Source organism: Bacillus sp. FSL P4-0334 (genome assembly GCF_038004825.1).
Taxonomy (GTDB): domain Bacteria; phylum Bacillota; class Bacilli; order Bacillales; family Bacillaceae; genus Bacillus; species Bacillus velezensis.
Genome location: NZ_JBBORX010000001.1, coordinates 1,142,501 through 1,257,843 on the forward strand (window position 1 = coordinate 1,142,501; position 115,343 = coordinate 1,257,843).

Annotated in this window: 115 protein-coding genes, 10 tRNA genes, 7 rRNA genes, 2 pseudogenes and 2 other annotated features (2 of these 136 running past the window's edge); of the genes and pseudogenes, 114 read left to right on the forward strand and 20 right to left on the reverse strand. The window is 45.4% G+C overall.

Annotated elements, in window-relative coordinates; all coding sequences use genetic code 11:
- The 71 genes and pseudogenes from rrf (NSQ37_RS05870) to NSQ37_RS06220 all read left to right on the forward strand — a co-directional run.
- A 5S ribosomal RNA gene (gene rrf / locus NSQ37_RS05870) occupies positions 1-2 on the forward strand; it begins 114 nt to the left of the window's first position.
- 227 nt (positions 3-229) lie between these two features.
- On the forward strand, positions 230-694 hold the full coding sequence (gene ctsR / locus NSQ37_RS05875; protein ID WP_003156396.1) for a transcriptional regulator CtsR: 465 nt from the start codon (positions 230-232) through the stop codon (positions 692-694).
- A gap of 13 nt (positions 695-707) precedes the next feature.
- Positions 708-1,265: a UvrB/UvrC motif-containing protein gene (locus NSQ37_RS05880; RefSeq protein WP_007410387.1), complete on the forward strand. Its 558-nt coding sequence runs from the start codon at positions 708-710 to the stop codon at positions 1,263-1,265.
- A complete protein-coding gene (locus NSQ37_RS05885; protein ID WP_003156398.1) occupies positions 1,265-2,356 on the forward strand; it encodes a protein arginine kinase in 1,092 nt (363 codons plus the stop codon). Before NSQ37_RS05880 ends, NSQ37_RS05885 begins: the two co-directional genes overlap by 1 nt.
- Positions 2,353-4,785 carry an ATP-dependent protease ATP-binding subunit ClpC gene (clpC, locus tag NSQ37_RS05890; protein WP_015239036.1) on the forward strand — a complete coding sequence of 811 codons (2,433 nt, stop codon included), beginning with the start codon at positions 2,353-2,355 and terminating at the stop codon, positions 4,783-4,785. The genes NSQ37_RS05885 and clpC overlap by 4 nt, the downstream gene beginning before the upstream one ends.
- Before the next feature lie 93 nt (positions 4,786-4,878).
- On the forward strand, positions 4,879-6,258 hold the full coding sequence (radA, locus tag NSQ37_RS05895; RefSeq protein WP_015239037.1) for a DNA repair protein RadA: 1,380 nt from the start codon (positions 4,879-4,881) through the stop codon (positions 6,256-6,258).
- Between the two features lie 3 nt (positions 6,259-6,261).
- Positions 6,262-7,344 carry a DNA integrity scanning diadenylate cyclase DisA gene (gene disA / locus NSQ37_RS05900; protein ID WP_007615225.1) on the forward strand — a complete coding sequence of 361 codons (1,083 nt, stop codon included), beginning with the start codon at positions 6,262-6,264 and terminating at the stop codon, positions 7,342-7,344.
- Between the two features lie 113 nt (positions 7,345-7,457).
- Entirely contained in the window at positions 7,458-8,558 is a 1,101-nt protein-coding gene (locus tag NSQ37_RS05905) for a PIN/TRAM domain-containing protein (protein ID WP_003156403.1), read from the forward strand.
- Between the two features lie 12 nt (positions 8,559-8,570).
- On the forward strand, positions 8,571-9,269 hold the full coding sequence (gene ispD, locus NSQ37_RS05910) for a 2-C-methyl-D-erythritol 4-phosphate cytidylyltransferase (protein WP_015239038.1): 699 nt from the start codon (positions 8,571-8,573) through the stop codon (positions 9,267-9,269).
- Positions 9,262-9,738, forward strand: coding sequence for a 2-C-methyl-D-erythritol 2,4-cyclodiphosphate synthase (gene ispF, locus NSQ37_RS05915; protein WP_003156407.1), 477 nt, complete (start codon positions 9,262-9,264; stop codon positions 9,736-9,738). Before ispD ends, ispF begins: the two co-directional genes overlap by 8 nt.
- 91 nt (positions 9,739-9,829) lie before the next feature.
- Positions 9,830-11,281 carry a glutamate--tRNA ligase gene (gene gltX / locus NSQ37_RS05920; protein ID WP_007410392.1) on the forward strand — a complete coding sequence of 484 codons (1,452 nt, stop codon included), beginning with the start codon at positions 9,830-9,832 and terminating at the stop codon, positions 11,279-11,281.
- Positions 11,282-11,283: 2 nt separating this feature from the next.
- Positions 11,284-11,517: a binding site (T-box leader), on the forward strand.
- A 74-nt stretch (positions 11,518-11,591) separates the two neighbouring features.
- Positions 11,592-12,245, forward strand: coding sequence for a serine O-acetyltransferase (gene cysE, locus NSQ37_RS05925; RefSeq protein ID WP_003156410.1), 654 nt, complete (start codon positions 11,592-11,594; stop codon positions 12,243-12,245).
- Positions 12,242-13,642: a cysteine--tRNA ligase gene (gene cysS, locus NSQ37_RS05930; protein ID WP_003156411.1), complete on the forward strand. Its 1,401-nt coding sequence runs from the start codon at positions 12,242-12,244 to the stop codon at positions 13,640-13,642. The genes cysE and cysS overlap by 4 nt, the downstream gene beginning before the upstream one ends.
- A gap of 4 nt (positions 13,643-13,646) precedes the next feature.
- A complete protein-coding gene (locus tag NSQ37_RS05935; protein WP_003156412.1) occupies positions 13,647-14,078 on the forward strand; it encodes a Mini-ribonuclease 3 in 432 nt (143 codons plus the stop codon).
- Positions 14,062-14,811, forward strand: coding sequence for a 23S rRNA (guanosine(2251)-2'-O)-methyltransferase RlmB (gene rlmB / locus NSQ37_RS05940; protein ID WP_003156413.1), 750 nt, complete (start codon positions 14,062-14,064; stop codon positions 14,809-14,811). The genes NSQ37_RS05935 and rlmB overlap by 17 nt, the downstream gene beginning before the upstream one ends.
- A 6-nt stretch (positions 14,812-14,817) precedes the next feature.
- Complete coding sequence (gene rae1 / locus NSQ37_RS05945; protein WP_003156414.1) at positions 14,818-15,330, forward strand: ribosome-dependent mRNA decay endonuclease Rae1/YacP; 513 nt, start codon at positions 14,818-14,820, stop codon at positions 15,328-15,330.
- A 62-nt stretch (positions 15,331-15,392) separates the two neighbouring features.
- Positions 15,393-16,049 carry an RNA polymerase sporulation sigma factor SigH gene (sigH, locus tag NSQ37_RS05950; protein ID WP_003156415.1) on the forward strand — a complete coding sequence of 219 codons (657 nt, stop codon included), beginning with the start codon at positions 15,393-15,395 and terminating at the stop codon, positions 16,047-16,049.
- A gap of 85 nt (positions 16,050-16,134) precedes the next feature.
- Positions 16,135-16,284, forward strand: a complete 150-nt coding sequence (rpmG, locus tag NSQ37_RS05955) for a 50S ribosomal protein L33 (protein WP_003156421.1) — start codon at positions 16,135-16,137, stop codon at positions 16,282-16,284.
- A 32-nt stretch (positions 16,285-16,316) separates the two neighbouring features.
- Positions 16,317-16,496, forward strand: coding sequence for a preprotein translocase subunit SecE (secE, locus tag NSQ37_RS05960; protein WP_003156422.1), 180 nt, complete (start codon positions 16,317-16,319; stop codon positions 16,494-16,496).
- 167 nt (positions 16,497-16,663) lie between these two features.
- Positions 16,664-17,197: a transcription termination/antitermination protein NusG gene (nusG, locus tag NSQ37_RS05965; RefSeq protein WP_003156423.1), complete on the forward strand. Its 534-nt coding sequence runs from the start codon at positions 16,664-16,666 to the stop codon at positions 17,195-17,197.
- 167 nt (positions 17,198-17,364) lie between these two features.
- Complete coding sequence (gene rplK / locus NSQ37_RS05970; protein WP_003156430.1) at positions 17,365-17,790, forward strand: 50S ribosomal protein L11; 426 nt, start codon at positions 17,365-17,367, stop codon at positions 17,788-17,790.
- 94 nt (positions 17,791-17,884) lie between these two features.
- Complete coding sequence (gene rplA, locus NSQ37_RS05975) at positions 17,885-18,583, forward strand: 50S ribosomal protein L1 (protein ID WP_003156431.1); 699 nt, start codon at positions 17,885-17,887, stop codon at positions 18,581-18,583.
- A 48-nt stretch (positions 18,584-18,631) separates the two neighbouring features.
- Positions 18,632-18,774 (forward strand) — a sequence feature (ribosomal protein L10 leader region).
- Positions 18,775-18,837: 63 nt separating this feature from the next.
- Complete coding sequence (gene rplJ, locus NSQ37_RS05980; protein ID WP_007410396.1) at positions 18,838-19,338, forward strand: 50S ribosomal protein L10; 501 nt, start codon at positions 18,838-18,840, stop codon at positions 19,336-19,338.
- A gap of 41 nt (positions 19,339-19,379) precedes the next feature.
- Positions 19,380-19,751, forward strand: a complete 372-nt coding sequence (gene rplL / locus NSQ37_RS05985; protein WP_003156436.1) for a 50S ribosomal protein L7/L12 — start codon at positions 19,380-19,382, stop codon at positions 19,749-19,751.
- A 91-nt stretch (positions 19,752-19,842) separates the two neighbouring features.
- Positions 19,843-20,448: a class I SAM-dependent methyltransferase gene (locus tag NSQ37_RS05990; protein ID WP_020955220.1), complete on the forward strand. Its 606-nt coding sequence runs from the start codon at positions 19,843-19,845 to the stop codon at positions 20,446-20,448.
- Positions 20,449-20,692: 244 nt separating this feature from the next.
- A complete protein-coding gene (rpoB, locus tag NSQ37_RS05995; protein WP_003156440.1) occupies positions 20,693-24,274 on the forward strand; it encodes a DNA-directed RNA polymerase subunit beta in 3,582 nt (1,193 codons plus the stop codon).
- 62 nt (positions 24,275-24,336) lie between these two features.
- Positions 24,337-27,936: a DNA-directed RNA polymerase subunit beta' gene (gene rpoC, locus NSQ37_RS06000; RefSeq protein WP_007410398.1), complete on the forward strand. Its 3,600-nt coding sequence runs from the start codon at positions 24,337-24,339 to the stop codon at positions 27,934-27,936.
- Between the two features lie 168 nt (positions 27,937-28,104).
- Complete coding sequence (locus NSQ37_RS06005) at positions 28,105-28,353, forward strand: 50S ribosomal protein L7ae-like protein (RefSeq protein WP_003156443.1); 249 nt, start codon at positions 28,105-28,107, stop codon at positions 28,351-28,353.
- A 115-nt stretch (positions 28,354-28,468) separates the two neighbouring features.
- Positions 28,469-28,885: a 30S ribosomal protein S12 gene (rpsL, locus tag NSQ37_RS06010; RefSeq protein WP_003156445.1), complete on the forward strand. Its 417-nt coding sequence runs from the start codon at positions 28,469-28,471 to the stop codon at positions 28,883-28,885.
- A 39-nt stretch (positions 28,886-28,924) separates the two neighbouring features.
- Positions 28,925-29,395: a 30S ribosomal protein S7 gene (gene rpsG / locus NSQ37_RS06015; protein ID WP_003156447.1), complete on the forward strand. Its 471-nt coding sequence runs from the start codon at positions 28,925-28,927 to the stop codon at positions 29,393-29,395.
- Between the two features lie 52 nt (positions 29,396-29,447).
- Entirely contained in the window at positions 29,448-31,526 is a 2,079-nt protein-coding gene (gene fusA / locus NSQ37_RS06020; RefSeq protein WP_007410399.1) for an elongation factor G, read from the forward strand.
- 119 nt (positions 31,527-31,645) lie between these two features.
- Positions 31,646-32,836: an elongation factor Tu gene (tuf, locus tag NSQ37_RS06025; RefSeq protein WP_007410400.1), complete on the forward strand. Its 1,191-nt coding sequence runs from the start codon at positions 31,646-31,648 to the stop codon at positions 32,834-32,836.
- A 103-nt stretch (positions 32,837-32,939) separates the two neighbouring features.
- Positions 32,940-33,905 (forward strand): alpha/beta fold hydrolase, encoded by a 966-nt coding sequence (locus tag NSQ37_RS06030; RefSeq protein WP_025284099.1) that lies wholly within the window; start codon positions 32,940-32,942, stop codon positions 33,903-33,905.
- A gap of 248 nt (positions 33,906-34,153) precedes the next feature.
- The gene (rpsJ, locus tag NSQ37_RS06035) at positions 34,154-34,462 is read left to right on the forward strand and encodes a 30S ribosomal protein S10 (RefSeq protein WP_003156464.1); all 309 of its coding nucleotides are present in this window, start codon (positions 34,154-34,156) and stop codon (positions 34,460-34,462) included.
- A gap of 39 nt (positions 34,463-34,501) precedes the next feature.
- Positions 34,502-35,131 carry a 50S ribosomal protein L3 gene (gene rplC, locus NSQ37_RS06040; RefSeq protein ID WP_007410402.1) on the forward strand — a complete coding sequence of 210 codons (630 nt, stop codon included), beginning with the start codon at positions 34,502-34,504 and terminating at the stop codon, positions 35,129-35,131.
- A 27-nt stretch (positions 35,132-35,158) separates the two neighbouring features.
- Positions 35,159-35,782 (forward strand): 50S ribosomal protein L4, encoded by a 624-nt coding sequence (rplD, locus tag NSQ37_RS06045; protein WP_007615239.1) that lies wholly within the window; start codon positions 35,159-35,161, stop codon positions 35,780-35,782.
- Complete coding sequence (gene rplW / locus NSQ37_RS06050; protein WP_003156467.1) at positions 35,782-36,069, forward strand: 50S ribosomal protein L23; 288 nt, start codon at positions 35,782-35,784, stop codon at positions 36,067-36,069. Before rplD ends, rplW begins: the two co-directional genes overlap by 1 nt.
- A 31-nt stretch (positions 36,070-36,100) precedes the next feature.
- Positions 36,101-36,934, forward strand: a complete 834-nt coding sequence (gene rplB / locus NSQ37_RS06055; protein ID WP_003156470.1) for a 50S ribosomal protein L2 — start codon at positions 36,101-36,103, stop codon at positions 36,932-36,934.
- A gap of 57 nt (positions 36,935-36,991) precedes the next feature.
- Positions 36,992-37,270 carry a 30S ribosomal protein S19 gene (gene rpsS / locus NSQ37_RS06060; RefSeq protein ID WP_003156472.1) on the forward strand — a complete coding sequence of 93 codons (279 nt, stop codon included), beginning with the start codon at positions 36,992-36,994 and terminating at the stop codon, positions 37,268-37,270.
- A gap of 16 nt (positions 37,271-37,286) precedes the next feature.
- The gene (rplV, locus tag NSQ37_RS06065) at positions 37,287-37,628 is read left to right on the forward strand and encodes a 50S ribosomal protein L22 (RefSeq protein ID WP_003156475.1); all 342 of its coding nucleotides are present in this window, start codon (positions 37,287-37,289) and stop codon (positions 37,626-37,628) included.
- A 3-nt stretch (positions 37,629-37,631) separates the two neighbouring features.
- Positions 37,632-38,288 (forward strand): 30S ribosomal protein S3, encoded by a 657-nt coding sequence (gene rpsC / locus NSQ37_RS06070; RefSeq protein ID WP_003156476.1) that lies wholly within the window; start codon positions 37,632-37,634, stop codon positions 38,286-38,288.
- A gap of 1 nt (position 38,289) precedes the next feature.
- Positions 38,290-38,724, forward strand: coding sequence for a 50S ribosomal protein L16 (gene rplP, locus NSQ37_RS06075; RefSeq protein ID WP_003156478.1), 435 nt, complete (start codon positions 38,290-38,292; stop codon positions 38,722-38,724).
- Positions 38,714-38,914 carry a 50S ribosomal protein L29 gene (gene rpmC, locus NSQ37_RS06080; RefSeq protein WP_003156482.1) on the forward strand — a complete coding sequence of 67 codons (201 nt, stop codon included), beginning with the start codon at positions 38,714-38,716 and terminating at the stop codon, positions 38,912-38,914. The genes rplP and rpmC overlap by 11 nt, the downstream gene beginning before the upstream one ends.
- A gap of 22 nt (positions 38,915-38,936) precedes the next feature.
- The gene (rpsQ, locus tag NSQ37_RS06085) at positions 38,937-39,200 is read left to right on the forward strand and encodes a 30S ribosomal protein S17 (protein ID WP_003156484.1); all 264 of its coding nucleotides are present in this window, start codon (positions 38,937-38,939) and stop codon (positions 39,198-39,200) included.
- 40 nt (positions 39,201-39,240) lie between these two features.
- On the forward strand, positions 39,241-39,609 hold the full coding sequence (gene rplN / locus NSQ37_RS06090; protein ID WP_007410404.1) for a 50S ribosomal protein L14: 369 nt from the start codon (positions 39,241-39,243) through the stop codon (positions 39,607-39,609).
- Between the two features lie 36 nt (positions 39,610-39,645).
- Positions 39,646-39,957: a 50S ribosomal protein L24 gene (rplX, locus tag NSQ37_RS06095; RefSeq protein ID WP_003156486.1), complete on the forward strand. Its 312-nt coding sequence runs from the start codon at positions 39,646-39,648 to the stop codon at positions 39,955-39,957.
- A gap of 26 nt (positions 39,958-39,983) precedes the next feature.
- Positions 39,984-40,523 (forward strand): 50S ribosomal protein L5, encoded by a 540-nt coding sequence (gene rplE, locus NSQ37_RS06100; protein ID WP_003156487.1) that lies wholly within the window; start codon positions 39,984-39,986, stop codon positions 40,521-40,523.
- A gap of 22 nt (positions 40,524-40,545) precedes the next feature.
- Complete coding sequence (gene rpsN / locus NSQ37_RS06105; RefSeq protein ID WP_341123409.1) at positions 40,546-40,731, forward strand: 30S ribosomal protein S14; 186 nt, start codon at positions 40,546-40,548, stop codon at positions 40,729-40,731.
- Between the two features lie 31 nt (positions 40,732-40,762).
- Positions 40,763-41,161: a 30S ribosomal protein S8 gene (rpsH, locus tag NSQ37_RS06110; protein WP_003156489.1), complete on the forward strand. Its 399-nt coding sequence runs from the start codon at positions 40,763-40,765 to the stop codon at positions 41,159-41,161.
- A gap of 30 nt (positions 41,162-41,191) precedes the next feature.
- Positions 41,192-41,731, forward strand: coding sequence for a 50S ribosomal protein L6 (gene rplF, locus NSQ37_RS06115; RefSeq protein WP_003156490.1), 540 nt, complete (start codon positions 41,192-41,194; stop codon positions 41,729-41,731).
- A 34-nt stretch (positions 41,732-41,765) separates the two neighbouring features.
- A complete protein-coding gene (rplR, locus tag NSQ37_RS06120; RefSeq protein ID WP_003156492.1) occupies positions 41,766-42,128 on the forward strand; it encodes a 50S ribosomal protein L18 in 363 nt (120 codons plus the stop codon).
- Positions 42,129-42,152: 24 nt separating this feature from the next.
- On the forward strand, positions 42,153-42,653 hold the full coding sequence (gene rpsE / locus NSQ37_RS06125) for a 30S ribosomal protein S5 (RefSeq protein ID WP_003156493.1): 501 nt from the start codon (positions 42,153-42,155) through the stop codon (positions 42,651-42,653).
- Positions 42,654-42,666: 13 nt separating this feature from the next.
- Positions 42,667-42,846 (forward strand): 50S ribosomal protein L30, encoded by a 180-nt coding sequence (rpmD, locus tag NSQ37_RS06130; RefSeq protein ID WP_003156497.1) that lies wholly within the window; start codon positions 42,667-42,669, stop codon positions 42,844-42,846.
- Between the two features lie 30 nt (positions 42,847-42,876).
- Positions 42,877-43,317, forward strand: a complete 441-nt coding sequence (gene rplO / locus NSQ37_RS06135; RefSeq protein WP_007410405.1) for a 50S ribosomal protein L15 — start codon at positions 42,877-42,879, stop codon at positions 43,315-43,317.
- Position 43,318: 1 nt separating this feature from the next.
- Positions 43,319-44,614, forward strand: coding sequence for a preprotein translocase subunit SecY (secY, locus tag NSQ37_RS06140; protein WP_007615246.1), 1,296 nt, complete (start codon positions 43,319-43,321; stop codon positions 44,612-44,614).
- 51 nt (positions 44,615-44,665) lie between these two features.
- On the forward strand, positions 44,666-45,319 hold the full coding sequence (locus tag NSQ37_RS06145; RefSeq protein ID WP_007410407.1) for an adenylate kinase: 654 nt from the start codon (positions 44,666-44,668) through the stop codon (positions 45,317-45,319).
- Positions 45,316-46,062 carry a type I methionyl aminopeptidase gene (map, locus tag NSQ37_RS06150; protein WP_007410408.1) on the forward strand — a complete coding sequence of 249 codons (747 nt, stop codon included), beginning with the start codon at positions 45,316-45,318 and terminating at the stop codon, positions 46,060-46,062. The genes NSQ37_RS06145 and map overlap by 4 nt, the downstream gene beginning before the upstream one ends.
- A 64-nt stretch (positions 46,063-46,126) precedes the next feature.
- Positions 46,127-46,409 (forward strand): annotated as a pseudogene (locus tag NSQ37_RS06155) (KOW domain-containing RNA-binding protein).
- Positions 46,387-46,605, forward strand: a complete 219-nt coding sequence (gene infA / locus NSQ37_RS06160; RefSeq protein WP_003156508.1) for a translation initiation factor IF-1 — start codon at positions 46,387-46,389, stop codon at positions 46,603-46,605. The pseudogene NSQ37_RS06155 and the gene infA overlap by 23 nt, the downstream one beginning before the upstream one ends.
- A gap of 33 nt (positions 46,606-46,638) precedes the next feature.
- On the forward strand, positions 46,639-46,752 hold the full coding sequence (gene rpmJ / locus NSQ37_RS06165) for a 50S ribosomal protein L36 (RefSeq protein WP_003156543.1): 114 nt from the start codon (positions 46,639-46,641) through the stop codon (positions 46,750-46,752).
- Positions 46,753-46,774: 22 nt separating this feature from the next.
- The gene (gene rpsM / locus NSQ37_RS06170; RefSeq protein ID WP_003156545.1) at positions 46,775-47,140 is read left to right on the forward strand and encodes a 30S ribosomal protein S13; all 366 of its coding nucleotides are present in this window, start codon (positions 46,775-46,777) and stop codon (positions 47,138-47,140) included.
- A 20-nt stretch (positions 47,141-47,160) separates the two neighbouring features.
- Positions 47,161-47,556, forward strand: a complete 396-nt coding sequence (gene rpsK / locus NSQ37_RS06175; protein ID WP_007410409.1) for a 30S ribosomal protein S11 — start codon at positions 47,161-47,163, stop codon at positions 47,554-47,556.
- 176 nt (positions 47,557-47,732) lie between these two features.
- Positions 47,733-48,677 carry a DNA-directed RNA polymerase subunit alpha gene (locus tag NSQ37_RS06180; protein WP_003156549.1) on the forward strand — a complete coding sequence of 315 codons (945 nt, stop codon included), beginning with the start codon at positions 47,733-47,735 and terminating at the stop codon, positions 48,675-48,677.
- Positions 48,678-48,754: 77 nt separating this feature from the next.
- On the forward strand, positions 48,755-49,117 hold the full coding sequence (gene rplQ / locus NSQ37_RS06185; RefSeq protein WP_003156550.1) for a 50S ribosomal protein L17: 363 nt from the start codon (positions 48,755-48,757) through the stop codon (positions 49,115-49,117).
- Between the two features lie 131 nt (positions 49,118-49,248).
- Entirely contained in the window at positions 49,249-50,094 is an 846-nt protein-coding gene (locus NSQ37_RS06190; protein WP_007615256.1) for an energy-coupling factor ABC transporter ATP-binding protein, read from the forward strand.
- Entirely contained in the window at positions 50,070-50,939 is an 870-nt protein-coding gene (locus NSQ37_RS06195; protein WP_341123410.1) for an energy-coupling factor ABC transporter ATP-binding protein, read from the forward strand. The genes NSQ37_RS06190 and NSQ37_RS06195 overlap by 25 nt, the downstream gene beginning before the upstream one ends.
- Positions 50,936-51,733: an energy-coupling factor transporter transmembrane component T family protein gene (locus tag NSQ37_RS06200; RefSeq protein ID WP_041481996.1), complete on the forward strand. Its 798-nt coding sequence runs from the start codon at positions 50,936-50,938 to the stop codon at positions 51,731-51,733. The genes NSQ37_RS06195 and NSQ37_RS06200 overlap by 4 nt, the downstream gene beginning before the upstream one ends.
- Before the next feature lie 12 nt (positions 51,734-51,745).
- Entirely contained in the window at positions 51,746-52,489 is a 744-nt protein-coding gene (truA, locus tag NSQ37_RS06205) for a tRNA pseudouridine(38-40) synthase TruA (RefSeq protein ID WP_253612702.1), read from the forward strand.
- A 159-nt stretch (positions 52,490-52,648) separates the two neighbouring features.
- Entirely contained in the window at positions 52,649-53,086 is a 438-nt protein-coding gene (gene rplM, locus NSQ37_RS06210; protein ID WP_003225844.1) for a 50S ribosomal protein L13, read from the forward strand.
- A gap of 20 nt (positions 53,087-53,106) precedes the next feature.
- Positions 53,107-53,499, forward strand: coding sequence for a 30S ribosomal protein S9 (rpsI, locus tag NSQ37_RS06215; protein ID WP_003225846.1), 393 nt, complete (start codon positions 53,107-53,109; stop codon positions 53,497-53,499).
- A gap of 137 nt (positions 53,500-53,636) precedes the next feature.
- Positions 53,637-54,404, forward strand: a complete 768-nt coding sequence (locus tag NSQ37_RS06220; protein ID WP_007410414.1) for a class I SAM-dependent methyltransferase — start codon at positions 53,637-53,639, stop codon at positions 54,402-54,404.
- A 13-nt stretch (positions 54,405-54,417) separates the two neighbouring features.
- Here the strand turns inward: NSQ37_RS06220 and NSQ37_RS06225 are convergent, their stop codons facing one another.
- Positions 54,418-54,891, reverse strand: a complete 474-nt coding sequence (locus tag NSQ37_RS06225) for a DinB family protein (protein WP_059366899.1) — start codon at positions 54,889-54,891, stop codon at positions 54,418-54,420.
- Between the two features lie 130 nt (positions 54,892-55,021).
- Between NSQ37_RS06225 and NSQ37_RS06230 the strand changes: the two genes are divergently transcribed.
- The 3 genes from NSQ37_RS06230 (at position 55,022) to NSQ37_RS06240 (ending at position 57,371) form a co-directional block, all read left to right on the forward strand.
- Positions 55,022-55,465, forward strand: coding sequence for a DUF2521 family protein (locus tag NSQ37_RS06230; RefSeq protein WP_011996201.1), 444 nt, complete (start codon positions 55,022-55,024; stop codon positions 55,463-55,465).
- Between the two features lie 60 nt (positions 55,466-55,525).
- Entirely contained in the window at positions 55,526-56,239 is a 714-nt protein-coding gene (cwlD, locus tag NSQ37_RS06235; RefSeq protein ID WP_007410417.1) for an N-acetylmuramoyl-L-alanine amidase CwlD, read from the forward strand.
- Positions 56,240-56,318: 79 nt separating this feature from the next.
- Positions 56,319-57,371 carry an Mrp/NBP35 family ATP-binding protein gene (locus NSQ37_RS06240; protein WP_007410418.1) on the forward strand — a complete coding sequence of 351 codons (1,053 nt, stop codon included), beginning with the start codon at positions 56,319-56,321 and terminating at the stop codon, positions 57,369-57,371.
- Positions 57,372-57,403: 32 nt separating this feature from the next.
- Here NSQ37_RS06240 and gerD read toward each other — a convergent pair whose 3' ends face one another.
- A complete protein-coding gene (gerD, locus tag NSQ37_RS06245; RefSeq protein ID WP_007410419.1) occupies positions 57,404-57,961 on the reverse strand; it encodes a spore germination lipoprotein GerD in 558 nt (185 codons plus the stop codon).
- A gap of 107 nt (positions 57,962-58,068) precedes the next feature.
- On the opposite strand from gerD, the gene kbaA reads away from it, so the two are divergent.
- Positions 58,069-58,665 carry a KinB-signaling pathway activation protein gene (kbaA, locus tag NSQ37_RS06250; protein ID WP_007410420.1) on the forward strand — a complete coding sequence of 199 codons (597 nt, stop codon included), beginning with the start codon at positions 58,069-58,071 and terminating at the stop codon, positions 58,663-58,665.
- Here the strand turns inward: kbaA and pdaB are convergent, their stop codons facing one another.
- On the reverse strand, positions 58,666-59,430 hold the full coding sequence (gene pdaB / locus NSQ37_RS06255) for a polysaccharide deacetylase family sporulation protein PdaB (RefSeq protein ID WP_011996204.1): 765 nt from the start codon (positions 59,428-59,430) through the stop codon (positions 58,666-58,668).
- Positions 59,431-59,769: 339 nt separating this feature from the next.
- Here pdaB and NSQ37_RS06260 point away from each other — a divergent pair.
- From NSQ37_RS06260 to rrf (NSQ37_RS06310), 11 genes are all read left to right on the forward strand, one after another.
- Positions 59,770-61,319: ribosomal RNA gene (locus NSQ37_RS06260) — 16S ribosomal RNA — on the forward strand.
- 175 nt (positions 61,320-61,494) lie between these two features.
- Positions 61,495-64,424: ribosomal RNA gene (locus NSQ37_RS06265) — 23S ribosomal RNA — on the forward strand.
- A gap of 50 nt (positions 64,425-64,474) precedes the next feature.
- Positions 64,475-64,590 (forward strand): 5S ribosomal RNA (gene rrf / locus NSQ37_RS06270).
- Positions 64,591-64,636: 46 nt separating this feature from the next.
- Positions 64,637-64,711, forward strand: a tRNA-Asn gene (locus NSQ37_RS06275).
- Positions 64,712-64,713: 2 nt separating this feature from the next.
- Positions 64,714-64,786: transfer RNA gene (locus NSQ37_RS06280), tRNA-Thr, on the forward strand.
- A 342-nt stretch (positions 64,787-65,128) separates the two neighbouring features.
- A tRNA-Gly gene (locus NSQ37_RS06285) sits at positions 65,129-65,203 on the forward strand.
- 32 nt (positions 65,204-65,235) lie between these two features.
- Positions 65,236-65,312, forward strand: a tRNA-Arg gene (locus NSQ37_RS06290).
- 16 nt (positions 65,313-65,328) lie between these two features.
- Positions 65,329-65,405 (forward strand) — tRNA-Pro (locus NSQ37_RS06295).
- A 302-nt stretch (positions 65,406-65,707) separates the two neighbouring features.
- Positions 65,708-67,257: ribosomal RNA gene (locus NSQ37_RS06300) — 16S ribosomal RNA — on the forward strand.
- Positions 67,258-67,432: 175 nt separating this feature from the next.
- Positions 67,433-70,362, forward strand: a 23S ribosomal RNA gene (locus NSQ37_RS06305).
- Positions 70,363-70,412: 50 nt separating this feature from the next.
- Positions 70,413-70,528: ribosomal RNA gene (rrf, locus tag NSQ37_RS06310) — 5S ribosomal RNA — on the forward strand.
- Together the 16S, 23S and 5S rRNA genes with 5 tRNA genes alongside form the textbook arrangement of a ribosomal RNA operon.
- 96 nt (positions 70,529-70,624) lie before the next feature.
- Here rrf (NSQ37_RS06310) and NSQ37_RS06315 read toward each other — a convergent pair.
- Complete coding sequence (locus NSQ37_RS06315; RefSeq protein ID WP_173602744.1) at positions 70,625-71,836, reverse strand: MFS transporter; 1,212 nt, start codon at positions 71,834-71,836, stop codon at positions 70,625-70,627.
- A 228-nt stretch (positions 71,837-72,064) separates the two neighbouring features.
- Between NSQ37_RS06315 and NSQ37_RS06320 the strand changes: the two genes are divergently transcribed.
- The 5 genes from NSQ37_RS06320 to NSQ37_RS06340 all read left to right on the forward strand — a co-directional run bounded on the left by NSQ37_RS06320 (position 72,065) and on the right by NSQ37_RS06340 (position 78,039).
- Entirely contained in the window at positions 72,065-73,333 is a 1,269-nt protein-coding gene (locus NSQ37_RS06320) for an aspartate aminotransferase family protein (RefSeq protein WP_007408029.1), read from the forward strand.
- Positions 73,330-74,280 carry an inositol monophosphatase family protein gene (locus NSQ37_RS06325; protein ID WP_160222803.1) on the forward strand — a complete coding sequence of 317 codons (951 nt, stop codon included), beginning with the start codon at positions 73,330-73,332 and terminating at the stop codon, positions 74,278-74,280. The genes NSQ37_RS06320 and NSQ37_RS06325 overlap by 4 nt, the downstream gene beginning before the upstream one ends.
- Complete coding sequence (locus NSQ37_RS06330) at positions 74,255-75,301, forward strand: zinc-dependent alcohol dehydrogenase (protein ID WP_076425732.1); 1,047 nt, start codon at positions 74,255-74,257, stop codon at positions 75,299-75,301. The genes NSQ37_RS06325 and NSQ37_RS06330 overlap by 26 nt, the downstream gene beginning before the upstream one ends.
- Before the next feature lie 167 nt (positions 75,302-75,468).
- Positions 75,469-76,947: a SulP family inorganic anion transporter gene (locus NSQ37_RS06335; protein WP_341123415.1), complete on the forward strand. Its 1,479-nt coding sequence runs from the start codon at positions 75,469-75,471 to the stop codon at positions 76,945-76,947.
- 150 nt (positions 76,948-77,097) lie between these two features.
- On the forward strand, positions 77,098-78,039 hold the full coding sequence (locus NSQ37_RS06340) for a bile acid:sodium symporter family protein (protein WP_094031904.1): 942 nt from the start codon (positions 77,098-77,100) through the stop codon (positions 78,037-78,039).
- Here NSQ37_RS06340 and NSQ37_RS06345 read toward each other — a convergent pair.
- The 12 genes from NSQ37_RS06345 to NSQ37_RS06400 form a co-directional block, all read right to left on the reverse strand.
- Positions 78,028-78,780, reverse strand: coding sequence for an alpha/beta hydrolase (locus NSQ37_RS06345; protein ID WP_341123416.1), 753 nt, complete (start codon positions 78,778-78,780; stop codon positions 78,028-78,030). The genes NSQ37_RS06340 and NSQ37_RS06345 overlap by 12 nt on opposite strands.
- Complete coding sequence (gene feuC, locus NSQ37_RS06350) at positions 78,777-79,787, reverse strand: iron ABC transporter permease FeuC (protein ID WP_032870282.1); 1,011 nt, start codon at positions 79,785-79,787, stop codon at positions 78,777-78,779. Before feuC ends, NSQ37_RS06345 begins: the two co-directional genes overlap by 4 nt.
- 1 nt (position 79,788) lies before the next feature.
- On the reverse strand, positions 79,789-80,796 hold the full coding sequence (locus NSQ37_RS06355; protein WP_007408022.1) for a FecCD family ABC transporter permease: 1,008 nt from the start codon (positions 80,794-80,796) through the stop codon (positions 79,789-79,791).
- 19 nt (positions 80,797-80,815) lie between these two features.
- Positions 80,816-81,772 (reverse strand): ABC transporter substrate-binding protein, encoded by a 957-nt coding sequence (locus NSQ37_RS06360; RefSeq protein ID WP_337681203.1) that lies wholly within the window; start codon positions 81,770-81,772, stop codon positions 80,816-80,818.
- An 87-nt stretch (positions 81,773-81,859) separates the two neighbouring features.
- Positions 81,860-83,455: a bacillibactin transport transcriptional regulator Btr gene (gene btr, locus NSQ37_RS06365; protein ID WP_060562972.1), complete on the reverse strand. Its 1,596-nt coding sequence runs from the start codon at positions 83,453-83,455 to the stop codon at positions 81,860-81,862.
- Between the two features lie 137 nt (positions 83,456-83,592).
- Positions 83,593-84,837 carry an exo-beta-N-acetylmuramidase NamZ family protein gene (locus NSQ37_RS06370; protein WP_124692615.1) on the reverse strand — a complete coding sequence of 415 codons (1,245 nt, stop codon included), beginning with the start codon at positions 84,835-84,837 and terminating at the stop codon, positions 83,593-83,595.
- Between the two features lie 15 nt (positions 84,838-84,852).
- A complete protein-coding gene (locus NSQ37_RS06375; RefSeq protein ID WP_341123418.1) occupies positions 84,853-86,766 on the reverse strand; it encodes a glycoside hydrolase family 3 protein in 1,914 nt (637 codons plus the stop codon).
- 46 nt (positions 86,767-86,812) lie between these two features.
- Entirely contained in the window at positions 86,813-88,096 is a 1,284-nt protein-coding gene (gene pbp4b, locus NSQ37_RS06380; RefSeq protein ID WP_061581710.1) for a penicillin binding protein PBP4B, read from the reverse strand.
- An 18-nt stretch (positions 88,097-88,114) separates the two neighbouring features.
- Complete coding sequence (locus NSQ37_RS06385; RefSeq protein ID WP_015239055.1) at positions 88,115-89,482, reverse strand: PTS transporter subunit EIIC; 1,368 nt, start codon at positions 89,480-89,482, stop codon at positions 88,115-88,117.
- Between the two features lie 128 nt (positions 89,483-89,610).
- Complete coding sequence (murQ, locus tag NSQ37_RS06390; RefSeq protein ID WP_122503669.1) at positions 89,611-90,540, reverse strand: N-acetylmuramic acid 6-phosphate etherase; 930 nt, start codon at positions 90,538-90,540, stop codon at positions 89,611-89,613.
- A gap of 99 nt (positions 90,541-90,639) precedes the next feature.
- A complete protein-coding gene (locus NSQ37_RS06395) occupies positions 90,640-91,116 on the reverse strand; it encodes a GNAT family N-acetyltransferase (RefSeq protein ID WP_094032871.1) in 477 nt (158 codons plus the stop codon).
- Positions 91,117-91,134: 18 nt separating this feature from the next.
- Entirely contained in the window at positions 91,135-91,587 is a 453-nt protein-coding gene (locus NSQ37_RS06400) for a DUF523 domain-containing protein (protein WP_007408014.1), read from the reverse strand.
- 180 nt (positions 91,588-91,767) lie between these two features.
- Between NSQ37_RS06400 and NSQ37_RS06405 the strand changes: the two genes are divergently transcribed.
- The 17 genes and pseudogenes from NSQ37_RS06405 (at position 91,768) to NSQ37_RS06485 (ending at position 106,147) form a co-directional block, all read left to right on the forward strand.
- Positions 91,768-91,839 (forward strand) — tRNA-Glu (locus NSQ37_RS06405).
- A gap of 3 nt (positions 91,840-91,842) precedes the next feature.
- Positions 91,843-91,918 (forward strand) — tRNA-Val (locus tag NSQ37_RS06410).
- Between the two features lie 5 nt (positions 91,919-91,923).
- Positions 91,924-91,996: transfer RNA gene (locus tag NSQ37_RS06415), tRNA-Thr, on the forward strand.
- A gap of 19 nt (positions 91,997-92,015) precedes the next feature.
- Positions 92,016-92,100, forward strand: a tRNA-Tyr gene (locus NSQ37_RS06420).
- A gap of 4 nt (positions 92,101-92,104) precedes the next feature.
- A tRNA-Gln gene (locus tag NSQ37_RS06425) sits at positions 92,105-92,176 on the forward strand.
- A 231-nt stretch (positions 92,177-92,407) separates the two neighbouring features.
- Positions 92,408-92,971: an RNA polymerase sigma factor SigW gene (gene sigW / locus NSQ37_RS06430; RefSeq protein WP_003156766.1), complete on the forward strand. Its 564-nt coding sequence runs from the start codon at positions 92,408-92,410 to the stop codon at positions 92,969-92,971.
- Positions 92,972-92,984: 13 nt separating this feature from the next.
- Positions 92,985-93,611 carry an anti-sigma-W factor RsiW gene (gene rsiW, locus NSQ37_RS06435; protein ID WP_011996220.1) on the forward strand — a complete coding sequence of 209 codons (627 nt, stop codon included), beginning with the start codon at positions 92,985-92,987 and terminating at the stop codon, positions 93,609-93,611.
- A 165-nt stretch (positions 93,612-93,776) separates the two neighbouring features.
- Complete coding sequence (gene cdaA / locus NSQ37_RS06440; protein WP_003156763.1) at positions 93,777-94,598, forward strand: diadenylate cyclase CdaA; 822 nt, start codon at positions 93,777-93,779, stop codon at positions 94,596-94,598.
- Complete coding sequence (locus NSQ37_RS06445; protein ID WP_015239058.1) at positions 94,591-96,030, forward strand: CdaR family protein; 1,440 nt, start codon at positions 94,591-94,593, stop codon at positions 96,028-96,030. The genes cdaA and NSQ37_RS06445 overlap by 8 nt, the downstream gene beginning before the upstream one ends.
- A gap of 17 nt (positions 96,031-96,047) precedes the next feature.
- Entirely contained in the window at positions 96,048-97,394 is a 1,347-nt protein-coding gene (gene glmM, locus NSQ37_RS06450; protein WP_007408011.1) for a phosphoglucosamine mutase, read from the forward strand.
- A gap of 431 nt (positions 97,395-97,825) precedes the next feature.
- A complete protein-coding gene (glmS, locus tag NSQ37_RS06455; protein WP_003156758.1) occupies positions 97,826-99,628 on the forward strand; it encodes a glutamine--fructose-6-phosphate transaminase (isomerizing) in 1,803 nt (600 codons plus the stop codon).
- Between the two features lie 469 nt (positions 99,629-100,097).
- Complete coding sequence (locus NSQ37_RS06460; protein WP_122503670.1) at positions 100,098-101,204, forward strand: DUF3800 domain-containing protein; 1,107 nt, start codon at positions 100,098-100,100, stop codon at positions 101,202-101,204.
- A 114-nt stretch (positions 101,205-101,318) separates the two neighbouring features.
- Positions 101,319-102,248, forward strand: a complete 930-nt coding sequence (locus NSQ37_RS06465; RefSeq protein WP_122503738.1) for a bacteriophage abortive infection AbiH family protein — start codon at positions 101,319-101,321, stop codon at positions 102,246-102,248.
- 318 nt (positions 102,249-102,566) lie between these two features.
- A complete protein-coding gene (locus NSQ37_RS06470) occupies positions 102,567-102,776 on the forward strand; it encodes a hypothetical protein (RefSeq protein WP_124692614.1) in 210 nt (69 codons plus the stop codon).
- Between the two features lie 129 nt (positions 102,777-102,905).
- Positions 102,906-103,928, forward strand: coding sequence for a hypothetical protein (locus NSQ37_RS06475; RefSeq protein WP_122503671.1), 1,023 nt, complete (start codon positions 102,906-102,908; stop codon positions 103,926-103,928).
- A 716-nt stretch (positions 103,929-104,644) separates the two neighbouring features.
- Positions 104,645-105,516, forward strand: a pseudogene (locus NSQ37_RS06480) (ABC transporter ATP-binding protein).
- Positions 105,494-106,147 (forward strand): ABC-2 transporter permease, encoded by a 654-nt coding sequence (locus tag NSQ37_RS06485; RefSeq protein WP_122503672.1) that lies wholly within the window; start codon positions 105,494-105,496, stop codon positions 106,145-106,147. The pseudogene NSQ37_RS06480 and the gene NSQ37_RS06485 overlap by 23 nt, the downstream one beginning before the upstream one ends.
- 113 nt (positions 106,148-106,260) lie before the next feature.
- Here NSQ37_RS06485 and NSQ37_RS06490 read toward each other — a convergent pair whose 3' ends face one another.
- Positions 106,261-107,175, reverse strand: a complete 915-nt coding sequence (locus NSQ37_RS06490; RefSeq protein ID WP_053104619.1) for a hypothetical protein — start codon at positions 107,173-107,175, stop codon at positions 106,261-106,263.
- 101 nt (positions 107,176-107,276) lie between these two features.
- Here NSQ37_RS06490 and NSQ37_RS06495 point away from each other — a divergent pair, with 101 nt between their 5' ends.
- On the forward strand, positions 107,277-108,443 hold the full coding sequence (locus NSQ37_RS06495; protein ID WP_218791450.1) for a DUF4885 family protein: 1,167 nt from the start codon (positions 107,277-107,279) through the stop codon (positions 108,441-108,443).
- A 52-nt stretch (positions 108,444-108,495) separates the two neighbouring features.
- On the opposite strand, the gene NSQ37_RS06500 is transcribed toward NSQ37_RS06495, so the two are convergent.
- From NSQ37_RS06500 to NSQ37_RS06510, 3 genes are all read right to left on the reverse strand, one after another.
- Positions 108,496-109,341: an aldo/keto reductase gene (locus NSQ37_RS06500; RefSeq protein WP_163113915.1), complete on the reverse strand. Its 846-nt coding sequence runs from the start codon at positions 109,339-109,341 to the stop codon at positions 108,496-108,498.
- Positions 109,342-109,451: 110 nt separating this feature from the next.
- On the reverse strand, positions 109,452-110,144 hold the full coding sequence (locus tag NSQ37_RS06505) for an LrgB family protein (protein ID WP_007408978.1): 693 nt from the start codon (positions 110,142-110,144) through the stop codon (positions 109,452-109,454).
- Positions 110,114-110,518 carry a CidA/LrgA family holin-like protein gene (locus NSQ37_RS06510; RefSeq protein ID WP_341123421.1) on the reverse strand — a complete coding sequence of 135 codons (405 nt, stop codon included), beginning with the start codon at positions 110,516-110,518 and terminating at the stop codon, positions 110,114-110,116. The genes NSQ37_RS06505 and NSQ37_RS06510 overlap by 31 nt, the downstream gene beginning before the upstream one ends.
- 196 nt (positions 110,519-110,714) lie before the next feature.
- On the opposite strand from NSQ37_RS06510, the gene NSQ37_RS06515 reads away from it, so the two are divergent.
- The 5 genes from NSQ37_RS06515 to NSQ37_RS06535 form a co-directional block, all read left to right on the forward strand.
- On the forward strand, positions 110,715-111,146 hold the full coding sequence (locus NSQ37_RS06515; protein ID WP_011996235.1) for a MarR family winged helix-turn-helix transcriptional regulator: 432 nt from the start codon (positions 110,715-110,717) through the stop codon (positions 111,144-111,146).
- 424 nt (positions 111,147-111,570) lie between these two features.
- On the forward strand, positions 111,571-112,956 hold the full coding sequence (locus NSQ37_RS06520) for an amino acid permease (protein ID WP_015416703.1): 1,386 nt from the start codon (positions 111,571-111,573) through the stop codon (positions 112,954-112,956).
- Between the two features lie 92 nt (positions 112,957-113,048).
- Entirely contained in the window at positions 113,049-113,762 is a 714-nt protein-coding gene (locus NSQ37_RS06525) for a YjjG family noncanonical pyrimidine nucleotidase (protein ID WP_305175600.1), read from the forward strand.
- 10 nt (positions 113,763-113,772) lie between these two features.
- Positions 113,773-114,903 carry a sensor histidine kinase gene (locus NSQ37_RS06530; protein WP_150940968.1) on the forward strand — a complete coding sequence of 377 codons (1,131 nt, stop codon included), beginning with the start codon at positions 113,773-113,775 and terminating at the stop codon, positions 114,901-114,903.
- Between the two features lie 4 nt (positions 114,904-114,907).
- Positions 114,908-115,343 carry the 5' portion of a response regulator gene (locus NSQ37_RS06535; RefSeq protein WP_015239065.1) on the forward strand. Its footprint extends 209 nt past the window's final position, so only the first 436 of its 645 coding nucleotides appear in the window; it begins with the start codon at positions 114,908-114,910; its stop codon lies off the right edge, out of view.

The following is a 115,343-nucleotide window of genomic DNA, read 5'->3' on the forward strand; positions in this document are numbered from 1 at the left end:
GCTATCATTACGGTAAAGGCAGCTCATCATGAGCTGCCTTTTTTGTGTTTTTCTGCATACGTTATATAATATGAGAAACGTAACGATATGCCTTTTTGCAAAAGCAGGTTTTATGCTTGTGCAAAGTGGAAATAATAGAGATAGAGCGATACAGTTGAAAAATTTTGCGAAACACCTTATAGTAAGATTAAAGTCAAATATAGTCAAAGTCAATAAAGGAGGGGGTTGAGTGGGACATAATATTTCTGACATCATTGAACAGTACTTGAAACAAGTATTAGATCAAAATGGCAAAGAAATTTTAGAGATCAAACGCAGTGAAATCGCTGATAAATTTCAATGTGTTCCTTCCCAAATAAATTATGTCATCAACACCAGATTTACAAGTGAAAGAGGATATATTGTTGAAAGTAAACGGGGAGGCGGCGGTTATATTCGTATTATCAAAATTAAAATGAATAACGAAGTCGTCCTCATCAATAATATTATTTCGCAGATTCATACCCACTTGTCCCAGGCAGCCTCTGATGACATTATTCTCAGACTGTTAGAGGACGGAGTTATTTCGGAAAGAGAAGCTAAAATGATGGTGAGTGTAATGGATCGTTCAGTTCTATATATTGATTTGCCCGAACGGGATGAACTAAGAGCCAGAATGATGAAAGCAATGCTCACATCTTTAAAACTAAAGTAAGCGGGTGAAAAGATTGATTTGTCAAGAATGCAATGAGAGACCGGCCACTTTTCACTTTACGAAAGTTGTTAATGGAGAAAAACAAGAAGTTCATATTTGTGAACAATGTGCAAAAGAAAATAGCGATTCATACAGTATAAGTGGAAACCAAGGGTTCTCGATCCATAATTTATTATCAGGGCTGCTGAATATGGAGTCTTCATTTCAAAACACCGGTTCTCAAATGTTCGGCTACTCAGAGCAAGGCACAGCTTGTAAGAAATGCGGTATGACGTTTCAGCAGCTGAGAAAAACAGGGCGTTTCGGCTGTGCGGAATGTTACGATACGTTCTACAGCCAAATTACGCCGATCTTGCGAAAAGTTCACAGCGGGAATACGGTGCATGCCGGGAAAATTCCAAAACGAATAGGCGGAAACCTGCATGTAAGACGGCAAATGGAAATGTTAAAAAAAGAACTTGAATCTTTAATACACCACGAAGAGTTTGAAAGAGCAGCGGAGGTCAGGGATCAGATCCGATCGTTAGAGCAGAAGTTAAAAAGTAAAGACAGTGAGGGGGAACAAGGGTAATGTCGCTCAAGCATTTTATTCAGGACGCACTAAGCAATTGGATGAAGCAAAAGGGACCTGAAAGTGACATTGTACTCAGCAGCCGTATACGGTTGGCCCGAAACTTTGAAAATATAAAGTTTCCCGCCCGGTATACGAATGAAGAAGCCTCATCCATCATTCAGCAATTCGAAGATCATTTTTCAGGAAAAGAACTGCCTGATATCGGTCAATTTCATTTAATCAGAATGAGTGAAGCTCAGCCTTTGGAAAAACGGGTGCTGATGGAGAAACATCTGATCAGTCCTAATTTAACGGAATCTCCTTTTGGCGGCTGTCTGCTTTCTGAAAATGAAGAAGTCAGCATTATGTTAAATGAAGAAGATCATATCAGAATTCAATGCCTCTTCCCCGGCTTCCAGCTTCTCAATGCCATAAAAGCGGCGAACCAGGTTGATGACTGGATTGAGGAGAAAGTGGATTACGCCTTTGGAGAGAAAAGAGGGTACTTAACAAGCTGTCCTACAAATGTAGGGACGGGACTAAGGGCTTCAGTCATGATGCATTTGCCGGGCCTTGTATTAACTAGGCAAATGAATCGAATTATACCGGCAATTAATCAATTAGGTTTAGTTGTTAGAGGAATTTACGGTGAAGGCAGCGAAGCATTAGGAAATATCTTTCAAATTTCAAATCAAATCACACTCGGAAAATCAGAACAGGACATTGTAGATGATTTAAACAGTGTGGCTGCCCAGCTGATTGAGCAGGAACGTTCAGCCCGAGAAGCGCTTTACCAAACCTCGAAAATTGAATTGGAGGACCGGGTATTCAGATCTTACGGCGTTTTATCCAACTGCCGTATGATTGAATCAAAGGAAACGGCGAAATGCCTTTCTGACGTTCGGCTGGGGATAGACCTGGGGATCATTAAAGGGCTATCAAGCAATATACTTAATGAACTGATGATTTTGACACAGCCGGGTTTTCTCCAGCAATATTCGGGCGGTGCATTACGGCCGAACGAAAGAGACGCGAGAAGAGCGGCTCTTATCAGGGAAAGGCTGCATTTAGAAATGAGTGCAAATAGACAGGAGGATGATTCGATATGATGTTTGGAAGGTTTACAGAGCGAGCTCAAAAGGTATTGGCACTGGCACAGGAAGAAGCACTGCGCTTAGGCCATAACAATATTGGAACTGAACATATCTTATTAGGTCTGGTTCGTGAAGGAGAAGGGATTGCGGCTAAAGCACTCCAAGCACTCGGACTCGGTTCGGATAAAATTCAGAAAGAAGTGGAGAGCTTAATCGGACGGGGACAGGAAATGTCTCAAACGATTCATTATACGCCAAGAGCAAAAAAAGTCATTGAGCTCAGCATGGATGAAGCCAGAAAGCTAGGACATTCTTATGTGGGAACAGAACACATACTTCTCGGACTGATTCGTGAAGGAGAAGGCGTAGCGGCGAGAGTTCTGAATAATCTCGGTGTCAGCTTGAATAAGGCGAGACAGCAAGTGCTGCAGCTTCTGGGAAGCAATGAGACGGGATCTTCTGCATCCGGTACGAACAGCAATGCAAACACGCCGACGCTGGACAGTCTGGCGCGTGATTTAACTGCGATTGCGAAGGAAGACAGTCTTGATCCGGTTATCGGCCGAAGCAAAGAAATTCAGCGTGTTATTGAGGTATTAAGCCGCAGAACGAAGAATAACCCCGTTCTTATCGGAGAACCGGGTGTAGGTAAAACTGCGATTGCTGAAGGCCTCGCACAGCAGATCATCAATAATGAAGTGCCGGAAATTTTACGTGATAAACGCGTAATGACATTAGACATGGGTACGGTTGTAGCCGGTACGAAATACCGCGGAGAATTTGAAGACCGCTTGAAAAAAGTAATGGATGAAATACGTCAGGCCGGCAATATTATTTTATTCATTGACGAACTGCATACACTGATCGGAGCGGGGGGAGCAGAAGGTGCGATTGACGCGTCGAATATCTTAAAACCTTCGCTGGCCCGCGGAGAGCTTCAATGCATCGGTGCGACAACGCTTGATGAATACCGTAAATATATCGAAAAAGACGCCGCTCTCGAGCGCCGTTTCCAGCCGATTCAGGTCGATCAGCCCTCAGCCGATGAAAGCATTCAAATTTTAAAAGGACTCCGTGACCGCTATGAGGCGCATCACCGCGTATCCATTACCGATGAAGCGATTGAAGCGGCGGTAAAATTGTCCGACCGTTATATTTCTGACCGCTTCCTTCCGGATAAAGCGATCGATTTAATTGATGAAGCCGGTTCAAAAGTGCGTCTCCGTTCGTTCACAACACCTCCGAACTTAAAAGAGCTTGAGCAGAAACTCGATGAAGTTCGCAAGGAAAAAGACGCTGCCGTTCAGAGCCAGGAGTTTGAAAAAGCGGCTTCCCTTCGTGATACGGAGCAGCGCCTGAGAGAACAGGTGGAAGACACGAAAAAAACATGGAAAGAAAAACAAGGCCAGGAGAACTCCGAAGTTTCTGTAGAGGATATCGCGATGGTTGTATCCAGCTGGACCGGGGTGCCTGTATCTAAAATTGCCCAAACGGAAACAGATAAGCTTCTCAATATGGAAAACATTCTGCACTCCCGCGTCATCGGCCAGGATGAAGCTGTTGTAGCTGTTGCAAAGGCTGTCAGACGTGCAAGAGCCGGTCTGAAGGACCCGAAACGCCCGATTGGTTCATTCATCTTCCTAGGCCCTACAGGCGTTGGGAAGACAGAGCTGGCAAGAGCGCTAGCGGAATCCATTTTCGGTGATGAGGAAGCGATGATCAGAGTGGATATGTCCGAATACATGGAGAAACACTCAACTTCACGTCTTGTCGGTTCTCCTCCGGGATATGTCGGCTATGATGAAGGCGGCCAGCTGACAGAAAAAGTGAGAAGAAAACCTTACTCTGTCGTACTGCTTGATGAAATTGAAAAAGCGCACCCTGATGTGTTTAACATACTCCTGCAAGTGCTTGAAGACGGACGCTTGACTGATTCAAAAGGACGCACTGTGGATTTCCGCAACACGATCCTGATTATGACGTCAAACGTCGGAGCGAGCGAGCTGAAACGCAACAAATATGTGGGCTTCAATGTGCAGGATGAATCACAAAACCATAAAGACATGAAAGACAAAGTCATGGGAGAGCTGAAGCGTGCCTTCAGACCTGAGTTTATCAACCGGATTGACGAAATTATCGTCTTCCACTCCCTTGAGAAAAAACACCTTACAGACATAGTGTCGCTTATGTCTGATCAGTTAACAAAACGTCTGAAAGAACAAGATCTCTCTATCGAGCTGACGGATGCTGCAAAAGCAAAAGTGGCAGAAGAGGGCGTCGATTTGGAATACGGCGCACGTCCGTTAAGAAGAGCGATTCAAAAGCATGTGGAGGACCGGTTATCAGAAGAACTCCTCAGAGGCAATATTGATAAAGGCCAGCACATTGTTCTTGATGTTGAGGACGGCGAATTTGTCGTAAAAACAACTGCTAAAACGAACTAATATAGTGACAAACATGAGGCATACGTAAGTAAGTGTATGCCTCACTTTGTTATATAGAGAAATATTCGATAAGGAAGAGGTCTTACAACATATATGGCTAAATCAAAAACAAAATTCATCTGCCACTCATGCGGATATGAATCCGCAAAATGGATGGGAAAGTGCCCGGGCTGCGGGGCTTGGAATACAATGGTGGAAGAAACCATAAAAAAAGCGCCGGCGAATCGGCGGGCGGCTTTCTCCCACTCCGTTCAAACCGTCCAGAAACCATCACCCATTTCATCAATTGAAACATCGGAAGAACCCCGCGTCCAAACAAAGCTCGAAGAATTCAACAGAGTGCTTGGCGGCGGCGTTGTGAAAGGCTCGTTAGTATTAATCGGCGGCGATCCCGGGATCGGAAAATCAACGCTCCTTCTCCAAGTATCCGCACAATTAGCAGATACGGCTGGCAGCGTGCTTTACATTTCAGGGGAAGAATCCGTGAAGCAAACGAAGCTGCGCGCCGACAGACTTGGAATCAACAGCCAAATGTTACATGTTTTATCTGAAACCGATATGGAGTATATTTCGTCTGCTATACAAGAGATGAAACCCGCATTTGTTGTCGTAGACTCCATTCAGACCGTTTACCAAAGTGATATCACCTCAGCTCCCGGCAGTGTATCACAAGTAAGAGAGTGTACGGCCGAATTGATGAAAATCGCGAAAACAAACGGCATACCTATTTTTATCGTCGGGCACGTCACAAAAGAAGGATCGATCGCAGGGCCGAGATTGCTTGAGCACATGGTCGATACCGTTCTATACTTTGAAGGAGAGCGGCACCATACATTCCGTATTTTGCGGGCCGTAAAAAACCGTTTCGGCTCCACAAATGAAATGGGCATCTTTGAAATGCGGGAAGAGGGGCTTACGGAAGTGCTGAACCCTTCTGAAATTTTCTTGGAAGAGCGTTCTGCCGGGGCATCGGGTTCGAGTATCGTTGCGTCAATGGAAGGAACGAGACCGATCCTGGTTGAAATCCAGGCGCTCATATCACCGACCAGTTTTGGAAACCCGCGCCGCATGGCTACAGGCATTGACCACAACAGGGTATCGTTAATTATGGCTGTGCTTGAGAAGCGGGTGGGTCTTTTGCTTCAAAATCAAGATGCGTATTTAAAGGTCGCCGGCGGGGTCAAACTGGATGAACCGGCGATTGATTTGGCAGTAGCCGTCAGCATTGCTTCAAGCTTCAGAGATACACCGCCGAATCCCGCAGATTGCTTTATCGGTGAAGTGGGTCTGACAGGAGAAGTCCGCAGGGTGTCAAGAATCGAACAGCGCGTAAAGGAAGCGGCGAAACTCGGCTTCAAGCGCATGATCATACCTGAGGCGAATGCAGACGGGTGGACAATACCAAAAGGGATTGAGGTTGTCGGAGTAGCAAATGTTGCAGAAGCGCTTCGTACTTCATTAGGAGGATCATAATAGATGGAAAAAGAGAAAAAAGGGGCGAAACAAGAGCTTGACCTGTCTGCAATTCTGCAGTTCGTTGCACCGGGCACCCCGCTCAGAGCCGGGATAGAGAATGTACTTCGGGCAAATACAGGCGGCCTGATTGTTGTCGGATACAATGATAAGGTAAAGCAAGTCGTGGATGGCGGTTTTCATATTAATACATCATTTGCGCCCGCTCACTTATACGAGCTGGCCAAAATGGACGGTGCCATTATTTTAAGTGATTCCGGCCAGAAAATTCTTTATGCGAATACGCAGCTTATGCCGGAAGCGACCATTTCTTCTTCAGAAACGGGAATGAGGCACCGTACGGCGGAACGGGTGGCGAAGCAGACCGGCTGTCTCGTCATCGCCATTTCAGAGCGCAGAAATGTCATTACGTTATATCAGGACAGCATGAAGTACACACTAAAGGACATAGGATTTATTTTAACAAAGGCAAATCAGGCCATTCAAACGCTTGAGAAGTATAAAACCATTTTAGACAAAACGATTACGGCTTTAAACGCATTAGAGTTTGAGGAGCTTGTGACATTCAGTGACGTGCTGTCCGTCATGCATCGATATGAAATGGTGCTCCGAATAAAAAATGAAATCAATATGTATATTAAAGAACTCGGAACGGAAGGCCACTTAATCCGTCTGCAGGTGATTGAACTGATTACGGACATGGAAGAAGAGGCGGCACTTTTCATCAAAGACTATGTCAAAGAAAAAATCAAAGATCCGTTCGTGCTGTTAAAAGAGCTTCAGGATATGTCCAGCTATGATCTGCTTGATGATTCCATTCTGTTTAAGCTGCTTGGATATCCGGCTTCTACCAATATTGATGATTATGTGCTCCCGAGAGGATACAGGCTGCTGAACAAAATTCCGCGTCTGCCGATGCCGATTGTTGAAAATGTGGTTGAGGCGTTCGGATTTTTGCCAAGCATAACGGAAGCCACTGTAGAAGAGCTTGATGATGTTGAGGGTATCGGCGAAGTGCGCGCCAAAAAAATCAAAAAAGGCTTAAAACGTCTTCAGGAAAAACACTATATAGATAGACAGCTTTAAGAATCGCTTAAACCTGTCGGAATCCGGGTATATTATTGTTAGTTTTTGTTTATTCTGAATTTGTAGGCTCTGACAGTCTGCTGAAAAAATGCTACTTAAAAGGAGGTGGAGGTATGTTAAAACGAATAGTTCAGGCGTTCTTCATTATTGTGGGCGGCGTTGTCGGTATCTTTTTAATACCTGAATTGTTTGTGCTGTCAAATATACAGGACATACCTTTAATAACAAACGCATATACGTCTGCTGCAATTGGTGCTATTATCTTTTTTCTCATCAGTATATGGACGACAGAATATGTGATTAATTGGGTAAAATGGATTGAAGATTCTTTGCTGAGAGCTCCGGTGCCGGATCTGTTATTCGGGAGTCTCGGATTGGTTTTTGGACTTATCATCGCATATCTCATTGTAAACGTGATTCCGCTGGACAATATTCCGTACCGTATATTCAGCACCATCATTCCGGTCTTTCTGGCTTTCTTTCTCGGTTACCTGGGCTTCCAAGTCGGATTTAAGAAAAAGGATGAACTGATCAGTCTTTTCTCCATTTCTGCAAGAATGCAGAAGAAAAAGGGAAGTGCTGATGAGGAGCAGGAGGAACAGGATAAAAGGCTGAAAATCTTGGATACAAGTGTTATTATTGATGGGAGAATTGCAGATATTTGTCAGACGGGCTTTTTAGAAGGCGTCATTGTCATTCCTCAATTTGTGCTGGAGGAATTACAGCATATCGCTGATTCTTCAGATGTTTTAAAACGTAACAGAGGACGCCGCGGACTGGATATCTTGAATCGCATTCAAAAGGAACTGGATATTACGGTTGAAATTTATGAAGGCGACTTCGAGGACATTCAGGAGGTTGACAGCAAGCTTGTCAAACTTGCGAAGCTGACATCCGGCGTCGTTGTGACGAATGATTTTAATTTAAATAAAGTATGTGAGCTTCAGAAGGTTGCGGTACTGAATATTAATGACCTTGCAAACGCGGTGAAGCCGGTTGTGCTTCCGGGCGAAGAGATGAATGTGCAGGTGATTAAGGACGGGAAAGAGCATAATCAAGGTGTGGCTTACTTGGATGACGGGACGATGATTGTTGTGGAAGAAGGCCGCAATTATATAGGGAAACATATTGATGTGCTCGTAACCAGCGTACTGCAGACAGCGGCGGGACGAATGATTTTTGCCAAGCCCAAGCTGCTTGAGAAAGCTCTTTAAGAGGGAGTTTATATGGAGTATGTTGTCGTTATTCCGGCTGCCGGACAAGGAAAAAGGATGAAGGCCGGGAAAAATAAGCTGTTCATCAGCTTAAAAGGTGCGCCTGTTATTATACACACACTGCGGGTTTTTGAAAGCCACGCACCCTGTCAGAAAATAATCTTGGTGATAAACGAGAGTGAACGGGAAGATTTTCGACAGCTGCTGGCCCAATTTCCGATTCAGACGGAAATTGAGCTTGTTACCGGGGGTGCGGAGCGTCAGCACAGTGTATACGAAGGACTGAAAGTGATTGATAAGGAATCGGTCGTCCTTGTTCATGACGGAGCGCGCCCGTTTGTCACACATCAGCATATCGATAAGCTCGTGGAAACAGCAGAGGAGGCGGGAGCGGCTGTCCTGGCTGTTCCTGTGAAAGACACGATAAAACGGGCGGAAGGCTCCCGGGTTGCGGAGACCTTTGATCGTTCAAGCTTGTGGGCCGTTCAAACGCCGCAAGCTTTTCGTCTTTCTTTATTGAAGACGGCGCATATGGAAGCGGAAAACAAAGGCTTCTTAGGGACGGATGACGCCAGCCTCGTCGAGCGTCTTGATGGATATCAGGTGAGTATCGTTGAAGGCAGCTATACCAATATTAAGCTGACAACGCCGGATGACCTGATATTTGCGGAAGCAATCATGAAAGCGGAAAGTGGGAATCATAATGTTTAGAATCGGACAAGGATTTGATGTGCATCAATTAACGGAAGGCCGTCCTCTCATCATCGGCGGAATTGAAATTCCTTATGAAAAGGGGCTGCTCGGACATTCAGATGCTGATGTATTGCTGCATACAGTCGCAGACGCGTGTCTCGGAGCGGCAGGTGAAGGAGATATCGGCAAGCATTTCCCGGATACTGATCCGGAATTCAAGGATGCGGACTCTTTTAAGCTGCTTCAGCATGTCTGGAACATTGTAAAAGAAAAAGGGTACGTACTCGGAAATATAGACTGCACGATTATTGCGCAAAAGCCGAAAATGGCGCCGCATATTGATGCTATGAGAAAACGGATAGCGGAAGGCCTTGAGGCAGACGTCTCTCAAGTAAACGTAAAAGCGACGACGACAGAAAAGCTCGGGTTTACCGGAAGAGCCGAAGGAATTGCCGCTCAGGCGACCGTTCTGATCCAAAAAGCCTGATCATTGTTTTGATGCCCGGTCTATTTGGTGGTAGAATAGATACATATATTCGGCTAGAGGCTACAGACGAGATGAAAGGAAGTATTTGAACATGGGAAATGAAGTACGCGTTCGTTATGCACCGAGTCCGACCGGACATTTGCATATCGGTAACGCCAGAACGGCGCTTTTTAACTATTTATTTGCCCGCAGCCAAGGCGGAAAGTTTATTATCCGGATTGAGGATACGGACAAAAAGCGAAATATTGAAGGCGGAGAGCAAAGCCAGCTCAACTATTTGAAATGGCTCGGCATGGACTGGGATGAAAGTGTGGATATCGGCGGAGAATACGGCCCGTACCGCCAGTCTGAGCGTAACGACATTTACAAAAAGTACTATGAAGAGCTTCTTGAAAAAGGGCTTGCTTATAAATGTTTCTGTACGGAAGAAGAACTTGAGAAAGAACGTGAAGAGCAAATCGCCCGCGGGGAAATGCCGCGCTATTCCGGCAAACACAGAAACCTGACTCAGGAAGAGCAGGAGCAGTTTTTAGCCGAAGGCAGACAGCCGAGCATCCGTTTCCGCGTGCCGGAAGGGAAAATCATCGCATTTAACGATATCGTAAAAGGCGAGATTTCTTTTGAATCAGACGGCATCGGCGACTTTGTCATCGTCAAAAAAGACGGAACACCGACGTATAACTTTGCCGTCGCGATTGACGATTACTTAATGAAAATGACGCACGTGCTCCGCGGTGAGGATCACATTTCAAATACACCGAAACAGATCATGATTTTCCAGGCATTCGGCTGGGATGTTCCTGTCTTCGGACATATGACGCTTATCGTAAACGAAAGCCGCAAAAAATTAAGTAAACGTGATGAATCAATTATCCAGTTTATTGAGCAGTATGATGAGCTGGGTTACCTGCCTGAAGCGCTGTTTAACTTTATCGGACTTCTCGGCTGGTCTCCCGTCGGTGAAGAAGAGCTTTTCACAAGAGAACAATTCATTGAAATTTTTGATGTGAATCGTTTGTCTAAGTCACCGGCTCTGTTTGATATGCATAAACTGAAATGGGTCAACAACCAATACGTCAAAGCGCTGGATCTTGATCAAGTGGTTGAGCTGACCCTGCCGCACCTGCAAAAAGCAGGAAAAGTCGGCACTGAGCTTTCTGCCGAGGAGCAGGAATGGGTTCGTAAATTAATTTCTCTTTACCATGAGCAATTGAGCTACGGCGCTGAAATTGTCGAGCTGACTGATTTGTTCTTTAAAGATGAGATCGAGTATAATCAAGAGGCAAAAGCCGTTCTGGAAGAGGAACAGGTGCCTGAAGTGCTCAGCGTATTTGCTGCGAAGCTTGAAGAGCTTGAAGAATTTACGCCTGAGCTGATCAAAGCCTCAATCAAAGCTGTTCAGAAAGAAACAGGTCATAAAGGCAAAAAGCTGTTCATGCCGATTCGCGTAGCGGTTACCGGTCAGACACACGGTCCTGAGCTTCCGCAGGCCATTGAGCTGATCGGCAGAGAAACAGCCGTCAGACGCCTGAAAAGCATTTAAATATACGATTGTTGACAGGGAAGAGTATAAAACAATGACCATTACAGAAAGAATCTTCATCGGCTGAGAGAGATTCATGCGTCATGTTTTAGAAGTGCGCCCTTAAGACCTTTGAAGAACATTTCTGCGGAAATCAGTATTTAAAGGCGGCCGCCGCCGTTACCGGCTTTTAAGTTGGGAAAACAGTGACTTGTTTTTCAAACAGAGTGGAACCGCGCGGTAAAAGCGTCTCTGTCATGTTTACATGCAGAGGCGCTTTTTTTATAGGCGGAAAAACAGACTGGAGCGGGGAGAGAATGGGGGGAAGCATGTGTTTTTTAAAATGCTAAAAGAAGACATAGATACAGTGTTCGATCAAGATCCGGCAGCAAGAAGCTATTTCGAAGTTGTTTTAACTTATTCTGGTTTACATGCTATATGGGCGCATCGGATTGCACATGCTTTATATAAACGGAGATTTTTCTTCCTGGCGCGCCTGATATCACAGATTGCCCGTTTCTTTACCGGAATTGAAATCCATCCCGGCGCGACCATCGGGAGAAGGTTTTTCATTGACCACGGTATGGGGGTCGTTATAGGGGAAACATGTGAAATCGGCAATAACGTGACGGTATTCCAAGGTGTCACTCTCGGGGGAACGGGAAAAGAAAAGGGGAAGCGGCATCCGACCATAAAAGATGATGCTTTAATTGCAACCGGAGCGAAGGTGCTCGGCTCTATTACGGTCGGGCAGGGTTCTAAAGTAGGGGCCGGCTCCGTTGTGCTTCGTGATGTTCCCGACTTTTCGACCGTTGTCGGCATACCGGGGAAAGTCGTCATTCAGAACGGAAGAAAAATCAAACGCGATCTCAATCACCAAGACTTGCCCGATCCGGTTGCTGACAGGTTTAGAGCATTGGAGCAGCAGATTTTTGAACTGCAGGCTGAACTGGAAGATAAAAAAGAAAGGATCAACCAAAAATGACCATTACACTTTATAATACATTGACACGGAAAAAGGAAACATTCGTTCCTCTTGAGGAAGGCAAAGTAAAAATGTACGTGTGCGGACCGACTGTATACAACTATATTCATATCGGAAACGCCCGTCCGGCGATTGTGTATGATACCGTACGCAACTATTTAGAGTATAAAGGATACGATGTTCAATACGTATCGAATTTCACCGATGTTGACGACAAACTGATTAAGGCGGCCAACGAGCTCGGCGAGGACGTCCCGACCGTTTCTGAACGGTTCATTAAAGCGTATTTTGAAGACGTGGGCGCCCTCGGATGCCGGAAAGCGGATCTTCACCCCCGGGTCATGGAAAACATGGACGCCATTATTGAATTTGTCAGCGAACTGATTAAAAAAGGCTACGCTTATGAATCAGAAGGCGACGTCTATTTCAAAACAAGGGCCTTCGAAGGGTACGGCAAACTATCTCAGCAATCAATTGATGAACTCAGATCAGGCGCGCGTATCCGTGTCGGCGAGAAGAAAGAGGATGCGCTGGACTTTGCTCTTTGGAAAGCTGCTAAGGACGGAGAAATTTCATGGGATAGCCCTTGGGGAAAAGGCCGCCCTGGCTGGCATATTGAATGCTCCGCAATGGTGAAAAAGTATTTGGGTGACGAAATCGATATTCATGCCGGCGGTCAGGACCTGACATTCCCGCACCATGAAAACGAAATCGCCCAATCTGAAGCATTAACAGGCAAGACATTCGCAAAATACTGGCTTCACAACGGATATATCAATATCGATAATGAGAAAATGTCAAAATCGCTCGGCAACTTTGTTTTGGTGCACGATATCATTAAGCAATATGACCCGCAGCTTTTGAGATTTTTCATGCTGTCCGTTCATTACCGCCACCCGATCAACTATTCGGAAGAGCTGCTTGAGAAAACAAAAAACGCGTTTAACCGCCTGAAGACGGCCTACAGTAATTTAAACCATCGTTTGATTAGCAGCACGAATCTGACTGACAATGATGAGGAATGGCTCGCTAAAATCGAAGAGCACCGCACTGCGTTTGAAGAAGCAATGGATGATGATTTTAATACGGCGAATGCGATTTCCGTTTGGTTTGATCTGGCGAAGCTCGCCAATTACTACATGCAGGAAGACAATACGGCGGATCACGTCATTAAAGCCTTTATCAGCATGTTTGACAGAATCGGATCTGTTCTCGGACTTACGCTCGGCGAAGAAGAGCTTGTCGACGAAGAGATTGAAGAGTTGATTGAGAAGAGAAATGAAGCCCGCCGCAATCGCGATTTTGCTTTGTCAGACCAGATTCGCGATCAGCTGAAAAGCATGAATATCATTCTTGAAGATACGGCCCAGGGAACTCGCTGGAAGCGGGGAGAGTAAGCGGATGCTTCAATTTGAACAAATCAAAGATTCAAAGCAGTTAAACGGTCTTGCGCTTGCTTATATGGGTGATGCCATTTTTGAAATATACGTCCGGCATCACCTGCTTAAGCAGGGCTTTACGAAACCGAATGACCTTCATAAGAAGGCGAGCCGGATTGTATCGGCAAAATCACAGGCAGACATATTGTTCCGCCTTCAGGACGAATCCTTTTTCACGGAGGAAGAGGAAGCCGTGCTGAGAAGAGGCAGAAACGCGAAATCAGGGACGACGCCTAAAAACACAGATGTACAGACGTACCGCCATAGTACAGCTTTTGAGGCTTTACTCGGATACCTTTTTCTTGAGAAAAGAGAAGAAAGACTGAATCAGCTGATTGCTGAGGCTATACAAGTCGGGACGTCAGGGAGGAAAACAAATGAGTCAGCAACATGATTACGTCATAGGAAAAAACGCGGTGATTGAGACGTTGAAGTCAGATCGCAAGCTGTATAAGTTATGGATGGCGGAAAACACAGTAAAAGGACAGGCCCAGCAAGTTATGGAGCTTGCTAAAAAGCGCGGCGTCACCATTCAATTTGTACCGAGGAAAAAACTCGATCAGATGGTGGAGGGGCAGCATCAGGGTGTTGTCGCCCAGGTGGCGGCATATGAATATGCACAATTAGACGAATTATATAAAAGAGCGGAAGAGAGAAACGAACAGCCTTTCTTTCTCATACTGGACGAGCTGGAAGACCCTCATAATCTCGGTTCCATCATGAGAACGGCTGACGCTGTCGGTGCACACGGCATCGTGATTCCGAAACGCAGAGCGGTCGGACTGACTTCGACGGTCGCAAAAGCTTCGACCGGTGCGATTGAACACATTCCCGTCGTGAAGGTGACCAACCTTGCCCGGACACTTGATGAAATGAAGGAGCGGGGGATTTGGGTCGTCGGAACGGATGCATCCGCCCGGGAAGACTACCGCTCTATGGACGGCAAGATGCCTTTGGCGCTCGTTATCGGAAGCGAAGGCAGAGGAATGGGCCGGCTTGTGAAAGAGAAATGTGATTTTCTCATTAAGCTTCCGATGGCCGGAAAAGTCACGTCTCTGAATGCGTCGGTAGCGGCCGGCCTTCTCATGTATGAAGTCTATCGGAAGCGCAATCCTTTAGGGGAATGAAGACAGATGGACATCCTGTTAGTAGACGGATACAACATGATTGGAGCTTGGCCGCAGCTAAAGGATTTAAAAGCGAACAGTTTTGAAGAAGCGAGAGATGTACTGATCCAGAAGATGGCGGAATATCAGTCCTACACGGGAATCAGAGTCATTGTGGTGTTTGACGCACACCTGGTAAAAGGCATAGAGAAAAAACAAACGAATCACAGAGTCGAAGTGATTTTCACACGGGAGAATGAAACGGCGGATGAGCGGATCGAGAAGCTTGCCCAGGCGCTGAATAATATTGCGACACAGATTCATGTCGCAACCTCCGATTATACGGAGCAGTGGGCGATTTTCGGACAAGGGGCTCTCCGTAAATCCGCCCGGGAGCTCCTGAGGGAAGTGGATACGATAGAACGCCGGATTCAAAGGCGGGTTTCAAAGATCACTTCTGAAAAACCACCGGGTAAAATCGAGCTGTCCGAAGAGGTTTTGAAAACGTTTGAAAAGTGGCGCCGAGGCGGTCTGGATTAGGTTGACGCTTTTTCGCCCATTAATGTATAATATTTCTATCTACGTGCGCCGGGGGGATCGCAGTGAATCTACAGAACAGCAAGGGAAAGTTCAACAAAGTGCAATTTTGCCAGTTGGAGGACGAGCAGGTCATTGAAAAGGTTCATGTTGGGGATAGTGATGCGTTAGATTACTTGATTACGAAGTACCGTAATTTTGTACGGGCGAAAGCAAGGTCTTATTTTTTAATAGGGGCCGACAGAGAAGATATTGTACAGGAAGGGATGATAGGCTTATATAAGTCTATCCGAGACTTTAGAGAGGACAAGCTTACTTCATTTAAAGCTTTTGCAGAATTATGCATTACCCGCCAGATTATTACCGCAATAAAGACAGCTACCCGTCAGAAACACATTCCTTTAAATTCCTATGTTTCTTTAGACAAACCTATTTTTGATGAAGAATCTGACAGAACACTGCTTGATGTCATTTCAGGCGCTAAAACGTTAAATCCTGAAGAGATGATTATTAATCAGGAAGAATTTGATGATATCGAAATGAAAATGGGAGAACTGCTGAGCGATCTGGAGAGAAAGGTGCTTGTTTTGTACTTGGACGGAAGAAGTTACCAAGAGATTTCAGATGACTTAAACCGACACGTAAAATCAATCGATAATGCCCTGCAGCGCGTGAAGCGCAAGCTTGAAAAGTATTTAGAAATAAGAGAGATCAGCCTGTAGCAGGTTTCTGTGTCATATTGACAGAATTTTTCTGACTGTGCTATTTTATTAAGATAAATGAATGTTTAGGAAAAGGTGTAACGACATGAGAAAAAAGATTACGCTGGCATGCAAAACATGCGGAAATCGTAATTATACGACAATGAAAAGCTCTGCATCAGCGGCTGAGCGGTTAGAAGTTAAGAAGTACTGCAGCACTTGCAATTCACATACAGCTCATTTAGAAACAAAATAGTGTTCGCTTTTTAAATTGTGGAGGTCTTTTACATGCGCATGATGAGTTTCTTTAAAGATGTTGGGAAAGAAATGAAAAAGGTTAGCTGGCCTAAAGGCAAAGAGTTAACGCGCTATACGATCACGGTGATTTCAACGGTTATCTTTTTTGTTATCTTTTTTGCCCTCCTTGATACAGGAATTTCTCAATTAATTCGTTTAATAGTTGAATAATGATCAGCAATACGTGCTATAATAGATCATAATATCGTTTGCCAAAACCCGTTCAGCGGGTTTTTTATTGTGTTGTTGAAAAAAGGATTCATAGGCCCTGAGCCTATTTTTTGTTTTACACTTCATTTTTAAATGCGGGGAGGGAAGGACTGCAGAGTCCTGATAGAATGGAAAAGAATTGGTATGTTGTTCATACGTATTCCGGTTATGAAAACAAAGTAAAAGCGAACCTTGAAAAACGTGTGGAATCAATGGGAATGCAGGATAAAATTTTCCGCGTTGTCGTCCCTGAAGAAGAAGAGACTGATATTAAGAACGGCAAGAAAAAAGTAGTCAAAAAGAAAGTGTTCCCGGGTTATGTGCTTGTTGAAATCGTCATGACTGATGATTCCTGGTATGTGGTCCGCAACACGCCGGGCGTTACCGGATTCGTCGGATCAGCCGGTTCAGGCTCAAAGCCGACTCCGCTTCTTCCTGGCGAAGCGGAAACCATCTTAAAACGCATGGGCATGGATGAGCGGAAAACCGACATTGATTTTGAATTGAATGAGACAGTCAAAGTCATAGACGGACCTTTCGCCAACTTTACAGGATCAATTGAAGAGATTGATTATGATAAGAGCAAAGTGAAAGTATTCGTTAACATGTTCGGCCGTGAAACGCCGGTTGAACTGGAATTTACCCAGATCGACAAATTGTAATGTGAAAAAACTTGAAATTGCTATATATTAATGATAATATAGCAAAGGTACGTCTTGGACTAATCCAAGGCAGCTAGCTTGATATTTCGTCATTCATATAAAGAATGAAACCTTGAGTGGGAGGGTTTACCCTATTACCACATCACGGACTTAAGGAGGTGTGTCTCGTGGCTAAAAAAGTAGTAAAAGTTGTAAAATTGCAAATTCCTGCTGGAAAAGCTAACCCAGCGCCGCCAGTTGGACCTGCACTAGGTCAAGCCGGTGTAAATATCATGGGATTCTGTAAGGAGTTTAACGCTCGTACAGCTGACCAAGCTGGTTTAATCATTCCTGTTGAAATTTCGGTTTACGAAGACCGTTCATTTACATTTATTACAAAAACTCCGCCTGCTGCAGTATTGCTTAAAAAAGCAGCTGGAATTGAGTCTGGTTCTGGTGAACCAAACCGTAATAAAGTGGCAACCGTTAAGCGCGATAAGGTTCGCGAAATCGCTGAAACGAAAATGCCTGACTTAAACGCAGCAGACGTTGAAGCGGCAATGCGCATGGTTGAAGGTACTGCCCGCAGTATGGGTATCGTTATCGAGGATTAATTTGTTTCTTGTCGGGTTGCGAGTTTTCACAAGTTCGCAACCCTTATTCGTGGGAGGTTATTCCGCTATAACCACATAAGGAGGAAATTTTAAAATGGCTAAAAAAGGTAAAAAGTACGTTGAAGCTGCGAAGCTTGTAGACCGTGCGAAAGCTTATGATGTCGCTGAAGCAGTGGCGCTTACTAAAAAAACAAACACAGCTAAATTTGACGCTACAGTTGAAGTTGCTTTTCGTTTAGGGGTTGACCCTCGTAAAAACGATCAGCAAATCCGCGGTGCAGTTGTACTTCCTAACGGAACTGGTAAAACTCAGCGCGTGCTTGTATTCGCTAAAGGCGAAAAAGCAAAAGAAGCTGAAGCTGCCGGTGCAGACTACGTTGGCGATTCTGATTACATCGCGAAAATCCAGCAAGGCTGGTTCGAATTCGATGTAATCGTTGCGACTCCTGACATGATGGGTGAAGTCGGTAAAATCGGCCGTGTACTTGGACCAAAAGGTCTTATGCCAAACCCTAAAACAGGAACTGTTACATTCGAAGTGGAAAAAGCAATCGGCGAAATCAAAGCTGGTAAAGTAGAATACCGCGTTGACAAAGCTGGTAACATCCATGTTCCGATCGGAAAAGTTTCTTTCGAGGATGAAAAACTTGTTGAGAACTTCACAACAATGTATGATACAATCCTGAAAGCAAAACCGGCTGCGGCTAAAGGTGTTTACGTGAAAAACGTTGCCGTTACTTCTACTATGGGCCCTGGTGTCAAAGTAGACGCTTCTACTTTCAACGTAAAATAATATTTGACTTTAGATCAGCATTCTGATATGATTCAAAATGTTGTAAAATATAATATGTCATTTATACCGTAGACAGCAGGGGCCGTTAAGGCTTAATATCCTGCCGAGGTGTATATATATCACAGCTATTACGTTACGTATGCTTGTATATACAGCCTCCATGTCCACATGGAGGCTTTTTATATGAAATCGTCGTCACAGTCGTGATCACCTAGCGGTATAAGTGTTACACAAAATCTACAGGAGGTGTAACCATGAGCAGCGCAATTGATACAAAAAAAGTTGTTGTTGAAGAGATTGCTTCTAAACTGAAAGAAAGCAAATCAACGATCATCGTTGACTACCGCGGACTTAACGTTTCTGAAGTAACTGAACTCCGTAAACAGCTTCGCGAAGCTAACGTAGAGTTCAAAGTGTACAAAAACACAATGACTCGCCGTGCGGTTGAACAAGCTGAACTTGATGGTTTGAATGATGTCTTAACTGGACCGAATGCGATCGCATTCAGTACTGAAGATGTTATCGCTCCGGCAAAAGTTCTTAACGAGTTCGCGAAAAATCACGAAGCTCTGGAAATCAAAGCGGGCGTTATCGAAGGAAAAGTATCTTCTGTTGAAGAAGTGAAAGCTCTTGCTGAACTTCCTTCACGCGATGGCTTACTTTCTATGTTGCTTAGCGTACTTCAAGCTCCAGTTCGCAACCTTGCACTTGCAGCTAAAGCAGTTGCAGACCAAAAGGAAGAACAAGGCGCTTAATCTGATTTTACCCTAAAATAAAACAAATGGAGGAATTTCAAATGGCTTTAAATATCGAAGAAATCATTGCTTCCGTTAAAGAAGCAACTGTACTTGAATTGAACGACCTAGTAAAAGCAATCGAAGAAGAATTTGGCGTAACTGCTGCTGCTCCTGTAGCTGTAGCTGGCGGAGCTGCTGCTGGCGGCGCTGCTGAAGAGCAAAGCGAATTCGACCTTATCCTTGCTGGTGCAGGTTCTCAGAAAATCAAAGTTATCAAAGTTGTTCGTGAAATCACTGGTCTTGGCTTGAAAGAAGCTAAAGAACTTGTTGACAACACTCCAAAACCACTTAAAGAAGGTATTGCGAAAGAAGAAGCTGAAGAGCTTAAAGCTAAACTTGAAGAAGTTGGCGCTTCTGTAGAAGTTAAGTAATCTTCACTTGCCTGTAGGGGAAGCTCGCTTTTATGAGGCGGGCTTTTTCTTTGCTTTTCTTTAAGTGCCATTATAAAAGGAGGTTCTAATAATGAGTGATCACTATTATTCAGAAAAACCTTCAGTTAAAAGCGATAAACAGACATGGTCATTTACACTGCGGAACAGATCTTATACATTCACAAGTGACAGCGGCGTTTTCTCGAAAAAGGAAGTTGATTTCGGTTCGCGTGTCTTAATTGAAGCGTTTGACGAGCCGGAGATCGATGGTGACTTCCTGGATGCAGGCTGCGGTTACGGCCCGATCGGTCTGTCACTCGCCGGTGCATTTACAGACCGGACCGTGCACATGATTGACGTGAATGAAAGAGCCGTAGAGCTGTCAAATGAAAATGCAGAAAAAAACGGAATAAAAAACGTTCGGATTTATCAGAGTGATTTATTTTCAAATATTGATTCTGCTCAAACATTTGCTTCTATTATTACAAACCCCCCAATCCGCGCCGGAAAAAAAGTTGTCCATGCCATTTTTGAAAAAAGCGCTGAGCATTTAAGGGCTTCAGGTGAATTGTGGATCGTTATACAGAAAAAACAGGGCGGGCCTTCTGCCATTGAAAAACTGAAGGAGCTTTTTGACGAAGTTTCTGTGGTTCAAAAAAAGAAAGGCTATTATATCATAAAAGCAAAAAAAGTTTGACTTGAATTTTCAGCTATGTTAATATTGTAAAATGCCAATGTATATATTTTGCATGATATGCTGAAATAATCATAGTGCATGTATAAATTATACAAACATGGAAATGCTAATAAAATCGGTATTTGTTTTTGGATGTGGTTTTCTTAATTAGAAACCCTTTTTTCTTTTGTCTTGTAAAAGTATTTCTTTATCGTAAGAGATGCTTATTACACATATAATACGCATGATTTGAGGGGTGAATCAGTTGACAGGTCAACTAGTTCAGTATGGACGACACCGCCAGCGCAGAAGCTATGCTCGCATTAGCGAAGTGTTAGAATTACCAAATCTCATTGAAATTCAAACCTCTTCTTATCAGTGGTTTCTTGATGAGGGTCTTAGAGAGATGTTTCAAGACATATCACCAATTGAGGATTTCACTGGTAACCTCTCTCTAGAGTTCATTGACTACAGTTTAGGAGATCCTAAGTATCCCGTTGAAGAGTCAAAAGAACGTGATGTGACTTACTCAGCTCCGCTGAGAGTGAAGGTTCGTTTAATTAACAAAGAAACTGGAGAGGTAAAAGACCAGGATGTCTTCATGGGTGATTTCCCTATTATGACAGATACCGGTACTTTTATCATCAACGGTGCAGAACGTGTTATCGTATCTCAGCTTGTTCGGTCTCCAAGTGTATATTTCAGTGGTAAAGTAGACAAGAACGGTAAAAAAGGTTTTACCGCGACTGTCATTCCAAACCGTGGCGCATGGTTAGAATACGAAACTGATGCGAAAGATGTTGTGTATGTCCGCATTGATCGCACACGTAAGTTGCCGGTTACGGTTCTTTTGCGTGCTCTCGGCTTCGGTTCCGACCAAGAGATTCTCGATCTCATTGGTGAGAATGAATATCTCCGCAATACACTGGATAAGGACAACACTGAAAACAGTGACAAAGCGCTTCTTGAAATCTATGAGCGCCTTCGTCCCGGAGAGCCGCCTACAGTAGAAAACGCAAAAAGCTTGCTGGATTCCCGTTTCTTCGATCCGAAGCGATACGACCTTGCGAATGTAGGACGCTATAAAATTAATAAAAAGCTTCATATCAAGAACCGCCTGTTTAACCAGCGCCTTGCAGAAACACTGGTGGATCCGGAAACCGGTGAAATTCTCGCTGAAAAAGGGCAGATTCTTGACAGAAGAACACTTGATAAAGTACTGCCATACTTAGAAAATGGAATCGGCTTCAGAAAACTTTATCCTAACGGCGGCGTTGTCGAGGATGAAGTGATGCTTCAATCCATTAAAATCTATGCTCCTACCGATGCAGAAGGAGAGCAGACGATCAATGTGATCGGCAATGCTTACATCGAAGAGGCGATTAAAAACATTACGCCTGCTGATATTATTTCTTCTATCAGCTACTTCTTCAACCTCCTGCACGGAGTGGGCGACACTGATGATATCGACCATCTCGGAAACCGCCGTCTGCGTTCTGTAGGTGAGCTCCTGCAAAACCAATTCCGTATCGGTTTAAGCCGGATGGAACGTGTCGTACGTGAAAGAATGTCTATTCAAGACACGAATACAATTACGCCGCAGCAGCTGATTAACATCAGACCTGTTATTGCGTCTATTAAAGAGTTCTTCGGAAGCTCACAGCTTTCTCAATTCATGGATCAGACGAACCCGCTTGCTGAATTGACGCACAAACGCCGTCTGTCAGCTCTCGGACCGGGCGGTTTGACACGTGAGCGCGCAGGTATGGAAGTACGTGACGTTCACTACTCTCACTATGGCCGTATGTGTCCGATTGAAACGCCTGAGGGCCCGAACATCGGTTTGATCAACTCATTGTCATCATTTGCGAAAGTAAACCGCTTTGGTTTCATTGAGACGCCATACCGCCGCGTTGATCCTGAAACAGGAAAAGTAACGCCTAGAATCGACTACCTGACTGCTGATGAAGAGGATAACTATGTCGTAGCCCAAGCGAATGCTAAGCTGAGCGATGACGGTTCTTTCTTGGATGACAGCATCGTAGCGCGTTTCAGAGGGGAAAACACCGTTGTAGCCCGCAACCGCGTGGATTACATGGACGTATCTCCTAAACAGGTTGTATCTGCTGCGACAGCATGTATTCCGTTCTTGGAAAACGATGACTCGAACCGCGCCCTCATGGGAGCGAACATGCAGCGTCAGGCTGTGCCTTTGATGCAGCCGGAAGCTCCGATCGTCGGAACGGGTATGGAATACGTATCCGGTAAAGACTCCGGTGCAGCCGTTATTTGTAAACACCCTGGTATCGTAGAACGGGTGGAAGCGAAAAACGTATGGGTGCGCCGCTATGAAGAAATTGACGGCCAAAAAGTAAAAGGCAACCTGGATAAGTACAGCTTGCTGAAATTCGTCCGCTCCAACCAAGGTACGTGCTACAACCAGCGTCCGATCGTCAGTGTCGGCGATGAAGTAGTAAAAGGAGAAATCCTTGCTGACGGACCTTCAATGGAGCTTGGTGAACTTGCTCTCGGCCGCAACGTAATGGTCGGCTTCATGACATGGGATGGTTACAACTATGAGGATGCCATCATCATGAGTGAACGCCTTGTGAAAGATGATGTATACACATCTATTCACATTGAAGAATATGAATCAGAAGCACGTGATACAAAGCTTGGGCCGGAAGAGATCACCCGTGATATTCCAAACGTAGGGGAAGACGCGCTTCGCAATCTTGATGACCGCGGAATTATCCGTATCGGTGCGGAAGTCAACGACGGAGACCTTCTTGTAGGTAAAGTAACGCCTAAAGGTGTAACTGAGCTTACGGCTGAAGAACGCCTTCTGCATGCGATCTTTGGAGAAAAAGCGCGTGAAGTCCGTGATACTTCTCTCCGTGTGCCTCACGGCGGCGGCGGAATTATCCACGACGTAAAAGTCTTCAACCGTGAAGACGGCGACGAACTTCCTCCGGGAGTGAACCAGCTTGTACGCGTATATATCGTTCAGAAACGTAAGATTTCTGAAGGTGATAAAATGGCCGGACGTCACGGAAACAAAGGGGTTATCTCGAAGATTCTTCCTGAAGAAGATATGCCTTACCTTCCTGACGGCACGCCGATCGATATCATGCTTAACCCGCTGGGTGTACCATCACGTATGAATATCGGTCAGGTATTAGAACTTCACATGGGTATGGCTGCCCGCTACCTCGGCATTCACATCGCGTCACCTGTATTTGACGGCGCGCGTGAAGAAGATGTGTGGGAAACACTTGAAGAAGCAGGCATGTCAAGAGACGCTAAAACAGTTCTTTATGACGGCCGTACGGGAGAACCGTTTGACAACCGTGTATCTGTCGGAATCATGTACATGATCAAACTGGCGCACATGGTTGATGATAAACTTCATGCCCGTTCTACAGGTCCTTACTCACTTGTTACGCAGCAGCCTCTCGGCGGTAAAGCCCAATTCGGCGGACAGCGTTTCGGTGAGATGGAGGTTTGGGCGCTTGAAGCTTACGGCGCAGCTTACACGCTTCAAGAAATCCTGACTGTGAAGTCCGATGACGTGGTCGGACGTGTGAAAACATATGAAGCCATCGTCAAAGGCGACAATGTTCCAGAGCCTGGTGTTCCGGAATCATTCAAAGTATTGATCAAAGAGCTTCAAAGCTTAGGTATGGACGTAAAAATCCTTTCAGGCGATGAAGAAGAAATAGAAATGAGAGATCTAGAAGACGAGGAAGATGCGAAACAAGCTGACGGCCTTGCATTATCAGGTGATGAAGCGCCGGAAGAAACAGCATCTCCAGACGTTGAACGTGACGCAGTAACGAAAGAGTAGTCTCTGATTGATAAAGGCAAGTGACATCGGTTAATCCGAAGATAAAAAGGGAGGTAGGCCCCTTGCTAGATGTGAACAATTTTGAGTATATGAACATCGGTCTTGCTTCACCGGATAAAATCCGTTCATGGTCTTTTGGTGAAGTGAAAAAGCCTGAAACGATAAACTATCGTACATTGAAACCTGAAAAGGACGGCCTGTTCTGCGAACGCATTTTCGGACCGACTAAGGACTGGGAATGTCATTGCGGCAAGTACAAGCGGGTTCGTTATAAAGGCGTAGTTTGTGACCGTTGCGGAGTTGAAGTAACGCGGGCTAAAGTCCGTCGTGAGAGAATGGGGCATATTGAACTGGCTGCCCCGGTTTCTCACATTTGGTATTTCAAAGGTATTCCGAGCCGTATGGGTCTTGTATTGGATATGTCACCGCGTGCGCTGGAAGAAGTTATTTACTTTGCTTCTTACGTCGTAACTGACCCGGCCAATACACCGCTCGAAAAGAAACAGCTTTTATCTGAAAAGGAATACCGTGCGTATCTGGATAAGTACGGAAACAAATTCCAAGCCTCTATGGGTGCGGAAGCCATTAATAAACTTCTGCAGGACATCGACCTTGTCAAAGAAGTTGATATGTTAAAAGAAGAGCTGAAGACTTCTCAAGGACAGCGCCGTACACGTGCGATCAAACGCCTTGAAGTGCTTGAAGCCTTCCGTAATTCAGGAAACAAGCCGTCTTGGATGATCCTCGACGTGCTTCCGGTTATTCCGCCTGAATTAAGACCGATGGTTCAGCTTGACGGCGGACGTTTCGCAACGTCTGATCTGAACGACCTTTACCGTCGTGTCATCAACCGTAATAACCGTTTAAAACGTCTGTTAGACCTCGGCGCGCCAAGCATCATCGTTCAGAACGAAAAACGTATGCTTCAGGAAGCAGTCGATGCTCTGATTGACAACGGACGCCGCGGCCGTCCGGTTACCGGACCGGGTAACCGTCCGCTTAAATCTCTTTCTCACATGCTGAAAGGGAAACAAGGGCGTTTCCGTCAGAACCTTCTCGGTAAACGTGTAGACTACTCAGGCCGTTCCGTTATCGTCGTAGGTCCGCATCTGAAAATGTATCAGTGCGGTTTGCCGAAGGAAATGGCGCTTGAGCTCTTCAAGCCTTTCGTCATGAAAGAGCTTGTTGAAAAAGGCCTTGCTCACAATATCAAGAGCGCAAAACGCAAAATCGAACGCGTGCAGCCTGAAGTATGGGATGTACTTGAATCTGTCATTAAGGAGCATCCGGTCTTACTGAACCGTGCCCCTACTCTTCACAGATTAGGTATCCAGGCTTTCGAACCGACGCTTGTTGAAGGACGCGCCATCCGTCTTCACCCGTTAGTATGTACAGCTTATAACGCTGACTTTGACGGTGACCAAATGGCGGTTCACGTACCTTTATCAGCTGAGGCTCAAGCTGAGGCGCGCATTCTGATGCTTGCGGCCCAAAACATCTTGAACCCTAAAGATGGTAAACCGGTTGTTACGCCGTCTCAGGATATGGTATTAGGAAACTACTACCTGACGCTTGAGCGCGCTGGAGCAGTCGGCGAGGGTATGGTTTTCAAAAATACGGACGAAGCGCTTCTTGCTTATCAAAACGGTTATGTTCACCTTCATACGAGAGTTGCTGTTGCAGCGAACTCCCTTAAGAATGTGACATTTACTGAAGAACAGCGTTCAAAATTGTTAATTACAACTGTCGGTAAGCTCGTCTTCAATGAAATTCTTCCGGAATCATTCCCTTACATGAATGAACCAACGAAGAGCAACATTGAAGAGAAGACACCTGACCGTTTCTTCTTAGATAAAGGTGCTGACGTAAAAGCTGTGATTGCTGAGCAGCCGATCAACGCACCGTTTAAAAAAGGCATTCTCGGTAAAATCATCGCGGAAATCTTTAAACGATTCCATATCACGGAAACGTCTAAAATGCTTGACCGCATGAAAAACCTCGGTTTCAGATATTCAACGAAAGCCGGCATCACAGTAGGGGTTTCTGATATCGTCGTTCTCGATGACAAACAGGAAATCCTTGAAGAAGCACAAAGCAAAGTTGATAATGTCCTGAAACAGTTCAGACGCGGTTTAATCACCGAAGAAGAACGTTATGAAAGAGTCATTTCAATTTGGAGTTCAGCGAAAGATGTTATCCAAGGCAAACTGATGAAATCATTAGACGAAGTCAATCCGATCTACATGATGAGTGACTCAGGAGCCCGTGGTAACGCATCTAACTTTACACAGCTTGCGGGTATGCGCGGTCTGATGGCCAACCCGGCTGGACGAATCATTGAATTGCCGATTAAATCAAGTTTCCGTGAAGGTCTGACAGTATTGGAGTACTTTATCTCCACTCACGGTGCGCGTAAAGGTCTTGCCGATACCGCCCTGAAAACAGCTGACTCAGGTTACCTTACACGCCGTCTTGTTGATGTTGCGCAGGATGTTATCATTCGTGAAACAGATTGCGGAACAGACCGCGGTATTCTTGCAAAACCGCTCAAAGAAGGCACGGAAATCATCGAGCGTCTGGAAGAGCGTCTGATCGGACGTTTCGCCAGAAAACAGATCAAACATCCTGAAACGGGTGCTGTGCTCATTAACGAAAATGAATTGATCGATGAAGATAAAGCGCTGGAAATCGTTGAAGCCGGAATCGAAGAAGTGTGGATCCGTTCTGCGTTCACATGTAACACTCCTCATGGTGTATGTAAACGATGCTACGGACGTAACCTTGCAACCGGAACTGATGTTGAAGTCGGCGAAGCAGTAGGTATTATCGCCGCTCAATCTATCGGTGAGCCTGGAACACAGTTAACAATGCGTACGTTCCACACAGGCGGGGTTGCCGGAGACGATATCACACAAGGTCTTCCGCGTATCCAAGAGCTTTTCGAAGCGCGTAATCCGAAAGGTCAAGCGACGATTTCTGAGATTGACGGTACAATTGCCGAAATCAATGAAGTCCGCGACAAACAGCAGGAGATTGTTGTTCAGGGCGCTGTTGAGACACGTTCATACACGGCACCTTACAACTCACGCCTGAAAGTGGCTGAGGGTGATCAGATTACCCGCGGTCAAGTGCTGACAGAAGGTTCTATCGATCCGAAAGAACTTCTTAAAGTCACTGACCTGACAACGGTTCAGGAATATCTTCTGCATGAGGTTCAGAAAGTTTACCGTATGCAGGGGGTTGAAATCGGCGATAAACACGTAGAAGTAATGGTTCGCCAGATGCTTCGCAAAGTCCGTGTGATCGATGCCGGAGATACTGATGTTCTCCCTGGCACATTGCTTGATATTCACCAATTCACAGAAGCGAACAAAAAAGTGTTGCTCGAAGGCAATCGACCTGCTACAGGCCGTCCTGTCCTTCTCGGTATCACAAAAGCTTCACTCGAGACGGATTCATTCTTGTCTGCCGCATCATTCCAAGAAACAACACGCGTTCTTACAGATGCTGCGATTAAAGGCAAGCGCGATGAACTTCTCGGCCTGAAAGAGAATGTTATCATCGGTAAGCTGGTTCCGGCCGGTACCGGTATGATGAATTACAGAAAAGTAAAACCTGTTTCAAACGTTCAGCCTTCGGAAGATATGGTTCCGGCTGAATAATAGAAACTGCTGCAGGAAAGGCTGTTTCGACAGCTTTTCCTCAGTATTACAATTATTCTGGCGGTGGACTGCACTAAAAAATGTCATACGTTGTTGACATCCGTCCCGCAGAGTGATAATATAACCAAGGTGCTCGAAATAAAACCTGTTACTTTGGAGGATATGTTTATGTCTTATGATAAAGTATCACAGGCCAAATCAATTATTATTGGTACGAAGCAAACAGTGAAAGCTCTAAAACGAGGTTCAGTGAAGGAAGTCGTCGTGGCAAAAGACGCGGATTCAGTTCTTACAGCTGGCGTTATCCAGCTTGCAAAGAACCAAAATACCGCTGTCTGTATGGTGGATTCCATGAAAAAGCTCGGCAAAGCCTGCGGAATTGAAGTGGGAGCAGCAGCTGTTGCCATTATGTTATAGCGTACTTTTTGTTTTTATATAAGATATCAATCTTGTGTAAAGACATTGTTTTTTGCCTAATGATGAACCACCTGGGTATGTGGGTTATAAAACGTAATGAAGGGAGGAACATAACATGCCTACAATTAATCAGCTAATTCGCAAGGGACGCGTGAGCAAAGTTGAAAACTCTAAGTCACCTGCACTAAACAAAGGATACAACAGCTTTAAAAAAGAGCACACTAACGTATCTTCTCCACAAAAACGCGGGGTATGTACTCGTGTGGGTACAATGACACCGAAAAAACCGAACTCAGCACTTCGTAAATATGCTCGTGTTCGTTTGACTAACGGAATCGAGGTTACTGCCTACATTCCTGGTATCGGTCACAACCTGCAAGAGCACAGCGTTGTACTGATCCGCGGCGGACGTGTAAAAGACTTACCGGGGGTACGCTACCACATCGTTCGTGGCGCGCTTGATACTGCCGGAGTTGAAAACCGTGCGCAAGGCCGTTCTAAATACGGTACGAAACGTCCTAAAGCAAAGTAATCAAATAAATCATTAAAACTATGAAGGGAGGATATTCAGATGCCACGTAAAGGTCCTGTAGCAAAAAGAGATGTTTTACCTGATCCGCTTTACAACTCTAAGCTGGTATCCCGCCTGATCAACAAAATGATGATCGACGGTAAAAAAGGTAAATCTCAAACAATCCTATACAAGTCATTCGATATCATTAAAGAACGCACTGGCAATGATGCAATGGAGGTTTTCGAACAAGCATTGAAAAACATCATGCCTGTACTTGAAGTAAAAGCACGCCGTGTAGGTGGAGCTAACTACCAAGTGCCTGTAGAAGTTCGTCCTGAACGCCGTACAACTCTTGGTCTTCGCTGGTTGGTTAACTATGCGCGTCTTCGCGGAGAAAAAACAATGGAAGAGCGCCTGGCTAACGAAATTCTTGATGCAGCTAACAACACTGGTGCTGCCGTTAAGAAACGTGAAGACACTCACAAGATGGCAGAAGCGAACAAAGCATTTGCTCACTACCGCTGGTAGGATTCATATAATCAAAATAATAATTCCCTAATAAGGAAGGAGAAATTACCCAATGGCAAGAGAGTTCTCCTTAGAAAAAACTCGTAATATCGGGATCATGGCTCACATCGATGCCGGTAAAACGACTACTACAGAACGGATCTTGTTCTACACAGGCCGTATCCACAAAATTGGCGAAACTCACGAAGGTGCTTCGCAAATGGACTGGATGGAGCAGGAACAAGAACGCGGTATCACAATCACTTCTGCAGCAACGACTGCACAGTGGAAAGGTTACCGTGTAAACATCATCGATACACCGGGACACGTAGACTTCACAGTTGAAGTTGAACGTTCACTCCGTGTACTTGATGGTGCGGTTGCCGTACTTGATGCTCAATCAGGTGTTGAGCCTCAGACAGAAACAGTATGGCGCCAAGCAACAACTTACGGAGTGCCGCGCGTTGTATTTGTCAACAAAATGGACAAAATCGGCGCAGACTTCCTTTACTCTGTAGGCACTTTAAGAGACCGTCTTCAAGCTAACGCTCACGCAATTCAATTGCCGATCGGCGCTGAAGACAACTTCGAAGGTATCATCGACTTAGTAGAAAACGTTGCGTATTTCTACGAAGATGACCTTGGAACTCGTTCAGATGCGAAAGAAATCCCTGAAGAGTACAAAGAGCAAGCTGAAGAGCTTCGCAGCAGCCTGATTGAAGCTGTAGCTGAGCTTGATGAAGAGCTTATGGAAAAGTACCTTGAAGGTGAAGAAATCACTATCCCTGAACTGAAAGCTGCTATCCGTAAAGGTACACTGAATGTTGAATTCTACCCTGTACTTGTTGGATCTGCTTTCAAAAACAAAGGTGTTCAGCTTGTACTTGATGCTGTTCTTGACTACCTTCCTGCGCCAACTGATGTTGCTGCAATCAAAGGTGTACGTCCTGACACAGATGAAGAGATCGTTCGTCATTCTTCTGATGAAGAGCCGTTCTCTGCACTTGCATTTAAAGTTATGACTGACCCTTACGTCGGTAAGCTGACATTCTTCCGCGTATATTCCGGTACACTTGATTCCGGTTCATATGTAAAGAACTCTACAAAAGGCAAGCGTGAGCGCGTAGGACGTATACTTCAAATGCACGCTAACAGCCGTGAAGAGATCTCTACTGTTTACGCCGGAGACATCGCAGCTGCTGTAGGTCTAAAAGATACTTCTACTGGAGATACTCTATGTGATGAGAAGGATCTTGTAATCCTTGAATCAATGGAATTCCCAGAGCCTGTTATCGACGTAGCGATTGAGCCTAAATCAAAAGCTGACCAAGATAAAATGGGTATCGCTTTAGCGAAACTTGCTGAAGAAGATCCTACATTCCGTACACAAACAAACCCTGAAACGGGTCAAACAATCATCTCTGGTATGGGTGAGCTTCACCTTGATATCATTGTTGATCGTATGAAGCGTGAGTTCAAAGTTGAAGCTAACGTTGGTGCTCCTCAAGTTGCGTACCGTGAGACATTCCGTACCGGTGCAAAAGTTGAAGGTAAATTCGTACGTCAATCAGGCGGACGCGGTCAGTTCGGTCACGTTTGGATCGAATTTGAACCGAACGAAGAAGGCGCTGGCTTTGAATTCGAAAACGCAATCGTCGGTGGTGTTGTTCCTCGTGAATACATCCCAGCCGTACAAGCAGGTCTTGAAGACTCTCTTGAAAATGGTGTCCTAGCCGGATTCCCGCTAATCGACATCAAGGCGAAACTTTTTGATGGATCTTACCATGATGTTGACTCAAACGAAATGGCGTTTAAAGTCGCTGCTTCTATGGCATTGAAAAATGCAGTCAGCAAATGTAACCCAGTTCTTCTTGAACCAATCATGAAAGTTGAAGTTGTTATTCCTGAAGAATACATGGGAGACATCATGGGTGATGTTACTTCTCGTCGCGGACGCGTAGAAGGTATGGAAGCTCGCGGTAACGCTCAAGTTGTGCGTGCGATGGTACCTCTTGCTGAAATGTTCGGTTACGCTACTGCCCTTCGTTCTAACACGCAAGGACGCGGTACGTTCACAATGTTCATGGATCACTACGAAGAAGTGCCGAAGAGCATCGCTGAAGAAATTATCAAAAAAAATAAAGGCGAATAATTGATTTTGCCACTTAACTCAAGTATAACTACTATTGTAAGATGAGGAAGTGAAAGCTTGCTTTCACTTTCTATCACTCTATACATTACTAATTAAAAGCTCTTAAGGAGGATTTTAGAATGGCTAAAGAAAAATTCGACCGTTCCAAATCACATGCCAATATCGGTACAATTGGACACGTTGACCATGGTAAAACAACATTAACTGCTGCTATCTCAACAGTACTTCATAAGAAATCTGGTAAAGGTACAGCTATGGCGTACGATCAAATTGATGGTGCTCCAGAAGAACGTGAGCGCGGTATCACAATCTCTACTGCACACGTTGAGTACGAAACTGACACTCGTCACTATGCACACGTTGACTGCCCAGGACACGCTGACTATGTTAAAAACATGATCACTGGTGCTGCGCAAATGGACGGAGCTATCCTTGTAGTATCTGCTGCTGATGGCCCAATGCCACAAACTCGTGAGCACATCCTTCTTTCTAAAAACGTTGGTGTACCATACATCGTAGTATTCCTTAACAAATGCGACATGGTAGACGACGAAGAGCTTCTTGAGCTTGTTGAAATGGAAGTTCGCGATCTTCTTAGCGAATACGACTTCCCTGGTGATGATGTACCAGTTGTTAAAGGTTCTGCTCTTAAAGCTCTTGAAGGTGACGCTGAGTACGAAGAAAAAATTCTTGAACTTATGGCTGCAGTTGACGAGTACATCCCAACTCCAGAACGCGACACTGACAAACCATTCATGATGCCAGTTGAGGACGTATTCTCAATCACTGGTCGTGGTACAGTTGCTACTGGCCGTGTAGAACGCGGACAAGTTAAAGTCGGTGACGAAGTTGAAATCATCGGTCTTCAAGAAGAAAACAGCAAAACAACTGTTACAGGTGTTGAAATGTTCCGTAAGCTTCTTGACTATGCTGAAGCTGGAGACAACATCGGTGCACTTCTTCGCGGTGTAGCTCGTGAAGACATCCAACGTGGACAAGTACTTGCTAAACCAGGTACAATCACTCCACACAGCAAATTCAAAGCTGAAGTTTACGTTCTTTCTAAAGAAGAGGGTGGACGTCATACTCCATTCTTCTCTAACTACCGTCCTCAGTTCTACTTCCGTACAACTGACGTAACTGGTATCATCAATCTTCCAGAAGGCGTAGAAATGGTTATGCCTGGAGATAACACTGAAATGATCGTTGAACTTATCTCTACAATCGCTATCGAAGAAGGAACTCGTTTCTCTATTCGTGAAGGCGGACGTACAGTTGGTTCAGGCGTTGTTTCTACAATCACTGAGTAATCGACTCGTTCATTAATGCGGGGTCCCTTATGGGGCCTCGTTTTTTTGTTTCCCCGCTGATTCCATGTATAATAGAACGTATACAAATTTTAGGAGCAGAGCGATGAACGATAACTTCAAGAAAACCAATCGTATTTCAATGCTTCAGCAATTGCTGATTAATGGCAGTGAACAAACCATTATGATTAATGGTGATGACAGGAGTAATCCGCTGCTTTTGTTTTTGCACGGCGGTCCCGGCACGCCCCAAATCGGCTATGCGAGAAAATACCAGAATAAGCTGGAAAAGCATTTCACCGTTGTGAACTGGGATCAGAGAGGGGCGGGTCTCTCTTATTCAAAGGAAATTCCGGGTTCATCTATGACCTTGGATCAGCTGACAGCCGATACCATTCATTTGACCGAACGCCTATGCAAGCAATTCAGCAGGCAAAAAATATATATCGCCGGCTATTCGTGGGGTTCAGTTCTGGCGCTTCATGTTCTTCAAGAGAGACCTGATTTGTATTATGGGTATATCGGTATCAGTCAGGTGGTTAATATTCAAAAGGAAGAAACGGAAGCTTACCGGCTGATGATGGAATGGAGCAGGCATCGCAAACATTTCCTGCTGGAAAAGACGCTGAGCTTTATCGGAGCGCCTCCATGGGAGAAACAGCTGCAGCGAACGTTGTTTCTGCTTTGTATCGAGATGAGGGGAGGAGGGTTTACCCATCATCCGATCGGCGCTCTTAAAGCAGGGGGGCGAATGCTGTTTGGTGAACCGTACGGTGTGAGAGGTAGCTTCTTAGCCGCGCGGGGACAAATGTTCAGCCTGAAACACCTGTGGGAGGATCTCATTTTCTTTGATGCCGGGGAATCAGTTTCTTCTATTATAATACCGTGCTGTTTTATGTCAGGGAGATACGATTTGACGGTCCCGGGGACGACGTCTTATGAATATTATCAGAAGGTTGATGCGCCGTATAAAGAATGGCATTGGTTTGAGAACTCAGCCCATTCGCCTCACTTGGAGGAACCGGATCGCTTTGCCGAAGTTGTCAGCCGGTTCGCATCGTTCCATCTCTGAAAGAAAACAGGCATATCCTTGATTAATCATGGTATCACCTGTATAATAATCAAAGTGTGAAAACCACAAGGTTCTTTAAATAAACCTTGCAACATGCGTCTATTTTCTGTATAATAGTGTATGTTGGTCTTTGACTGCGATGAAGTGAGAGGTTGCTGACACACCCGGCCGCTTTGCCATGGCAAGGTGATCAGGTTTTTCTCACGGAGAACTGTCTAACGTGATGTAGGCGAAAAGGAGGGAAAATAATGGCAAAACAAAAAATTCGTATTCGTTTAAAAGCATATGATCATAGAATCCTTGATCAATCTGCAGAGAAGATTGTTGAAACGGCAAAACGTTCTGGTGCCAGCGTATCTGGTCCGATTCCGTTGCCAACTGAAAAATCAGTTTACACAATCCTTCGTGCGGTGCACAAATACAAAGATTCTCGTGAGCAATTTGAAATGCGTACACATAAACGTTTAATCGACATTGTGAACCCAACACCACAAACTGTTGATGCTCTCATGCGATTAGACTTACCATCTGGTGTCGATATCGAAATCAAACTTTAATTCTAAAATATAGAATGATCATAATAGGAGGTGTGACGAATGACCAAAGGAATCTTAGGAAGAAAAATTGGTATGACGCAAGTATTCGCAGAGAACGGTGATCTTATCCCGGTAACTGTTATTGAAGCAGCTCCAAACGTTGTTCTTCAAAAGAAAACAGCTGAAAACGATGGCTATGAAGCGATCCAGCTTGGTTTTGACGATAAGCGTGAAAAGCTTTCAAACAAACCGGAAAAAGGACACGTTGCAAAAGCGGAAACTGCTCCTAAGCGCTTCGTTAAAGAATTACGCGGCGTGGATATGGATGCGTATGAAATTGGTCAGGAAGTCAAGGTTGAAATTTTCTCTGCAGGAGAAATCGTAGATGTAACAGGAGTATCTAAAGGTAAAGGTTTCCAAGGTGCAATCAAGCGCCACGGACAATCTCGCGGACCTATGTCTCACGGTTCACGCTACCACCGTCGTCCTGGTTCAATGGGACCTGTAGATCCTAACCGTGTATTCAAAGGTAAACTATTACCTGGACGCATGGGCGGAGATCAAATCACTGTCCAAAACCTTGAAATCGTAAAAGTAGATGCTGAGCGCAATCTTCTTTTGATTAAAGGTAACGTACCTGGTGCGAGAAAAACTTTAATCACTGTTAAAAGTGCTGTTAAATCTAAATAAGTCTCTTAGGAAAGGAGGAAATTGATCATGCCAAAAGTAGCATTATACAACCAAAACGGTTCTACTGCTGGTGATATCGAATTAAACGCGTCTGTATTTGGAATTGAGCCAAATGAGAGCGTAGTATTCGACGCTATTCTTATGCAAAGAGCTTCCTTACGTCAAGGATCTCACAAAGTAAAAAATCGTTCTGAAGTACGCGGCGGAGGTCGCAAACCATGGCGTCAAAAAGGTACAGGTCGTGCCCGTCAAGGTTCAATCCGTTCACCGCAATGGCGCGGAGGTGGTGTCGTATTCGGCCCAACACCACGCAGCTATTCTTACAAATTACCTAAAAAAGTTCGCCGCTTGGCAATCAAATCAGTATTGTCTTCTAAAGTGAACGACAACAACATTATTGTTCTTGAAGATCTTACTCTTGATACGGTTAAAACAAAAGAAATGGCAGCTATCCTTAAAGGATTATCTGTTGAGAAAAAAGCTTTAATCGTAACTGCGGATGCAAACGAAGCAGTATCTCTTTCTGCACGCAACATCCCTGGAGTTACAGTTGTTCAAGCTAACGGAATCAACGTGTTAGACGTTGTCAACCACGAGAAGCTTCTGATTACAAAAGCTGCGGTTGAAAAAGTAGAGGAGGTGCTTGCATAATGAAAGATCCTCGTGATGTTCTTAAGCGCCCCGTCATTACTGAACGTTCTGCTGATTTAATGACTGAAAAAAAATATACTTTTGAAGTTGATGTAAGAGCTAACAAAACAGAAGTGAAAGATGCAGTTGAAAGTATCTTTGGAGTGAAAGTTGACAAAGTCAACATCATGAACTACAAAGGGAAATCAAAACGTGTCGGCCGCTACACTGGTATGACTAGCCGTCGCAGAAAAGCGATCGTAAAACTTACTGCAGACAGCAAAGAAATCGAAATTTTTGAAGCTTAATTATCTGTAAAAAGAAGGAGGGAAATTCAAAATGGCGATTAAAAAGTATAAACCGACCTCTAACGGACGTCGTGGCATGACAACTTCAGATTTTGCTGAAATCACGACTGACCAGCCGGAAAAATCCTTGCTTGCGCCCCTTCACAAAAAAGGCGGACGTAACAACCAAGGTAAATTGACTGTACGTCACCAAGGTGGCGGACACAAACGCCAATACCGTGTTATCGACTTCAAACGCGATAAAGATGGTATACCTGGACGCGTTGCTACAGTTGAGTACGATCCAAACCGTTCAGCTAACATTGCACTAATCAACTATGTAGACGGAGAAAAACGTTACATTCTTGCACCAAAAGGAATTCAAGTAGGTACTGAAATCATGTCCGGCCCTGAAGCTGACATCAAAGTAGGTAACGCACTTCCGCTTATCAACATCCCTGTTGGTACAGTTGTGCATAACATTGAATTAAAACCTGGTAAAGGCGGACAGCTTGTACGTTCAGCTGGTACATCTGCTCAGGTTCTTGGTAAAGAAGGCAAATACGTTCTTGTACGTCTTAACTCTGGTGAAGTTCGCATGATCCTTTCTGCTTGCCGCGCTTCTATCGGTCAAGTAGGTAACGAGCAGCACGAACTTATCAACGTTGGTAAAGCAGGACGCTCTCGCTGGAAAGGCATCCGCCCTACAGTCCGCGGTTCTGTAATGAACCCTAACGATCACCCGCACGGTGGTGGTGAAGGTCGCGCGCCAATCGGACGTAAATCACCAATGTCTCCTTGGGGCAAACCGACTCTTGGATTCAAGACACGTAAGAAAAAGAACAAATCTGATAAATTTATCGTACGTCGTCGTAAAAATAAATAACGGGGTTGTCTACGGTTCATTTCGGACCGTAGTGCAATCACGAAGGGAGGTTCCAAAATGGCTCGCAGCTTGAAAAAAGGACCATTTGTCGATGGACACTTGATGACAAAAATCGAGAAATTAAATGAAACGGACAAGAAACAAGTTGTAAAAACTTGGTCTCGCCGTTCAACTATTTTCCCACAATTTATCGGTCACACTATCGCAGTATATGACGGACGTAAACACGTGCCTGTATTCATTTCTGAAGACATGGTAGGCCACAAGTTGGGCGAATTCGCACCGACTCGTACTTACAAAGGCCACGCCAGTGACGATAAAAAAACAAGACGCTAAGAGAGGAGGCTTTTAAATGCAAGCTAAAGCTGTTGCAAGAACAGTCCGTATTGCTCCTCGTAAAGCACGTCTAGTAATGGACCTGATTCGAGGTAAGCAAGTAGGCGAAGCAGTATCTATCCTGAACTTAACTCCGAGAGCTGCTTCTCCGATCATCGAAAAAGTTTTAAAATCTGCTATCGCAAATGCTGAGCACAACTACGAGATGGACGCTAACAATCTGGTTATTTCTCAGGCATTTGTTGACGAAGGCCCAACGTTAAAAAGATTCCGCCCGCGTGCTATGGGACGTGCGAGCCAAATCAACAAACGTACGAGCCACATTACAATCGTTGTATCAGAAAAGAAGGAGGGATAAGTAGTGGGTCAAAAGGTAAATCCAGTCGGTCTTCGTATCGGAGTCATTCGTGATTGGGAATCTAAGTGGTACGCTGGTAAAGATTACGCTGACTTCCTGCACGAAGATTTAAAAATTCGTGAATTCATTAGCAAACGCCTTTCTGACGCTTCTGTTTCTAAAGTAGAAATCGAGCGCGCAGCAAACCGCGTTAACATTACGATCCACACTGCTAAGCCTGGTATGGTAATCGGTAAAGGCGGATCTGAAGTTGAAGCACTTCGTAAAGCCCTTAACAGCCTTACTGGCAAGCGTGTACACATTAACATTCTTGAAATCAAAAGAGCAGATCTTGATGCTCAGCTTGTAGCTGACAACATCGCTCGTCAACTAGAAAACCGTATTTCTTTCCGCCGTGCGCAGAAACAACAAATCCAACGCACTATGCGTGCTGGAGCACAAGGTGTGAAAACAATGGTTTCCGGCCGTCTTGGCGGAGCTGACATTGCTCGTTCTGAATACTACAGTGAAGGAACTGTTCCATTGCACACTTTACGTGCTGACATCGACTATGCAACATCTGAAGCTGACACAACTTACGGTAAGCTTGGTGTAAAAGTCTGGATCTATCGTGGAGAGGTTCTTCCTACTAAGAAGAAAACTGAGGAAGGAGGAAAATAATATGTTATTACCAAAACGCGTTAAATATCGCAGAGAGCATCGCGGAAAAATGCGCGGTCGCGCTAAAGGCGGTACTGAAGTACATTTTGGTGAGTACGGTATCCAGGCTCTTGAAGCTTCTTGGATCACAAACCGCCAAATCGAAGCTGCACGTATTGCGATGACTCGTTACATGAAACGTGGCGGTAAAGTTTGGATTAAAATTTTCCCTTCAAAACCTTACACTGCTAAACCGCTTGAGGTACGGATGGGTTCCGGTAAAGGGGCTCCTGAAGGCTGGGTAGCTGTTGTAAAACCGGGCAAAGTTTTATTTGAAATTTCTGGTGTGTCTGAAGAGGTAGCTCGTGAAGCTCTTCGTCTTGCATCTCACAAATTGCCAATTAAAACGAAGTTCGTAAAACGTGAAGAAATTGGTGGTGAATCAAATGAAAGCTAATGAAATTCGTGACCTTACCACTGCTGAAATTGAACAAAAAGTAAAGTCTCTTAAAGAAGAACTTTTCAATCTTCGCTTTCAATTAGCGACAGGACAACTTGAAAATACTGCTCGCATTCGTGAAGTGCGCAAAGCTATCGCGCGCATGAAAACTGTGATTCGTGAAAGAGAAATTGCTGCCAACAAATAATCACTGAGGGGAGGTCGTGAGCATGAGCGAACGTAACCAACGCAAAGTTTACCAAGGCCGTGTTGTTTCTGACAAAATGGATAAAACCATCACTGTTGTTGTTGAAACATACAAAAAGGATCCTATTTACGGTAAACGCGTAAAATACTCAAAGAAATTCAAAGCACATGATGAAAATAACCAAGCTAAAATCGGAGACATCGTAAAGATCATGGAAACTCGTCCATTATCTGCAACTAAGCGTTTTCGTCTAGTAGAAGTTGTCGAAGAAGCTGTTATTATCTAATAAAGTTCGGAATTCTTTTTCCGAAGGGAGGTAACAAATAATGATTCAACAAGAGACTCGTTTAAAAGTTGCTGACAACTCCGGTGCGCGTGAGGTACTTACTATTAAAGTTCTTGGCGGTTCTGGACGTAAAACGGCTAACATTGGTGATGTAATTGTTTGCACGGTTAAACAAGCAACACCAGGAGGCGTTGTCAAAAAAGGTGAAGTCGTAAGAGCTGTTATCGTTCGCACAAAAAGCGGAGCACGCAGAACTGACGGATCATACATCAGCTTCGATGAGAATGCATGTGTTATCATCCGTGACGACAAGAGCCCGCGTGGAACTCGTATCTTCGGACCGGTTGCCCGTGAATTACGTGAAAACAACTTCATGAAAATTGTTTCTCTGGCTCCAGAAGTTATCTAATGAAATAAATGCCTTACTCAAGGAGGTGCGATCAGGATGCATGTGAAAAAAGGCGATAAAGTAATGGTTATCTCTGGTAAAGATAAAGGCAAACAAGGTACGATCCTTGCTGCTTTCCCTAAAAAGGACCGCGTTCTAGTTGAGGGCGTAAACATGGTGAAGAAGCACTCTAAACCAACTCAAGCAAACCCTCAAGGCGGTATTTCTAATCAAGAGGCGCCAATTCATGTATCAAACGTTATGCCGCTCGATCCTAAAACAGGTGAAGTGACTCGCGTAGGATACAAAGTGGAAGATGGCAAAAAAGTTCGTGTTGCAAAAAAATCTGGGCAAGTCTTAGATAAATAGTATTTAAAGGAAGGGAGGTCTATCTCATGAACCGCCTTAAAGAAAAGTACAATAAAGAAATTTCACCTGCTTTAATGACGAAGTTCAACTACGACTCTGTTATGCAGGTGCCAAAAATCGAAAAAATCGTAATCAACATGGGTGTCGGTGATGCTGTTCAAAACGCAAAAGCAATCGACAGTGCTGTTGAAGAATTAACGTTTATCGCAGGTCAAAAACCTGTCGTTACTCGTGCGAAGAAATCAATTGCTGGATTCCGTCTTCGTGAGGGAATGCCTATCGGTGCGAAAGTAACTCTTCGCGGAGAGCGCATGTATGATTTCCTTGATAAACTTATTTCTGTATCTTTACCGCGTGTACGTGACTTCCGCGGGATTTCTAAGAAATCTTTCGACGGTCGCGGAAACTACACTCTTGGTATCAAAGAACAGTTAATCTTCCCTGAAATTGACTACGATAAAGTAACAAAGGTTCGCGGAATGGACATCGTTATCGTAACGACTGCTAACTCTGACGAAGAGGCTCGTGAGCTATTAACTCAAGTAGGTATGCCGTTCCAGAAATAATCAATGAAAGGGAGGCGAAATCGTGGCTAAAAAGTCAATGATTGCGAAACAACAACGTACACCAAAGTTTAAAGTGCAAGATTACACTCGCTGTGAACGCTGCGGACGTCCGCACTCAGTCATTCGTAAATTTAAACTTTGCCGTATTTGTTTCCGTGAGCTTGCATATAAAGGACAAATTCCTGGCGTGAAAAAAGCCAGCTGGTAATCCCCAAGAATGGGAAGGAGGTAATTATATAATGGTTATGACAGATCCAATTGCAGATATGCTGACTCGTATTCGCAATGCAAACATGGTACGTCATGAGAAGCTTGAAATTCCTGCTTCTAAATTGAAAAGAGAAATTGCTGACATTTTAAAGCGTGAAGGTTTCATTCGTGACGTTGAGTTCGTAGAAGACAGCAAACAAGGTATCATCCGCGTTTTCTTGAAATACGGACAAAACAACGAGCGCGTTATCACTGGTCTTAAAAGAATCAGCAAACCAGGTTTGCGTGTATACGCTAAATCAAATGAAGTACCTCGCGTACTTAACGGTCTTGGAATCGCGATTATTTCTACATCACAAGGTGTTTTAACGGACAAAGAAGCCCGTGCAAAACAAGCTGGTGGAGAAGTTCTAGCATACGTTTGGTAAGAAGTTTAACAAGAATGGAGGTGTTTTAGTATGTCTCGTGTAGGTAAAAAACTGCTTGAGATCCCTTCTGGAGTTACAGTAACGCTGAACGAAGGCAACACTGTAGCTGTAAAAGGACCAAAAGGAGAATTAACTCGTACTTTCCATCCTGATATGGAAATCAAAATTGAGGACAACGTGCTTACAGTTACTCGTCCTTCTGATCACAAAGAGCACCGTGCGCTGCATGGTACGACTCGCAGTCTGCTTGGAAACATGGTTGAAGGCGTATCTAAAGGATTTGAAAGAGGTTTGGAATTAGTCGGTGTCGGTTATCGTGCGGCTAAATCCGGAAACAAACTTGTTTTAAACGTTGGATACTCTCACCCTGTTGAGATCGTTCCTGAAGAGGGCATCGAAATCGAAGTTCCTTCTCAAACTAAAGTAGTTGTAAAAGGTACAGACAAAGAGCGTGTAGGAGCTATCGCTGCTAACATCCGCGCTGTACGTTCTCCAGAGCCTTACAAAGGTAAAGGAATCCGCTACGAAGGTGAAGTTGTTCGCCGTAAAGAGGGTAAATCTGCTAAGTAAGACCGCTTAAAGTGAAGAAAGGAGTGACCTAAGGATGATTACGAAAACTAGCAAAAATGCTGCTCGTCAAAAAAGACATGCCCGTGTTCGTGCTAAACTTTCAGGCACAGCTGAAAGACCTCGTCTGAATGTGTTCCGTTCAAACAAACACATTTATGCTCAAATCATCGATGATGTAAATGGCGTTACACTTGCTAGTGCCTCTACTCTCGATAAAGATTTGAACGTGGAAAGCACTGGTGACAGCGCTGCTGCTGCTAAAGTCGGTGAACTCGTTGCGAAACGCGCTTCTGAGAAAGGTGTTTCTGACGTAGTATTTGACCGCGGCGGATACTTATACCATGGACGTGTAAAAGCTCTGGCCGATGCAGCTCGTGAAGCCGGACTGAAATTTTAATAAAAAAAGGAGGGACACATGATTATGCGTCGTATTGACCCAAGCAAATTAGAGTTAGAAGAACGCTTAGTTACGGTTAACCGCGTAGCGAAAGTTGTTAAAGGTGGTCGTCGTTTCCGTTTCGCAGCTCTAGTCGTTGTCGGTGACAAAAACGGTCACGTAGGTTTCGGTACTGGTAAAGCACAAGAAGTACCTGAAGCAATCCGCAAAGCTGTTGAAGATGCGAAAAAGAATTTGATTGAAGTACCAATGGTTGGAACTACGATTCCACACGAAATCATCGGACGTTTCGGTGCAGGCAATATCTTGTTGAAACCTGCTTCTGAAGGTACTGGAGTTATCGCTGGAGGCCCTGTACGTGCGGTACTTGAGCTTGCTGGCGTTGCTGATATCCTTTCTAAGTCTTTAGGTTCTAACACACCGATCAACATGATCCGTGCAACACTTCAAGGTTTAAGTGAGCTTAAACGTGCTGAAGAGGTTGCGAAGCTTCGTGGAAAATCTGTAGAAGAACTGTTAGGATAAGGAGGGAACATTAATGGCTAAATTAGAAATTACCCTCAAACGCAGTGTAATCGGTCGCCCGGAAGATCAGCGCGTTACTGTAAGAACACTTGGTTTAAAGAAAACAAACCAAACTGTCGTTCATGAAGATAACGCTGCGATCCGCGGTATGATTAATAAAGTATCTCATCTAGTTTCTGTTAAAGAACAATAAAAATAAATTATAGGCTAAGGAGGTGTCCTAATGAAACTTCATGAATTAAAGCCTTCAGAAGGTTCACGTAAAGTACGCAATCGCGTAGGTCGTGGTATTGGTTCTGGTAACGGTAAAACAGCTGGTAAAGGTCACAAAGGTCAAAACGCTCGTTCTGGCGGCGGTGTACGCCCTGGATTCGAGGGGGGACAAATGCCTTTATTCCAACGTCTTCCTAAACGCGGTTTTACAAACATCAACCGTAAGGATTACGCTATTGTGAACGTAGACAAATTGAACGGTTTTGCGGAAGGAACGGAAGTCACTCCTGAACTTCTTCTTGAGACTGGTGTTATTAGCAAACTTAATGCAGGAGTAAAGATTCTTGGCAACGGTAAATTAGAGAAAAAATTAACTGTAAAAGCCAATAAATTCTCTGCTTCTGCGAAAGAAGCTGTTGAAGCTGCTGGCGGTACAGCTGAGGTGATCTAACTTGTTTAAGACAATCTCCAACTTTATGCGTGTGAGTGATATTCGGAATAAAATCATTTTTACATTACTCATGCTTATCGTCTTTCGCATAGGTGCATTTATCCCTGTGCCATATGTAAATGCTCAGGCGTTGCAGACACAAAGTTCGATGGGGGTTTTTGATCTCCTTAATACATTTGGCGGCGGTGCGCTTTATCAGTTCTCCATTTTTGCGATGGGAATTACGCCTTACATCACTGCTTCAATCATCATTCAGCTGCTTCAGATGGATGTTGTGCCGAAGTTTACCGAGTGGTCTAAGCAAGGTGAAGTCGGCCGCCGTAAATTAGCTCAGTTCACGAGATATTTTACGATTGTGCTTGGTTTTATCCAGGCATTAGGTATGTCTTACGGGTTTAACAACCTGGCAAACGGTATGCTGATTGAAAAATCCGGCATATCGACATATCTGATTATTGCTTTAGTACTCACTGGAGGAACTGCTTTTTTAATGTGGCTGGGAGAACAAATTACTTCCAATGGAGTAGGTAACGGAATTTCGATCATCATCTTCGCGGGGATTGTGGCTAGTATTCCGAAAACTGTTGGGCAGATTTATGAGACTCAATTTGTCGGCAGCAGCGATCAGCTGTTTATTCATATTGTAAAAATCGCTTTACTGGTGATTGCGATTTTGGCCGTTATTGTTGGTGTTATTTTCATTCAGCAGGCCGTACGCAAAATCGCGATTCAATATGCAAAAGGGCAAGGTCGTTCACCTGTTGGCGGAGGCCAGTCAACTCACCTTCCGCTTAAAGTGAATCCGGCAGGGGTTATTCCGGTAATCTTTGCGGTTGCGTTTCTTATTACGCCGCGTACTATCGCGTCATTTTTCGGAGAAAACAATGTGACAAAGTGGATTCAAGCCAACTTTGACAATACACATCCGGTGGGCATGGCGGTTTATGTCGCATTAATTATCGCCTTTACGTACTTCTATGCTTTTGTGCAGGTAAACCCTGAACAAATGGCTGATAACCTAAAAAAACAGGGTGGCTATATCCCGGGGGTTCGTCCAGGGAAAATGACTCAAGATAGAATTACGAGCATTTTGTATCGACTTACGTTTGTGGGTTCTATATTCTTAGCCGTGATTTCCATTCTTCCTATCTTTTTCATTCAATTCGCTGGATTGCCTCAAAGTGCACAGATTGGCGGAACATCATTGTTAATTGTCGTCGGGGTAGCCTTGGAGACAATGAAGCAGCTGGAGAGCCAGTTAGTGAAACGTAATTACCGAGGATTTATGAAAAATTAGAGGACTGGTTTTAACCATTCCTCTAAATAAGAGAGGACGGGGGAAATCCGAATGAACTTAGTCTTAATGGGACTTCCTGGAGCCGGTAAAGGCACACAGGGAGAACGAATTGTTGAGGATTATGGGATACCTCATATCTCAACGGGAGATATGTTCCGTGCTGCTATGAAAGAAGAAACACCACTCGGACTCGAAGCAAAGTCTTATATTGATAAAGGCGAGCTCGTACCGGACGAAGTCACAATCGGCATTGTCAAAGAAAGACTCGGCAAAGATGATTGTGAAAGAGGTTTTCTTCTGGACGGATTTCCGCGAACAGTCGCTCAGGCTGAAGCTCTTGAAAACATTCTTGAGGAATACGGCAAGCCGATTGATTATGTCATTAACATTAAAGTAGACAAAGACTCTTTAATGGAACGTTTGACTGGACGCAGAATTTGCAGTGTTTGCGGCACAACCTATCATTTGGTTTTCAATCCGCCGAAAACGCCGGGTGTTTGTGATAAAGACGGAGGAGACCTTTATCAACGGGCAGATGATAATGAGGAAACCGTCTCAAAACGGCTTGAGGTCAACATGAAGCAGACTCAGCCTTTACTCGATTTTTATTCTGAGAAAGGGTATCTTGTCAACGTCAATGGCCAGCAGGACATTAACGACGTGTACAAAGATGTGAAAGAGCTTCTTGGAGGATTGAGCAAATGATTATCTGTAAGACCCCTCGTGAGCTTGGCATCATGCGGGAAGCAGGGCGAATCGTGGCTTTGACTCATGAAGAGATGAAAAAGCACATTAAACCAGGAATCTCGACAAAAGAATTGGATCAAATTGCCGAACGTTTTATTGAGAAGCAGGGTGCAATCCCATCTTTTAAGGGGTATAATGGGTTTCGCGGGAGCATCTGTGTATCAGTTAATGAAGAACTCGTTCACGGAATACCCGGTAAAAGGGTTTTGCGTGACGGTGACATTATCAGCATTGATATCGGTGCTAAATTAAATGGTTATCATGGTGACTCTGCTTGGACATATCCGGTAGGAAACATCAGTGATGATGATAAACGACTGCTGGAAGTAACAGAGGAGTCTTTATATAAAGGCTTGAAGGAAGCAAAACCAGGTGAACGTTTGTCGAATATTTCCCACGCAATACAAACGTATGTCGAAAATGAGCAGTTTTCAGTTGTTAGGGAGTATGTCGGACATGGTGTTGGTCAAGACTTGCATGAGGATCCGCAAATTCCTCATTACGGTCCGCCAAACAAAGGACCTAGGCTGAAGCCTGGTATGGTTCTCGCTATAGAACCGATGGTTAACGCTGGCAGCCGATATGTGAAAACATTGGCTGATAACTGGACGGTTGTAACGGTAGATGGGAAAAAGTGTGCTCATTTTGAACATACGATTGCGATTACGGAAACGGGTTTTGATATACTGACAAAAGTCTAGATGATGAAATGAATTCCATGACACATGTTTTTCATTCCGCACCTGGGCAGATTGTAGGTTTACAATTGGTCGGAAGAAAAACCGACTAGCTGCTGTCACCGGAATGAAGATTCATCATCGTGTACTAAAGCAGACGGAGAAAAGCGTACATTTCATTCTCCTTAGAAAAAGAATATCAATCATTCACCCTTTATGATTGCGTATCTCCGGAAGTTCAGAACAGTATAAACGAAACAGGGCGTGTGACAAACGGATAACTGAGATTTTCTCTTTTGAAATTTGTCAGAGAGCAAGTTACTGATTTGAAGAAGGGAGAACACTTGAATGGCGAAAGACGATGTAATTGAAGTGGAAGGTACGATTGTCGAAACACTGCCAAACGCGATGTTCAAAGTTGAACTCGAAAATGGCCATACGGTTTTGGCTCACGTATCTGGTAAAATCCGCATGCACTTCATTCGCATTTTACCTGGAGACAAAGTTACGGTAGAATTATCTCCATATGACTTAACTCGTGGCAGGATTACGTACCGTTACAAATAAAGCACTCCGGAAACTGAAGGAGGTTGGAAACACATGAAAGTGAGACCATCAGTTAAACCAATCTGCGAGAAATGTAAAGTTATTCGCAGAAAAGGAAAAGTAATGGTGATCTGTGAAAATCCAAAGCATAAACAAAAACAAGGATAATTAATAAGGAGGTGCCCAGAGAATGGCTCGTATTGCTGGTGTAGATATCCCACGTGACAAACGTGTTGTTATTTCTTTAACATATGTCTTCGGAATTGGCCGCACAACGGCTCAGCAAGTCTTGAAAGAGGCTGGTGTTTCTGAAGATACTCGTGTGCGTGATCTTACTGAAGAAGAACTTGGTAAAATCCGTGATGTTATTGACAAACTGAAAGTAGAAGGTGACCTTCGCCGTGAAGTTTCTCTTAACATCAAGCGTCTGATCGAAATCGGAAGCTACCGCGGAATCCGCCATCGCAGAGGTTTGCCTGTTCGCGGACAAAACTCTAAAAACAATGCGCGTACTCGTAAAGGTCCGCGTCGTACTGTAGCTAACAAGAAAAAATAAGTAAGGGAGGTACCTAAACAATGGCTGCTGCTCGTAAACAAAACACGCGTAAACGTCGCGTGAAAAAGAATATTGAGTCAGGAATCGCTCATATTCGTTCAACTTTCAACAACACGATCGTTACGATCACTGATACTCATGGTAATGCTCTTTCTTGGTCAAGTGCCGGAGCTCTAGGATTCAGAGGTTCTCGTAAATCTACTCCTTTTGCTGCGCAAATGGCTGCTGAAACAGCTGCTAAAGGTTCAATCGAACACGGACTTAAAACTCTTGAAGTAACTGTTAAAGGACCAGGTTCTGGCCGTGAAGCTGCAATCCGTGCTTTACAAGCTGCCGGACTTGAAGTTACAGCTATCAGAGACGTAACTCCTGTTCCTCATAATGGATGCCGTCCACCAAAACGTCGCCGCGTGTAATTTGTTTGTATAGATTTTGTGTCCCTGTCAATAATGGGTTATGATACAGTTATTTATGAAACGAATGCACCGACTCGTTGCCTGAGCACATACGGGACTAAACAATGGGGAATTTCGGATGGAATCTCATATGATTCTATTCGAGGTTTCGACGTTTTGAAGGAGGGTTTTAAGTAATGATCGAGATTGAAAAACCAAAAATCGAAACGGTTGAAATCAGCGACGATGCCAAATTTGGTAAGTTTGTCGTAGAGCCGCTTGAGCGTGGATATGGTACAACTCTGGGTAACTCCTTACGTCGTATCCTCTTATCCTCACTCCCTGGTGCCGCTGTAACATCGATCCAGATAGATGGTGTACTGCACGAATTCTCGACAATCGAAGGCGTTGTGGAAGATGTTACAACGATAATCTTGCACATTAAAAAGCTTGCATTGAAAATCTACTCTGATGAAGAGAAGACGCTTGAAATTGATGTACAGGGCGAAGGAACTGTCACAGCAGCTGATATTACACACGACAGCGATGTTGAAATCCTTAATCCGGATCTTCATATCGCGACTCTTGGTGAGAATGCGAGTTTCCGAGTTCGCCTTACTGCACAAAGAGGACGTGGGTATACACCTGCTGATTCGAACAAAAGAGACGATCAGCCAATCGGCGTGATTCCGATCGATTCAATCTTTACGCCAGTTTCTCGTTTATCTTATCAGGTAGAAAACACTCGTGTAGGCCAGGTTGCAAACTATGACAAACTTACACTTGATGTTTGGACTGACGGAAGCACTGGACCGAAGGAAGCAATTGCTCTCGGTTCAAAGATTTTAACTGAACACCTTAATATATTCGTTGGTTTAACTGACGAAGCTCAGCATGCTGAAATCATGGTTGAAAAAGAAGAGGATCAAAAAGAAAAAGTTCTTGAAATGACGATTGAGGAACTTGACCTTTCTGTCCGTTCTTACAACTGCTTGAAGCGTGCGGGCATTAACACGGTTCAAGAACTTGCGAACAAGACGGAAGAAGATATGATGAAAGTTCGCAACCTGGGACGCAAATCACTTGAAGAAGTGAAAGCGAAACTAGAAGAACTTGGACTCGGCCTTCGCAAAGACGATTGATCTAGTTTCCATGTGAACTAGGATTTTCGTGTGTTTTTTATTTAGAAACAGCATTCCATTAAAGGAGGGGACATCACATGTCATACAGAAAACTAGGACGTACGAGTTCACAGCGTAAAGCTATGCTTCGTGATCTTACAACAGATTTGATCATCAACGAAAGAATTGAAACAACTGAAACACGTGCGAAAGAACTTCGCTCTGTTGTTGAAAAGATGATCACTCTTGGTAAGCGCGGTGACTTGCATGCTCGTCGTCAAGCTGCTGCATACATTCGCAACGAGGTTGCTAATGAAGAAAATAACCAAGATGCACTTCAAAAATTGTTCTCTGACATTGCAACTCGTTACGAGGAGCGCCAAGGCGGATACACACGTATTATGAAGCTTGGTCCTCGCCGTGGTGACGGTGCACCAATGGCAATCATCGAATTGGTTTAATCACATATTTTTGTGTATCTAAAGAAGGGCGGGACAGTTTCTAACTGGATCTATGCCCTTTTTTTAGATATCAGAACTTTTTATCATGAGACAGAAAAGCAGAGCTATAGCTGAGAGGAGGTCAGGCGCCCGTGGATCAAAAACAGCTTATATCCGTAAAAGACATTCTATTCCGCTACCGCAAAGATGCAGAAAGACCGGCGCTGGACGGTGTGAGTCTGGAGGTATACGAAGGAGAATGGCTTGCTATCGTAGGCCACAACGGTTCAGGGAAGTCGACTTTGGCCAGAGCGCTGAACGGACTGATTTTGCCTGAGGCCGGAGAAATTGAAGTCGGCGGCATCAAACTGACTGAGGATACCGTGTGGGATGTGCGAAAAAAAATAGGGATGGTCTTTCAGAATCCCGATAACCAATTTGTCGGAACGACTGTTCGCGATGATGTGGCTTTTGGTTTAGAAAACAATGGTGTTCCGCGCGAAGAAATGATTGAGAGAGTAGATTGGGCTGTCACACAAGTCAATATGCAGGATTTTCTTGATCAAGAGCCGCACCATCTCTCCGGAGGTCAAAAACAAAGAGTGGCGATCGCGGGGATTATTGCCGCGCGTCCTGATATTATGATTTTGGATGAAGCGACATCCATGCTTGACCCGATTGGGAGAGAAGAAGTCCTTGATACTGTCAGACGCTTAAAAGATCAGGGCATGGCCACCGTCATTTCGATAACACATGACCTGGAAGAAGCCGCAAGGGCGGACAGGATCATTGTGATGAACGGCGGCAGGAAATATGCAGAGGGCACGCCTGAAGAGATTTTTAAATTAAACGAAGACTTGGTTCGCATCGGTCTTGATTTGCCTTTCTCATTCCAGCTCAGCCTGCTTTTGAAAGAAAGCGGACTGGCGTTAACGAAAAACCATCTGACTCAGGAAGGGCTGGTGAATGAGCTGTGGACATTAAAATCAAAGATGTAGAACACCGCTATCAAATGAAGACACCGTTTGAACGGCTGGCTCTGTATGATATCAATGCCGTGATAAAAGAGGGCAGCTACGTTGCCGTCATCGGGCATACAGGGTCGGGCAAATCGACGCTCCTGCAGCATTTAAACGGTTTGCTGAAACCGACTAAAGGACAGCTTGAACTCGGGAGCACGATTCTGGCAGCCGGTAAAAAGAATAAAGACCTTAAGACTTTGCGAAAAAAAGTCGGAATCGTTTTCCAATTTCCCGAACATCAGCTGTTTGAAGAGACTGTGCTGAAGGACATCGCATTCGGACCGATGAATTTCGGTGTAAAAAAAGAAGACGCTGAACGGAAAGCAAAAGAAATGCTGGGGCTTGTGGGCCTTCCGGAAGACATTTTGAATCGTTCACCATTTGAGCTCAGCGGCGGCCAGATGCGCAGAGTGGCGATTGCCGGCGTTCTCGCGATGGAGCCGGAAGTGCTGGTTTTGGATGAACCGACGGCCGGTCTTGATCCGAGAGGGCGCCAGGACATTATGGACATGTTCTATGCGCTTCATCAGCGGGGAAACCTGACTACCGTTCTCGTCACCCATAGCATGGAGGACGCCGCCCGCTATGCTGACGAAATGATCGTCATGCACAAAGGAACCATTAAAGCGACGGGGAGTCCGCGTGACTTGTTTGTAAAAGGTGAAGAGATGGCCGAAATGGGACTGGATCTTCCTGAATCGGTGAAGTTTCAGAGACGGCTTGAGAAGGCTCTCGGAGTCAAGTATGAAAAACCCATGCTGACCCTGCAGGATGCCGCCAGTGAAATTAAGGCTTTCTTTCAGGAGGAAAAGGACCAATGATGGACAGCATGATTATCGGAAAGTATGTTCCCGGATCATCGCTTATTCACCGATTGGACCCGCGAACAAAACTTGTCAGCATTTTTCTTTTTGTATGTATCGTCTTTTTGGCAAACAACGTACAGACGTATGCTTTGCTCGGTTTGTTTACATTCGGGGTGATCGCCTTGACTCGCGTGCCGTTCAGTTTTTTGCTGAAGGGGCTTAAGCCGATTATCTGGATTGTGGCGTTTACCTTTTTATTACACATTTTCATGACGCATGAAGGATCTGTCATTTTTCAGCTTGGCTGGTTTAAAGTGTATGAGGGCGGACTTATACAGGGTATTTTTATCTCCCTCCGTTTCGTTTACCTTATCTTTATGACGACGCTGCTGACGCTGACAACAACGCCGATTGAAATAACGGATGGAATGGAGCAGCTCCTGAATCCTTTTAAAAAGGTGAAGCTGCCCGTACACGAACTCGCATTGATGATGTCGATATCATTGCGATTTATCCCGACATTGATGGAAGAGACAGATAAAATCATGAAGGCGCAAATGGCGAGGGGTGCGGACTTTACAAGCGGCCCGGTGAAAGACAGAATCAAAGCGGTTGTTCCGCTGCTTGTCCCGCTGTTTGTCAGCGCCTTTAAACGCGCGGAAGAGCTCGCGGTCGCCATGGAGGCGAGAGGCTACCAGGGCGGTGAGGGGAGAACGAAATACAGAAAGCTCGTCTGGACCGGAAAGGATACCGGAGCTATTCTGCTCATCATCTTATTAGCCGTGTTATTGTTTTTCTTAAGAAGTTAGAGGTGCTGCTGAATGAGAGTGAAATGTACCATTGCTTATGACGGGCATTTATTTAACGGATATCAGGTTCAGCCTGGAAAACGGACCGTTCAAAGTGAATTGGAAAAAGCGCTGGCCGTCATCCATAAAACGGACGGCAGAGTGCCTGTGTACTCATCCGGCCGCACGGACAGCGACGTTCATGCTGCCGGGCAGGTCATTCATTTTGATACGCCGCTGTCTATCCCGGCTGAGAAATGGCCGTTTGCGCTCAATGCCCTGCTGCCTGATGATATTGCCGTCAAAACAGCAGAGATTGCGGATGATGGGTTCCATGCACGATTTAGCGCGGTCCAAAAGGAATATCGCTACTTTGTATATACGGAGAAACACCCGGACGTATTTAAACGACATTACGCTTACCATTTTGCATATCCGCTTAATGTGCAGAAAATGAGGGAAGCTTCAAGGCACCTCGTCGGGACACATGATTTCACAAGCTTTTGCGCGGCTGATACCGCGGTTCAGGATAAAGTCAGAACGATTTACGAGCTGGATTGGACTGAGACCGGAGACGGCCTGCAGATGCGGATCACCGGTAACGGTTTTCTCTATAATATGGTCAGAATCATTGCCGGAACATTATTGGATACAGGAGCTGGAAAATTTTCTCCCGATGATGTAAAAGCAATTCTCGAAGCGAAAGATCGCGAAGCCGCGGGGCGCACCGCACCGGGGCACGGGCTGTATTTATGGAGCGTTTGCTATGACAACTAAACCAGGTGTAACATTTTCTTGACAGAGTCTGCATAAAGTTATAAGATATCATATGGTATGTATTTCAACCCCACGATAAGCCCCGGAACTTATTGTGTTGTGAAATAGAACGTAATCGAAGATTATTGAAAATGACAGATCATTTAGGAGGGAAATTCAATGCGTACAACACCTATGGCTAACGCAAGTACTATTGAACGCAAGTGGTTAGTTGTTGATGCTGCTGGTAAGACTTTAGGACGTCTTTCTACAGAAGTTGCATCTATCCTTCGCGGGAAACACAAACCGACTTACACACCGCACGTTGATACTGGAGATCATGTGATCATCATCAACGCTGAAAAAATCGAGTTAACTGGTAAAAAGTTAACTGACAAAATCTACTACCGTCACACTCAACATCCAGGCGGATTAAAATCAAGAACTGCTCTTGAAATGCGTACAAACTACCCTGAGAAAATGCTTGAGCTTGCTATCAAAGGCATGCTTCCAAAAGGTTCTCTAGGTCGTCAAATGTTCAAGAAATTGAACGTATACCGTGGTTCTGAGCATCCACATGAAGCACAAAAACCTGAAGTTTACGAACTTCGCGGTTAATTAAAAAGGAGGTTACCAATTTGGCACAGGTTCAATATTACGGTACTGGCCGTCGTAAAAGTTCTGTAGCGCGTGTGCGCTTAGTTCCAGGTGAAGGTCGTATCGTCGTTAATAATCGTGAAATCAGCGAGCACATTCCATCTCCAGCTCTAATCGAAGATATCAAACAACCATTAACTTTAACTGAAACAGCTGGTACTTATGATGTTTTAGTAAACGTACATGGAGGCGGCTTATCTGGTCAAGCTGGAGCAATCCGTCATGGTATCGCTCGTGCTTTGCTTGAAGCAGATCCAGAATACCGTGCAACACTTAAACGTGCTGGTCTTCTGACTCGTGACGCTCGTATGAAAGAACGTAAAAAATACGGTCTTAAAGGCGCTCGTCGTGCACCTCAGTTCTCAAAACGTTAATCGTTTTGGATGGCAAAAACCACAACTTCTTGGTTGTGGTTTTTTTGTATTTTTTTCTCATATTCAAGAGGTTATCCGATGTTTTTCTAGAATTGTTTGTTATACTCTATTCATTACCAATAAGGAGCGCAGTTATAATGAATAAGTTAGTCATACATAACAGCAAGGCATGGGATAAAAAAGTCGAAACAGGCAATGAATGGACGGTTGCGGTTGATTCTCATACGATTGGTGAAGCGAAAAAAGGCAATTGGAGCATCAGAATGACCCCCGGAAAAGATGTGCCGGCGGATTGGTTTCCGCCCATAGACGGTCTGAAGGTTCTTTGTCTCGCTTCAGGAGGAGGACAGCAAGGGCCGGTCCTTGCTGCTGCAGGAGCGGACGTGACCATCTTTGACAATTCGGAAAAACAGCTTGCGCAAGACAGAATGGTTGCCGAGCGGGACGATCTTACGCTTCGGACTGTCAAAGGCAGCATGAATGATCTGAGCTGTTTTGATGATGAGTCATTTGATTTTATCGTGCACCCGGTATCGAATTGCTTTGTTGATACGGTTCTTCCGGTATGGAAAGAAGCTCATCGCGTATTGAAAAAAGGCGGGTCTTTAGTCTCCGGTTTTGTAAATCCCGTCGTGTTCTTATTTGATATGGATTTAGAGCAGGAAGGCGTACTAAAAGTAAAGTATTCCATTCCGTTTTCGGATGAAAAAGATCTGAGTAAGAAAAAGGTAAAGGAACTTATTGATAATCATGAAGCGCTTGAATTCGGCCATACGCTGGAGGATCAAATTAAAGGTCAGATTGACGCAGGCTTCATGGTTGCCGGTTTTTACGAGGACAAAGGCGGCCTCGTGCTGGATGAATACATTAATACATACTCCGTAACAAGAAGCATTAAAATATAAAAACGGCATCCCGTCAGAGGTGCTGTTTTTTTGCGGCTTTTTCCTGCGGACGGCTGATCACATTAGCCGAAACCGGTTCTACTCCAATTTCTCTGGCCCAAACCGACAGTTGTCCCATATGGTGAATCTCATGCGCAAGGATGTGGCGGAGAATATCTTCTTTAGGAAAGGTTTGGTCCATCCAGCCCGGCTTAACAAGATCCGGTCCTTTGAGGGAGACCGCATGAATGACATCCTCCCGATACTGTTCAGACAGTTTTCTGAGATCCTGAATGCTCGTATAGTCAGACTCAGCAGGTAAAACATCATCTTTACCTAAAATGGCACGAGCCCAGCTGATCTCGACATCAATGATATGAAATAAAGTCCGCAAGATGCTCTTCATTCCGCCCGTCCGGGTTTTCGTCAGTTCCTCCCGGCTCAGCTTTTCACATATCATAAACCACTCGTCACGCACCGTCCAATTGTATTGAAACAGCTTTTTCATCACGTCACCTCAGTTCTTTCTTCTTCCAGTTAACATAAAACTCCTTCATTTGGGAGGATTTCCACTATCAACAAAGCATGCTTTTTCCCTTTTCCTTTCAAAATAACAGTAAAAAGGAGCGTGGCTGGCAATGGCAGAAGTATTATCTTTTTCAGACGTGAAACGGCAGAAGGATTTTGAGCTTGAGAAGAGTTTACTAAAGGAGCTGTCACTGACGCAGATCATTCAGTCCGTAAAAGCATGTCTTACCCCTTTGTTTCCCTTTCTTCAAGACGAAAACGGCATTCTGAGTGAAGGATGCATAGATTTTGCAATTGAAGCGTATTTATTAGGCGGCCGGTTCGGCGTCTTTGGCTATTATGGTGAGTCTTTGCAGAGGGCAAACGCCCGTTCGGCTGAAGAAGAGGAAGAACTGACGGTCGATTTTTTTGAATATCTTTGCAATTGGACGCATGAGCAATATTCTTCCGTTAAACAAAAAGAAATCTATGAAGCGTCCTGCCGGTTTATCAACAGCTGGTGGACGGAAGGATTTCTGCAAAGAGAAAAACAATGTAAGCTCCGCATGAGGTAATCATAATTTCTTCCCTTGTCCCATACTTATTAATAACGGGGACAAGCGGGAGGGAAAGGTATGACAAAAAAGCTGAAATGGCTCGGTTTTTTACTTGGCTTTATCATATTATTGTGTTTATTCCGGTTTCAATTCCATAATGATGATTCCTGGCGGCCGTGGAGTCTGCCGCTGAGCGGGAAAATCATCTATCTCGATCCGGGACACGGCGGGCCGGACGGAGGCGCCACGGGAGGCAGTCACCTTGAAAAGGACATTACTCTCGAAGTGGCCTCCAGGGTAAGAGACTATTTGCAGGAGCAGGGAGCTTTGGTCATTATGACGCGGGAGACGGATACTGATTTAGCTCCTGAAGGGACAAAAGGCTACAGCAGACGCAAAGCGGAAGATCTGAGAAAGCGCGTGGAAATCATCAACCGTTCAGAGGCGGAGCTTTATATCAGCATTCATCTGAACGCCATACCGTCACCGAGATGGAGCGGCGCCCAAAGCTTCTACTATGGAAAATACGAAGAAAATGAAAAAGTGGCAAAATATATACAGGACGAATTGAGAATCAATTTGGAGAATACAACGAGAAAGGCGAAACGGATACACGGCATTTACTTAATGCAGAATGTAACCAAACCGGGCGCGCTGGTGGAAATCGGTTTTCTGTCCAATCCCGCGGAAGCGAAAAGGCTCGGCCAGCCCAAATATCAGGACAAAATCGCTTCTTCCGTGTATAAGGGCGTATTGAGATACTTCACAGAGAAAGGAGACCCTCCCGAGTAAGGAGGGTTTTTCGCCGATTCTATGTTTAATATATGGTATAATACCATTTGTAAACGAATACACAAAGGGTGAGGGTTCGATGATAAGAGAAGATGAAGTAAGAAATATAGTCGGAAACATGCGCGAACCTTTTCTTCATAGACCGCTGGGAGAATTGGATGCCATTAAAGAAGTAAAGATCAAGCCGGAAAAACGGCATGTCAGTGTGAAAATTGCATTGGCAAAAACGGGGACGGCTGAACAGATGGGTATTCAGCAGGAAATCGTATCCGTTCTGAAAGAAGCGGGTGCGGAAACTGTGGGACTGCGGTTTGAAGAGCTGCCGGAAGAAACATTGGCGAAATTCAGCCGGCCGGCTGCTGAAAGCGAAACCCTGCTGAATAGGAAACATCCGCCGGTCTTTCTTGCGGTGGCAAGCGGAAAAGGCGGTGTCGGCAAATCAACGGTTTCCGTCAACCTGGCCATTTCTCTTGCGCGGCTCGGAAAAAAAGTCGGCTTGATCGACGCGGATATATACGGATTCAGCGTGCCGGACATGATGGGTATTACAGTTCGCCCGACAGTAGAAGGAGAAAAACTGCTTCCTGTCGAAAGATTTGGAGTAAAGGTTATGTCGATGGGCTTTTTCGTCGAAGAAAACGCTCCGGTTGTGTGGAGAGGGCCGATGCTGGGCAAGATGCTGAATAACTTCTTCCATGAAGTTGACTGGGGAGAGGTTGACTATATCGTTCTTGATCTGCCGCCCGGCACGGGTGATGTGGCGCTCGATGTACACACGATGCTTCCGAGCTGCAAAGAGATTATCGTATCAACGCCGCACCCTACAGCCGCATTTGTAGCGGCGAGAGCGGGTTCTATGGCGATTAAGACCGATCATGAAGTTGTAGGGGTCATTGAAAATATGGCTTACTATGAAAGTGCAAAAACCGGCGAGAGAGAATATGTGTTCGGTCAAGGCGGGGGAGATAAGCTTGCGGAGGAATTGCAAGTGCCGCTGCTTGGCAGAATTCCTTTAAAACAGCCTGATTGGGACAAGGATCAGTTTGCGCCTTCTGTCTATGACAGAAGTCATCCGATCGGGGAAATTTATATGGGGATCGCCCAGAAAGTCATTGAAAAAACAGCTGAATAAAAAAGGGGCCGGGATCAACACGGCCCGGCCTTTTATTGGCTTTCTTTTTCAGAGCTTGAAGCTGCTTTTTTCAATTCATCCTCGAATTGCTTTTTGAAAAGCGGGCTGGAAAGTGTCTCTGTAATTACATCCTCTAAGTAACTGCGGAACTTTTGGCTTTTCACCAGCTCATAGTATTTTTTATCCATCCCGGGGTCCTGCATGATCTGCATAAAACTTTTCTGATAATCAGGGTCTTTCATCAGTTTTTTTATGATTTTTTCATGCTCGGGCTGAAGAGTTTTTGCAAAGCTCTCGGCGAATTTTGAGTCTTCAAAGATGGTTTTCCAGAACTCCGCCCCTTTTTTAGAGGTGAGGGTTTTCTCTATTGTGCCTTTAATGGCATTTTGATCAATCACCAATGCCTCATTCATCGCATCATCATTTAATATTTCCTTAATTGCCTTTTTTCCATCATCGGTCTTTAATATATCAACAACCATTTTTTTAGTCTGGTCATAATCCATATCCGCTGCTTGGTCTTTTGGAGCACAAGCTGTTACAGATAATAAAACAAAACAGCTTATCAATAGCGTTTTGGCTTTTGACATGCATAAGCTCCTTCCTTACTTGTACTTATTTTTAATATGATTCATCGGAATGGATTTATACATAACAAAATATCGCTGAACGCGATTGTCAGGGGGATGAATAAGAGATGAAAAGCCGCGGGCTTGTTCGATTTTTCTTTTCGATTTTAGCTGTGGGCGCTCTTATTACAAGCGTCGTGGGATTTGCTCTGAAGTGGGGGGAGTACAAGGGGTTCTTTCTGAATTTTGAGGCCGGTCAGATTTTCTCCGTTCTGATCTGGTTTATCGGGGTAGGCATGATTTTCAGTGTGATCAGCCAGATGGGATTCTTCGTTTTTCTGACGGTGCACCGGTTTGCCCTTGAAATTCTCAGATCAAGCTCGCTTTGGAATCTGCTTCAGCTGTTTATCATTCTGTTTGTCGCTTTTGATTTAATGTACGTCAGATTTTTGTTTTTCGGAGAGCGGGATGACTCGATTGCAGGGTTTGTCTGGCTGCCGCTGGCTCTGCTTGCCGTCGGCCTGTTGACGGCATATATAAAACAAAAGCAGTCCTCAAAAAATACGTTCGTTTCATCATTATTTTTAATGGTCGTTATTACAGCGCTTGAATGGGTTCCTGCGCTACGAGTGAATAATGAGGACTGGCTTTATTTGATGCTGATTCCGCTGATGGGCTGCAATGCGTTTCAGCTGTTAATGCTGCCGAAGTTTGCCCAGAGGTAGTTATTTCACTTCTGATGACTTGACGTCAGTATTTGCGATCAGGTCGCCGACGGTCACGTTTTTCAGTCCTTTTTGCTTTAAATTGTGAATAATGGCGGGGAGCGCTTCTTCAGTCTGTGTTGCTGAATCAGAGGCGTGCAGCAGGACAATGTCGCCGCCTTTTATATGACTGTTTACATTTTCAATGATTTTATCAGGACCGGGATTTGTCCAATCCTGCGAGTTAACGCTGTAATGAACCACTGAATAGTGGTACTGCTGTGCAATGGTAAGAACCTTTTTATTAAATTGTCCGGTCGGCGGGCGGAGTAAATGAACATTCTTCACACCCAGCTTTTTAAATGCGGTCTGGGCCCGGAGGATATCTTTTTTTATTTCATTGTCCTCTAGGTTGGTATAATTCTTATACGCATATCCCATGCTGCCGATTTGATGTCCGTCTTTTACCATACGTTCAACTGTGTCCGGGTGCCGTTCCGCCCAAGAAGCTGATAGAAAAAAAGTAGCGTTTTTAATACCGTTTGCTTTTAGCGCGTTCAGAATCGGAACCGCCTTTTCATCGCCCCAGCTGATATCGAATGTTAATGCGACTTCGCCCGCTTTCGTCTCCCCTTTTGAAATAGCCTTCGGGCCGCTATCAGTTAAAAATACAGGAAGGGGGACGGCTCTCTGTATATAAAAAAAGCTGGCTGCTGCAAATGCGGCAATGATAATAATAAGCAGCTGTTTTATCCTTCTGATGTGCCACACGTAGAAGTGATTCACTGATGACGCCTCCTTATCTTGTCCATGCTTGATTACATCGTATGCCGCGGCGGAGATGAATATAACGAAATACGTTTTAAAAAAATGAAAAAAACACTTGCTGAATTTAAAGAATGCATGGTATATTATTAAACGTCGCTGATGAACAGCAGACAACAACGAAAAGCTTCGGAAACAACTTAAAAAAAGTTGTTGACATAAAAGAAGCTGAGTGGTAAGATAATAAAGCTGCTTCAACAAGCGGTAATGATCTTTGAAAACTAAACAAGACAAAACGTACCTGTTAATTCAAAGTTTTAAATAAATCGCACAGCGATGTGCGTAGTCAGTCAAACTACTTTATCGGAGAGTTTGATCCTGGCTCAGGACGAACGCTGGCGGCGTGCCTAATACATGCAAGTCGAGCGGACAGATGGGAGCTTGCTCCCTGATGTTAGCGGCGGACGGGTGAGTAACACGTGGGTAACCTGCCTGTAAGACTGGGATAACTCCGGGAAACCGGGGCTAATACCGGATGGTTGTCTGAACCGCATGGTTCAGACATAAAAGGTGGCTTCGGCTACCACTTACAGATGGACCCGCGGCGCATTAGCTAGTTGGTGAGGTAACGGCTCACCAAGGCGACGATGCGTAGCCGACCTGAGAGGGTGATCGGCCACACTGGGACTGAGACACGGCCCAGACTCCTACGGGAGGCAGCAGTAGGGAATCTTCCGCAATGGACGAAAGTCTGACGGAGCAACGCCGCGTGAGTGATGAAGGTTTTCGGATCGTAAAGCTCTGTTGTTAGGGAAGAACAAGTGCCGTTCAAATAGGGCGGCACCTTGACGGTACCTAACCAGAAAGCCACGGCTAACTACGTGCCAGCAGCCGCGGTAATACGTAGGTGGCAAGCGTTGTCCGGAATTATTGGGCGTAAAGGGCTCGCAGGCGGTTTCTTAAGTCTGATGTGAAAGCCCCCGGCTCAACCGGGGAGGGTCATTGGAAACTGGGGAACTTGAGTGCAGAAGAGGAGAGTGGAATTCCACGTGTAGCGGTGAAATGCGTAGAGATGTGGAGGAACACCAGTGGCGAAGGCGACTCTCTGGTCTGTAACTGACGCTGAGGAGCGAAAGCGTGGGGAGCGAACAGGATTAGATACCCTGGTAGTCCACGCCGTAAACGATGAGTGCTAAGTGTTAGGGGGTTTCCGCCCCTTAGTGCTGCAGCTAACGCATTAAGCACTCCGCCTGGGGAGTACGGTCGCAAGACTGAAACTCAAAGGAATTGACGGGGGCCCGCACAAGCGGTGGAGCATGTGGTTTAATTCGAAGCAACGCGAAGAACCTTACCAGGTCTTGACATCCTCTGACAATCCTAGAGATAGGACGTCCCCTTCGGGGGCAGAGTGACAGGTGGTGCATGGTTGTCGTCAGCTCGTGTCGTGAGATGTTGGGTTAAGTCCCGCAACGAGCGCAACCCTTGATCTTAGTTGCCAGCATTCAGTTGGGCACTCTAAGGTGACTGCCGGTGACAAACCGGAGGAAGGTGGGGATGACGTCAAATCATCATGCCCCTTATGACCTGGGCTACACACGTGCTACAATGGACAGAACAAAGGGCAGCGAAACCGCGAGGTTAAGCCAATCCCACAAATCTGTTCTCAGTTCGGATCGCAGTCTGCAACTCGACTGCGTGAAGCTGGAATCGCTAGTAATCGCGGATCAGCATGCCGCGGTGAATACGTTCCCGGGCCTTGTACACACCGCCCGTCACACCACGAGAGTTTGTAACACCCGAAGTCGGTGAGGTAACCTTTTAGGAGCCAGCCGCCGAAGGTGGGACAGATGATTGGGGTGAAGTCGTAACAAGGTAGCCGTATCGGAAGGTGCGGCTGGATCACCTCCTTTCTAAGGATTTTAACGGAATATAAGACCTTGGGTCTTATAAACAGAACGTTCCCTGTCTTGTTTAGTTTTGAAGGATCATTCGATTCTTCGAGATGTTGTTCTTTGAAAACTAGATAACAGAAGTAATTCACATTCAATTAGTAATGCAAGATATCACGTAGTGATTCTTTTTAACGGTTAAGTTAGAAAGGGCGCACGGTGGATGCCTTGGCACTAGGAGCCGATGAAGGACGGGACGAACACCGATATGCTTCGGGGAGCTGTAAGCAAGCTTTGATCCGGAGATTTCCGAATGGGGAAACCCACCACTCGTAATGGAGTGGTATCCATATCTGAATACATAGGATATGAGAAGGCAGACCCGGGGAACTGAAACATCTAAGTACCCGGAGGAAGAGAAAGCAAATGCGATTCCCTGAGTAGCGGCGAGCGAAACGGGACCAGCCCAAACCAAGAGGCTTGCCTCTTGGGGTTGTAGGACACTCTGTACGGAGTTACAAAGGAACGAGGTAGATGAAGAGGTCTGGAAAGGCCCGCCATAGGAGGTAACAGCCCTGTAGTCAAAACTTCGTTCTCTCCTGAGTGGATCCTGAGTACGGCGGAACACGTGAAATTCCGTCGGAATCCGGGAGGACCATCTCCCAAGGCTAAATACTCCCTAGTGACCGATAGTGAACCAGTACCGTGAGGGAAAGGTGAAAAGCACCCCGGAAGGGGAGTGAAAGAGATCCTGAAACCGTGTGCCTACAAGTAGTCAGAGCCCGTTAACGGGTGATGGCGTGCCTTTTGTAGAATGAACCGGCGAGTTACGATCCCGTGCAAGGTTAAGCAGAAGATGCGGAGCCGCAGCGAAAGCGAGTCTGAATAGGGCGAATTGAGTACGTGGTCGTAGACCCGAAACCAGGTGATCTACCCATGTCCAGGGTGAAGTTCAGGTAACACTGAATGGAGGCCCGAACCCACGCACGTTGAAAAGTGCGGGGATGAGGTGTGGGTAGGGGTGAAATGCCAATCGAACCTGGAGATAGCTGGTTCTCTCCGAAATAGCTTTAGGGCTAGCCTCAAGGTAAGAGTCTCGGAGGTAGAGCACTGATTGGACTAGGGGCCCCTACCGGGTTACCGAATTCAGTCAAACTCCGAATGCCGATGACTTATCCTTGGGAGTCAGACTGCGAGTGATAAGATCCGTAGTCGAAAGGGAAACAGCCCAGACTGCCAGCTAAGGTCCCAAAGTATACGTTAAGTGGAAAAGGATGTGGAGTTGCTTAGACAACCAGGATGTTGGCTTAGAAGCAGCCACCATTTAAAGAGTGCGTAATAGCTCACTGGTCGAGTGACTCTGCGCCGAAAATGTACCGGGGCTAAACGTATCACCGAAGCTGCGGACTGTTCTTCGAACAGTGGTAGGAGAGCGTTCTAAGGGCTGTGAAGCAAGACCGGAAGGACTTGTGGAGCGCTTAGAAGTGAGAATGCCGGTATGAGTAGCGAAAGAGGGGTGAGAATCCCCTCCACCGAATGCCTAAGGTTTCCTGAGGAAGGCTCGTCCGCTCAGGGTTAGTCGGGACCTAAGCCGAGGCCGAAAGGCGTAGGCGATGGATAACAGGTTGATATTCCTGTACCACCTCCTCACCATTTGAGCAATGGGGGGACGCAGGAGGATAGGGTAAGCGCGGTATTGGATATCCGCGTCCAAGCAGTTAGGCTGGGAAATAGGCAAATCCGTTTCCCGTGAAGGCTGAGCTGTGATGGCGAGCGAATTATAGTAGCGAAGTTCCTGATTCCACACTGCCAAGAAAAGCCTCTAGCGAGGTGAGAGGTGCCCGTACCGCAAACCGACACAGGTAGGCGAGGAGAGAATCCTAAGGTGATCGAGAGAACTCTCGTTAAGGAACTCGGCAAAATGACCCCGTAACTTCGGGAGAAGGGGTGCTCTGTTAGGGTGCAAGCCCGAGAGAGCCGCAGTGAATAGGCCCAGGCGACTGTTTAGCAAAAACACAGGTCTCTGCGAAGCCGTAAGGCGAAGTATAGGGGCTGACGCCTGCCCGGTGCTGGAAGGTTAAGAGGAGCGCTTAGCGTAAGCGAAGGTGCGAATTGAAGCCCCAGTAAACGGCGGCCGTAACTATAACGGTCCTAAGGTAGCGAAATTCCTTGTCGGGTAAGTTCCGACCCGCACGAAAGGCGCAACGATCTGGGCACTGTCTCAACGAGAGACTCGGTGAAATTATAGTACCTGTGAAGATGCAGGTTACCCGCGACAGGACGGAAAGACCCCGTGGAGCTTTACTGCAGCCTGATATTGAATGTTGGTACAGCTTGTACAGGATAGGTAGGAGCCTTGGAAACCGGAGCGCCAGCTTCGGTGGAGGCATCGGTGGGATACTACCCTGGCTGTATTGACCTTCTAACCCGCCGCCCTTATCGGGCGGGGAGACAGTGTCAGGTGGGCAGTTTGACTGGGGCGGTCGCCTCCTAAAAGGTAACGGAGGCGCCCAAAGGTTCCCTCAGAATGGTTGGAAATCATTCGCAGAGTGTAAAGGCACAAGGGAGCTTGACTGCGAGACCTACAAGTCGAGCAGGGACGAAAGTCGGGCTTAGTGATCCGGTGGTTCCGCATGGAAGGGCCATCGCTCAACGGATAAAAGCTACCCCGGGGATAACAGGCTTATCTCCCCCAAGAGTCCACATCGACGGGGAGGTTTGGCACCTCGATGTCGGCTCATCGCATCCTGGGGCTGTAGTCGGTCCCAAGGGTTGGGCTGTTCGCCCATTAAAGCGGTACGCGAGCTGGGTTCAGAACGTCGTGAGACAGTTCGGTCCCTATCCGTCGCGGGCGCAGGAAATTTGAGAGGAGCTGTCCTTAGTACGAGAGGACCGGGATGGACGCACCGCTGGTGTACCAGTTGTTCTGCCAAGGGCATCGCTGGGTAGCTATGTGCGGACGGGATAAGTGCTGAAAGCATCTAAGCATGAAGCCCCCCTCAAGATGAGATTTCCCATTCCGCAAGGAAGTAAGATCCCTGAAAGATGATCAGGTTGATAGGTCTGAGGTGGAAGTGTGGCGACACATGGAGCTGACAGATACTAATCGATCGAGGACTTAACCAATTTGAATGTATGCTTACTGTTATCTAGTTTTGAGAGAACACTCTCAATGGTTTGGTGGCGATAGCGAAGAGGTCACACCCGTTCCCATGCCGAACACGGAAGTTAAGCTCTTCAGCGCCGATGGTAGTCGGGGGTTTCCCCCTGTGAGAGTAGGACGCCGCCAAGCTTTTTTATTTTATCTACCATGTTTTTGTTTATGAAGCTTATAATATTCCGCAGTAGCTCAGTGGTAGAGCTATCGGCTGTTAACCGATCGGTCGTAGGTTCGAGTCCTACCTGCGGAGCCATTGCTTCCATAGCTCAGCAGGTAGAGCACTTCCATGGTAAGGAAGAGGTCAGCGGTTCGAGCCCGCTTGGAAGCTTATCTAAATACGTTGATCTGAAGCAGTTTCCGCTTGTTATGGGACTGTTATTTTTTGTTTAGTTCAGTAAAAATCTGTTGCTGATTGTACCAGTTAAGGTATAGGTGTTTAGCGCGTCTTCTGATGAACCCTTTCTTCAAGGATGCAAAAGAGATTAACATAATTAATTGTTAAACGGTATTGACTTTTATCAAAACCTTGATATAATTACTTTTGTCATAATGAACAGTATGCTTTAGATTAATCTGCGGGTTATACCGTTTGGAGTTTTACTGAATAAATAACAATACAGTTTTGGGGTTATCTGATGCTGTATTCTGGCTGTACATTACATTTTTACTTGCGGAAGTAGTTCAGTGGTAGAACATCACCTTGCCAAGGTGGGGGTCGCGGGTTCGAATCCCGTCTTCCGCTCCATTTTATCCCAACGGGATATTGTGAAATTGATTGCGCCCGTAGCTCAATTGGATAGAGCGTTTGACTACGGATCAAAAGGTTAGGGGTTCGACTCCTCTCGGGCGCGCCATAATATATTTAAAAATCGGGAAGTAGCTCAGCTTGGTAGAGCACATGGTTTGGGACCATGGGGTCGCAGGTTCGAATCCTGTCTTCCCGACCATTCTCAAACTTTAAAGATAATATACTGGTTTTCTTTTTTTCTCCTTTTTTAAAAAAATGCTTGATTTATAGAGAGACACCGTGGTATATTATTAAACGTCGCTGATGAACAGCAGACAACAACGAAAAGCTTCGGAAACAACTTGAAAAAAAATGTTGACATAAAAGAAGCTGAGTGGTAAGATAATAAAGCTGCTTCAACAAGCGGTAATGATCTTTGAAAACTAAACAAGACAAAACGTACCTGTTAATTCAAAGTTTTAAATAAATCGCACAGCGATGTGCGTAGTCAGTCAAACTACTTTATCGGAGAGTTTGATCCTGGCTCAGGACGAACGCTGGCGGCGTGCCTAATACATGCAAGTCGAGCGGACAGATGGGAGCTTGCTCCCTGATGTTAGCGGCGGACGGGTGAGTAACACGTGGGTAACCTGCCTGTAAGACTGGGATAACTCCGGGAAACCGGGGCTAATACCGGATGGTTGTCTGAACCGCATGGTTCAGACATAAAAGGTGGCTTCGGCTACCACTTACAGATGGACCCGCGGCGCATTAGCTAGTTGGTGAGGTAACGGCTCACCAAGGCGACGATGCGTAGCCGACCTGAGAGGGTGATCGGCCACACTGGGACTGAGACACGGCCCAGACTCCTACGGGAGGCAGCAGTAGGGAATCTTCCGCAATGGACGAAAGTCTGACGGAGCAACGCCGCGTGAGTGATGAAGGTTTTCGGATCGTAAAGCTCTGTTGTTAGGGAAGAACAAGTGCCGTTCAAATAGGGCGGCACCTTGACGGTACCTAACCAGAAAGCCACGGCTAACTACGTGCCAGCAGCCGCGGTAATACGTAGGTGGCAAGCGTTGTCCGGAATTATTGGGCGTAAAGGGCTCGCAGGCGGTTTCTTAAGTCTGATGTGAAAGCCCCCGGCTCAACCGGGGAGGGTCATTGGAAACTGGGGAACTTGAGTGCAGAAGAGGAGAGTGGAATTCCACGTGTAGCGGTGAAATGCGTAGAGATGTGGAGGAACACCAGTGGCGAAGGCGACTCTCTGGTCTGTAACTGACGCTGAGGAGCGAAAGCGTGGGGAGCGAACAGGATTAGATACCCTGGTAGTCCACGCCGTAAACGATGAGTGCTAAGTGTTAGGGGGTTTCCGCCCCTTAGTGCTGCAGCTAACGCATTAAGCACTCCGCCTGGGGAGTACGGTCGCAAGACTGAAACTCAAAGGAATTGACGGGGGCCCGCACAAGCGGTGGAGCATGTGGTTTAATTCGAAGCAACGCGAAGAACCTTACCAGGTCTTGACATCCTCTGACAATCCTAGAGATAGGACGTCCCCTTCGGGGGCAGAGTGACAGGTGGTGCATGGTTGTCGTCAGCTCGTGTCGTGAGATGTTGGGTTAAGTCCCGCAACGAGCGCAACCCTTGATCTTAGTTGCCAGCATTCAGTTGGGCACTCTAAGGTGACTGCCGGTGACAAACCGGAGGAAGGTGGGGATGACGTCAAATCATCATGCCCCTTATGACCTGGGCTACACACGTGCTACAATGGACAGAACAAAGGGCAGCGAAACCGCGAGGTTAAGCCAATCCCACAAATCTGTTCTCAGTTCGGATCGCAGTCTGCAACTCGACTGCGTGAAGCTGGAATCGCTAGTAATCGCGGATCAGCATGCCGCGGTGAATACGTTCCCGGGCCTTGTACACACCGCCCGTCACACCACGAGAGTTTGTAACACCCGAAGTCGGTGAGGTAACCTTTTAGGAGCCAGCCGCCGAAGGTGGGACAGATGATTGGGGTGAAGTCGTAACAAGGTAGCCGTATCGGAAGGTGCGGCTGGATCACCTCCTTTCTAAGGATTTTAACGGAATATAAGACCTTGGGTCTTATAAACAGAACGTTCCCTGTCTTGTTTAGTTTTGAAGGATCATTCGATTCTTCGAGATGTTGTTCTTTGAAAACTAGATAACAGAAGTAATTCACATTCAATTAGTAATGCAAGATATCACGTAGTGATTCTTTTTAACGGTTAAGTTAGAAAGGGCGCACGGTGGATGCCTTGGCACTAGGAGCCGATGAAGGACGGGACGAACACCGATATGCTTCGGGGAGCTGTAAGCAAGCTTTGATCCGGAGATTTCCGAATGGGGAAACCCACCACTCGTAATGGAGTGGTATCCATATCTGAATACATAGGATATGAGAAGGCAGACCCGGGGAACTGAAACATCTAAGTACCCGGAGGAAGAGAAAGCAAATGCGATTCCCTGAGTAGCGGCGAGCGAAACGGGACCAGCCCAAACCAAGAGGCTTGCCTCTTGGGGTTGTAGGACACTCTGTACGGAGTTACAAAGGAACGAGGTAGATGAAGAGGTCTGGAAAGGCCCGCCATAGGAGGTAACAGCCCTGTAGTCAAAACTTCGTTCTCTCCTGAGTGGATCCTGAGTACGGCGGAACACGTGAAATTCCGTCGGAATCCGGGAGGACCATCTCCCAAGGCTAAATACTCCCTAGTGACCGATAGTGAACCAGTACCGTGAGGGAAAGGTGAAAAGCACCCCGGAAGGGGAGTGAAAGAGATCCTGAAACCGTGTGCCTACAAGTAGTCAGAGCCCGTTAACGGGTGATGGCGTGCCTTTTGTAGAATGAACCGGCGAGTTACGATCCCGTGCAAGGTTAAGCAGAAGATGCGGAGCCGCAGCGAAAGCGAGTCTGAATAGGGCGAATTGAGTACGTGGTCGTAGACCCGAAACCAGGTGATCTACCCATGTCCAGGGTGAAGTTCAGGTAACACTGAATGGAGGCCCGAACCCACGCACGTTGAAAAGTGCGGGGATGAGGTGTGGGTAGGGGTGAAATGCCAATCGAACCTGGAGATAGCTGGTTCTCTCCGAAATAGCTTTAGGGCTAGCCTCAAGGTAAGAGTCTCGGAGGTAGAGCACTGATTGGACTAGGGGCCCCTACCGGGTTACCGAATTCAGTCAAACTCCGAATGCCGATGACTTATCCTTGGGAGTCAGACTGCGAGTGATAAGATCCGTAGTCGAAAGGGAAACAGCCCAGACTGCCAGCTAAGGTCCCAAAGTATACGTTAAGTGGAAAAGGATGTGGAGTTGCTTAGACAACCAGGATGTTGGCTTAGAAGCAGCCACCATTTAAAGAGTGCGTAATAGCTCACTGGTCGAGTGACTCTGCGCCGAAAATGTACCGGGGCTAAACGTATCACCGAAGCTGCGGACTGTTCTTCGAACAGTGGTAGGAGAGCGTTCTAAGGGCTGTGAAGCAAGACCGGAAGGACTTGTGGAGCGCTTAGAAGTGAGAATGCCGGTATGAGTAGCGAAAGAGGGGTGAGAATCCCCTCCACCGAATGCCTAAGGTTTCCTGAGGAAGGCTCGTCCGCTCAGGGTTAGTCGGGACCTAAGCCGAGGCCGAAAGGCGTAGGCGATGGATAACAGGTTGATATTCCTGTACCACCTCCTCACCATTTGAGCAATGGGGGGACGCAGGAGGATAGGGTAAGCGCGGTATTGGATATCCGCGTCCAAGCAGTTAGGCTGGGAAATAGGCAAATCCGTTTCCCGTGAAGGCTGAGCTGTGATGGCGAGCGAATTATAGTAGCGAAGTTCCTGATTCCACACTGCCAAGAAAAGCCTCTAGCGAGGTGAGAGGTGCCCGTACCGCAAACCGACACAGGTAGGCGAGGAGAGAATCCTAAGGTGATCGAGAGAACTCTCGTTAAGGAACTCGGCAAAATGACCCCGTAACTTCGGGAGAAGGGGTGCTCTGTTAGGGTGCAAGCCCGAGAGAGCCGCAGTGAATAGGCCCAGGCGACTGTTTAGCAAAAACACAGGTCTCTGCGAAGCCGTAAGGCGAAGTATAGGGGCTGACGCCTGCCCGGTGCTGGAAGGTTAAGAGGAGCGCTTAGCGTAAGCGAAGGTGCGAATTGAAGCCCCAGTAAACGGCGGCCGTAACTATAACGGTCCTAAGGTAGCGAAATTCCTTGTCGGGTAAGTTCCGACCCGCACGAAAGGCGCAACGATCTGGGCACTGTCTCAACGAGAGACTCGGTGAAATTATAGTACCTGTGAAGATGCAGGTTACCCGCGACAGGACGGAAAGACCCCGTGGAGCTTTACTGCAGCCTGATATTGAATGTTGGTACAGCTTGTACAGGATAGGTAGGAGCCTTGGAAACCGGAGCGCCAGCTTCGGTGGAGGCATCGGTGGGATACTACCCTGGCTGTATTGACCTTCTAACCCGCCGCCCTTATCGGGCGGGGAGACAGTGTCAGGTGGGCAGTTTGACTGGGGCGGTCGCCTCCTAAAAGGTAACGGAGGCGCCCAAAGGTTCCCTCAGAATGGTTGGAAATCATTCGCAGAGTGTAAAGGCACAAGGGAGCTTGACTGCGAGACCTACAAGTCGAGCAGGGACGAAAGTCGGGCTTAGTGATCCGGTGGTTCCGCATGGAAGGGCCATCGCTCAACGGATAAAAGCTACCCCGGGGATAACAGGCTTATCTCCCCCAAGAGTCCACATCGACGGGGAGGTTTGGCACCTCGATGTCGGCTCATCGCATCCTGGGGCTGTAGTCGGTCCCAAGGGTTGGGCTGTTCGCCCATTAAAGCGGTACGCGAGCTGGGTTCAGAACGTCGTGAGACAGTTCGGTCCCTATCCGTCGCGGGCGCAGGAAATTTGAGAGGAGCTGTCCTTAGTACGAGAGGACCGGGATGGACGCACCGCTGGTGTACCAGTTGTTCTGCCAAGGGCATCGCTGGGTAGCTATGTGCGGACGGGATAAGTGCTGAAAGCATCTAAGCATGAAGCCCCCCTCAAGATGAGATTTCCCATTCCGCAAGGAAGTAAGATCCCTGAAAGATGATCAGGTTGATAGGTCTGAGGTGGAAGTGTGGCGACACATGGAGCTGACAGATACTAATCGATCGAGGACTTAACCAATTTGAATGTATGCTTACTGTTATCTAGTTTTGAGAGAACACTCTCAATGGTTTGGTGGCGATAGCGAAGAGGTCACACCCGTTCCCATGCCGAACACGGAAGTTAAGCTCTTCAGCGCCGATGGTAGTCGGGGGTTTCCCCCTGTGAGAGTAGGACGCCGCCAAGCTATCTTAACCCAGTTCATGATGAACTGGTTTTTTTATATGAAAAGATCACATAGATATATAAAGCTAATGCCTTTCAAAGGCATTAGCTTTTTTGTTTACATTGATTTTGCTTTGCTGTTGTGATGTTGAAGATTGTTTGATTTTATTGTCTCGAGCATTCTTAAACTGAACACAATCAGCAGCATAAGGAGCATCAGAGCAGTAAACAGCCAGAACGCAGTTTGTGCGGGATATTCATCTAAGCTCCAACCGACGGCGATCGGAAGGAGTGAACCTCCTAATCCGTTTGAAGCGAGCAGAATACTGGTAGTTGTTTCTGTCTTTCCGGGATAAAAATGATTCGTGATGATTAGGGCTATTGCAAACATGCCTGCCATGAACAGCCCTAAAAAGAAGCAAAGGGCAAAACCGAACCATACGTTTTTGCTTAATGCTAATACGGTAAGTGCAGCCAGACCGCCAATGCTTATGAGACGGAGATAACGGTGATATGTCAGCTTTTCTGATACCGGGCCTGTTAATAACCTACCGATAATCATCCCCGTCCAATACACTGTAACTGTTATCGTTGCCAAAGAGTTGGGGATATCCCATTTCTCAGCGAAGATGGAGGGGATAAAATGTACAATGGAAACTTCACTGCCGCCGTAAAAGAAGAAATAAGCACCCGCCAAGGCAATAAACAGCAATCCGTGTGACCGATAACCGGTGCTTTCTTTTTTAGTGTCATCGGAAGAGACCTCTTTGCGGATGAGAAGCTGATCAATACTGCCGAAACTCATCTGCTTCCATGCGATTAAGAGTGCAAAACTGGATAACCCTAATACTAAAAAAGCAATTGTCCACATGTGGTTGTTGATAAGAAAGCCTGAGAGCAGAGGCATGAACAGCGCACCTAATCCGTAGGCGACTTCCATCTTGCTCATGGCCACAGCCTGTCTTTCTTTAATAGCGGTGAGGATGATCGTGCCTACACAGGATTCCACCAATCCGGCGCCAAGCCCCGCGATGCTGACGAGAAGAAATAGCAGCGGCCAGGGCGGCAGGAAGGTGATGAACATTTCACAGCTGATGAGTGCCAGGCCAAAGATAACGACGTTTTTGCGCCCAAGCTTTTTCACCATGTATGGCATGCCAATAACTCCGATGAGAAAGCCCATGAACTGAGAGAATACTAATACACCGCCATTACTGTAGCTTTGTGAATAATGTGTGAGTAACTCAGGCAGTACGGCTCCCAGAATAACAAGTGTAAAAGCAATCGATCCATAAGAAAAACAGCTTATCCACAGCAGACGAGTTTTCATCATTTTATCTCCTTATTGGTAAAATCATATTTCTCTCTACTCGTATGACATGATGTTTTTACAAAAAATCCAAGTATTGTTACTATATCACATAACTTTTTCTCGTACATCCATTATGGTAACGTTAACAAATTGTTAACATTTTTTACAAGAAAGATCGTTGACATTATTTTCAATAATTTATACGATAAAAAGCGAAATTCTAATAATTTCATAGGGGTGGTATTTGTGGGAACGAAGGAAATCACGAATCCAGACAGCTTGTATTACAGTGTTGACGATGTAGTAATGGAGCGCGGAGAAGGGATTTACCTGTACGATCAAGAGGGAAATGAGTACATTGATTGCGCCTCTGCCACGTTTAACTTGAATTTAGGATACGGTAACAAAGAGGTCATTGATACGGTTAAAGAACAAGCCGATAAGCTCATCCATGTAACATCATCTTTTCAAACAGACGCCGTAAATAAACTGGCAGAAAAACTAGTAGAAATCGCCCCCGATAATCTCACAAAAGTACACCCTAAAGTCAGCAGCGGTTCCGGTGCAAATGAAGGAGCTATTAAAATGGCTCAGTATTACTCCGGAAAAACCGATGTCATCTCCTTATTTCGAAGCCACCTCGGACAAACGTATATGACTTCCGCTTTGTCCGGCAACTCATTCAGAAAAGAACCTTTCCCGCCGCAAATTTCTTTTGGCCTGCAAGTCCCCGATCCCTATTGCAGCCGCTGTTTTTATAATCAGAAACCTGATTCATGCGGTATGCTGTGCGTAGAAAGAATTAATGATTTTATTGAGTATGCGAGCAATGGAAAAATTGCCGCCATGATTATTGAACCGATATCCGGAAACGGTGGAAACGTCGTTCCGCCTAAAGAGTATTTTAAACAGTTGAGAAAGCTTTGTGATGAACATGATATCGCTCTGATTTTTGATGAAATTCAGACCGGGTTCGGACGGACGGGTAAAATGTTTGCCGCGGACCACTTCGATGTGAAACCTAATATGATGACGGTAGCAAAGGGGCTCGGGGGCACAGGCTTTCAAGTCGCCGCCACTCTGACGGAGGACAAGTATACCGGGCTTCCGGGGTATACGCACTCCTTCACATACGGCTCAAATGTGATGGCCGCCGCTGCCGCTTGTAAAACCATAGATATCATGCAGCGACCGGGATTTTTGGAAAATGTAACGACGGTCGGTCATTATATTATGGATCGCTTAGAAACGATGAAAGAGGATTTCGCTTTTATTTCTGAGGTAAGAGGCGTCGGTCTTATGATCGGTGTGGAGATTGTTAAAGAGAACAATGAACCGGATGTGGAGCTGACCAATTATATTGCTAAACGGGCAATGGATTACGGGCTGATTCTCCGGACATCCCGTTACGGATTCGGAAATGTATTTAAAATCCGTCCGCCTTTAACCATAACACTTAGTGAAGCCGAAGTGCTCTGCTACAGACTTCGCAAGCTATTGGAGGAAATCAAGTGAGAGACTATATCATTGAGCTTGGACAATTTGTTTATCAAAAGGTGAAAAATCAAAAAGGCACGCTGAAAAACCGGCTCGTAAACGGCTATTCTCCGGGAGGCGATGCCCAATTTAACATAGACGCCGCTGCTGAGGAGGCGGTGCTGGATTATATTCAAGAAAAGGGCCATCCGGTTGCTTTTTACACGGAGGATGGCGGCCTGAAGCTGATTGGAGAAGATCCGCAATATATTTTAATTGTAGATCCGATAGACGGAACGCGCCCGGCCGCCGCGGGACTTGAAATGTCGTGTATTTCGATTGCGCTTGCTTCGTATAAGCCAAACGCAAAGATTAAGGATATCGAGTTTGCTTTTTTACTTGAATTGAAATCAGGCGCTTATATGTACGGTGATGTATACAGCGATGCCATTCATTTTGAAGGGTATCATGGAGAATTGCCGAATTTGAGCGAAGTGCGGGATATTAAAAATATGTTTTGGAGCCTTGAATTTAACGGGCATCCGGCGCAGCTGATGACGGACGCATACGGCCATCTGATTGACCAGTCGGCCAATAATGGCGGGGTTTTTGTTTTTAACAGCGCTTCTTATTCGATTTCACGAATTATCACGGGGCAGATGGATGCTTATGTGGATATCGGCAATCGTCTGCTGAAAGATGATCCGAAGCTGCTTTCAGATTTTAAGCAGGTCGGGAACGGACAGGTGCTGCATTTGTTTCCTTATGATATTGCCGCAAGCGTCTTTTTGGCGAAGAAGGCGGGAGTGGTCATTACGGATGCGTACGGCCGGTCTTTGGACGAAACGCTTCTGACAGATTTAAGTTATCAGAATCAGCAATCATGTATTGCGGCATCAACGAAGGAGCTTCATCAAACATTGTTAGACCAAATCCGCTGGGGCAGAAAGGAAGAGAAATATGAAGGCGTTGGTCTGGACTCCTAATGATAAGCTTGAATATCAAGAGGTGGACGAGCCTCAAATTCGGAAATCCAATGATGTGAAAGTGAAAATTTTCGGCACCGGTATCTGCGGAACGGACTTAAATGTGCTGAAAGGAAAAATGAATGCAACCCATCATATGATTATGGGGCATGAATCGGTGGGAGCGGTCGTGGAAATCGGACCGGACGTGACAAATGTAAAAGTCGGAGACCGCGTCGTGATAGATCCTACGCAGTTTTGCGGGAAATGTCATTATTGCCGGAGAGGGCTGACGTGTTATTGCGAAACCTTCGAGGATTGGCAGCTCGGAATCGGGGCGCACGGAACGTTTGCGGAATATTACGTGGGGGAAGACAGGTTCATGTACAGAATTCCGGATTCAATGGAATGGGAGCGGGCCACATTGGTTGAGCCTCTCTCCTGTGTGCTGAATGTTGTGGACAAGGCTTCGATTCAGCCGGAGGACTCGGTCTTGGTTTTGGGATCCGGACCGATCGGACTGCTTGTGCAAATGATGGTGAAAAAAATGGCGCGATTGACGGTTGCGACTGAAATAGGCAGTTTCCGAAGCGAGGCGGCAAGCCGGATATCTGATTATGTCTACCACCCTGAAGCATTAACCGTGGATGAAGTGAAACGGATTAATCAAGGAAGAAAATTTGATGTGATTTTTGACGCGATCGGCAACCAGCTTGATTGGGCTTATCCTTTTATTGAAAAGGGAGGAAGAATCGTGCCGATGGGCTTTGATGATACGTATGAGATGACGGTCAGGCCGTACCAGCTGCTGTCAAACGGCGTAACGATTGTGGGCACAGGTGAAGCCCGCCAGATCATGGAAGCCGCGTTAGCATGCGCGTCCGACCTTCCGCAGCTCTATGATTTTATTACGGAAAAGACGGAACTGAAGAATTATGAAGAAGCCATTGATCATCTCATGGGCATCGACCCGGTGACAAAAGAAAGAAAGGATATCAGCGCAATAAAAACGATTCTTGTGTCTGATCCGGAACTTTTATAAAAGCGGAAACGGCTCCAGTGAGAGTCGTTTTCTTTTCTTATTTATACGGTCTTGCACATTTCTTTAAAGTTTAATATGATACTCTTTGTTCACAATTCCTTTCCTCAACGACATTATACTCTGAGCGTGTCCTCTTTTTCCCCGTAAGCTTGCCTCATATTCCCCAGATGAAAATCAATGTTTCTTTTATAGTGAAAAGGAGTCGTTATCATTTGAAAGATTATACGTTACAGCAGCAATGGTTCGGGAATGTCCGTAAAGACATTCTGGCCGGTATTCTGGTTGCCCTCGCTCTGATCCCTGAGGCGATCGGATTTTCAATTATTGCAGGTGTCGATCCGATGGTCGGCCTTTATGCATCATTTTGTATCGCGATTATTATTTCTATCTTCGGCGGCAGACCGGGAATGATTTCAGCCGCTACGGGTTCAATGGCGGTTGTCATGGTGACATTGGTGGCTGATTACGGGCTGCAGTATTTGTTTGCGGCAACCATTTTGACAGGTATTATTCAATTTATTCTTGGTGTCAGTAAGATAGCGAAATTGATGAAATTTATTCCGCGTTCGGTCATGATCGGATTTGTGAATGCTTTGGCGATCTTGATTTTTTCTGCGCAGCTGCCCCAGTTCAAAGGAGCTTCATGGGTCATGTACGCCATGCTTGCCGGATCACTGGCTATCATATATCTATTGCCGAAGGTTACGACGGCTGTGCCGTCTCCGCTGGTGGCGATTTTTGTCATGACGATCATTGCGGTGGTCTTCCATGCGGATGTCCGCACGGTCGGTGATATGGGCGGGATCACAAGTTCACTTCCGCATTTCTTGATACCGGATGTTCCGTGGACGTTTGAGACATTGCGGATTATTTTCCCGTATTCTCTGGCGCTTGCTTTCGTCGGATTGCTTGAGTCATTGCTGACAGCCCAGATCATTGATGAAATGACGGATACGGATAGTGATAAGAACAAAGAAAGCCGCGGACAAGGCATCGCCAATATTGTGAACGGATTTTTCGGAGGCATGGCCGGATGCGCCATGATCGGCCAGTCTGTCATTAATACGAAAGCCGGCGGACGCGGCCGGTTATCGGCTTTTACCGCCGGCGCGTTTTTAATGTTTTTAATTGCCGTATTAAGCGGTATCGTCGTGAAAATTCCGATGGCTGCGCTGGTGGCCGTGATGGTTATGGTGTCTATCGGCACGTTCGACTGGTCATCGATTAAAGGTTTGCGGAAAGCGCCCCTTACTGATTCGATCGTTATGGTTATTACCGTCGTGACGGTCGTCCTGACAAATGATTTATCAAAGGGTGTCTTCGCGGGTGTGCTATTAAGCGCGATCTTCTTTACGGCTAAAATTTCTAAGCTGAAGATTGTGTCACATTCCGAACAGAAAGATGTCAGAACTTATAAGGTAACGGGACAGATCTTTTTTGCTTCCGTGTCTGAACTGATGAATGCCATCGTTTATGATGAAGACGTGAAACGGATTGTCATTGATTTGACCGACGCCCACGTGTGGGATGATTCGGGAGCGGCGGCTCTTGAGAAAATTGTCGCCAAATGTAAAGAATACGGAATTGAGGCTGAATTAAAGGGATTAAATCAGAAAAGCCGAGATTTAATGAAACAAATGGCATAGAATTTGTGAAGTCCGGATGAATATATCCGGGCTTTTTTTCGGTTAAATTTGCCGGGGTGCATTGTTATAATGAATGAGACTTGAAAACCGTATATAGGAGACTTGCATATGATGTGGCTTCAGAAGTTGAACCAAGTGTTGGGGAGAATCATGCCGCTTTTGACTCCGTCAAGTGTGGCGGCGGGTGTGCTGTTATCTCAGCATATCAGCTGGATGGCCGGCGCTGTGCCGTGGATATTTGCATTTATTACATTTACGGGCAGTCTGAGTGCCAATTTTCATTCGCTGAAGCGCAGTATTGAGAAGCCGCTACCGATGATCATGGCATTGTTTGTTCTGCATATTTTCATGCCTGTTTTTGCATGGGGAAGCGGTCATCTGATTTTCAGCGGTGACCCTTTAACTGTGACGGGGCTGATTATGGGTGTGGTGATTCCGACCGGAATTACGAGTTTGATTTGGGCTGCGATGTATAAGGGGAATGTCGGATTGACGCTGTCTATTATCCTGGTTGATACCGTGCTTTCTCCTTTTATCGTACCGTTAAGCCTGTCTGTCCTGGCCGGGGCGAATGTTCAGATGGATGTGTGGGGAATGATGAAAGGGCTGGCGGAGATGGTGGTGATTCCATCCATCGCAGGGATGATAGTCAACCAGTTTTCCCCGCCGGTAAGGACTCAGGCAATAAGCCGGTCGCTGTCTCCTTTTTCAAAAATCTGTCTGATGATTGTCATTGCCATTAACAGTTCGGAAATCGCGCCGTATGTCACGCACGTGGATATCAAATTTGCGGGCATCGCAGGCATGGTATTTTTTATTGCCATGACGGGTTATGCCGTGGCATGGCTGATCGGAAGGCTGATGAAGCGGAGCCAGGATGAAATTGTGTCTCTGATTTATACGGGGGGCATGCGCAATATCAGCGCTGGAGCCGTTCTCGCCGTGTCTTTTTTTCCGTCTCAAGTGGCGGTTCCGGTCGTCATCGGGATGCTTTTTCAGCAAATCCTTGCAGCTTTGTTCGGCTATTTGCTGAGACGCTTTGAACTTAAGCCGGTCGTGATGAAGTATGAAAAAAACCGCTCAGCTACGTGAGCGGTTTTTTCCGTACAGCCAGCTTAGTGCTGCATTGAATTGTCGTTTGAATGCTTCTTGATGGTGCACGGCGTCCTCTTCAACAGTGAAAGAGAGCTGAGATTGAGAAAAGCCTTTTTCCCTCAGGCTTTCATGCACGTCTTTATATTGTCGGATCATGTTGTTTTGGATGTTGTTTTTATGCTCAGCTTCGCGGCTGCCGACAGACATATAGATACGCCGCCGTGCCGGACGCAAAGATGCGGAGCGGACATAATCTGCTGATTTTTCATACCAGAAGGAACCGGAAATACAACCGATTCTGCCGAATATTTCAGGCTTTTGTAGCATCGCGTATATCGAAAACAGTCCGCCTAATGACGCGCCGATCAGTCCTCTCGTTTCCGGATGTGCAGAAATGTGATGCATATCTTCAACAGTGGGAATGATGACATTTGTCAGCTCCTCGAGAAAGAGCCTCCCTTTGCCGCCGAAATCATGAAACGCAGGGCTCAGGGAAGGCGCGGGCCACGGCGTGTACTCATCGAGCCTGTCAGCCGGTTTGATGCCGATGAAAATCAATTCGGGAAGTGTTCCGTTCGCAAATTGGGATTCAAGCTTATCCATCTGTTCTAAAAACAAAGAACCCCCGTCCAGTACGTACACACAGGGTAAAGCCCCTGTTTGAACCGAATAGGAGGGAGGAAGATACACAGTGCATTCCTTTCCGTTTATCCGGTGTTCTGTAAGGGTGCCTCTCATGCATCCAGCCCCTTCTTTTGCTTAAACAGAAGAAAAAAGAAATAAGGAACGCCGAGAATCGCAAGAATAATTCCCGCCGGCACTTCTGAAGGCTGAAAGAACAATTTGCCCGCAAAGTCGGCGGATATGACGAGGAGCATACCGACCAATCCGCTGACCGGTAATGAGTATCTGTGCTCAATCCCGGCGAGCCTGCGGGAAATATGGGGCGCGATCAGTCCGACAAATGCCATGCTGCCCGCTGCGGTTACACATGCGCTGATCAAAGCGATGCAGGCAATGAGTAAAATCGTTTTTTCTTTATTGGTTGAAACACCGAGGCTTTTCACCGTGTCCTCATCGAAACGAATGGTATCCAGCAATGACGTTTTCGCCATAAGCAGAGGAATGAACACGATCAGCCACGGAAGGATCGCCGTAATGGTCATCCAGTTTGCCGACCAGATGCTGCCGTTTTTCCAAACCATCGCCATCTCATAATCCTGCGGGTCCATTTTTAATGAAAGAAATAAAGACAGCGCGCTGAATCCGGAATTCATGGCGATCCCGACGAGAATAATTCTGCCCGATTCCAGATGCCCCCGGTGCCAGGCGAAAATATAGATCAGCACGGCCGCCATCAATCCTCCGATGAGGCCGAAGACAGGCATACCCATCGCAGAGGCAAGTGCCGTCGCTTCAGATTGTCCCTGAAACAGAAGCATAAACGTGACGATTCCGGCTCCGGCTCCTGCATTAATGCCCAAAATACCGGGATCGGCAAGACCGTTTTTGGTAATGGCCTGAATAACGGCTCCGGCTATCCCCAATCCGAGCCCGATGGCAGCAGCCATGACAATGCGCGGCAGCCTCAGCTGAAACAGCAAAATGTCATATTGCGGATTCGGATGGATGCGGAAAAGGGTACTGAGCAGTTCACCCGGCTTTGCGGAAAAAGAACCGCTTGTCATGCTGAAATAGCTTACGAGCAATATGAGAGCAATCAGAATGATATAAATTCCGGCCATTTTACGCACCACGCTGATCCCCTCCTTTTCTTTTAATCAAATAAAGAAAGAAAGGAACACCGATGATAGAAGTGACAACTTCAATAGGCGTCTCAAACGGATAATTGATGAATCGGCTGGCAAGGTCGCAAAGGGTCAGGAAGACGCCGCCGATGATGCACGCGCATGGGATCAGCCTGCTGTAGTCCGATCCGACGAGAAAACGTGTGATGTGCGGAACGACCAAACCGACAAATGCAATTTTTCCGGCGAGTGCCACCGAGCTTCCGGTCAATATGACAACGGCCGCCATCGCCATGAGTTTGATGGTTCTTTTCTGCTGTCCCAGACTTTTTGAAATGTCGTCTCCTAATGATACGGCAGTGACCTTTTTGCTGAGAATCATGGCCGTGATGATTCCGATCGCAAAAAACGGGACGGCCAGTTTCAAAAAATCAGGGTTCATTTGATGCAGTCTCGCACTGTACCAAAAACTGAGATCCTGCGAAATTTGAAAATAAATCGAAAGCGCAGCCGACAGACTGCTGAGAAGCATACTGGTCACCGTTCCGATGATGGCAAGCTGCACCGGGGTAAAACCGCCGGGAAGAATGGAGGCCAGCCCGAAAACAAGAGCGGCCCCGAATGCGGAACCGATAAACGAGTATATGATCATTTCAATGGATGTCGATTGAGGGAGCAATACCATGCAAAGGGTGATGATAAAAGCGGAGCCGTCCGACACACCCATGATCGAAGGCGAGGCCAGATAGTTCCGTGTGATTCCCTGCATGAGCGCTCCGGAAACAGCAAGGGCGGCGCCGATAAACATAGCGCCGGCAGCCCTCGGGATTCTTGAATGCCATATGATCTGATGGTCGGTATTCTCCGGATTAAAGTGCAGCAATGCGGAGAACACGGTATGGATGTCAAGCTGCTTTGCGCCGTATAAAACGGAAAGCAGCAGTGACAGAACAATGGCAATCGGTGAAGCAATGATAATCATGTGTGTCCGCCGTTTTGCATACATGTGAAAAACCTACTCTTTATTAGTCTTGAGTCAATTTGTCAGCCGCAACCTGTAAGAAGCTGATTTTACTCCACGCGGTTCCGCCTTGGGCTAATGGATCAATCGTATTGACGTATACATGGTCTTTTTTGACTGCCTTCAGGCTCTTCCAGATCGGATTTTTCTCTAAGTCTTTCAAAGCGTCCGGCTTATCTGCGTTTTCGTCATCAGAGAATTGTACGAAGATATGGTCAGGGTTCATTTCGCTTAATTTTTCAAGAGAAATCAGTTCCTGCGCTTTCGCCGCTTTGACTTCGTCCGGCGCCTTCAGGCCTAAATCACCGTAAAGCGTGGAGTTGAAATATACTTGTTCAGGATAAATATAAATATTGCCTTGTCTGATTCTGATGACCAGCGCGTTTGACTGTTTCGCTTTGCTGTTGATCTTTGTTTTTGTCTTTTTCAGGTCCTGTTCGTAATCTGCGATGATTTTTTTCGCTTTTTTCTCTTTATCTGTAAGCTGGGCGAGCAGCATCATGTTTTCTTTCCAGTTTGATGAGATATGAGAGACAGGGATCGTTTCAGCGGTGCCGCTCAATTTTTTCAACGTTTTTTCCGGGAATTTGGTTGATGCCAGAATGACGTCCGGCTGCAGCTCAAGAATTTTTTCCATATTCGGCTGCATTTTTTCTCCCGTAGATACGGATTTATCTGTAATATCTTTAAACAGTTCCGGGAATTTGCCGGAGAAAGAAATTGCTCCTGCCGGATGAACGTCAAGCAATTTGGCGTCTTCCATTGATTCTACGCTGCCTGTAATGGCGATTTTGTCAGTCGGCGCTTTGACTTCATATGTTTTTCCGAGATATTCGATTTTCTTTTTATCTGAAGAAGCGTCCTTTCCTTTACTTGCTGTATCAGATGTTTCTGAGCTTCCGCAAGCCGCGGCCGTGAAAGCCAAAAGCAAAATCATGAAAGTGAATGCCAATTTCTTCATCTATTGTTCCTCCTGTTCAATTGATAACTATTATCAATTGGAATTATAGAGAATGAACAGGGATAAGACCATGGATAATTTCCGGCATTACCATGGACGATCTTCGGATAAAATGGAAATGCTTTGCTCGATCATCCGCTGATGTCCGCTTGGAGAATATTCAATCCACGGGTCAGATGATATGGGAAACACGCGTTTATCGCTGACGGCTCTAAGGTTCTGCCATATCCCGGTCTGCTGAATCCGCTGAAAATAACGAAGCGTTTCCGGTTCTTTACAAGTGAAAAGCATGATGCAGTCAGCCTGGCAATCCGCCAGCATGTCCAAGGAAATCTTTTCGTCAGGAGCAAAAGATTCCGGTTTTGCGGAGGCAAAGCCTAAATCACCGAAGAAGACATCCTCAATACTGTTGTTATGGGCGATGTACATATTTTCTTTATATACACGGACAAATAAGAACCGCTGATGCCGCACGTGTTTCAGAGCATCTTTCGCTGAATGGGCGAGACTTTGATAAGCTTTAAGCCAGTGCCGCGCTTCCTGCTCTTCATTCAAATATGCGGCTGTGCGAAGAAACTGGTCTCTCCAATTCTCTTGAGCCGGAAGGTAAAAAACTTCAGTGATGTCATTCAGGCGCTGTTTTTCTTCTTCACTGACAGAATCAAGACTGAAAATGATGTCCGGGGCAGCTTGGGACAGCGTGTGCAGGTTCTCTTCCCAATTTGCATTATAGCGGTAAGCACTCAGGTGAACCGGAATATCGGAAGAGAATTGTTTGTAATAATAGGCCGTCCATTTCGGGTGCAGCGCCGCAGCGTAAGGCACGTGATGCAGAGGAATCAGATGCCCCATCGTTTCTTTTCCGTACGCGGCCATTTTTGTGCGCCTTTTTTTCATATAGCTTGTAGGTGAGCTGCCGGTATGTTTTTTAAAGATGCGGCTGAAATAAAATTCGTCTTGGTAGCCGATTTGATGAGCGATTTCCCGCAGTTTGCAGTTTGCTTTGGCCATCAGTTTTTTCGCATTGGTTATGCGGATGTCTGTGATATATTCAGTTACGCTCTGCCCGTATAGTTTTTTAAAGGTTTCACTGTAATGCTTGGGACTGATTCCCGCCATATGAGCGAGCTGGGTGAGCGTGATTTTTGTGTCGGACTGAGCATGTATGAATTGTTTTGTCTGTTCGATCGCCGCTTTCGTATTATTTTGATGGCATACTTTTGCAGCATAAAGGTCATACATCAGCTGCTGAAAGTCGGCTGTATATTTCATTTTCTGCAATGCATCCGCCGATCGCACGTTTTCAGAAAGTGACTGAAGCCGGCTTGTCAAATGATCAACCGTTTGTAAATTCATTTGCTGAAGTCCGTGGAAGATGTCTTCCCCGTTATCCGGAAGCATCGCTTCATCATCTGATGAATAGGAGAAAACACGGAGTCTGACGATATACAAATGGATGCCGCCTGACGGTATAGGGGCAATATTGAATGTCTCATCACAAGGACAGATGTAGAGCGTTTCCTTCTGCAGCGGAAAGCTGTCTGTTCCGATATCAATTTGTCCCTCGCCTTTCACATGAAAGATCAATACGGGGGAATCAGTGAGCTGATGCTCTGACAGAAGGTCGGCTGTTTTTTTTACGGAGATGATATCAATGGGCTGAAAGAATAATATGTTTTTCATGAGAAACCACCTTTTAGGAAACATTCATTTAAATGATAACTGTTATCATTTAAATTGTACCAAATAAATGAATGTTTTCCTATAAAAAGCGGAAATGTGAAATGCGTCAAAATGTTACACGTGTAACACGAATGTTGTCAGTATATGAGGTATTGTTTTCTTATAGTTTTGAATTGGTCCAGCCGGCGTTGATATGTGCCGGTGATGTCTTCAATGGAAGTGCCTTTTTCTATTTTTTTGCGTACCCAGCCGTTACCGATCAACTTGTCAAAAGAGCCTGTCGGCAAGAATGAAAAGTCATTCGGATATAAGTCATGCATGGTTTTCAGAATGGAAAGCCCTGTTTTTGCCGCTTCAAATGTGTTTCTGTTTGTTACGTAGACTTGTACGCCGTGGCACAGTTTGCCCTGGTGCTTGGAGAAGCTGGGGATAAATGATGCGGCTCTGAAGGTGACGCCCGGAAGCTTGAGACTGTTCAGGCGTTCTTCGAGCTCGGTGCTTTTCATATAAGGCGCGCCGATCAGTTCAAACGGCTTTGTCGTGCCCCTTCCTTCGGATACGTTTGTGCCTTCGATTAGTCCTGTCGCCGAATATGCGAATATGCTGTCCGGGGTCGGGATATTAGGCGAAGGGAGGACGAACGGCAGACCGGTATCTTCAATCGTCATCGTCCGCTTCCAGCGCTTCATTTTTACGACGGTTAGGTCGGCGCCAATATGAAACTCTTTATTGAATAAAAGAGCAAGCTCACCGATCGTCATGCCGTGCTTCAGCGGGATCGGATACAGTCCGACAAATGAAGCGTAATCCGGTTCAAGAACCGGGCCGTCCGGATTTCGTCCGCCTTGCGGATTCGGCCGGTCCAATACATAAAAAGGTATGCCTTTTTCTTTTGCCGCTTCCATGGCATAGGCCATTGTATAAATGTAGGTGTAGTATCGCGTTCCGACATCCTGAATATCGAAAATCAGCACATCTGTATCTTTCAGCATGTCAGGCGTCGGTTTCCTCGTTTCCCCGTACAGGCTGTAGACGGGAAGCCCTGTTTTTTCGTCTATATAGGATGTGACTTTGTCTCCGGCCTGAGCATCGCCGCGGACACCGTGCTCCGGTCCGAATAATGCCGTCAAGTGGATGTCTGGTGCCTCATACAGCACGTCAACGCTGCTTTTCAATGAATTGTTCACACCGGTCGGGTTGGTGATCAGCCCGACCCTTTTTCCCTTCAGTTCCTGTTTATAATCTTTCAGCAGGCGGTCGATGCCTGTTTGGATGCTTGGTTTCTTGGCGGTATGAAGGTTTCTGTCAGAAGCCGCCGAGACTGCCGTCATAGCACTGATGACGACTAATCCGGCAATAAGCGCAGCCGTTTGTGTTTTCATGATCAGTCCTCCTGTTTAAAGCGGTTTTCCGGTCTTCAGATTGATACCGAAACCATAAGGATACAGTGTCGTTCCCGGATGCGTGACGGAAGGAATGTCAGCGGGCAGCCTGCCTTGCGGTGTTGTCTGTCCGAATATCGCTTCAACGCCTGCCGGAATGTTTGGCTGGAGAAATTGTCCGTCTGTATATCCTTTAAAGCCGTAGACTGCGATAAGGGCTTCAGCTTCTTCAAAGTTCGCGGCGTCATATGGATTACGCAGGCTCATCAGCACAAAGGGTTTTTGGTTCGATTGTGCGGCTTTCATGACGGCCCGCGGAAATGCAGTCGTCCACTTGCCGGGATCTGTGACGGAATCGTCAATCACGCCGTCGTTTACGACAGGATCATTTTTCACAACATATGAGCCTGTAATCACGTAATCAGCGTCAGATATCTGCTTTTTGTGTTCATCATGAAATGTACGCTCGGCGAAGTTCATTTTACTGATGGTTACCGGCCGGATTTTTTTCTTTTTGATGAGCTGCCGAATGGTTTGTTCCATTGACGCTGTTTGATCTTCATATGGAGCGGCAATGAGAACGCGGCTGTTCTTTTTCGGTTTGAATGGGAGCGTGCGGTTTTTGTTTTGTAAGACGGTGACGGACCTTTCCGCGATTTGTTTTTCCGCTTTCAGGTGATTTTTGCTGCCGACGGTTTTCTTTGCTTTTGCAATCTTCTTTTTCAGATTTTTCTCTTTCGGGGAGGGATATATCCCTCGTTTTATTTTCAGGGAAATGATGCGTTCCGCTGATTTGTTAATTTGCTGCAGCGGAATTTCCCCTTTTTGTACCGCCTTTTTTAAAGCGGAATGAACCCGGGCAAAGCGGTTTTCCGTTTGCAGCGATGTCACTTGGGCCGGCATCAGGGCAATATCGACTCCTGCTTTTACGGCCATGACGACCGCCTCTTCCTGGCCGAAATGATCGGCAATGGCTTTCATATTTAATGCATCCGTAACGATGCCGCCGTTAAATCCCATTTCTCCACGGAGAAGATGAGTCATCACTTTTTTTGAGAGTGTGGCGGGTACGAGGATGTCTGAACCGTCCAGCTTGCTTTTATAGGTTGTATCGTCAAACGCGGGAAATTGCACATGGGCTGTCATGATCATATCAGCTCCGGCCTGAATGGCCTTCCGGAACGGATAAAGTTCAATCTGACGCAGCCTTTCTTGATTGTGGGTGACAAGCGGAAGGCCGTAGTGGCTGTCGACATCCGTGTCGCCGTGTCCCGGGAAATGTTTAACGGCGGCAGCGACATCCTGCTTTTGCTGAGCCTTCATTGAGGCAAGGCCGAGTGAAGCTGTCAGACCTCGGTCTGAACTGAACGACCTGACGCCGATGACAGGGTTTCCGGGATTATTATTGATATCGAGAACGGGTGCGAAATTCGTATTAATGCCCAGTGCTTTCAATTCTTTCCCGATAATGGCGCCGGTCTGGGACGCGTAGGCTGTTTTTCTAGCGGCTCCGAGCGCCATATTGCCTGGGAAATGAGTGCCTTCACCAAGTCTAGTTACGATGCCGCCCTCCTGATCAATGCTTAATAATAGCGGAATGGCAGGGCTCGCCTTTTGAAAGGCATCTGTCAGGCGTACCGTTTGCTCAGTGTTTTTTACATTTTCTGCAAATAAGATAACGCCGCCGAACCGGTACTTTTGAATAAGCCCTGCGACTTCGTCATTCATTTTGGTAAGAGCCTCAGGTGATGACTGCCCCTTTTTTTGCCAATTGCGAAAATCAGGCATGAGCATCTGCCCTAATTTTTCATCTAATGTCATACGGGATACCGCTTGTTCCGCCTGTGACGGAATGTCCGGTTTTGTCGATACATGATGCGTGCCGAAAACAATGAACAACAGTAATACAGCTGAGATGACAAGTTTCATGATGGTGCCCTCCTGCCTTCATAGTTTGGACAAAAGACATGGGTTGTCATTCAATGGCTTCATAAATCGTTTTTATGACGCTGCCGTAGCTTCCGGTCGGAAAAAGATCCCCTTCAAAAACATTCGGGTTTTCACCGGGACTGACGACGGGGGAATGCTTTTTATTGGTTAAAAGTGCGATCCCCAGCTTATAAGCGGGATCAATAATCGTGATGGTGCCGGTCCATCCTGTATGGCCATATGCCTGCCTGCTTGCATAAGGGCCGAACATCCACTCCATATCCGGGCTGCCGTTTTTCCGCCAGCCGAGAGCGAAAGTCGGATCAGAGGATGCCGCCGTTGTGAACAAATCGGCCGTTCTTTTATTGAAGAGAGAAACGTGTTTATAACTGCCTCCGTTCAGCATGACTTGAAGAAGGACGGCCATATCATCAGCTCTGGAAAACAGCCCGGCGTGACCGGACACCCCTCCCATTGAGTAAAATGCTTTTTCATCGTGAACTTCCCCCTGCAGCGTATACGTCCTGATGTGAGGAAAATGGATGACTCCGTCACGTGTGTTGCCTAAACGTTCAGTAGCTGCGAATGCTTTTTCTTTAAAGCCTTTTTGCAGCGGGTTGAACAGTGTGTGCGTCAGTTTCAGCGGTTTGTACAGTTCTTGTTCCGCATAGGCATCAAGGGTTTTTCCGGTTATGTTTTCAATGATGCAGCCGAGAAGCATGTAACCGATATCGCTGTATACGTGTTTTGTTCCCGGTTTGTATTCAAGCGGGATTTGGGTGAGAAAACGGATCGTTTTATCCCGTTCTTGTGAATACAAAGGGCCTGCGGTGTCCGGCTGATAGAAATAAAAGCTTGCCGGCAGACCGGATTGATGCTGGAGCACATCGATGACGCGAATGCGGTCTTTTTCTTGAATCGGATCGCTTTTTCTGTCTTTGAAATCAGGAAGGTAAGCCGAGACTTTTTGATACACATCAAGCTTTCCCTGGCTGACGAGTCGCTGTAATGCAAAATTCGCCGCGTACATTTTTGTATTGGAAGCTAGATCAAACATGGTTGATGTTTTCATTTTTTTCGGACGGGATAAAAGGGTGTTCCCGTCATATTTTTTGCTGTAGCCGTATGCTTTCTTTTTGATCACCCGTCCGTCCTTTACGACGACGAGGACGGCTCCGGGGAATCCTGCTGCGATGTCTTTTTCAATCATTTGATCAACCTTTCTGAGCTTTGCTGCGTCGTATAATTTGGCTTGGGCTTCGGCTTTGTGCTGCGGCAGAAAAGAGAGGCTGATGACCATTGTGAGTATGGCGGCTGTCAGTGTTTTCATATTCTGATCCCTCCCGGTTTATTCAAATTCAGCAGCCATGTCATCCTTAAATCCGAACGCATAAGTGAAGACAAAGCCCGCCGCGTAAGAGATGAAGAGACCGATGATATACAAAACGATTTGAGCCGGCTGTACGAGAAACGAGAGCGGAAGGCCGGAGACACCGATTGAAAAAGTAGCCACCTGAAAATGGGCTTGAAAGGCGCCGCCGATTCCCGCCCCTAAACACGCCGTCAAAAACGGCCGGCCGAGCGGGAGCGTGACGCCGAAGATGAGCGGCTCTCCGATTCCGAGCAGACCGGATGGAAGTCCTCCGCCGATCGCTCTTTTCAATGAGGCTTTTTTTGTTTTCATAAAGATGGCGAAGGCCGCCCCTACCTGACCCGCGCCTCCCATCGCGAGAATCGGAAGAAGCGGGTCATCTCCGATTGATCGGATTAATTCCAAATGTACGGGAGTCAAGCCCTGATGCAGGCCGGTGACGACAAGCGGCAGGAAGGCGGCTCCCAGTACAAACCCTGAGAGCACTCCCCCGACATTCAGCAGCGACAATAAACCTGATGTAATGAGATCAGAAATAAAACCGCCTGCAGGGATAAAAACGACATATGTCACCAGCCCGGTGATAAGTAAAGACAATGTAGGCGTGACGATAATGTCGATGGATTGATGGACGTACTTTCTGATAAACCGTTCGGTATAAGCGATAAAAACCGCAGCGAAAAGAACGCCGATTAATCCTCCCCTGCCAGGGAGCAGATTCTCTCCGAACAAACTGATATTGGCGATCTCAGGGTTAAGGATCAATATACCCGCAAGGCCGCCCATCGCGGGAGTCCCGCCGAATTCCTTCGCCGCATTGATGCCGACAAGGACGCCGAGGTATGCGAATAAGCCTGAACCGATAACCGTTAAAATAAGTGCGATTTGGGATTCTTTCGGGAGCCAGCCGGCCTGAATGACGGCTTTCGTAATACCGGTGATTAAACCTGATGCAATGAGTGCGGGAATAAGGGGAATGAAGATGCTTGATATTTTTCTTAGAAACAGTGTGATGGGTGTGGTGTTTTTTCTGTTGAGATCGGCTTTTTTCCGTGAGGCGGCTTCTTTTAAATCAATGTTTTTTCCGGATGACATAAGTTTTGCGAAAGCGTCGGCGACATGATTGACGACACCCGTGCCGAGAATGATCTGCAGTGTTTCGGCTTCGACGACGCCTATTACCCCGTCAAGCCGTTTCAGCGCTTCAATATCCGTTTTGTCCTGATCTAAAGGTGTAATCCTCAGGCGTGTCATACAGTGGGTAAAGCCTGAAATATTCGATGAACCGCCGCAATTGTCCAGGATATCTTTGGCCAGTGACTGATAAAATGCCTCTTTGCTCATGGAGATCCTCCTTTGTCCGTACGATTTTTCCCGGGGAGCTGTGCCTGAAACGCGTCCTAAAAGCGCCTGCGCCGATCATGAAAACGGCGCGGGCTCGTAAAAGCACATTATTTTTCACCAAAGAACGATCAGCGTTCTTTTTCTTTTGAAACGTGCTGTTCAATGGCTTTGTCAATGAAGCCTTCTGCTTCTTTGAGCAGTGCCTTCGCGTGTGTTTCGTCTGAATTCATCTTCAGCATGACGATTGCCGTTTTGACATGGCTGCCTGCGGCCTCAAGCGTTTCTTTTGCCTTGTCGTACGGAACGCCCGTGATGCTTTGGATAATGCCGATTGCGCGTTCTTTCAATTTTTCGTTGCTGACATGAACGTCCACCATTAAATTTTCGTACACTTTGCCGCTTTTGATCATCACGGCCGTGGAAATCATGTTCAGAATCATTTTATGTGCCGTCGCCGCTTTCATTCGTGTTGACCCTGTAATCACTTCGGGGCCGACGACGACTTCAATGCTGTGATCGGCATAAGTGCTGATCAATGAGTGTTTATTGCATGTGAGCGCGACAGTTTTGGCGCCGATTGTTTTTGCGTATTTCAGCGCACCGGCCGCATACGGCGTGCGCCCGCTTGCCGCGATAGCGATCACGGTGTCTTCTGCGGTAAGCCCGATCGTTTTGAGATCGAGAGCGCCGGTTTCCTCGCTGTCTTCTATACCTTCAGCCGCTTGCAAAAAGGCGTCTGCTCCTCCGGCCATCAGACCGATGACAGTGTCGGGACTTACGCTGTATGTAGGCGGGCATTCAACCGCATCCAGTACACCGAGTCTGCCGCTTGTGCCCGCTCCCGCATAAATCAGCCTGCCGTTTCGCCGTAAGGACTGATGGGCGAATTGAACGGCAATCTGAATATCGGGCAGCACCTGCTGAACGGCTTCAGCCACTTTGAAATCCTCTTCGTTAATGATGCGGAGAATTTCCATCGTGTCTGCTTGATGGATTGAAGCGGTCTGCGGATTTCTGGTTTCTGTGGTCAATCTGTGAATGTTAAGCCGGTCTGTCATGATTGTACCCTCCCAAGTCGTTAATACTTGAAGTATATGGGCTTCTGAATAGATGTTTCAAGAAAAATCGGCAGGGATGAGATGAATAATCAAGCGCTTTCACAAAAAATGATGCAGAATGTGCTGTTCACCGATCGGGCCGATCCTGCGACGACCTTTATCAATAAAACCGGAAGACCGGTACAGGTTCTTTGCACGATGATTGCGATGGTTTACAGCAAGCACGATTTCATCACACCAAGGAAAGTAATTTGCGACAAAAGCGGGGAGCTGCAGCATCGCTTGTTTGGCATAACCTTTTCCCTGATGCGGCGCATGTAAGGACAGCGCACTCAGCAAAATGGCAGACACATTATTCGAATACGGGGCAATGGTTTCTTTTGAGGTATGTAAAATAAAAAAACCGACGGGGCGGTCTTCTTTTAAAATGACTGTCGGGTAGCGATCCCGGATGACAAGAGCCTGCGGCAGTACATCCTTCGGGAGAGCTGTGAACTTTATATCTTCTTCACTCAGCACAAACCCGTTCAGCCCGTCTGCATGCTCCGGTTTATAAAAGGACAGGGCTACATCCATGATATCTACTCTCCTTTTTTATAATTGATCCAATTCATCTTCTGATAGAACACGGCAGCCTGCCCGTTTTAAAAGAGCGGAAGTGATGCCGTCTCCGATTATTTTTTTTCCTGAGAAAGTGCCGTCATAGATAAAGCTGCTGCCGCAGGACGGACTGTTTTCTTTAAGGATGACCGTGGCGGCGCCTATTTCTTTTGCGTATGCTAATGTTTTTTCCGCGCCGTCCATATATAAAGCCGTAACGTCTTCGCCTGATGCCGTTACGATTCTTGCTGTTCCGTTCAGCACGTCTTCGCCCGTGCCGCCGATGATTTCCGCCGGTTCGCGGGGAGTGGTGAAGCCGCCCAAAAGTTCGGGGCAGACCATAACAGCTTTCTTTTCTTCTACGAGTCTGCGGATTTTTTCCGAAGCGGCGTGAGAGCCGTTATACCTGCATTCGATACCGCCGAGACAAGAGCTGACTAAGATCATCTGTGTCCATTCCCTTCAATATTTTGATACTTTCATCATAAATGAAATAAGAGAGGAGGGATGAGTTTTTCAGTTAAAAAACGGGTAAAAAAGTTTGAAAATAAAAAAAATAATTTTCCTCTTTACAAATGGGGTACAACCTGTATATAATAACTTTTGTCAGCTCGACGCGGACACAACGGCCCGTTGGTCAAGCGGTTAAGACACCGCCCTTTCACGGCGGTAACACGGGTTCGAATCCCGTACGGGTCATATGGAGGATTAGCTCAGCTGGGAGAGCATCTGCCTTACAAGCAGAGGGTCGGCGGTTCGAGCCCGTCATCCTCCACCATATTTGCCGGCCTAGCTCAATTGGTAGAGCAACTGACTTGTAATCAGTAGGTTGGGGGTTCAAGTCCTCTGGCCGGCACTGTTTTTCAAAAAAATACGGAGGGGTAGCGAAGTGGCTAAACGCGGCGGACTGTAAATCCGCTCCCTCAGGGTTCGGCAGTTCGAATCTGCCCCCCTCCACCATTTTTGGGCTATAGCCAAGCGGTAAGGCAACGGACTTTGACTCCGTCATGCGTTGGTTCGAATCCAGCTAGCCCAGTCTCAGACACCTTTTGCATAAAGGTGTCTTTTTTTTATCAGCATTTTGTTTCGATTTCTGATTGTTCATCAGATATACTATTTTTAAGCTGCTGTTAAGGCAGTATATTCTGTATTTTCCATCTACACCCTGCCTGAAATTTGGTAAAATAAATGTAATAAAAAAAATGAAACCTTTTAAAACAATCAACGTATAGATACAGACCGGTGAAGGGCAGAGGTAAGATAAAACATGGAAAACCTGATTAAAAAAAGAATCAAGCAAGTCAAAAAAGGCGATCAAAATGCGTTTGCAGAAATCGTTGACCTTTATAAAGATAAGATTTACCAGCTTTGCTACCGCATGCTCGGCAATGTTCACGAAGCGGAAGATATTGCGCAGGAAGCTTTTATCAGAGCGTATGTCAATATCGACAGTTTCGATATCAACAGAAAGTTTTCAACGTGGCTTTACAGAATTGCGACCAACCTGACCATTGACCGCATCCGCAAGAAAAAGCCTGATTACTATCTGGACGCAGAAGTAGCGGGAGCAGAAGGGCTGACGATGTATTCGCAGATCGCCGCGGACGGGGTTCTCCCTGAAGACGCCGTATTGTCATTGGAGCTGTCGGACACAATTCAGAAAAAGATTTTAAAGCTGCCTGACAAGTACAGAACGGTTATTGTATTAAAGTATATTGACGAACTCTCTTTAATTGAAATCGGGGAGATTCTGAATATCCCTGTCGGCACCGTCAAGACAAGGATACACAGAGGCAGAGAGGCTCTTAGAAAACAATTGAGGGATCTTTAAGTGGGGTGATGAAATGAGCTGTCCTGAACAGATCGTGCAGCTTATGCATAAGCATCTTGATGGAGATATCCTTCCTGAAGATGAAAACGTATTAAAACAACATTTGCAGTCATGCGGGAATTGCAAACGGCATTTTCATGAAATGGAGAAATCCGTAGCACTCGTCCGAAGCACATCGCATGTCACGGCCCCTGCTGATTTTACTGCCAAAGTTATGGCGAATCTTCCAAAAGAGAAAAAACGCGCTTCTGTAAAACGATGGATCAAAACTCATCCGATGATTGCAGCCGCAGCGGTTTTTGTGATTTTAATGGGCGGCGGTTTTTTCAACAGCTGGCATAATGACCACAATTTCAGTGTGTCCAAACAGCCGAACCTTGTCGTGCAGAATCACACGGTCACCGTCCCTGAAGGCGAGACCGTAAAGGGCGATGTCACAGTAAAAAACGGCAAGCTGTTCATTGAAGGAAAAGTCGACGGCAATGTGACCGTCGTCAACGGAGAAAAATACATGGCCTCAGCCGGACAAGTCACCGGGCAGATTGAAGAGATTAACCAATTGTTTGACTGGGTCTGGTACGAACTGAAATCGGCGGGCCAGGGCGTCGTGAGCGCTTTGGACCCGAGTGAAGATGAGTAAAGCGTATAATCGCTTTACTCTTTTTTTGTGCATCGCCGCTCTGGCTCATTTCACTTGAGAAATCAAAATGTGGTATAATGAGCACGCTATATGATGTACATATTGCTCATGCAGCACAATTCATAACAGAAAAACGAAATGACTGAATTCTTGGAGGACGAGGAAATGGCTTTTGAGGACATCCCATTTTTGCAATACCTCGGCAATGCCGTTGATATTCTCCTTGTTTGGTATGTGATATATAAATTAATCATGGTCATACGCGGGACGAAGGCGGTTCAGCTTTTAAAAGGAATCGTCGTCATCGTATTGGTCCGGATGGCCAGTTCATATTTGGGACTCAGCACGCTTCAGTGGCTGATGGACCAAGCGATAACATGGGGATTTTTAGCGATCATCATTATATTCCAGCCTGAGCTGAGACGGGCGCTTGAACAGCTCGGACGGGGCCGGTTCTTTTCCAGGAGCGGAACCCCCGTGGAGGAAGCGCAGCATAAGACAATTGAAGCGATTACAAAATCGATCAGCTACATGGCGAAACGCCGCATCGGCGCACTCATCGCGATTGAGCGCGATACGGGAATGGGCGATTATATTGAGACGGGCATCCCGCTTAATGCGCAGGTCAGCTCGGAGCTTTTGATTAATATCTTCATCCCGAATACACCGCTGCATGATGGAGCGGTCATTATGAAAAATAACGAGATTGCGGCGGCTGCCTGTTATCTGCCGCTTTCTGAAAGCCCGTTTATTTCAAAGGAGCTGGGGACGCGTCACAGAGCGGCTGTCGGCATCAGTGAAGTGACGGACAGCTTAACCATTATTGTATCTGAAGAGACGGGCGCCATCAGTGTGGCCAAAAACGGAGACCTTCATAGAGAATTGACGGAAGAAGCACTGAAAGAAATGCTTGAAGCCGAGTTTAAGAAAAACGCCAGAGATACTTCTTCTAACCGCTGGTACTGGAGGGGCAAGAAAAATGGATAAATTCTTAAACAACCGCTGGGCTGTAAAGATCATTGCATTGCTCTTTGCGCTGCTGCTTTACGTTGCGGTTAACAACAACCAGGCGCCGACTCCGAAAAAGCCGGGGGAATCCTTTTTTCCGACATCAACGACTGACGAGGCTACGCTTACTGATATTCCTGTAAAAGCATACTATGATGAAGCGAACTATGTCGTCACCGGCGTGCCCCAGACCGTAAATGTCACGATTAAAGGCTCGACAAGCGCGGTGAAAAAGGCGAGACAGACGAAGAATTTTGAGATATACGCCGATATGAATAAGCTGAAGACCGGGACTCATAAGGTCGAATTGAAGGCGAAAAACGTATCGGACGGACTGACGATCTCCATTAACCCGTCAGTCACGACGGTTACGATTCAGGAAAAAACGGCTGAGAGTTTTCCCGTGGAAGTTGAATACTACAATAAAAGCAAAATGAAAAAGGGATATACCCCTCAGCAGCCGATTATCAGCCCGAAAAACGTGCAGATTACAGGTTCGAAAAATGTGATTGATAACATTTCACTTGTCAAAGCATCCGTGAACCTAGAAAATGCAAATGAGACCATTGAAAAGGAAGTGAAGGTGACCGTCTATGACAAAGACGGCAACGCACTTCCTGTTGATGTTGAACCGTCAGTCATTAAAGTGACGGTTCCCGTAGCCAGTCCGAGCAAAAAGCTTCCTTTCAAAATCGAAAGGAAGGGTAGTCTTCCGGACGGGGTGAGCGTTGCGAGCATTGACTCGAATCCGAGTGAGGTGACGGTTTACGGCCCGCAGGATGTGCTGGATTCACTTGAATTTATTGACGGCGTATCTCTTGATTTAGGCAAAATTGATAAAGATACCGATATCAATGCCGATATCCCGCTTCCTAAGGGTGTCACCAAGGTATCACCGGAAAAAATCACGCTTCATGTTAAAGTGGACAGTGAAGACAAAAAGGATTTTGACAATGTCGGAATCAAGACGGTCGGACTGGGAGGCTCACAGCAGATTGAGTTTCTCGATCCTGAATCGCAGGCGATAAATATTACGGCCAAAGGCTCTCCCGCCAACATTAAGGCGCTGAAAAAGTCGGACATTGAACTGTATGCCAATGTCTCGGACCTGGATGACGGAGAGCACTCTGTAAAGCTTGAAGTAAACGGCCCGCAAAACGTCACATGGTCCCTGTCAAAAGACACGGTTAAGATCAAGCTGACTTCTAAGAAAAACACAAGTTCAAATAAAAATGACGGCGGCTCCGCTGATTCCGGCAATAAGAACGGCACAAGCGGAGACGCAGACAAAGACAAGAACAAGAACCGGGAAGACGACACTGACAGCGATCAGAATAAAAGTCAAAACCAGGATCAAAATCAAGACCAGGATGAAGACGGATCAAGCGCTGATTCTTCTTCAACAGAATGAAAAAGGAGCGATACAAAATGGGCAAGTATTTTGGAACAGATGGTGTAAGAGGTGTTGCCAACAGCGAGCTTACGCCAGAGCTGGCCTTTAAAGTTGGGCGTTTTGGCGGTTATGTCCTGACCAAAGATAAGCAGCGCCCGAAAGTGCTGATCGGCCGTGATACACGTATCTCCGGACATATGCTGGAGGGAGCCCTTGTCGCCGGACTTTTATCGATCGGAGCTGAAGTGATGCGCCTCGGCGTTATTTCTACGCCGGGGGTATCCTATTTAACGAAAGCCATGGATGCTGAGGCGGGCGTCATGATCTCCGCTTCTCACAACCCCGTACAGGATAACGGAATTAAATTTTTCGGAGGGGACGGCTTTAAGCTTTCTGATGAGCAGGAGGCCGAGATTGAACGTCTCATGGATGAACCGGAAGATAAGCTGCCGAGACCGACAGGCGCGGACCTCGGGCTTGTAAACGATTATTTTGAAGGCGTTCAAAAGTATCTGCAATTTTTAAAGCAGACGGCGGACGAAGATTTCACAGGCATTCATGTAGCGCTTGACTGCGCCCATGGTGCGACATCATCCATTGCGACGCACCTTTTTGCCGATCTCGATGCTGACGTATCTACAATGGGGACGTCTCCGAACGGATTAAACATTAATGATGGCGTCGGGTCTACACACCCGGAAGCGCTGAGTGCTTTCGTCAAAGAAAAAAACGCCGATATCGGCCTTGCGTTTGACGGAGACGGCGACCGCCTCATTGCTGTTGATGAAAAAGGAAACATCGTCGACGGTGATCAGATTATGTACATATGCGCGAAGTATTTGAAATCAGAGGGCCGTCTGAAGGATGATACCGTCGTATCGACTGTGATGAGCAACCTCGGTTTTTACAAAGCGCTTGAAAAAGAAGAAATCAAAAGCGTTCAAACGGCAGTCGGCGACCGCTATGTCGTAGAAGCGATGAAAAAAGACGGCTATAATGTCGGCGGCGAGCAGTCAGGGCACCTTATTTTCCTTGATTACAACACTACCGGCGACGGTCTTTTGTCCGCGATCATGCTTGTGAATACGCTGAAGGCGTCCGGCAAAACTCTTTCAGAACTTGCGGATGAAATGAAAAAATTCCCGCAGCTCTTAGTGAACGTGAAAGTGACGGATAAATATAAGGTAGAAGAAAACGCTAAGGTGAAGGCCGTTATTTCTGAAGTGGAAAAAGAAATGAACGGAGACGGCCGGATTTTAGTGCGCCCATCAGGCACCGAACCGCTCGTCCGCGTGATGGCCGAAGCGAGAACAAAAGAGCTTTGTGACGAATATGTCACAAAAATCGTGGATGTCGTGCGGACAGAAATGGGAGCGGAGTAGCGAAGTTTATAAGCAGAGAGCGAACAAGACAAGTGCGATCAGCATAATATGATAGTAAACATGATGCCGGGGCGGCAAAAAATAATTGACCGTCCTTGGCACATGCTGTAAAATCAAGCTTGTTCAGCCTTTGTTTTTCACTTGCAGGAAAGGCGGGATTGTTTGCATCTTTTATAATTACAGCGCCCGAACTAAGCGCCCGAAAAACGGCTTAGTTGACGAGGATGGAGGTTATCGAATTTTCGGCGGATGCCTCCCGGCTGATTCATTTAGATCACAGCCGTAAGGATTTCTTCAAACCGGAGGGGCGACTCTCCGAACAAAGAGAAATCACATGATCTTCCAAAAAAACATGTGGGAGGGGACGATTGAAAGTCCCCTTGTAATTTGACTTTCTTCGTCTCCTTTTGCACCTTTAGGAGGAAGAAAAAATGTGTGGAATTGTAGGTTATATCGGTCAGCTTGATGCGAAAGAGATTTTGTTAAAAGGATTAGAGAAGCTTGAGTACCGCGGTTATGACTCTGCCGGTATCGCTGTGGCGAATGAGCAGGGCGTGCATGTGTACAAAGAAAAAGGCCGCATCGCCGACCTTCGTGAAGTGGTGGATCACACGGTTGAATCTCAAGCGGGAATCGGCCATACACGCTGGGCGACTCACGGCGAACCAAGCTTCCTGAACGCTCACCCGCATCAAAGCGCACTCGGCCGCTTTACACTTGTTCACAACGGTGTGATCGAGAACTATGTTCAGCTGAAGCGCGAATATCTTGAAAACGTTGAACTGAAAAGCGACACGGACACTGAAGTAGTCGTTCAAATGATTGAGCAATTTGTGGCGGGAGGACTTAGCACAGAAGAAGCGTTCCGCAAAACACTGACTCTGTTAAAAGGCTCTTACGCAATTGCATTATTTGACGGTGAAAACACAGACACCATTTACGTTGCAAAAAACAAAAGCCCTCTGTTAATCGGCCTTGGAGATACGTTTAACGTCGTGGCATCTGACGCGATGGCTATGCTTCAAGTAACGAATGAATACGTTGAGCTTTTGGACAAAGAAATGGTGATCGTGACAAAAGACGAAGCCGTGATTAAAAACCTTGACGGTGAAGTCATGACACGTGCGTCTTATATCGCTGAGCTTGACGCCAGTGATATCGAAAAAGGCACATACCCTCACTACATGTTAAAAGAAACGGATGAGCAGCCGCTTGTTATGCGCAAAATCATCCAAACGTATCAGGACGAAAACGGCAGACTGGCCGTGGCCGGCGATGTCGCTGACGCCGTGGCGGAAGCGGACCGCATTTATATCGTGGCTTGCGGAACGAGCTACCATGCCGGTCTTGTCGGGAAACAATATATTGAAATGTGGGCAAACGTACCGGTTGAAGTGCATGTAGCGAGTGAATTCTCTTACAACATGCCGCTTCTGTCTAAGAAGCCGCTCTTTATCTTCCTTTCTCAAAGCGGAGAAACAGCGGACAGCCGCGCCGTGCTTGTTCAAGTCAAAGCGCTGGGTCACAAAGCGCTGACGATCACAAACGTTCCGGGATCAACGCTTTCCCGTGAAGCGGATTACACATTGCTTCTGCACGCAGGCCCTGAGATCGCTGTTGCATCAACAAAAGCGTATACGGCTCAGATTGCCGTCCTCGCAATCCTTGCGTCCGTTGCAGCAGAACGTAACGGCGTTGATATCGGTTTTGATTTAGTCAAAGAATTAGGTATCGCGGCAAACGCCATGGAAGCCCTCTGCGACCAGAAGGACGAAATGGAAATGATCGCGCGTGAGTACCTGACTGTTTCAAGAAACGCTTTCTTCATCGGCCGCGGCCTTGACTACTTCGTATGTGTCGAAGGCGCCCTGAAGCTGAAAGAGATTTCTTACATCCAGGCGGAAGGCTTCGCCGGCGGCGAGCTGAAGCACGGAACAATCGCTCTGATTGAAGAAGGAACACCGGTCTTTGCACTGGCGACACAAGAACACGTCAACCTGAGCATCCGCGGAAACGTGAAGGAAGTCGCAGCCCGCGGCGCCAACACTTGCATCATCTCGCTGAAAGGCTTAGAAGACGCAGACGACAGATTCATCCTGCCGGAAGTCAACCCTGCGCTTGCTCCGCTGGTATCTGTTGTGCCATTGCAGCTGATCGCTTACTACGCTGCACTGCACCGCGGCTGTGACGTTGATAAACCGCGCAACCTTGCGAAGAGTGTGACTGTGGAATAGTATATTTAACCCCTTTGGTTATTAGCCAGAGGGGTTTTTTAATGCGGAAATGAGAAATACATACTCTTTGCGATTGTAAAGAAATCCCCTTTTATATATTGAAAAGGATTAACACCTGCTTTATAATACGAGATGCATTCCGGTTAAAATCCATAAATGTAATCATTAGTAAATCATTTTTATGCATGCCTCATCACATGCTTGAACTGACCCTCCATTTAAGTCAGACACGTATTAATCCTACATATATGCAATCCTTTCAAATAGCAATCGGCTGTAGCTTTGAAATAAAGTTGTGATGAAACACTCCTTGAAAACATAACTAATCTGGTATATATCACTAGAAGTTATGAGTTTAGTATAGGTTGATTGGTATACGAGTGGAGATTTAATTTTTTAAGGCAGTTGCAGAAACTAAAATATTAGCGAATAATAAATAAGATAGATAAGAAACTAAGAGGTGGGGGAAATGGACTATTCTGATATTTATAATTTTATTTCTTCTGTAGGAGGAGTAACGAATATAGAGAAAAAATACATTTTATATTATGACGAAACAAATAATCCTCGTACTTTTAAAATCACAGATGATGGGTTTAATGTTAATGAACACGAATTTTTTATTCTAGGTGGAATCGGTTTTGAAGCTGATAATTTTGCATCGACTGATGATATCGACGAATTATTTGATGCATTTTTATTACAGGCTAATGTTACTGAAGTAAAATTTAAGCATATACGCAATAATGCGCAAGACTTCTTAGCGTTGATATCAAAACCAAAAGTAGCTGTTCTTATTGAGTGGCTTTTTGAAAAAAAATATTTAATTCATTATTCTTATGTCGATAATTTCTATTACACAATTGTTGATATAGTAGATTCAATGGAAGAATCGTGGTCTGGTGGACAAGGGTTAAATAGAGTTTTGAAAAATAGCCTTTATTCATTGATTAAGGAACACCGAGATTTATTTTTAAGTTTACTAATTGAAATGGATTATCCTAACATTAAAAATCATGATAAGTTTGTTGAAAAACTCGTAGATTTGTTAGGGTCTCTAAATATTAATGATGATTTTTATCTAGAATTTTTACGGAAAATACTGAAAATTCACAGAGAGAGAAAATTGACATTATTGGAAAATAACGAAGACAGGATAGCAATAGGTGATTATTCAACATTTTATATAAATTTGATAATTACTTATCCAAATGCAAATCACATTTTTGATCATGAATTGTATATTGAAGAAATTTTGGATGCTAATCTGAAAGAAATATTAGGGCATGAGAGTATAAAATACAAATTCGTTGATTCAAAAGATGAACGTTTAGTGCAAGTCTCGGATTTGATTATAGGGGTTTTACGTTATTGGTTGGATTTTTTGGAATTAGCAAATATAAAAAATCTTGGGGAAATACTAAGTAAGATTTCAGAATCTCAAAAAAATAATCTGAAAAAATTTCAGGAAATTTTGCTTTATTCCCTAGAAATAAGCACAGGATTCAAACATGGAATTGGGAGTAATGACTTTGAATTAAAAATTAGCTATTTCTTAGAATATAATTTTTCATAAATCACCAATTTATTGATATTTTATATCAAATAAATGTCGAGGATTCATTAGGAATTATGCTTAAAACTAAAAATATATCAGAATAACTTTTTTGGAGAAATGAGAGACGAGAATATGAATTTATTTATTATTGGAAACGGTTTTGATTTAGCGCATGGCTTGCCTACACAGTATTGGGATTTTCGAACGTTTTTAAGAAAACACTACGGCATTTTTTTGAATGATTTTGAAGAGAAATATTATTTGAGTGATAAAGAGTTAAAGAAACTTCTATGGAGTAGTTTTGAATTTAATTTAGCTAACATAAACGAAGATGTGCTCTTTGAGCAAATGTATCAAAGTACGGATTTAGGTCTAGAAAGTGGTAATGTCGGTATAGCTGATACTTTAAGGTATTATTTTGAATATGAATTTAAGTATATAGATAAATTAACTACCTATTTGAAAGAATGGATTGAAGAAGTAAATCTAGAGTTAGATGGTTTAAATAAAAGAACTTCTTTTATTCAAGAAAGCAATCAAGATATATTTTTAAACTTTAATTATACAACTACTTTGGAAGATGTTTACGCTATTCCGAGAGAAAACGTTTTACATATACACGGTGTAGTAGATTCAGAGTTTGATTTAGTATTAGGGCATTCAAATTCAGATAGAATAACTTATTTCTTCGAAAAATACCGCAAATTTCAAAATCAATATGATGAACGAAGCGCACCTATATATAAAATATTAGCTGAGTACTGTTCTAAAACATATAAAGATGTACATAAATATATGCACCAATTATTTCTATTAAATTTTGATTCTATTGAAAAAGTATTGATAATAGGTCATTCTCTAAGTACTGTAGATTTGCTTTATTTTAAAAAAATAAAGGAAAGAATCAGGGAAGAGGTAGAGTGGAACATTTATTATTATTGTGAAAATGATATCGATATATTGAGAGAACAAATAAAAGAAATAGGTGTTAATGAACAGAAAACACAATTTATTCCGTGTGATAAGTTTTATGATCTTTTTATCGCAGAACAACATTCTTAACATTATAAAATTAATAGTCTCTTATTTAATTATGATCAAAGTACGACCCAAGGGAACTGCTAAGAAGTTCACGAGGATGACTTTGAAATCCACTATTTAAAGTTCAGAAAAGGTGGTTATCTATTAATGCATTACTACATAGAAAAACGCCTTAATTGAATACTGTTTCCTACCTATGAAATCGCAACAGCACAGCAGGGGGGAGGCTATGCTCTTCAAAAAAGTCAGTTGGGGCATATATCTTATCGTCACAAAAAAGTCTGAGTATGGTTGGGTGATCTAATAGCGAACGATTGAATAACTAATGATATAAACAACGTGAAGGAACTACAGCCAAAGATAAAAGGCATATCTGTTGCTACGATTATTTTAGCAGGAAGAAATCAATCTATGCATTATGGAGAAGGAAGCTATAAAAATGTAATTAAAAGTTGCTTTGAAGCATTGGCACAGATAGATAGTGAATTTGCACTGCAGAATGCATCTGGAAAGAACATGAGTATAGAGATGTTGGATATGTTAGGTTGAGATGATTATGAAAGCTACATAGCTACTATGGAAGATTGTTGAACAGATAATCACAATGGCCGATTGTGTGCTAAAAAGTTGGGGAGTTTTTAATGAAACTGTTCAAGAAAACCATTAGGAGGGATTAGTGTGGATTTATTTAGCGTTCAAGTTGAAGAAGATAAGTTGCATCCAAACTTTATAAATGTATCTAAGGATCGAGACCTAGTTAAGGTGTTAAATACATGGGCAATTGGATTTCAGGATAGAGATAACAAATTAGCAAAGGAATTTCAAACAACTTTTAATACTGCTTTCTGGGAGCTATACCTACATGCTTGTTTTGGTAATTTAGGCTTTAAAATGGATTATTCCTATTCTTCACCTGATTTTGTTGTTGAAACTAGAAAGAAAAAGTTAGAAATGGTTATTGAGGCTGTAAGCACTAGACATGCAGATGATGGGACACCTGAATATGATAGAATAAATGCCATAGATGAAATGTTTAAAAAGGGTGATTTAGAAGATACTGCGCTCTATGATGAAATTGTTCATATAGCAACAGAGCGTATAGCTAACAGCATCAGAAACAAGGTTGGTAAATATCATAAAAACTACTCTAAACTAGATCATGTTAAAGGAAAACCATTTATACTTGCTATAGGCTCGTTTGAACAGCCATTCTTTTATAGTCAAGGTATAGGTGCGATAGAAAAAGTACTATATGGCTTAGTAAAAGCTGAGTATAGAGAGAATGAACCTTATTTCGAGTATTCAGATAATATAATAAAAAGAAAGAGTGGGGAGCCGATTCCAATAGGATTATTCAATGACCCGAAATTTAGTTTTATCAGTGGGATTTTATTTAGTTCTGTAGCTTCTATAGGGAAAGCGAGAGCACTTTCCATAAATAAAAAGAAGAGTGTATATTTTAATACTTACACTTATAACGATTATGATACAAAAGCTGAAATTAAAATGATTCCACATAAAAAATATAGAGAATCTTTGTTAGATGGGCTTTCTCTATACTTGAATCCCTATGCAGATAACCCTATAGATTCAACAGAGTTTGATAACAGAGATATAGCTAAAGTGTATAGTAATGATTTTCGTGAAATAAAACATGGTTTTCTTTATTCAAGAATAGTTAATGATATACAAGGTTTTTAAATAATAGTATTTTGAAATCTTGAGAAGTTAACATCTCGGGTAATTTCAAAAAGTTCCAGTGTTCAATTAAATTTGAACTTGGGCTTTTTCTTATTCTGCCACAGGAATATTCTCAAAGGTTTTGAATTATATTCTAACGAATTCAATATGACGCATATTTTAATTAAAAAAGTCGGCACAATTATTAGTTTTATGTTATTTTCAGGATTATTTCAATTAAAAAACGAAAATATAGAATAATTAATGATGTTTATAGTTATTTTAAGTAATAACGCATCAAATTCACCTTCAGATAATTAAAATTCTAATTAAAGGAATTTTCACCCATCTTGATTTCGGGACGGATTAATATTTGTTGGAGGCATTAGTACATTAAAAATAATCAACTTTTTCATAAAACATTAACCACATCAAATAAAACCACACATTTAGATCAATCTTTGTTCAAATCCCAACATTTACAGTCCACTACTAATCAAATACCAACATTGTCAAGTAATAAAATGTCTATAAACTTTTACCGTGAATATCCCATTATATAAACGTAATCAATCGATTACACATCCACATTATGCTTAAGACTTTAAAATCCCTTTTGTATTTGTCGACTCCTGATCCATTATGAATACTCGACTAGATATAAAAATAACAACATTTTTGCAATAATCCGGTTCAATTCTCAAAAAAAGTCTGACAACAATGATAGGAGTGGAATGATGTCAAACCTTTTAGAAATCAGAAACATCAGCAAATCTTTTGGCCATAAACTGCTTTAAAGGATGTTACATTCAATGTGCCTGCCGGATCAATTGTCGGTTTTATCGGTGATAACGGCGCAGGCAAGTCAACAACATTTAAAACGATATTAGGATTAATCTCTCAGGATAGAGGTAAAGTGAAAATCTTTGGTAAAGAGAATCTGGATAAACATATAAAGTTCAAAGAAGATATTGGGGTCGTATTTGATGCGATGAATCTTCCTGCGCACCTTACGATAAAGCAGCTGAATCATGTATTTAAGAAACTATTCGACGCTTGGGACCAAGAGCATTTTTACCGGTTGGTTCATTCTTTCTCTTTACCCATGGACAAAAAAGTGAATACATTCTCGCGCGGCATGTCAATGAAGTTATCCGTAGCTGTTGCTTTGTCGCATAATGCACAATTATTACTCCTGGATGAAGCAACGGGAGGGCTTGATCCCTCTTCAAGAGATGACCTGTTAAATGAATTAAAAAGCTTTGTGAGTAAAAGCAACGGCGGTATTTTACTTTCATCGCACATTATGACTGATGTCGAGAAGATAGCCAGCCATATCATTATTATGAAAGATGGCGAAATTTTATTAAATGAAGAGAAAGATAAGGTTCTTGAAAGCTATACTGTTATAGACGTTGATGAAGGCCAATTGGCTGAGCTTGACGAAGATATCATTCTAGCAAAAAGGAAACATGGATCTTATTGGAGTGTGCTTGTATCGGATCAACAGAAATTGCCGAATGGCGTAACGGCCAACACCATTTCCATAGAAGAAATCAGCGTCTTTTTAACGAGGAGTGAAAACATTGAGAGGTCTGTTACTGACTAACTATTACCTGGTTTATCGAAGTTTCTTTGCATACACGGGGTTGGCCATATTGGTATCAGCAGTCATTTTTTATTTTGGGGATGCTTCAATGCATCGTTTTGTTGCTATGCTGATTATTTTGTTTGTCGTCATGCCCGCACTTGAGGTTATAAAGTATGAGAGCAAGTCTGGCTATGACAGGTATGTCCTGACTTTACCGGTCAGCAGAACAAATATTGTTCAAAGTCACTATTTCTTTTATCTTTTGATTGTTGTGCTCGGAGCCGTACTATCTTATGGTGTTTTCTTTGTATACAGCCTGGGATCAGATGAACCGATTGACAGCATATTTAATATTGTCTCTTTTGGAACGTTCATCGTTCTCTTTGCCGGTGCAATCGTTTATCCTCTTCTCTACATGATAGGCCCGGAAAAATCCGATGCTATTGTAATTGGAGGGGCAATGGGGGGACTTTTTGCTACCTTTGGATTGCAAAGTGTCGTTGGGTATGTAGCAGAACAAGTACCGCTGTCATTTTTGCACATAAATCCTTCTTTATATGTTCTGATTATATATCTCATGATCGGCGTTATCTTATATATCATTTCATTTTTCATTGCCGCAGCTATATATCATAAAAAAGAATTTTAGCAGCGTGTTTAATGATTTTATGCTATGACAACAGGATAAGATGGCACGGGCTCGTAAATTCACTTTAACTCCAAGCAGGCAGCCGCCCGCCCAATGGGCGGCTGTTCTTCTAATTAAAACTGCGTTGTCACATCGTACTCATAATCAATCTTCAATTTTACATTTTTCATAGTCGATTTAGCTGTTGCAAGTGTGTTGTATTTAAAATTCCAGATGCTTGCCGCTGAGAGGTTATCATCCAGTGTAATACCGTAATTCCCTTGTGTGGAGCTGTTTGCAAGTGCACGGTGCCACACTTTATTTTCTTCCGACATGATGTAGTGGCTTGTATTTCCTTGGCTTGGTGTTTGGGTTGCGGTGGTGTTGATTCTTTTCACTGTGGCGTCTCTTGGAATGCTTGTCTGTTTGGTTAAGTCGAGTCTAAGAACAGTTGAATCTGATCCATTCGGACTGAGGCTTGTGTTCCCTTTATTTTCAGCTGTACCGCTGAATGAGAAGGTCTCACTGCCGGATTTGATTCGGTCGTAAATAGAGAGTGTAAAGTACATATCGTCAGTGTAGGAGCCGCGGGACACTTTCACGTAGAACGTCTCGTTATTTTCTTTCGCATCTGTATTTGCATAGATAAAAGGTAGCGCCGTATCAGGATTTATCACTTCTGTGCCTTTACTGATCAGTACTTTATTTTTATTATAAATTTCAATGTCCATTCCCTTGTATTCACTTCTTGTTGAACTCCTGACATAAAGTCTTTCTCCCTTATTTGCCGTGAAAGTGAAATACGAATCCTTTTCCCCTTTTGGCAATATGGCTGTATCAATATTTTTATATTTCCAGTAGCCTACTGGATTGGCAGTTTCAAATGAGTGATTTCCTGTAATAGCGCTTATTTGTGATGAGTTCTTTTGAGACGCAGAGGCTGAGGCTGAAGGTGCAAACAATACGCCTGATAATAAGATTGCACTGACAAATAGTATAGATATATACTTTTTCGTGGAAAATTCCTCCTTTTTGACTACATCATACATAAAAACCCTCATGATGTAAACATTTGTTATTTTAGGTTAAAATCAACTGGGAAACAGCCGATACAAACACTAGAACATCATCTCAAGCGGAGGTTAAAAACATGCGCCTAAACGCTCGTTATATAAAAAATCAAGTAATGGCTCAGCAAGTGCTTCAGCGGTATTCTTCCAAAACAAATGTGAAAGATGCGGCAAAAGGGCCGGACAGCTTATTGATTCAGGCAGGCGGGACCCGCGATCTGAGCCAGGTGAATTATTCAAGGAGCGGTGTCACTGAGAAAGGGAGCAGCCTGTCCCGTTTATATCAATCTGCAAATCAGAAAACGATTACGGATAATGGGAAAGAGACGGTAATAGACGCTAATAATCCGTATGAGTCTGAGAGTGATATTGCGAGCAAGATTCTTGATGAGAAATACAGCCGTATCAATGAAATTAATAAACGAAAACCAGATCCTTTGCATTATATTAAGGACAAATACCAGCGTGCCGATTCACCTTATTTCAGAAGTGATTTATCAGAATCGGAGCGTCAGGCCGCTTATCATAATGAAACGGAATGGCTGTTTAAGGGGAAAGCCCAAAGCTATGATTTCCGTGATGCGGCGTTTCGGGGTGAAACGCTCAACGGAGAGATTCAAGTCGAAAATGAAAGGGTGTTTCAGCGGGCGCAGGTGAATCAGCAGATAGATATGCTTTTTCATCGGAATCATATTCAGATTCCGGAGGGTGCGAATCTTACATTTACGATATCACCGATTGATTATCTGTTAAAAGTGAGCGGGACTGACGATAAAGATCTCACTCAGCAGATTGAAGCCGTCTTAAACTCCGGGGAAAACAGCAAAGAGCTGTTTGCGCACATCATTCGCAGCCGGAGTGATGACTCCTCGCAGTTTACGCCGGAAACATATGAGAAATATCAAGTCGTTCGGGAAATGTATGAGGTGACCGGCTATCATCTGAAAGACTTGCAGATCGTGGACGGAAAGTACGTCACAGAAGACGGACGCGACCTTTTAGAGGTCTATAAGGAAGCGCTGCAGCAAGATCCTTTGTTGAGACATACGGCGGCAGAAGCGGCCGCCCATTACGGACAGGGGCTCACGAAGCTTGCGAGAACGGGTTATGACGCCATTCCTGATTTGGTTCTGTCCATTGAGTATAAAAACGGATCTCTGCGTGATGTCGGCCAAAGCAGGCAATACGGATCTGGGGATACAGATTGGCTTTCTGAATGGAAACGGGAGCTGGGTGTGCGTATATAAATTGAGAAAAAAGCTGACAAATGATGCCGTCAGCTTTTCTTTATGCGTTTACTTAAAACTCCTCATACTCCGCCGGGTCTTGGCCGTTTATGCGTCCGTCGGGGCGGGTAAGCGAGTCGATAATGCTCATGTCGTTTTCATCAAGGGAGAAATCAAAAACGGAGATGTTTTCAAGCTGGCGCTCGGGCGATGCTGATTTTGGAATCGGGATGGCGCCCAGCTGGATATGCCAGCGTAAAATGACTTGGGAAATGGTTTTGCCGTATTTGTCCGCAATCCGTCCGAGTTTTTGATCGTTCAATACTTCGCCGGCGCGGGATAACGGACTCCATGATTCTGTCACGATGCTCTGTTCTTCGTGCCATTGGCGCTGCTGCTGCTGATTAAAAGCGGGATGCAGTTCTATTTGGTTGATGCCTGGCTTTACGCCGGTTTCACGTTCGAGCCGTTCGATATGCTCAGGCAGGAAATTGCAGACGCCGATGGATCGGATCAGACCCCATTTTTTCGCATCAATCAGTGCCTGCCATGCTTCCGTGTAGCGGTCTTGTTTCGGGTTCGGCCAATGGACGAGATACAGGTCATAGTAGTCCAGACCGGCGCGGTATAAAGATTCTTGGATGGTTTGTACAGCTTTGTCATAGTCATGGTAGCGCCCGGGCAGCTTGGACGTCACGTATAGCTGTTCTCTCGGAACAGAGCTTCTCTTGATGGCTTCTCCGACCGATCCTTCATTTTCATAGTTATAAGCGGTGTCAATCAGACGGTAGCCGATATCAATGGCGCTTGTAATGGCATGAACGCCGTTGTTTCCATTAAGAGCGTATGTACCGAAGCCGATCGCGGGAATGCTTGTCCCATCCAGCAGTTTCTTTTGCGGAATTGCTCCAGTCATCATTAAATCCCTCCTTGTTTTCTACTTTACCATTATTTTTACAAATGAAACATAATAATGGAAGGAAATGAGATGATCCGCACATGAAAAAAGCTGACGGAGAACCGCCAGCTTTAAATTTGAAACATCCATGCTACGACGGGGCCGAAGACCGACCCTAACACGGCGCAGAGCGTCATGGAAACAGAGCTCATGGAGACCGTTAATTCTCCGTACTCCATTGCTTTTGAGGTGCCGAGCGCATGGGAAGCGCTCCCGAATGCAATTCCTTTCCCGAGTGAGCTGCGAATGCGGATCCACTTGAGAAGCAGCGGTCCTAAGATAACGCCGGAAAACCCTGCGATCATGACGAACACGACTGTCATGGAAGGGACACCGCCGATACCGGACGCAATCTGTATCGCGACAGGCGTCGTAATTGATTTTGGGATAATTGACAAAATCAAACTCCGGCTGATGCCGAACAGCTCTGCAAATAGCAGGCCGCTGACCATTCCGGAGAATAAACCGGCCAACACGCCGCCGATGATCGGAAACATATACTTGATTAACACCCGGCGCTGCTTATAAAGCGGGTATGCCAAAGCCACCACGGCGGGGCCGAGCAGTGAATTGATCCATTGTCCGCCGATCATATAGTCTTTATACGAAATATGAAAAACAAGCAGCACGGCGATAATGAAAATCGTAGTCGTCAAAACCGGTATGAGAAAGGGATATGGAAAGCGCACATATAATTTCACCATAGCCAGATAGGCGGCGGCCGTGAACAAAATTATAAGGATTGCGATACATGCTTGCTGCACTTCTTTTCCTCCTTTCTCTGATTGGCTTTGTGCTCTAACAGCTGGCTGGCGTACCCTGCGGCGATCATTGTGACGATGGTGCTCAGCACGATGATCAGAAACAGAGCAGCCCCGCTGGCGGAAAACAGTGACGGGTAATTGATGACGCCCGTCATGGCCGGAATGAATAACAGCGGAAGAAAAGACAGCAAAAATCCGGCTCCGTCTTCAATCATTTTGACGGGAATGATCTTAACCGATAAACATATGATCAGCAGGATCAAACCGATGATACTTCCGGGAATGGGCAGGTGAAAGAACTGCTGAACGGCTCCCCCGATAAAGGAAAATGCGAATAAAATAATGATTTGCAAGATGATGCGTATGACTTTCACGACAATGCTGTTCTTTGGAGAAGAGCAGCTTCCCCCTTTCTTGATGCTTCGATATGTTTCTTTACTTTTTGCGCATATATTTGTACTATACAAATATATGTATGCAAAATCTTTCTATATGTTTTCTTAGTAAATGTGCATATGTTTGTATTATACAACTAATATTGCTGTTGTCAATTGTAAGGAGTGAGGCTGTTTGTCAAAACAAGATCCGATTGAATTAATTGAATATGAGCTCACCACTTTTATCAGGAGAGCTGTTTATCTTGATAACTCCGACCGTAAAATCGGACATCTGGAAAGGGCTGCGTATTTGTTATTACGGCAGCTGGATGAATTCGGACCGGCGCGTGTAAAGGAATTAGCCGAATCTTTTAAGCTGGATATTTCCACATTGTCACGCCAGGCCGCGGCCTTGGAGTCGAAAGAGCTGATCCAGCGTTTTTCCGATCCTTCTGACGGGCGGGTCAGTCTGTTTGCGATTACGAAGCTTGGCAAACAGAGGTTAAAAGCTGATAAAAAGATGCGTCTTGATCGATACCGACATATGCTTGACGATTGGTCAGGCGATGAAAAAGAAAAGTTCGGCCGGCTTTTGCTGCGGCTGAATGAGGCATTTATCGATTAATGCATGATTTTTGCCGGTTAAGCAGGATTATGGCGTATACAAGGGAGAATGGAAGAGAGTAAGACTTTACGCCATTCTGCTTAGCAAAAATAATATTGAATAGGGGGCGGAACATGTTTCTCCAGGGACATCCTGTTTCTCGGAGGCTGCAGCATTTATTATCTCAATATTCATAATTCAATAAAAATGAAAGCGCTTTATTTTTAGTTTGTTGGTTTAAGGTGCAAGGTGTTTACCTGAAAAAAACAATTGTATTTTCCACGGAAATTTATTATGATGAAATAAGGAAATTGGAGATTATACAACAATAGAAAAATAGAATATTTCTAATATTGCGGGAAATGAAGAGTGAGTTAGGTTCAACAGGTGCACCTTCTGCTTCATTATTTCACATATATCAGAGCTGTTAAGAGGAGGAAGCGAAGTGGCAAACAAAGAATTAAAGAGAGGCTTAGGCGCGCGTCATATACAGATGATTGCGCTGGGCGGCACGATCGGTGTCGGTTTATTCATGGGGTCATCCAGCACGATCGGATGGACCGGGCCGTCTGTCCTGCTGGCTTATGCGATCTCGGGTATCTTTATCTTTTTTATCATGCGTGCGATGGGCGAAATGCTCTATGTAGAGCCGAGTACAGGGTCGTTTGCGACATTCGGCCATAAGTATATACATCCGTTAGCCGGCTATATGACGGCGTGGAGCAACTGGTTTCAATGGGTGATCGTCGGGATGTCTGAAATTATCGCCGTCGGTTCGTATATGAAATATTGGTTTCCTGATCTGCCGGCATGGATTCCCGGCATTATCGCCATGGCCATTCTCGGTGCGGCGAATTTAATTTCGGTAAAATCTTTCGGTGAGTTTGAATTTTGGTTTGCCATGATCAAAATCGTCACCATTATTCTGATGATTGTGGCCGGAATCGGAATTATTTTCTTCGGTTTCGGTAACGGAGGGCATGCGATCGGATTATCTAATTTATGGTCGCACGGCGGTTTCTTTACGAATGGTTTTTCAGGATTTTTCTTTGCCTTGTCTTTGGTCGTTGCGGCCTATCAAGGGGTCGAACTGATCGGGATTACGGCAGGGGAAGCGAAGGACCCGCAAAAAACGCTGCGAAGCGCGATTCAGAGTATTATTTGGCGGATTTTAATTTTCTACATCGGTGCGATTTTCGTAATCGTTACCGTATATCCGTGGAATGAGCTTCACTCACTCGGCAGTCCGTTTGTTTCGACATTTGCGAAAGTCGGGATTACGGCGGCGGCCGGTTTGATTAACTTTGTTGTGATTACCGCTGCGATGTCCGGATGCAACAGCGGGATATTCAGTGCGGGACGCATGCTTTATACATTGGGCGTGAACGGACAGGCCCCGAAATTCTTTAAGAAAGTTTCTTCGAGCGGTGTGCCGATATTCGGTACGTTTGCCGTATTAATCGGACTTGTGATCGGTGTCGTGCTGAACTACATCGCGCCTCCGAAAATTTTTGTCTATGTGTACAGCGCGAGTGTGCTGCCGGGAATGATTCCGTGGTTCGTCATTTTAATCAGCCATCTCGGTTTCAGAAGAGCGAAGGGCGCTGAGCTTGATAAGCATCCGTTTAAAATGCCTTTTGCGCCGTTTACAAACTATTTGACGATCGCTTTCTTACTCATGGTATTGATCGGCATGTGGTTTAACAAAGATACGCGGATTTCGTTGGTTGTTGGGGTGATTTTCCTGGCGATTGTGACGGTCAGCTATTATGCGTTCGGTATCGGCAAGCGCATGCCTGGTGAAAAATCGAAAATAGAAGACGCTGTATAATTCAAAAAGACACCTCTCTTACAGGGGTGTCTTTTTCGGCTTGTCCGCGAGTGGTATACTGATTAAAAAAAGCAGAACCGGGGGAAACATCGATGAGTCATTACCGTACGTTATTATTTGATATAGACAATACGCTGCTGGATTTTACCGCTTCAGAAACCGATGCTCTTCAAAAATTGTTTCAAGGTTCAAAGCTGGAGCTGACGGCAGAGGTGGAAGCCCGTTATAAAGCGTTAAATCATGGGCTGTGGAAGGCGTTTGAAGAGGGGGAAATGACCCGCGATGAAGTGGTGAATACACGGTTTGCCCTTTTGTTTAAAGAATACGGCCTCGAAGCCGACGGCGTGCTGATGAATCAGGCGTACCGCCAATACTTAGAAGAAGGGCACCAGATGATAGACGGGGCTTATGAGCTGATTGAACGGCTGAGTCCTTTATTTGATTTATACATCGTGACGAACGGCGTCTCAAGATCACAATATAAGCGGCTGGGCGACTCCGGTCTGTATCCGTTCTTTAAAGATGTGTTTGTATCTGAGGACACGGGTTTTCAAAAGCCGATGAAGGAATACTTTGATTACGTGTTTGCGAGAATTCCCGGTTTTTCTGCCGAGGGGGGACTTATTATCGGCGATTCACTGAGCGCGGACATAAAAGGCGGTCAGATGGCGGGAATTGATACGTGCTGGTTTAATCCCGGAAAGAAAGCAAATGAGTCCGGAATCATCCCGACGCATGAAATTCATTCGCTTGATGAGCTGTATGATGTGCTGAACGTGGAGCGGAAAGCCGCCGCTCATTTGTAAGGAGAATTCGATGAAGATTGCACATACGAAGTTACTGATCAGGGGTTTTGCATTACTATCAATCTTTCATGCGATTCTTCAGCTTCCTCCCGGCCGGGGGGAGCTGAAGGTTTTTTTGTCTGTGCTCGTGATTATGCTGACGGTTAATGACTGCCTGCGGCCGCTATATATGAAGAGAAGGCCGGCTGTATATCAAGTCTCTTTTCTCCTGAGCAACGTTATCGCGGGAGTTCTTTTGCACAATGTCTATAGTGTGGGGACACAGGCCGTAATGGTGCTTTTATTGGCGGAGGTGCTTATTACTGATAAGCAGATTTCGGCTGTTTTGTTAACGATGAATGCCGCCGCATTTGCCGCAGCTTTATACGCCGGCGGAGCGGGTGTCAGTGATATCGTGCCGCCATACTTCATCATGTTTGCGGTGATTTATTTATATCGGAAAAACCTGCAGGAGAAGTCGAAGGTTGAATTGCTGAACCGAGAGCTGAAGATCGCTAATGACACACTGAAGGAATATTCAGACCGGATTGAGGAACTGGCCGTTACGAAAGAAAGAACTAGAATTGCGCAGGAGCTCCATGATTCTCTCGGTCATTATCTGGCTGCTCTGAAAATGAATTTGGAATTTGCCGGGAAGACAGCCGGGCATCAGCCGGACAAAGTGAAGCAGATCATTCATAAGGCGCATGATCTTACGAAAGAATCCATTTTAAAGCTTCGCCAGGCCGTTATGCTGCTGCAGGGCTCTTTGCCGGGGCGGGGATTTGAGCAAGAGCTCCGTGACATTTTCAGCCATTTTCAAGAGGCGGGAGGCATACGCTTCGAGCTGGAGACGGACGCGGCCATAGAAGCGGAACAGCCGGATGTGAAGCATTGTCTTTATCAATCCGTTCAGGAAACGATTACGAATGCGATAAAGCATGGACATGCTTCATATGTTTCTGTCCGGATTCAAAAAAACCGAAACATGATATTGGCGCATATTCATAATAACGGCTCAGCCTGCGGAACGATCATAAAATCAAATGGTCTGAAAGGAATTGAGAAAAGAGCAGCCGCACTTGGCGGAGAGGCTGTTTTCTCGTCTGGGAAGGAAACGGGTTTTGACGTGAAAATAAGGATTCCATGCAAGGAGGAATAATCAAGTGAATGTCATGATTGCAGACGACCAGTCCATTGTGAGAGAGGGGCTGAAAATGATTCTGAGTCTTCATGAAGGAATTCAAATATCGGGAGAGGCTTCTTGCGGCGAAGAGGTTCTCCGGCTGCTTTCTCAAACCGAAACCGATGTGATTTTGATGGATATCAGAATGCCCGGTATGGACGGAATCGAAACGACAAAAGCGGTAAAAGCGCGATATCCGTCCGTAAAAGTCATCATTCTGACAACGTTTGAGGATGATCACTATATTTTTGCCGGGCTGAAAAGCGGAGCCGACGGCTATCTCTTGAAGGATGCTGATTCAGATGAAATGATCGCCTCCCTTCAAGCCGTTTATGAAGGGAAGATGATGCTGAATCCCAAAATCACGGTTTCCGTCGTAAAAGCGCTGAACAATATGGAGATCCCTGCGGTGCAGA

Excerpts from the sequence above, each read along its gene's own strand:
- gltX (WP_007410392.1), top strand. The coding sequence starts at position 9,830 with ATGGGAAATGAAGTACGCGTTCGTTATGCACCGAGTCCGACCGGACAT.
- rpsQ (WP_003156484.1), top strand. The coding sequence starts at position 38,937 with ATGAGCGAACGTAACCAACGCAAAGTTTACCAAGGCCGTGTTGTTTCT.
- disA (WP_007615225.1), top strand. The coding sequence starts at position 6,262 with ATGGAAAAAGAGAAAAAAGGGGCGAAACAAGAGCTTGACCTGTCTGCA.
- infA (WP_003156508.1), top strand. The coding sequence starts at position 46,387 with ATGGCGAAAGACGATGTAATTGAAGTGGAAGGTACGATTGTCGAAACA.
- pbp4b (WP_061581710.1), bottom strand. The coding sequence starts at position 88,096 with ATGAAAACACTGACAGCCGCCATACTCACAATGGTCATCAGCCTCTCT.
- NSQ37_RS06360 (WP_337681203.1), bottom strand. The coding sequence starts at position 81,772 with ATGAAGAAATTGGCATTCACTTTCATGATTTTGCTTTTGGCTTTCACG.
- tuf (WP_007410400.1), top strand. The coding sequence starts at position 31,646 with ATGGCTAAAGAAAAATTCGACCGTTCCAAATCACATGCCAATATCGGT.
- NSQ37_RS06465 (WP_122503738.1), top strand. The coding sequence starts at position 101,319 with ATGAATTTATTTATTATTGGAAACGGTTTTGATTTAGCGCATGGCTTG.
- NSQ37_RS06145 (WP_007410407.1), top strand. The coding sequence starts at position 44,666 with ATGAACTTAGTCTTAATGGGACTTCCTGGAGCCGGTAAAGGCACACAG.
- sigW (WP_003156766.1), top strand. The coding sequence starts at position 92,408 with ATGGAAAACCTGATTAAAAAAAGAATCAAGCAAGTCAAAAAAGGCGAT.
- rplL (WP_003156436.1), top strand. The coding sequence starts at position 19,380 with ATGGCTTTAAATATCGAAGAAATCATTGCTTCCGTTAAAGAAGCAACT.
- rpsM (WP_003156545.1), top strand. The coding sequence starts at position 46,775 with ATGGCTCGTATTGCTGGTGTAGATATCCCACGTGACAAACGTGTTGTT.
- NSQ37_RS06355 (WP_007408022.1), bottom strand. The coding sequence starts at position 80,796 with ATGTATGCAAAACGGCGGACACACATGATTATCATTGCTTCACCGATT.
- radA (WP_015239037.1), top strand. The coding sequence starts at position 4,879 with ATGGCTAAATCAAAAACAAAATTCATCTGCCACTCATGCGGATATGAA.
- rpsH (WP_003156489.1), top strand. The coding sequence starts at position 40,763 with ATGGTTATGACAGATCCAATTGCAGATATGCTGACTCGTATTCGCAAT.
- rplW (WP_003156467.1), top strand. The coding sequence starts at position 35,782 with ATGAAAGATCCTCGTGATGTTCTTAAGCGCCCCGTCATTACTGAACGT.
- rplO (WP_007410405.1), top strand. The coding sequence starts at position 42,877 with ATGAAACTTCATGAATTAAAGCCTTCAGAAGGTTCACGTAAAGTACGC.
- rlmB (WP_003156413.1), top strand. The coding sequence starts at position 14,062 with ATGAGTCAGCAACATGATTACGTCATAGGAAAAAACGCGGTGATTGAG.
- rplQ (WP_003156550.1), top strand. The coding sequence starts at position 48,755 with ATGTCATACAGAAAACTAGGACGTACGAGTTCACAGCGTAAAGCTATG.
- NSQ37_RS06220 (WP_007410414.1), top strand. The coding sequence starts at position 53,637 with ATGAATAAGTTAGTCATACATAACAGCAAGGCATGGGATAAAAAAGTC.
- NSQ37_RS06315 (WP_173602744.1), bottom strand. The coding sequence starts at position 71,836 with ATGAAAACTCGTCTGCTGTGGATAAGCTGTTTTTCTTATGGATCGATT.
- glmS (WP_003156758.1), top strand. The coding sequence starts at position 97,826 with ATGTGTGGAATTGTAGGTTATATCGGTCAGCTTGATGCGAAAGAGATT.
- NSQ37_RS05905 (WP_003156403.1), top strand. The coding sequence starts at position 7,458 with ATGTTAAAACGAATAGTTCAGGCGTTCTTCATTATTGTGGGCGGCGTT.
- fusA (WP_007410399.1), top strand. The coding sequence starts at position 29,448 with ATGGCAAGAGAGTTCTCCTTAGAAAAAACTCGTAATATCGGGATCATG.
- rplC (WP_007410402.1), top strand. The coding sequence starts at position 34,502 with ATGACCAAAGGAATCTTAGGAAGAAAAATTGGTATGACGCAAGTATTC.
- rplN (WP_007410404.1), top strand. The coding sequence starts at position 39,241 with ATGATTCAACAAGAGACTCGTTTAAAAGTTGCTGACAACTCCGGTGCG.
- NSQ37_RS06005 (WP_003156443.1), top strand. The coding sequence starts at position 28,105 with ATGTCTTATGATAAAGTATCACAGGCCAAATCAATTATTATTGGTACG.
- rpmG (WP_003156421.1), top strand. The coding sequence starts at position 16,135 with ATGAGAAAAAAGATTACGCTGGCATGCAAAACATGCGGAAATCGTAAT.
- NSQ37_RS06340 (WP_094031904.1), top strand. The coding sequence starts at position 77,098 with ATGCCGCTTTTGACTCCGTCAAGTGTGGCGGCGGGTGTGCTGTTATCT.
- rpsJ (WP_003156464.1), top strand. The coding sequence starts at position 34,154 with ATGGCAAAACAAAAAATTCGTATTCGTTTAAAAGCATATGATCATAGA.
- NSQ37_RS06330 (WP_076425732.1), top strand. The coding sequence starts at position 74,255 with ATGAAGGCGTTGGTCTGGACTCCTAATGATAAGCTTGAATATCAAGAG.
- NSQ37_RS06370 (WP_124692615.1), bottom strand. The coding sequence starts at position 84,837 with ATGAAAACACAAACGGCTGCGCTTATTGCCGGATTAGTCGTCATCAGT.
- rplA (WP_003156431.1), top strand. The coding sequence starts at position 17,885 with ATGGCTAAAAAAGGTAAAAAGTACGTTGAAGCTGCGAAGCTTGTAGAC.
- rpmD (WP_003156497.1), top strand. The coding sequence starts at position 42,667 with ATGGCTAAATTAGAAATTACCCTCAAACGCAGTGTAATCGGTCGCCCG.
- cysS (WP_003156411.1), top strand. The coding sequence starts at position 12,242 with ATGACCATTACACTTTATAATACATTGACACGGAAAAAGGAAACATTC.
- rpsE (WP_003156493.1), top strand. The coding sequence starts at position 42,153 with ATGCGTCGTATTGACCCAAGCAAATTAGAGTTAGAAGAACGCTTAGTT.
- rplV (WP_003156475.1), top strand. The coding sequence starts at position 37,287 with ATGCAAGCTAAAGCTGTTGCAAGAACAGTCCGTATTGCTCCTCGTAAA.
- ispF (WP_003156407.1), top strand. The coding sequence starts at position 9,262 with ATGTTTAGAATCGGACAAGGATTTGATGTGCATCAATTAACGGAAGGC.
- rsiW (WP_011996220.1), top strand. The coding sequence starts at position 92,985 with ATGAGCTGTCCTGAACAGATCGTGCAGCTTATGCATAAGCATCTTGAT.
- cdaA (WP_003156763.1), top strand. The coding sequence starts at position 93,777 with ATGGCTTTTGAGGACATCCCATTTTTGCAATACCTCGGCAATGCCGTT.
- NSQ37_RS06490 (WP_053104619.1), bottom strand. The coding sequence starts at position 107,175 with ATGTATGATGTAGTCAAAAAGGAGGAATTTTCCACGAAAAAGTATATA.
- rplJ (WP_007410396.1), top strand. The coding sequence starts at position 18,838 with ATGAGCAGCGCAATTGATACAAAAAAAGTTGTTGTTGAAGAGATTGCT.
- NSQ37_RS06525 (WP_305175600.1), top strand. The coding sequence starts at position 113,049 with ATGAGTCATTACCGTACGTTATTATTTGATATAGACAATACGCTGCTG.
- NSQ37_RS06030 (WP_025284099.1), top strand. The coding sequence starts at position 32,940 with ATGAACGATAACTTCAAGAAAACCAATCGTATTTCAATGCTTCAGCAA.
- cwlD (WP_007410417.1), top strand. The coding sequence starts at position 55,526 with ATGACAAAAAAGCTGAAATGGCTCGGTTTTTTACTTGGCTTTATCATA.
- truA (WP_253612702.1), top strand. The coding sequence starts at position 51,746 with ATGAGAGTGAAATGTACCATTGCTTATGACGGGCATTTATTTAACGGA.
- rpmJ (WP_003156543.1), top strand. The coding sequence starts at position 46,639 with ATGAAAGTGAGACCATCAGTTAAACCAATCTGCGAGAAATGTAAAGTT.
- rplF (WP_003156490.1), top strand. The coding sequence starts at position 41,192 with ATGTCTCGTGTAGGTAAAAAACTGCTTGAGATCCCTTCTGGAGTTACA.
- NSQ37_RS05885 (WP_003156398.1), top strand. The coding sequence starts at position 1,265 with ATGTCGCTCAAGCATTTTATTCAGGACGCACTAAGCAATTGGATGAAG.
- NSQ37_RS06500 (WP_163113915.1), bottom strand. The coding sequence starts at position 109,341 with ATGATGACTGGAGCAATTCCGCAAAAGAAACTGCTGGATGGGACAAGC.
- clpC (WP_015239036.1), top strand. The coding sequence starts at position 2,353 with ATGATGTTTGGAAGGTTTACAGAGCGAGCTCAAAAGGTATTGGCACTG.
- NSQ37_RS06395 (WP_094032871.1), bottom strand. The coding sequence starts at position 91,116 with ATGGATGTAGCCCTGTCCTTTTATAAACCGGAGCATGCAGACGGGCTG.
- NSQ37_RS06385 (WP_015239055.1), bottom strand. The coding sequence starts at position 89,482 with ATGAGCAAAGAGGCATTTTATCAGTCACTGGCCAAAGATATCCTGGAC.
- rpsS (WP_003156472.1), top strand. The coding sequence starts at position 36,992 with ATGGCTCGCAGCTTGAAAAAAGGACCATTTGTCGATGGACACTTGATG.
- NSQ37_RS06200 (WP_041481996.1), top strand. The coding sequence starts at position 50,936 with ATGATGGACAGCATGATTATCGGAAAGTATGTTCCCGGATCATCGCTT.
- NSQ37_RS06530 (WP_150940968.1), top strand. The coding sequence starts at position 113,773 with ATGAAGATTGCACATACGAAGTTACTGATCAGGGGTTTTGCATTACTA.
- NSQ37_RS06230 (WP_011996201.1), top strand. The coding sequence starts at position 55,022 with ATGGCAGAAGTATTATCTTTTTCAGACGTGAAACGGCAGAAGGATTTT.
- NSQ37_RS06180 (WP_003156549.1), top strand. The coding sequence starts at position 47,733 with ATGATCGAGATTGAAAAACCAAAAATCGAAACGGTTGAAATCAGCGAC.
- rplE (WP_003156487.1), top strand. The coding sequence starts at position 39,984 with ATGAACCGCCTTAAAGAAAAGTACAATAAAGAAATTTCACCTGCTTTA.
- feuC (WP_032870282.1), bottom strand. The coding sequence starts at position 79,787 with ATGGCCGGAATTTATATCATTCTGATTGCTCTCATATTGCTCGTAAGC.
- gerD (WP_007410419.1), bottom strand. The coding sequence starts at position 57,961 with ATGTCAAAAGCCAAAACGCTATTGATAAGCTGTTTTGTTTTATTATCT.
- rplX (WP_003156486.1), top strand. The coding sequence starts at position 39,646 with ATGCATGTGAAAAAAGGCGATAAAGTAATGGTTATCTCTGGTAAAGAT.
- rpmC (WP_003156482.1), top strand. The coding sequence starts at position 38,714 with ATGAAAGCTAATGAAATTCGTGACCTTACCACTGCTGAAATTGAACAA.
- rplM (WP_003225844.1), top strand. The coding sequence starts at position 52,649 with ATGCGTACAACACCTATGGCTAACGCAAGTACTATTGAACGCAAGTGG.
- rplB (WP_003156470.1), top strand. The coding sequence starts at position 36,101 with ATGGCGATTAAAAAGTATAAACCGACCTCTAACGGACGTCGTGGCATG.
- NSQ37_RS06225 (WP_059366899.1), bottom strand. The coding sequence starts at position 54,891 with ATGAAAAAGCTGTTTCAATACAATTGGACGGTGCGTGACGAGTGGTTT.
- NSQ37_RS06375 (WP_341123418.1), bottom strand. The coding sequence starts at position 86,766 with ATGAAACTTGTCATCTCAGCTGTATTACTGTTGTTCATTGTTTTCGGC.
- btr (WP_060562972.1), bottom strand. The coding sequence starts at position 83,455 with ATGAAAAACATATTATTCTTTCAGCCCATTGATATCATCTCCGTAAAA.
- ispD (WP_015239038.1), top strand. The coding sequence starts at position 8,571 with ATGGAGTATGTTGTCGTTATTCCGGCTGCCGGACAAGGAAAAAGGATG.
- NSQ37_RS06445 (WP_015239058.1), top strand. The coding sequence starts at position 94,591 with ATGGATAAATTCTTAAACAACCGCTGGGCTGTAAAGATCATTGCATTG.
- NSQ37_RS06460 (WP_122503670.1), top strand. The coding sequence starts at position 100,098 with ATGGACTATTCTGATATTTATAATTTTATTTCTTCTGTAGGAGGAGTA.
- murQ (WP_122503669.1), bottom strand. The coding sequence starts at position 90,540 with ATGACAGACCGGCTTAACATTCACAGATTGACCACAGAAACCAGAAAT.
- nusG (WP_003156423.1), top strand. The coding sequence starts at position 16,664 with ATGGAAAAGAATTGGTATGTTGTTCATACGTATTCCGGTTATGAAAAC.
- rpsL (WP_003156445.1), top strand. The coding sequence starts at position 28,469 with ATGCCTACAATTAATCAGCTAATTCGCAAGGGACGCGTGAGCAAAGTT.
- secE (WP_003156422.1), top strand. The coding sequence starts at position 16,317 with ATGCGCATGATGAGTTTCTTTAAAGATGTTGGGAAAGAAATGAAAAAG.
- NSQ37_RS06240 (WP_007410418.1), top strand. The coding sequence starts at position 56,319 with ATGATAAGAGAAGATGAAGTAAGAAATATAGTCGGAAACATGCGCGAA.
- rpsG (WP_003156447.1), top strand. The coding sequence starts at position 28,925 with ATGCCACGTAAAGGTCCTGTAGCAAAAAGAGATGTTTTACCTGATCCG.
- NSQ37_RS06345 (WP_341123416.1), bottom strand. The coding sequence starts at position 78,780 with ATGAGAGGCACCCTTACAGAACACCGGATAAACGGAAAGGAATGCACT.
- NSQ37_RS06335 (WP_341123415.1), top strand. The coding sequence starts at position 75,469 with ATGAAAATCAATGTTTCTTTTATAGTGAAAAGGAGTCGTTATCATTTG.
- kbaA (WP_007410420.1), top strand. The coding sequence starts at position 58,069 with ATGAAAAGCCGCGGGCTTGTTCGATTTTTCTTTTCGATTTTAGCTGTG.
- rplD (WP_007615239.1), top strand. The coding sequence starts at position 35,159 with ATGCCAAAAGTAGCATTATACAACCAAAACGGTTCTACTGCTGGTGAT.
- rplR (WP_003156492.1), top strand. The coding sequence starts at position 41,766 with ATGATTACGAAAACTAGCAAAAATGCTGCTCGTCAAAAAAGACATGCC.
- NSQ37_RS05990 (WP_020955220.1), top strand. The coding sequence starts at position 19,843 with ATGAGTGATCACTATTATTCAGAAAAACCTTCAGTTAAAAGCGATAAA.
- NSQ37_RS05935 (WP_003156412.1), top strand. The coding sequence starts at position 13,647 with ATGCTTCAATTTGAACAAATCAAAGATTCAAAGCAGTTAAACGGTCTT.
- NSQ37_RS06400 (WP_007408014.1), bottom strand. The coding sequence starts at position 91,587 with ATGATCTTAGTCAGCTCTTGTCTCGGCGGTATCGAATGCAGGTATAAC.
- NSQ37_RS06495 (WP_218791450.1), top strand. The coding sequence starts at position 107,277 with ATGCGCCTAAACGCTCGTTATATAAAAAATCAAGTAATGGCTCAGCAA.
- rae1 (WP_003156414.1), top strand. The coding sequence starts at position 14,818 with ATGGACATCCTGTTAGTAGACGGATACAACATGATTGGAGCTTGGCCG.
- glmM (WP_007408011.1), top strand. The coding sequence starts at position 96,048 with ATGGGCAAGTATTTTGGAACAGATGGTGTAAGAGGTGTTGCCAACAGC.
- map (WP_007410408.1), top strand. The coding sequence starts at position 45,316 with ATGATTATCTGTAAGACCCCTCGTGAGCTTGGCATCATGCGGGAAGCA.
- rpsK (WP_007410409.1), top strand. The coding sequence starts at position 47,161 with ATGGCTGCTGCTCGTAAACAAAACACGCGTAAACGTCGCGTGAAAAAG.
- rplP (WP_003156478.1), top strand. The coding sequence starts at position 38,290 with ATGTTATTACCAAAACGCGTTAAATATCGCAGAGAGCATCGCGGAAAA.